Below are 115,343 nucleotides of genomic sequence, written 5' to 3'. Positions count from 1 at the left end.
CGCCCGCGCCGCAGCCGCAGCACGGAGCCGTTTCCGCAGTTCAGGGTCGTCACGCCAGCTTCGCAGCGCGACGGCCAACGCTGCTGCGTCGCCGGGCGGGACGAGGAGGCCGGGGCGCTCGCCGTCCGGGGCGCGGCCGAGGGCGTCGGGTACGCCGCCGACGTCCGAGGCGAGCACCGGGATGCCGCGGGCGAGCGCCTCCGTGACGACCATGCCGTACGTCTCGGCGTGCGAGGGCAGGACCAGCAAGTCGGCCCGGTGGTACGCGGCTTCTAGCTCTTCCCCGTCGAGCGGACCGGTGAAGCGAGCGCGGGGATGGCTCAAGCTGTTGGCGTAGGCCGGATTTCGGGTGCGCGAGCCGACGAAGTCCACCTTGAGTCCGTCTACTTCGGACAATGCGTTCAGGAGGATGTCCTGTCCCTTGCGCGGGGTCACCGCGGCGACGCAGATCAGCTGCGACACTCCGTCGGTTCCGGGCGCCGGGGGCGCCGGATCGGTCCCGGGCGGTGCGATGTGGACGGTGGCGAGGCCATGGCGCTTCTCGACCGCGCGGGCGGCGGCCGGGCTGGTGACGACGACCTGGCGCGCGAGGTGGAGCGTCTTCCGCTCGCGGGCGTCGAGATCAGCGGCGCGCTGCGGGTCCAGGCCGGTTTCGTCGGCCAGCGGCAGGTGCACGAGAACGGCCAGGCCGAGGCGGTCCGCGTGCGGGGCGAGGACGTCGGGCACTCCGCAGGCGACCAGGCCGTCGAGCAGCACTTCCGCCCCGTCCGGGACCTCGGCCAGGACCTGGTCCAGCTGCTTTTTCGCTCCGTCGTCCGGGTCCGGCCAGGCCCCGTCGACCGGCCGCAGCCGCACCGGCAGGTGCTCGGCGACACGGCGGTCGTAGGTGTTGCCGCCGCTGGGCACGCTGCGGTCGCCGACGTCGCCGGGCACTACGAAACAGGACAGTCGCACGCTGCCTCCCTCCTCAAAGGAGACAACGGGCGACGGGGCGATCTGGTTCAGCCTTCGAAGGTGTCCGGGTCGAAGCCGGTGCGGCGGCCCTCGTCGAGGCCGCTGAGGACGTCGAGGTCGCCGTCGCTGAGGGAGAAGTCGAAGATGTCGATGTTCTCCCGCATCCGCTTCGGCGACGACGACTTCGGGAAGACGACGTTGCCGAGCTGGATGTGCCAGCGCAGCACGATCTGGGCCGGTGTCTTGCCGTGTTTCTCGGCCAGTTCGGCCAGCAGCGGGTCTTCGAGCACCTCGCCTTGGGCCAGCGGGCTCCACGCCTCGGTCACGATGCCGTGTGCCTCGTGGTAGGCGCGCAGTTCCGGTTGCTGCAGCGCGGGATGCAGTTCGATCTGGTTGACCGCGGGCACCGTCGCCGACTCCTCGGCCAGCCGTTCCAGGTGCGGGATCTGGAAGTTGGACACCCCGATCGCCCGGGCCTTCCCGGCGCGGTGCAGCTCCTCGAAGCCGTGCCAGGTGGCGACGTAGCGGTCCTGTTTCGGCAGCGGCCAGTGGATCAGGTAGAGGTCGACGTAGTCCAGGCCGAGCCGCTGCAGGCTGCCCTCCATCGCGTTGATCGCGTTGTCGTGGCCCTGCGCGTCGTTCGCCAGCTTTGTGGTGACGAAGATTTCTTCGCGAGGTACGCCCGAATCGCGGATGCCCTCGCCGACGCCTTCCTCGTTGCGGTACATCTGCGCGGTGTCGAGGTGCCGGTACCCGGCTTCCAGCGCTTCGCGCACCGCCGATGCGGTGTCCTCGGGCGGGATCTGGAAGACGCCCAGGCCGAACTGCGGAATCCGGACGCCGTTGTTGAGTTCGAGCTGCGGAACGCGGTTCGTCTCAGTCGTCATGTCGGCGGCCTACCCGTGCGCGGCAGTCGTGAAACTCGCTCGATCAGGCAGCGACCGCGTCGCGGACGCCCAGGATTTCGTCCGCGCCGGTCACGGCGAGACACCGGCGGACCGCGTGCGCTTCTCCGGCCACGACACTGAAATCGGGGATCCGTTCGTGCGCGTCGAGCAGAACGCGAACACCCGCGCAGCTCAAAAAAGCGACGCCGGACAGATCGACGACGACCGGCCCGGCCAACGGCGCGAGGGCCGCCGCGAAAACGTGCGCGGTAGCCGCGTCGAGGTCCCCGACCGGCGCGACGTGGATCGCGTCGGTCCGCCTCTCCGCGCGGATGGTCAATTCCATCGGCGCGGTGACGCCGGGAAGGTGGAGAGTCATGGGTTTGCGCTCCTTTCGCAGAGACCTGCTTGGGGCGCTGACCGCAGTATGGGTGCGACAACAGCCAACACTCGAAACCGTACGCGTTCTCCGAGTGCGGTCAACCCGGGTGACCACGAGGTTCACCCCCGCGGCGCGAGAGTCCGCCTGTTCGGGGGCCTCCGGGCGGGGGTGCGGTGACCGGGTTGTGCTGCTGGTGCGTCTTGTTGGCAGGGTGCCGGTTTTTCGGTGCGGGGCCGGGGGTTCGTTCATCGGGCGTTCACCCGGGGGCACCTGTTCGGGGGATGCCGGTTCTTGACGGGCCGCGTTACGGAATGGCGAGACGGCCCAGAACTGGGACGCAATCGCCTGGACCCGAGTGCGTACTCGACCGGGTTCGCCGCCTTTGTCGGCGCGGCTCAACGGCTTGTGATTGGCTTGGCCCGCCCGGCGAGCGTCGGCACCATCCCTTGAGGCAGCGAGCCTGCTGCCGGTCACCGACGCTGGGCTGCCTCTCCTTCGCGACGGGGCCTATTATCCGACCGACTCGTGATCGAGCCTCACTCGAGAGCGCTTCATACAGCGAGCCTGAACCTGTTCGCCGAAGCGGCTTCGGCAGGGCCACAGCAGGCGACGCGCGGCGGAACTTCCGGCCGCTCTCGCGACCGGCCGGAGTCCATTGTGGACTGTCAGTCGCGGAGGGCGAGCTTCGCGAGTTCCACGTCGAAGTCGAAGCAACGGTCTTCGGAGCCGACTGGAACCTCGTCGTAGGTGCGGTCGAGGAAGTCGGCGAGTTCGTTCGCCGCCGCCTCCAGCACCGCGGACCCGTCCGGCGCGTTCAGCTCCACGAGCACCCGGCTGTCGTCGGCCGCGGGGCGCACCTGGACGTCGCCGTCGCCCGCGGGGGCGAGCAGGCCGTCGGCGAGAAGGTCGCGCCCGAACAGCCAGCGCACGACGCCGCCGCCGGCGTGGTAGCCGACCGACACCGCGAACGGATCCGCCGGGTCGTATTCCAAATCGGCGCGCACCGGCAGCGGGACGGACCCGAACGTGCGCAGCCCGAAGATGATCGTCGCGCGGACGACCTGCGGTTCGGTTTCCACGACGGCGCCTCCTTCGTTACCCGGTCGCGAACCTGTCCGGACCGAAGTGAATGTTTCTCAATAAGTAACGCGCCGTAAGAGCCTAAGCTGCCCGACCGAGCAGATTTCACTCCAACGGTGGAGATCTACGTCTCAGTTGGCTACGCAAGGGCAGCATTGACAGCAGGATCGGGCAGGGTGCCCTTCGGCGGCCGAGCAGCTTGACGGCAGCCCCGACCTGCGAAAACGGACCACCACGATCGGGGGACCGGACGGGCTCGGCTCGGCTCGCCGAGATCGCGGCTGTCCCGATAACGATGGGGAAACTCGCCCCGCCGAATCAGTTCAAGACGGAACGACGACGCGGTTGGCGACGACCGCCGAATTTCCCCGCGGATTCAGTGCGCCGTCGCCATCCCGACGAGCCGGACCGCCGCGAGAGCGAACGCCAGGTACCCGAGCACCAAAGCCGCGACCGAACGACCGCGACCGGCCCGACGCATTCCGACATGACCGAAAACGATCGCCAGCAGGGGCAAGATCAACGGCCCCAGCACCGTGACCGGTTCGTAGTAGAGCGCGTCGCCGAAACTGCGGCTGCGGGCGGAGAAGGACCCGAGGAACGCGAGCCAGCTGACGATGCTGAGCACCAGCGCAGTGGTGGCTGCCCTGGTCGACGGCTGTTCACCCATGCCGCGAAGCTAGCCAACCGGGGCGGGACCGGTCCCCGTTCGCTCCGCCGGAGCCGGTGAGGCAGCCGGAATCCGATTGCTCGCCCGCATCAAACGAGACATCCGCACTCCGCAATCGGCATCGAGTCCGGCCGGCGTCGGTCCAATCCGGCCTCGCCGCCTCAACCTGCCTGACCTCACGCAGCACTCCGGTCCGCATGGCACCGCACCGCCCTCGTCGGTCGAGCGTGCCCGCACCGAGCCCCTCGCGCCCCGCCTAGCACGCGCGAATCGCTCCGGCATGGCCACACCACTCAAGCGCACCCGCACTAGGCCCGACATTTCGCCGCCGAGCGGGCCTACCTCACTCAATCCAGGCGCACCGCTCCGCGCCGCTCGCACGCACCTGGGCTTCGTCTTGAGCGCGCCCCCAACAAGCTCCGCGCACCACCCAGCGCGCCCACTTCACTCAAATCAGCCAACCGCCACTCCGCCAGCCCGCCTCGTCCAAGGGCACCCACCACACCCGCCCAGCACGCCAGCATCGAGCCGCGGCGCGCATCGCGGTAAGCCGCCCCACAACGATTCGACCCGCCCAGCACGACGCAGCGCATCGAGCCGCACTCCGACCGCCAACGGCTCGCCCCAGGCAGGCACATCAAGGCAGCCGAAACCCAAGGCACCCCGGCACCGTTCAGCCGCTCAGCATTCAGCTGTTCAACCGGCCAGCGGCTCCGCTCCTCCGCCTCCGCACCCAACCCCGCCGTCCGCAGTTCCCTCCGGCGGCCGCCCGTCACCGTTCAGCCGCTCACCCGGGCAAGGACTCCGCCTCCGCCCGCGCTCCCCAGCCACCCCACTCCGGCGGCCGCCCAGCACCGTTCAGCCGCCCACCCGATCAACGACCCCACTCCTCCACCCGCACCCCCATCAACCCAGCCGCCGCCCGTAGTTCCCTTCGGCGGTCACCCGGCACCGCATGGACGTGGTTCGCCCCGAAACGCGACAGGAACGTTTCCGAAGCCACCTCCAGGCGCGCGAACGCGTGCGGCCACTCCGGCGTCGACCGGGACACCAGGGCCTCCGTCGTCCGCTCGTCGTAGTTCTCGAACTCCCCCAGCACCAACTGCAAGCGGTACTCCCCGTCCAACCGGCTCAGCCGCGCCAAGGTCATCCGGCCGGGGGCGGCGATGTGCTGCACCGAGGCACCGCCCGCGGGGAAGAAGAAGACCTCGGGGTACAGGTGCACGCGGGCCAGGTTCTCCGCCGGATCCTCGCTCCGCGCGGCGAACCACGTCGCGTGCTGGCCGGAGTTGCAGAGATCCCACACGTCCCGATCGGGATGGTAGTGCCGGACGTCCGCGAAAAGCACTGGCGTGCCGGTGATCCGGTGCATCAGCTGCATGGTCAGCGCACCGTCCATGTCCGCTTCCGTGGCGGTGACGTGCACGGCTTTAGGACCGTTCCAGTCGTAGGGATCGTTGAGCAGGGCCTCGGCGACATCGGCGGTCGCAAAGTGCTCGGTCAGCTCCGGTTGTGCTTTGATCCCCGAGAAATCCAGGTGCCGCTCGGCAGCGACATCGCGCACAGCAAGGTAAAGACGCAGTTGGCGTTCCAATAATTCCGGCGTGAGCCGATCTCCATCATAGTGCACCGTGGCGTGCTGTTCCAACCATTTCCGGCCGTGGACAGCTTCGGCGGAACCGCCGGATTCGGCGCGGCGGACCAGTTCGTACTGGTCGATTTCCTCGACGTCCACCCCGAATTGGCGCATCCACTGGTCGGTATTGGCCACCGCCGTGTTCATGCCCATCGGCCGCCCCCCGAAGCGGCCGAAGGTCGAACCTCGCAGGGTGCCCACGGCCGCGGCGGCGCTCGCGTGGGCGCCGACTTCCGCGATCAGTTCGGGGTCGGACGGCGCGCCCCACAAACGGGTGTGCGTGCGGCCGATCTGGTCGAGCGCGCCCCCGGCGGCGAGCATTCCGACCAGGCCGGGCTCGGTCGGGTCGGTGCTCGCGACCAGCAGCAACGGGCCTGGGGTCGCGTCCGCGGCCAGCATGGTGAAATGCGGAAACGCCCACACCGCGTAGTACAGCACCGTCACGTCCACCGAACTCGCGGCGACCGAGCGCGCGGCCGCGGTGGCGGTCGTGTTCGTGGCGACCAAGCCGCCGGTGACGACGTCGTGGCCCGCCGCGGTCAGCGCGGCGGTGAACTCGTCCACTTTGGACCGGATGAAGCCGGTGTTCCGCCGGTGCACGTGGTCGCGCCCGTCGGAGACGGCGAGGACACCGATTCGCGCCATAGGGTCAGCTCCGGTTCAGTTCGGCGTAGACCTGGGCCGCGTTGTCGCGCGTCACCAGGCGGGTCGGCAAGGTCTGCGTTTTGGGCACGGTCTGGCAGTCGACGAGCAGTTTCTTGGCCGCCGCAACGGCTTCCTTGCCGCCGGTGGGATAAATGAACGTCGCGGACAGCCGTCCGGCCTCCACCGCCTTGATGCCGCCTTCGGGCACGGGCAGGCCGTCGATGCCGACGATCGGCAGGTCCGCGCGGCCCGCGTTCTGCGCGGCGATGCGCGCGCCCTCGGCCATCGGGTCGTTCTCCGAGAACATCGCCTGCGCGTCCGGATGCGCCTTCAGCAACGCGTCCGCCTGCTGTTGTCCCTTGTCCCGCAACCAATCCGCGTCCGCGGTGCCCACGACGGTGATATTGCGGTCCGTGATGCCCTCGTTGAATCCGTCGCTGCGTTCCTTGGCCGGAGTCGACCCGGCGAGACCCTTCAGCTCGACGACTTTCCCGCCGTGCGGCAGCAATTTCCCGGCGACGAACTTGCCCGCCTGCCTGCCGATGTCCACATTGTCCGCGCCGATGAACGACGTGTATCCGTCGCCGTCGACCTTCCGGTCCAGCACCAGCACCGGAATCCCCTGGTCGTACGCCTTCTTCACGACCCCGGTCAGCGGCGTCGCCTCGTTCGGGCTGATGATCAGCAGGTCGATCCCCTGGGTCAGGAAAGTATTGACCTGCTCGACCTGTTTCGCGTTGTCCTGCGCGGCGTCCGCGTAACTGACGCTGAATTGCGGCACCCCGGCCGCGGCCTTGCGGATGTCGCCGTCCATCCGCACGCGATACGGTTCGGCGAGATTCGCCTGGCTCATCCCGATTTTGTATTTCCCGCTCGGACCGCGGCATTGTTTCGCGGCCGGCGCGGTGCCCGACGACGCGCCCGGCGCGTTCTCGTGGGTGGTGCCGCACGCAGCGACGAGGGCCAGCCCCGCCAAGACTGCTCCGCCGCGGAGGATGCCGGACATTGCGCCTCTTTCCCCGAACGCCTAAACCGTCGCCGGGCGCAGCCGCTGCAGGCCCGCGGCCAGCACGATCACCACGCCGACCACGATCAGCTGGACGTTCGCATCGATGTCGTTGAGCTGGAGGATGTTGTCGAGCACGCCGACCAGCAGGGCGCCGGCGACGGTGCCGGACACCGACCCGCGCCCGCCGGACAGGCTGGTCCCGCCGATCACGACGGCCGCGATGGCGTTCAGCTCGTAGCCGGTGCCGTCGTTGGGCCCGCCGAAGTTGTACTGTCCCGCGTGGACGATCCCGGCCAGCGCGGCCAGCAGCCCGCACAAGCCGAAGACCAGCACTTTCACCCGGATCACCGGCACCCCGGACAGCACCGCGGCCTTCTCGTTGCCGCCGATCGCGTACACGTGCCGCGAGAACGCGCTCGCCCGCAGCACCAGCACCGCCAGCGCGGCGACGACCGCGAAGAACAGCGCCGGGATGGGCACCACGCCGCCGAACGTCCGCTCGCCCAGCAGCGAGAACGGCACCGGAGCCTGGCTGGGACCGGTGCCGTAGGTGATCGAAACGCCCTCGCCGCCGGACCACATCCGGGCGATCCCGCGGGCGATCTGCATCCCGGCGAGCGTCACGATGAACGACTGGATCCGGAACCGCGCGCTCGCGATCCCTTGCAGCAGCCCGAAACCGAAGCCCAGCGCGAGAACGAGCAGCACGCCCGGCACGAGCCCCCAGCCGCCGCTGGTGAGCAGCAGCGCGACGCCGACGCTGGCCAGCCCCATCACCGAGCCCACCGACAGGTCGATGCCGCCGACCAGGATCACCAGCGTCATGCCGACCGCGATGATGCCGATCTCGGAAATCGCGCGGACGACGTTGAACAGGTTGCCGCTGCCCAGAAACACCAACTCGCCGTCGCGATGCGGCGAGAAGACGATCGCGGCGGCGAACACCAGCACCAGCCCGAAGACGCTCTGGAACCGGAACACCGCGGCCAGCACGACGCGCCCGCTCACCGCACGTCTCCCATCGACGCGGCGAGCAGTTCCGCCTCGCCGGCCTGCGCCGTGTCCAGTTCGTGCACGCTGCGCCCGCCGCGCAGCACCACCACGCGGTCGCACACGCCGACCAGCTCCGCCGGTTCCGACGACGCCAGCAGCACTCCGACGCCGCTGCGCGCGGCCTCGCCGAGCAGCCGGTAGATCTCCGCCTTCGCCCCGACGTCCACGCCGCGCGTCGGCTCGTCCAGCAGCAACAGCACCGGTTCGGTCAGCAAAGCCCGGCCCAGCACCACTTTCTGCTGATTCCCGCCGGACAGCGACCCCACCGGATCGGCGAGCGACCCGAGTTTCACCCCGAGCCGCCCCGCCTCCTTCCCGGCCACCGTCCGCTCGCGCCGACCGGGAACGATCCCGAACCGCGCCAGCCGGTCCACAATGGACAACACGGTGTTCGCCACGACGGAATGCTCCAGCGCCAGCCCCGCGATCCGCCGGTCCTCGGGCACGAACGCGATCCCCGACCGCAGCGACCGGCGCGGCGACCGCGGATGGAACTCCTTGCCCCGCAGGCAAATCCGCCCGCAGAGAATTTTTCCGCCAGACGCGCCGTACAGCGTTCCCAGCAGCTCCGTCCGCCCCGCGCCGAGCAACCCGGCGACACCGACGATCTCGCCAGCCCGCACGGTGAGACTGATCCCGTCCGGCTCCCGTCGCCCGGCACGCGGGCGCACCACGAGATCCTCGACCCGAAGCACCTCGCCCTGCTCCGGCGAGGACACGCTGTCCGCGCGGAACATCAGGTGCACCGGACGGCCCACCATCGCCTCCGCGGCCCGCTCGGCAGTCAGCTCCGCCGCGCTGAACTCCGCGACGACCTCGCCGTTGCGCAGCACCGTCGCCCGATCCGCGACCCGGCCGATCTCGTCCATCCGGTGCGACACATAAACGATCGCCGCCCCGTCGGCGCGCAGCTGGTCGATGACCGTGAACAGCCGCTCCACCTCGCGCGGCGACAGCGCCGACGTGGGCTCGTCCATCAGCAGGATCCGGGCGTCAAGCGACAGCGCTTTCGCGATGGTGACGAGCTGCTGCTCGCCGGTGCGCAGCCGTTCGACCGGCGTCCGCGGATCGAGGTCGACGCCGGAACGCTCGAGCACCTCGCGCGTAGCAGCGACCATCCGCCGCCGGTCGACCGTGCCGCCGCGCGTGTGCGGTTCGCGGCCGAGAAAAACGTTCTCCGCCACCGAAAGCGCGGGAACGAGGTCCAGTTCCTGGTGGATCATCGCGACCCCGGCGCGGCGCGCGTCGGCCGGGCGGGCGAACCGGACCGCCTCCCCCGCGATCCGGATCGCCCCCTCCCCCGCGGCGATCTCCCCCGACAAGATCTTCAGCAGCGTGGACTTGCCTGCTCCGTTCTCGCCGAGCAGCGCGTGCACCTCCCCCTTCGCCGCGGTGAAGTCCACCGCGGCCAGGGCACGCGCCCCGCCGTAGGTCTTGCTGACGCCGGCCAGCTCGACCAGCGCGACGCCACCGTCGCCCATGCCCGCCCTCTCGGCCCGCCCCGTGTCGAGAAATCGATTACCCGCACGGTAGGGGCACCGCGAGGAGGGTGTCAAGGGTCACATTTTCCCATTGCCCGCGGGGCATCGGCGAAGGTCCGTGAAGGGCTCCTTGCGGGAATCTGATTCCCTCAAGGAGCCCTTCACGGACCTTTACGGAAGAGGGACACCCCCCACCCGGCCCCGCCGCCTGAACTGCGGGTGACCCCTGTCCGACCCCCTGGAAACGTCCGGCCGTCCAGCGGCCGCCCTCCCTGGCCGACCGGGCGTGATTTGTGGCATACCTCGCGAGAAATCAGGTCCGGACGACGTGACACGAGCCGTTTTTGGCGGATTCCTACAAACCGGCAGGCGCGGCATGCGTCATCCGCGACATTGGTGTACCCGGCGGTAAGGGAGCAATGTGTACGACGAAGACAGGCGACGTTCCGGCGGGTCCGGCGTCGCCTGCTGTGCGTGGTGCTGTCAGGTTCGCTGGGAGGCTTTGTCCGTGTTCAATCGCGTCGCCATCGTCAACCGCGGAGAGGCCGCGATGCGGCTGATCCACGCCGTCCGGGACTTGTCCGCCGAGACCGGGCGACGGATCGAGACGGTCGCGCTCTACACGGACGCGGACGCCACCGCGACTTTCGTCCGCGAAGCCGACGTCGCCTATTCGCTCGGCCCCGCCTCCGCGCGGCCCTACCTCGACCTCGCCAAACTGGAGAAGGCGCTGGTCGAAACCAAGGCCGACGCGGCGTGGGTCGGCTGGGGCTTCGTCGCCGAGGACCCGGCGTTCGCCGAGCTGTGCGAGAAGATCGGCGTCGCCTTCGTCGGCCCGAGCGCGGACGCGATGCGCAAGCTCGGCGACAAGATCGGCGCGAAGCTGATCGCCGAGGAGGTCGGCGTCCCGGTCGCTCCGTGGAGCGGCGGCGAGGTCGCGACGCTCGAGGAAGCCCTCGCGGCGGGCGACAAGATCGGCTACCCGCTGATGCTCAAGGCCACCGCGGGCGGCGGCGGGCGCGGCATCCGCAAGGTCGAGTCGGCGGGCGACCTCACCGAGGCCTACGAGCGCACCAGCCAGGAAGCGCTGCGCGCGTTCGGCAGCGGCGTCGTGTTCCTGGAACGCCTGGTCACCGGCGCGCGGCACGTCGAGGTCCAGGTGATCTCCGACGGCGAGACTGCGTGGGCGCTCGGCGTCCGCGACTGCTCGGTGCAGCGGCGCAACCAGAAGATCATCGAGGAGTCCGCGTCGCCGGTGCTCGGCGCGGACCAGACCGCCGAGCTGAAGGCGTCGGCCGAGCGGCTCGCGGTCGCGGTCGGCTACCGCGGCGCGTGCACCGTCGAATTCCTCTACCACCCCGGCGACCGGATGTTCGCCTTCCTCGAGGTCAACACCCGGCTCCAGGTCGAACACCCGATCACCGAGATCACCACCGGCACCGACCTGGTGCGGCTGCAGCTGCACGTCGCGTCCGGCGGCAAGCTCGAGGGCGCGCAGCCCGAAGAGTCCGGGCACGCCGTCGAAGCGCGGCTCAACGCCGAGGACCCGGACCGCGACTTCGCGCCGTCCCCCGGCCGCATCGCGCGGCTGCTGCTGCCCGCCGGCCCCGGCATCCGGGTCGACACCGGGGTCAGCGAGGGCGACACGATCCCCGCCGACTTCGACTCGATGATCGCCAAGATCATCGCCTACGGCCGCGACCGCGACCAGGCGCTCGCGCGGCTGCGCCGGGCGATGGCCGAGACATCCGTGCTCATCGAGGGCGGCGCCACCAACAAGAGCTTCGTGCTCGACCTGCTCGACCAGCCGGAGGTGATCGACGCCAGCGCGGACACCGGCTGGATCGACCGCGTCCGCGCCGAAGGCCGTCTCGTCACCACGCGGCATTCCGCGGTCGCGCTCGCCGCGGCGGCGATCGAGGCCTACGAGGACGACGAGGAGGTCGCCCGGCAGCGCCTGCTGTCCACCGCGTTCGGCGGCCGTCCGCAGGTGCGCCACGAAATCCGTCCGCTGGACCTGAAACTGCGCGGCGCGTCCTACCGCGTCACGGTCGCGCGCACCGGGCCGAAGCGGTTCCGGGTCGGCGTCAGCGGCGGCGGCGACGTGCACCCGGCCGATGTCGAGCTCGAGCGGTTCGACGAGTACAGCGGGCAGATCACCGTCAACGGCACGCGGTTCCGGCTCGTCACCGGCACGCACGGGCCGATCCACCTGGTCGAGGTCGACGGCGTCACGCACCGGATCAGCCGCGACGAGGGCGGCGTCGTCCGCTCCCCCGCGCCCGCGCTGGTGGTCGCCACGCCGGTCGCGGTGGACGACGAGGTCGAATCCGGCGCGCCGGTCCTCGTGCTGGAAAGCATGAAGATGGAGACGGTGCTGCGCGCGCCGTTCCGGGCCCGGGTCAAGGAACTCCCGGTGTCGATCGGGAGCCAGGTGGAGACCGGAGCGGCGCTGCTGCGTCTCGAACCGCTGGCCGACGGGACCGAGGACGAGACGGCCGCGGAGGCCGAGACCGCCGAGATCGACCTGCCCGGCGAGCCGGACGGCACGAGCGCGGCCGACCGGGTCGAGCGCGGCAGGCAGGATCTGCGCAGCCTGCTGCTCGGGTTCGACGTCGACCCGCACGACCAGGGCCGCGTGCTCAGCGGCTACCTGGCGGCGCGCGCGGAGCTGCCGGCGCGTCCGCTGGAGGGCGAACTCGAACTGCTGGACGTGTTCGCCGACCTGTCCGAGCTGAGCCGGAACAAGCCGGCCGACGACGACCTCAGCGCGTCGAGCCCGGTGCACAGCGCCCGCGAGTACTTCCACACGTACCTGCAGAGCCTCGACGTCGAGCGCGCCGGGCTGCCGGAGAAATTCCAGGGCAGGCTGCGCCGCGTGCTCGGCCACTACGGCGTCGGCGACCTGGAGCGCACGCCGGAGCTCGAAGAGGCGGTCTTCCGGATTTTCCTTGCCCAGCAACGGGCTTCGAGCGACAGTGCGATCGTGTCCGCGCTGCTGCGCCAGTGGCTCGCCGAGGCCCCGCCGTCGGCCGAGCTGCGCGAGACGGCCGGGCTCGCGCTGGAGCACCTGGTCGCCGCCACGCAGCTGCGGTTCCCGGCGGTCAGCGACCTCGCGCGCGGCGTGGTGTTCCGCTGGTTCGCGCAGCCGATGCTGCGCCGGGCCCGCGCCGAGGTGTACGCCGAGATCCGCGGTCACCTGCGCTACCTCGACCGCAACCCGGACGCGCCCGACCGCGCCGAGCGGATCTCGGGCATGGTGTCGAGCAACGAGCCCTTGGTGCGGCTGCTCGGCCAGCGGATCGGGCGGCCGGGCGCGGACCCGGCCCCGATGCTCGAGGTGCTGACCCGGCGCTACTACGGCAACAAGGCGCTCACCGACGTGCGCGTGCGCGAGGTCGCGGGCTGCTCGTTCGTCACCGCGGAGCACCCCGAACCGGCGCGCGTGGTCACCACCGCGGTCGACTTCCCGCAGCTGCCGGACGCGATGCGCGCGGTGGCCGAGCTGTCCGCCGGCGCCGGGGTCCCGGTCGCCGCGGACGTCTATCTCAAGTGGACGGACCAGCCCGACAGCGACGCGATGGCGGCGAAGCTGGGCGAAATCGTGGCGGCGCAACCGCTTCCGGCGGACGTCGACCGGGTCGTCACCACGGTCGCCGGGGGCGGCGGCGCGGTGATGCACCACCACTTCACCTTCCGCCGCACCGAATCCGGCTTCGCCGAGGACCGCGTGATCCGCGGGCTGCACCCGCGCGTCGCCGAACGGCTGCAGCTGGAGCGGCTGCAGGAATTCGACCTCACGCGGCTGCCGTCGGCGGACGAAGAGGTGTACCTGTTCACCGGCACCGCGAAGGCGAACCCGGCCGACGAGCGGCTGATCGCGATGGCGCAGGTCCGCGACCTGACGCCGCTGCGCGAGGCGGACGGCAGGCTCGTGTCGCTGCCCTCGGCCGAGGACACGCTCAACGCGTGCCTCGACGCGGTCCGCAACGCGCAGGCGCGGCGTCCGGCGAAGAACCGGTTCGACACCAACCGGATCGTCATCTACGTGTGGCCGCCGAGCGACCTGACGATGGACGAGCTGAACCTGCTCGCCCGCCGCATCCTGCCCACGACCGCGGGTGCGGGCCTCGAGGAGATCCAGTTCCTCGCCCGGCAGCGCAACGCCGAGACCGGCGAGCTGACCGACATCGCGGTGACGGTCCGCAACGAGGTCGGCGCGGGCGTGCGGCTGACGGTCGAGGCCCCGAGCACCGAACCGGTGCAGCCGCTGGACGACTACCGGCAGAAGGTGCTGCGCGCGGCACGCCGCGACACGGTGTACCCGTACGAGCTGACCGACCTGCTGGCCGGCGGCGGGTCCTTCGTGGAGCACGACCTCGACGACACCGGCGCGCTGGTGCCGGTCGAGCGGCCGCGCGGGCAGAACAAGGCCGGGCTCGTGGCCGGCGTGGTCAGCACGCCGACCGACCTGGTGCCCGAGGGCGTCAAGCGCGTGGTGCTGCTGGGCGACCCGACGAAGTCGCTCGGCGCGCTGGCCGAACCGGAGTGCACGCGGGTGATCGCGGCGCTGAACCTGGCGCAGGAGCTGCGGGTCCCGGTCGAATGGTTCGCGCTGTCGTCCGGCGCGCGGATCTCGATGGAGTCCGGCACCGAGAACATGGACTGGGTCGCGGCCGCGCTGAAGCGGATCGTGGAGTTCACCCAGGACGGCGGCGAGATCAACATCGTGGTCGCCGGGATCACCGTGGGCGCGCAGCCGTACTGGAACGCCGAGGCCACGATGCTCATGCACACCAAGGGCATCCTGGTGATGACGCCGGATTCGGCGATGGTGCTCACCGGCAAGCAGTCCCTGGACTTCTCCGGCGGCGTGTCGGCCGAGGACAACTTCGGCATCGGCGGCTACGACCGCGTCATGGGCCCGAACGGGCAGGCGCAGTACTGGGCGCCGAACCTCGCCGGGGCGCGCGACGTGCTGATGGCGCACTACGCGCACACCTACGTCGTGCCGGGCGAAGCGGGCCCGCGCCAGGCGGTCACCGCCGACCCGGCGACCCGCGACGTGTCGGACTACCCGCACGCCGTCGTCGGCAGCGACTTCACCACGGTGGGCCAGATCTTCTCGGCCGAGCACAACCCGGACCGCAAGAAGCCGTTCGACATCCGCACGGTGATGCGCGCGCTGTCCGACCAGGACCACCCGGTGCTGGAACGCTGGGCGGGCATGGCGGACGCGGACACCGCCGCGGTGCAGGACGTGCACATCGGCGGCCACCCGGTGTGCCTGCTGGGCATCGAATCGCGTTCTGTGCCCCGCCGCGGCTTCCCGCCCACCGACGGCCCGGACACGTTCACCGCGGGCACGCTGTTCCCGAAGTCGTCGAAGAAGGCGGCCCGCGCGATCAACGCGGCCAGCGGCAACCGTCCGCTGGTGGTGCTGGCGAACCTGTCCGGCTTCGACGGCTCCCCGGAGTCGATGAAGAAGCTGCAGCTGGAGTACGGGGCCGAGATCGGCCGCGCGATCGTGAACTTCGAGGGCCCGATCGTGTTCACGGTGATCTCGCGCTACCACGGCGGCGCGTTCGTGGTGTTCTCGAAGGCGCTGAACCCGAACATGACGGTGCTGGCGCTGGAGGGTTCGTTCGCCTCGGTGCTGGGCGGCGCCCCGGCGGCCGCGGTGGTGTTCGCGGGCGAGGTCAAGACCCGGACGGCGAACGACCCGCGGGTGGCTGAGCTGCAGAAGCGGCTGGGCGAGCTGAGCGGGGCCGAGCGGGCCGCTTGTGCGGCTGAGCTGGCTGAGGTCACGTCCTCGGTGCGGGCGGAAAAGCTCGGTGAAGTGGCGTCGGAGTTCGACCGGGTGCACAGCATCCAGCGCGCTGTCGAGGTCGGGTCGGTGGACGCGATCGTGAGCACGGCGCAGCTCCGCCCGCGGATCATCGAGGCGATCGAGCACGGGCTTAAGCGCTGAAGGTTCTCGTGAGTGCTGGCGCCGGTTAGAACCGGCTGCCATGTTTCAGGACTTCGTGAACAGATGTGTTTCAGGACTTTGTGGGCAGTTTTTGGTTGGCGAGGCGTTGGTAGCGTACTGATCGGTCCAGGGTGAGCTGGCGGGCGATCGTGTCGTTGATCATGACGGTGACGCGGTCGCCTTGCCAGTAGACGCTGGCGGTGTGTCCGGCCCATCGGCGTCCCAGGACGATGGAGCATCCGGAGAACGCGATGACGCCGGTGGCCGAGACGGGCCGGGTGGCGAGGCCGCTGGGCCGGCGCGGCCCGGTGGCGGGGACGGCTTTGGGCCGGGCGTCGTAGCGCTGCCGGGGCGTGTCGCCGTTGAGGCTTTGGTGGCGGCGGTGGTTGTAGATCGTCCGGTATTCGTCGAGCAGTTCCTGCAGCTGGGCGAGTGTGCCGGCGGCCGGTCGGGCGGCGAGCCATTTCTGCAGGGTCTGATGGCTGCGTTCGTTCTTGCCGCAGGTTTGCGGGTGGTGCGGGGCGGCGGCGATCGCGGTTATCCCGAGGGCGGCGAGGCGGCGTTCGAGTTCGACCATGCGGCCGCGGTGTTTGCCCGAGAAGGCGAGCCCGTTGTCCGACAGCAGCGCCACGGGCAGGCCGTGTCCGGCGAAGGCGTGTTGCAGGGCGGCCCAGGTGGCGGCGGTGGTCTCGCCGGTCGCCGCGTAGGCGCCGACGTCGAGGCGGGAGTGGTCGTCGAGGATCTGGATGATGCAGACCTTCGTCCCGTCGGCCAGGTGGTGCTCCATGCCGTCGATCTGCCAGCAGCCGTTGGGGTCGGCGTATTCGAACCGGCGCCGCGTCCGGGGTTTCTTGCGCGGCTGCGGGACGATCTGCCCGTGGGCGCGCAGGATCCGGTAGACCGCCGACTGCGACGGCACCGCAGCGGCGCCCTGGGCTTCCAGCCGCCAGCGGATCGAGATCGGCCCGTTGTCGAGCCCTTCGTCGGCGAGTTCCTTGCGGGCACGCAGCACCGCCTCCGCCACCTCCGTCCCGAGCGCGGTCGGGCGGCGGTGCGGGGCGGTGCTGCGGCGGGTGAACCCGTCGGCGCCCTCGGCCCGGAACCGGTTCAGGTACTTGTGGAACACCGTCCGGGACACACCGTGCTCGCGGCAGAACCGCGCGATGTTGACGTCTTCGCCCGCGGCGGCGCCAGCGACCGCGGCGACGAACTCAGGATCCATCGAAAACCCTGCTCTGCCCATCGCCGCATGATCACCACAGCAGCCGTGGCGACCAGACCGACAGGCCGGTCAGTGTCCACGATGTCCTGAAACATCACCTGTTCACGATGTCCTGAACTCAGACAGCCGGTTAGAACCGGCGCCAGCACTCACGAGGCCACCGTGATCCCCCGGATTGTCTTCACCTCGCCCAGCAGCGCCGGGGTCACCTTCACCGAGTACCCGTCCAGCGCGTACCGCTGCTCCCCCACGTGCAGGTGCACCGGTGTATTCCCTTGGTGTGCCAGCAAAGCCTGCTTGAGTTCCAGCACCACCGGCAGCGTGACCTTCTCCGCTCGCGTGTGCAGCACCAGCGGAGCTTCCCCGAGTTCCGTCAGGTCCAGCGGCGCCAGGTCCGCCCCGAAGACCGACATCTTGTCCTCACGCCAGTTCACCCGGCCTTTCACCAGCACCGCGTTGTCCTCCACCAGATCCGCCGCGCACAACGCGTACGATTTGGCGAAGAACAGCACCTCAAGCGACGCGTCCAAATCCTCGACCGTGCAGATCGCCCACGGTTCGCCCTTTTTGTTGACCCGCCGCTCCAGCGAAGTGATCAATCCCGCGACGACGAGTTCTCCTTCCTTCGGCGGGTTGTCGATGATCGCCGCGATCGGGCGGGGTGCGTGTTTGCGGAGAACGCCCTCGGCGCCGTCCAGCGGATGGGCGGAAACGTAGAGGCCGAGCATGTCCCGTTCCTGCGCCAGCAACTGCTTGCGCGGCCACTCCTCGGCAGTGAACTTCACGTGCGCCAGCGGAGAAGACGCCGGTTCTTCGCTTTCTCCGCCGAAGAGGTCGAACTGGCCCATCGCTTCCTGGCGCTTGAGCGGCACGACGGCTTCCACCGCGTCCTCGTGCACCTGGATCATCGACAGCCGGGTGTGGCCCATGGAGTCGAACGCGCCCGCCTTGATCAGCGATTCGATCACCCGCTTGTTGCAGGCCACCAATTCCGATTTGTCCAGGAAATCGGTGAACGAGGAGTACTTGCCCTTCTCCTCGCGCGTCTTGATGATCGACTCCACCACGTTCGCGCCCACGTTGCGCACCGCGCCCAGACCGAAGCGGATGTCGTTCCCGACGGCCGCGAACCGCAGCGCCGACTCGTTCACGTCCGGCGGCAGCACCTTGATCCCCAGCCGGCGGCACTCCGACAGGTAGATCGCCGACTTGTCCTTGTTGTCGCCCACCGACGTGAGCAGCGCGGCCATGTACTCCGCGGTGTAGTTCGCCTTCAGATAGGCCGTCCAATAGCCGACCAGCGCGTACCCGGCGGCGTGCGACTTGTTGAACGCGTACCCGGCGAACGGCAGGATCGTGTCCCACAACGCTTGCACGGCCTCAGCGGAGAAGCCGTTGTCGATCATCCCGGCACGGAAGCCCTCGAATTCCTTTTCCAGGACTTCCTTTTTCTTCTTGCCCATCGCGCGGCGCAGCACGTCCGCGCGGCCCATCGAGTACCCGGCGACCTTCTGCGCGATCTGCATGATCTGTTCCTGGTACACCACCAGGCCGTGCGTTTCGGCGAGGATCTCGCGCAGCGGTTCTTCCAGTTCCGGATGGATGGGTTCGATGGCTTGCCGCTTGTTCTTGCGGTCGGCGTAGTTGTTGTGCGTGTTCATCGCCATCGGACCCGGCCGGTAGAGCGCGTTGACGGCCACGATGTCCTCGAACCCAGTGGGGCGCATGCGGCGCAACAGGTCTCGCATCGCGCCACCGTCCAATTGGAACACCCCGAGGCTATCGCCGCGGACCAGCAGGGCGAAGGTTTCGGGATCGTCGATGGCCAGCCGGTCGAGATCGATGTCCTCGCCGCGGTTGGCCTGGATGTTGTCGATCGCGTCGCCGATGACGGTCAGGTTGCGCAGGCCGAGGAAGTCCATCTTGAGCAGGCCGATGGCCTCGCACGACGGATAGTCCCAGCCGGTGATGATCGAGCCGTCATCCCTTCGCCACAACGGAATCGCGTTCAGCAGGGGTTCACTGGACATGATCACCGCGCAAGCATGCACGCCCGCGTTGCGGATCAACCCCTCCAGACCGCGAGCAGTCTCGAAGATCGTCTTGCACTCTTCATCGGTCTCCACCAGGGCACGGACCTCGGCCGCTTCCGCGTAACGCTCATGCTTGGCGTCCACGATTCCCGACAGCGGAATGTCCTTGGCGGCCACCGGCGGCGGCAAGGCCTTGGAAATCCGGTCCGCGATCGCATAACCGGGTTGTCCGAAGTGGACTCGCGCGGAGTCCTTGATCGCCGCCTTGGTCTTGATCGTGCCGAAGGTGATCACCTGCGCGATCCGATCGGAGCCGTATTTCTCGGTGGCGTACCGGATCATCTCGCCGCGGCGGCGGTCGTCGAAGTCCATGTCGATGTCCGGCATGGACACTCGTTCCGGATTCAGGAACCGCTCGAACAGCAGACCGTGCCGGATCGGGTCGAGGTTAGTGATGCGAAGCGCGTACGCGACCAGCGATCCCGCCGCCGACCCTCGTCCCGGCCCCACTCGGATCCCGGCCTCGCGGGCGTGCGTCATGAGGTCAGCCGTGATGAGGAAGTACCCGGGGAAGCCTTTCTCCACAATGACTTCGAGTTCGTACTCAGCGCGCTCGCGGTATTCGTCGGGCACTCCGTCCGGCAGCCGATGCTCAAGCCCGGACATCACTTCATGGTGCAGCCAGGTGGCTTCGGTGTGGCCCTCGGGGACGTCGAAGACCGGCATCCGGTCCTTGTGCGCGTACACGTCCTCATACGACTCCACCCGCTCGGCGATCAGCAGCGTGTTGTCCGCCGCGCCCGGGACCTCCTTGTCCCAGTACTCCCGCATCTCCTGCGCCGACTTCAGGAAATAACCGTCCCCGTCGAACTTGAACCGCGTCGGATCGTTCAGCGTCTTCCCCGCCTGCACGCACAACAACGCCGAGTGCGTGTCCGCCTGGTCCTTCGTCACGTAATGCGAATCGTTGGTGGCCAGCGGCGGCAGGTCCAGCAGCTTCCCGATCTCCAGCAGACCCTCCCGCACCGACCGCTCGATCGGCAGCCCGTGGTCCATCAGCTCCAGATAGAAATTCCCCGCGCCGAAAATGTCCTTGTAATCCGAGGCCGCCTGGATCGCCGCCTCCCGCTGCCCCAGCCGCAGGCGCGTCTGCACCTCGCCCGACGGACACCCCGTCGTCGCGATGATCCCCTCCGCGTTCTCCGCGATCAGCTCCCGGTCCATCCGCGGCTTCCGGTAATAGCCCTGGATCGACGCCAGCGACGACAGCTTGAACAGATTCCGCAACCCCGTCGCGTTCCCCGCGACCATCGTCATGTGCGTGTACGCACCGCCGCCCGAAACGTCCCCGCCCTCGCCGAACTCGTCCGACCCCCGCTGCGACGCCTGCCCCCAGAACACCGGCTTCTTGTGAAACCGGCTTTCCGGCGCGACGTACGCCTCGATCCCGATGATCGGCTTGATCCCGTGCTTCTTCGACGTCTGGAAAAACTCGTCCCCGCCGTACATGTTCCCGTGATCAGTCATCCCCACCGCGGGCATCCCCAACCGGGCCGCCTCCGCGAACAACGGGCCGATCTTCGCCGCACCGTCCAGCATCGAATACTCAGTGTGGACGTGCAGGTGGACAAACGATGGCATGGCCGCATTGGACCCGCCGCACCGCGCTGGCGTCCAACAACCGACACGCGCGCTCGGACCACCTCCGGTTGTGCCCCGAGGTACCGCCGGTTGGCAAGTCCACAATGGACTCGCCAACCGGCGGGTTTTATTCGTCGGAGTCGTCGTCCGCGAGCAACGCGTACAGCTTGCGCCGGGCTTCGCGAAGCACCTTTCGCGCCTCGGCGCATTGCGCCTCGCTGCCGGTGTGCGCGACCTGCGCCGCCGCCCCGGCCAGCTCGCCAATCTGCTGATACAGCGCCGCAAACCGGTCCGCGCCCGGCTCCTCGCGAGCCGAAGACTCCCAAAGCGCCGCGAACTCCTCCTCGCGCCCCGCGACGTGCTCCCGCCCCGCCTCAGTGAGATGCGCGACGCGGCGTCCGCCCTCCTCCGCCGTGCGGACCAGGCCTTCATCCTCGAGTTGCTGCAGGATCGGATAAATGGACCCCGGGCTGGGCCGCCACTCGTCATTCGTCCGGCGGCGGATCTCCTGCATCAGCTGGTATCCGTGGCGAGGCTCCTCGGCCAGGAGAGCAAGCACCGCCGGCCGCACCGGACGGGCTGGGCCTCGTCCACCGCGGGGTGGCCCGCCGAAGAACCCTCCTGGTCCGCCGGGCCCTCCCGGCCCGCCGGGAAAACCGGGGAAACCAGGAAACCCGGGAAACCCCGGCCGATGCGGCGGCCCGGGCGGCCCAGGAGGACCGGGAGGCACGGGAGGGAAGCCGCCGCGGGCCTCGAAGAAGATGCCGTCCCAGGCTCCACCGGGGTGGCCCGGGTGACCGGGGTGCTCATCCGGATGTCCCTGGTCGCCCGGATGCCCTGGATGCCCACCCAGATGCTCCAGGTCGCCCGGGCGCCCTGGATGCCCACCCAAATGTCCCAGGTCGCCCAGGTGGTCTGAATGCCCGCCCAAATGTCCCAGATGGTCCGAGTGCCCTGGATGCTCGCCCAAATGTCCCAGGTGGCCCAGGGGGCCTGGATGCCCTGGATGCCCGCCCGGATGACCCACGTGGCCCAGGTGCGCTGGATGCCCGCCCGGATGACCCAGGTGGCCAGGGTGCTCGCCCGGATGACCCGCATCGCCGGAATGCTCGTCAGGATGGCCCGGGAGCGCGCCGTGGTCCCCTGATCCGCCCAGGTCGCCGGAACACTCGCCCTGTTCTCCCGGGAGCGCGTGCTGCTCCCCTGGCCCTCCCGGCTGGCCGGGGTGCGCATGATGCTCCCCCGCTTCGCCCGGCCCGCCATGGTGATCGCCCGGCTCGCCCCCAGGGCGGCCCAGATGATCAGGCCAGCCGAACGCGACTCCCGGTGCGCCGAAGAGCCCGGACTGGCCGAACCTGGCCCCGGGTCCGCCGAACACGGCGTGCTGGCCGAAGCCCAGGCCTCGCCCGCCGAACAAGCCCGCCCAGCCGCGTCCGAACCAGGCCTCCAGGTCGCCGTACCCGGCCGGACGTCCGTGCCCCTCGCCCGGACCGCCTTCCCAAGGCCACCCGTGCCCTTCCCCCGGTCCGCCCGGATGTCGCCCTCTCCCCTCGCCGGGCGCGTCCGGCCTCGCTCGGCCCTCGTCCCCAGGGCGAACTGGTCCAGGCCGGCCGAAGCCGAACGGCATCCCGTGCCCCTCGAAGCGTTCCGGGCCGCCGAAGCCTCGGAACAGGTGTTCTCCGCCTGCGGTGGGTGTCATGAGTCCTCCTTCGTCGAACGATCGCCGATATGCCCACGATATATCGGCGAGTGTTCGACGGCAAGGCTGCTCGAACCCGGCGGGCGGAAAGGTCAGGAGGTTCCGGCTGGGGCGGTGGTCGCGCCTTCGCCGCCGAAGCGGATGGATTTCGCTTCCTTGCCCAGCGAGGTCAGCACGGCGACCGCGATGAGCACCGGGATCACTGTCCACAGCAGCGCGGCGGTGTAGCCCTGTGACTGCGCGATGCCCTGCTGGAGCGGCAGGTTCAGTGCGGCCAGCAGGTTGCCGAGCTGGTAGGTGACGCCGGGGAAGAAGCCGCGGATCGCGTCGGGGGACATTTCCGTGAGGTGGGCGGGGATGACGCCCCACGCGCCCTGCACCATGACCTGCATCAGGAACGAGCCGAGCGCGAGCATTCCGGCTCCGTGGTCGACGGCGAAGATCGGGATGATCGGCAGGCCCAGCACCGCGGCGCCGACGATCGTCATCCGGCGGCCGAAGCGTTCCGACAGCGAGCCGAAGACCAGGCCGCCGATGATCGCGCCGACGTTGTACAGCACGGCGATCCACGTGCTGGTCGCCGCGCTCAGGCCGGCCCCGCCGTGGTCGGTCGCCTTCAGGAAGCTCGGGTAAATGTCTTGCGTGCCGTGCGACATCCAGTTGAACGCGGTCATCAGCAGCACGAGGTACCCGAACCGGCGCAGGACCTTCGGGTTGAACAGGACGTCCTTGACCGACGTTCGCGTGACGCGCATCTTCTCCTGCGCGGCCTCCCACACCTCCGATTCCTTGACCCGCGCCCGGATCAGCAGGCTGATCAGCGCCGGGAAGATGCTCAGCACGAAGATCCACCGCCACTCCAGGCCGAGCGCGGTGTGGAACAGCAGATACGCCAGCGCGGCCAGCAGGTATCCGGCCGAGTAACCCGCTTGCAGCAGTCCCGAGAAGAACCCGCGCCGCTCCACCGGGATTTTCTCCATCGCGAGCGCCGCGCCCAGGCCCCATTCACCGCCCATGCCGATGCCGTAGACGAACCGCAGGATCAGCAGCACGGTGAAGTTCGGCGCGACCGCACACAACACCCCCGCCAGCGAGTACAGCAGGACGTCGGCCATCAGCGGGATCCGTCGGCCGGACCGGTCCGCCCACAGCCCGAACAGCAGCGCGCCGACCGGGCGCATGACGAGCGTCGCGGTGGTGATGAACGCCAGCTGGGTGGCCGTGGCCCCGAACGATTTGTCCTTGGCGATGTCCGTGAGCACGAACACGACCAGGAAATAGTCGAACGCGTCCATGCTCCAGCCGAGCCACGCGGCGAGGAACGAGTTCCGCTGATCGGCGTTGAGCTTGCGTTTTTCCTTGCCCCCGGCTGCGTTTTCGGTCACCGGCTTGGTCTACACCCGGTGCGGCGGCGAGGCAAGAGTCGCATGTGGACTCAGCGCATCCCTGACATACCAAGCAAAAGCGGAGAAATCGGGTTACTCGGGCGCTTTCGCCGAGCGAGTCAGCAGGTGCGCCTCGCGCATCCGGCCGTCCTCGGTGAACTGTCCGAAGAATGACACTTCGATCTCGAGCTCCTTTCCTCGCTGGCGAACGTGCAGCGTGTACCGCGCGGCGAGGCGATCCCCGTCGGCCATCGCCTCGTGAACTTCGATCCGGCTCTCCGGCCGGTTTTTCCGCACCGGACGGCAATGCGCGACCAGCCGTTCGCGGTCGATCCGGACCCCGTCGGCGATCTGCACGACGTCGGGCGTGTGATAGCGGTCGACCACCGTCGCCGCGTCCTCGTCGGTGCGCACCAGATCGTCGGTGAACGACGTGAAGAAGCGTGCGATGAATTCCTTCGGATCTGTGCGTTCGAGCGTGTCCATGAACCCCTCCCAGATGAACTCTGACACACTGTAAGATATCCGGTGAGGCCAAGTTTGACAAGGTGTAAGAGATGGCAAAACTCCGCGCTGACGCCCAACGCAGCCGTGCCGCGATCCTCGACGCGGCGCTCGACGTGCTGGAAGCAGATCCGGACGCGAGCGTCGAAGGCATCGCCACGGCGGCGGGCGTCACCCGCCAGACCGTGTACGCCCATTTCCCGTCCCGTGAACGGCTTCTGGCGGCGGTGCTCGACCGGCTCACCGAGGAAGCCGTCGACGCGATGGACGCCGCGGGCCCGGACACCGGCCCAGCCGCGGACGCGATCCTGCGGGTACTCGCCGCCGCGCGCCGAGCGTCCGCGCGCTATCCGATGCTGCTGCGCCGGTTCTCCTCGACGGCAACCTCCGCAGAGGAGGGACGCGAGCAACACGAGCCAGTCGCCGACCGCTTGCGAAGGATCGTCGAACGCGGGCAACACGCCGGCGAGTTCGACCGTCAGCCGCCGTCGGACTGGCTGGTCACGGTGATCATCCAACTAGGCCACGCCGCCGCGACCGAGGCTGACGCCGGACGACTTTCCCCGGTTGAAGCCGAAAAAGAACTGTCCGCCACGGTGCTGCGAGTACTAGGCGCGTCCTGACGCCTCAAATCGCGACGCGCGACTGCACCCGACGCCCGATGTCCCGTGCCCAAGCCCGAATCCGCTCCCAGTCGCGAAAATCCCCGGCCCGGCTGCCGCGTGCCATCAGCTTCTCCAGCACCCCGTCGGCCAGCGCCGGATCAAGCCGCCCGCCAAACGTCTCCGTACGCCCCGCATCAATCGCGGCGGCCAGCAACGTCACCCGCGCGGGGAGACTCACCCGGGTGATATTCGCCCCCGGACCACACGGTCCACTGTGGAACAGCCAAACGGGGCGCTCCCGCAGCGCTTCGGTGTGGCGTTCCAGCAACCGCACCGCCTCAGGCCGCCACCGCGCGTAGTAAAGGGCGCTGCCCACCACCACCGCCCCGTACTCCGTGACGCTGTCGACCTCGCCCGCATCCCGCACGTCCACCACAAACTCGGCAGCACGCAACTCCTCGCCGACGACTTCGGCGATCTCGCGAGTGCCGCCATGCTTGCCCGCATACGCGACGAGGACGTTGATCATGCCCTCATTGTCCACCCCAGCAGCGACTCGCGCCCGCTCCACCAACCGCGGCCCGCCACCCCAACGACAGCCAGACCCAACAAACCGCAGCCGATGCACCCAACCACCGAGGCACCAACCAAACCGCCGCCGACGCACCCAACCACCGGGGGCACCCAGCCCCTCCCCCAACCCCGATACGAAGCCTCCCTGCGGGCGGTGGGTGCTTGTCAAGGCATCTTTCCCGCCTTGACAAGCACCCGCTGCCCGTCAGCACAATGAAAATTCGGGGTGCCCCACGCAACCCACCAAAAGCAATGTCGCCCGCCAGGGCGACGAGCCGTCACAACGTCCGAGGACGAGAAGCCAACCCCCCAAAAACCGTCTGCACCAACGCAAGCCCAATCAACACCCCAAGCGCAGGCGTCCAAGACGAAGCAACATCATGCACCGCCCCAATAACAACCGGCCCCACCGCAGCAAGCGTGTACCCGGCCGACTGTGCCATCCCGGACAACGCCCCAGCGTCGGCATAATCCTTGGTACGCAATCCAAACAGCGACAACGCCAACGCCAACGTCGTCCCGCCCGCGAACCCGGCCATCACCGCCCACAACACCGCGGCCCCAGGCGCCGCCAAAAGCCCAGTCAACGCGGTCGTCAACAGCAACGACCCGGCAATCGCGACCACCCGCTGATCCGGCAGCCGATGAATGAGCGCGGAGCACACCAAGCTGCCAGCAAGTCCGGAAAGATTGAACAACAACTGATGGAACCCAGCGGTCACGGAACTGATCCCGGCCGCGTGCTCGATCGACGACAGCCAGGTCACCAGCACATAGAAGGCAAGCGACTGCAGCCCCATGAAAATGGTGACCTGCCAAGCCAGCGCGCTAGTCCACGGCCGCGCAGCACCGGTCGTCCGCGCGAGGGCAGGCGCGGCAGCGGAACGACGCAACTGCGGCAGGAAAACCCCGAGCGCAACGAGCGCGAGCCCGGCCCACACCCCCAGCGACAACCGCCACCCGCCCGCTTGCTGCCCGGCCAGCGGAACCGCGACCCCGGCGGCGATCGCGGCGACCCCGGACTGGACCGCGGTGTACGTCCCGGTGATCGGCCCGATCCGGGTGGGAAAATCACGTTTGACGAGCGCCGGAAGCAGGACGTTCAGGATCGCGATGGCAACCCCGAGCAGCGCGGTGCCGACCCACAGCAGCACCTGCGGCGGGGTGGAGCGCAGCAGAATGCCGATCGCGAGCAGCAGCACCGCCGCGCCGAGCGCCCGCTCGAGCCCCAGCTTCGCGGCGACCTTGGGCGCGATCGGCGAGCATACGGCGAACGCGATGAGCGGCACGCTGACCAGCACCGAGGCGGCGACGGAGGAAAGCCCCTGGTCGGCTTGGACGAGGCTGAGGATGGGGCCGAGGCTGGTGATGGCGGCACGCAGGTTCGTCGCGATCAGCAGGACGCCGATCAGGATGAGCGCGGGGCGCAGCGGAGTCGCCCGTTCAGAGGCGGGAGCGGCGGGGCCGGGGCGAGCGGTCATGCGGCAACCTCCGCTAGTCGTGCTGAGGGCCAGAGAGCGGTTTGCGGAACGCGGTTGCTGGCGGGGATCGGCTCAGGACGCAGGGCGGTCATGCGACAGCCTCCGTGCCAGTCGACACCGGCACCCAAGGGAATTCGCCAAGGCCGAAAGGCCACACTCGGCTCAAACCGCAGCGCCCTCCCCCGCTCGGCCGCCCCCACAGCGAGGCGAATGGTCCTGCCACAACCTCCGCACCGACAAGCCCGGCAGACGCGATTCGCGAGCCAGGACCGACCCCGGAACCGAGCCCCACGCGGTAAACGCCCCAGCCGACCACCGCACCGGCCCGACAACGACCGGACCGGCCACCCCGCCGCGAGGTCATGTCCGCCCCGTACGCCGGAACCCGCCCGCAGAACCGCTCATCAGGCCCCCTCCCCGGCGCACCGCCGGATCAGCCGGAATATTCCAGCCCGCCCACCGAAAACGCAGGCGGCGGGACGGGCGGAATCACCGCTTCCGATCTTGCCCCGTCGCGAGCCAGGTCGGCAACAGCCTTACCGGTACCCGAGCCTTACCGGTACACGGATTCGTAGGCCGCGCTCAATTCGCGGTGCAATTCGGTCGAGTCGGGCAGGTGCTTGCCGTCCAGGGTGTGCACGCGCGTCAGTTTCCGGACCGACGACGCGACGAAAACCCCGTCCCCGGTGAAGAGATCGTCCACGGTCAGCCTCTCGATCTTCGCCGTGAAACCGGCCCGTTCGGCTCCCCGGTAGACCGCGGCCTGCGTCGTCCCGGGGAGGATGCCGATGATCGGCGGCGGCGTGTACAGGGTCCGGTCGCGCACGAGCACCACCGAAACCGTCGGGCCTTCCAGCACCGAACCGTCGGTCGCGGTGAAGATGACGTCCGACGCGCCGCGGCGGTCCGCCTCGCGCAGGGCGGCCATGTTGACCGCGTAGGACAGCGTCTTGGCGCCCAGCAGCAGCCACGGCGCGCGTTCGGCCAGACCGGGTTCGATGCCGCGTTCCAGGGTGATCGCGGCGATCCCCTCGGTGCGTTCGCGCAGCATTCTCGGGCTGATTTCGAGGCCGAGCGCGAAGGCGGTCGGAGGGGAATCGGGTTCGCTGTCCAGTCCCCTGGTGTAGATGAGCTTCATCGCGATTTCGCTGTCGTCGGGCCAGGCGTCGACCACCGCGCGGATGGCCCGTTCCCACTGCGCGTCGTCCGGCTCGGGCAGTTCCATCATCCGCGCCGAACGGGCGAGGCGGTCCAGGTGCAGGTCCAGTTCCCTCGGTTCGCCGTCCTCGATCAGGACGGTCTCGAACACACCGTCCCCGCGGAGCAAGCCCAAGTCGGCGACCTTGATCTGGGGATCGTCCGGGTCGGCTACGGTGCCGTCCAGGTAGCCAAGAACACGCACGTCGCAATCCTTTCGTCACGGAGGCCGAACGGGAGGATCAGGCCCCGACCCGCTCGGCGAGAACGGTGGCGAACCGCAGCGCGCTGCCGTCGCCGAACGGCAGGTTGAGAGACGGTTCGCAGATGTCGAGTTCCAGCACCCGAGGCTGTCCCCGGTCGTCGCGGACCAGGTCGACCCGGCCGTACAGCAGCGGACGGTCCAGGCCCAGATGGCTCGCGGCGGCGTCGAGGGCGGCCGAGGCGACCGCGCGTTCGTCCTCGTCGGCGACGCGCGGGGTGCGGAAGTCGAGCGTCGGAACGTGCACGGTTCCGTCCGGCAGCAGCATCGCGGCCTTGCGGATCGCGTGGCTGTACTGCCGGTCGAAGTAGATCAGGTTCGTTTCGCCGTTCCGGTCGACCGACTCGAGATACGGCTGGAGGAGCGCGTGCCCGCCCTCGCCGAACAGCTTCGACAGATGCGCGGCGGCCTCGGAAGCCGCCGGCCGGGGGAAGCGGCGGACATTGCGCGAATACGCGCCGATTCCCGGCTTCACGACGATTTCCATCGCGTCGCGATGCTTGTCCAGCACTTCCCGCACCACGACGTCGGGATCGTCCCCCGACGAAGCGAACCGGCTCGGCACGACCGGGACGCCGAGCGCGGCCAGATCCGCCAGATAGGACTTGTCCAGCGCCCACCTGGCGACCGCGAGCGGGTTGAGCAGGAGCGTCGCCTCTTCGACCCGTTGGCACCACGCCAGGAAGTCCGGCAACTGGTCGACGTAGTTCCACGGCGAGCGCAGCACGACCGCGTCGAACCGCGCCCAGTCGACCTCAGGGTCCTCCCATTGGCAGACCTCGGTGTCGAGACCGACTTTCGTGCAGGCCTCGCGCAGCAGCGGCATGTCGTAGTCGATGGGCAGGCTGACGCGGTCGGTCACGAGTGCGACAGTGGTCATCGAGCAGTTCCCCCGATCGGGACGGTGCGGGTCACCACGGCAGGACCTTCCCGGCGTGCACGTAGCTGCCGGTCGGGCCGTGCTCGTCGAGCAGGGCGAGTTCGACGCTGGTCACGGCGCCGTCGGGCGGCTCCTGGTCGCCGGCCCCGTCGTTCATTCCGGTTCTCGTGTAGCCGGGGTGGGCCGAGTTGACCTTGATCGGCGTGTCCCGCAGTTCGTACGCCAGGTGCACGCTCCACGAATTCACCGCGCTTTTCGTGGCGCTGTAAGCCGGAAGCGCCTTGAAGGTGTCGCTGTAGGTGTAGGACTCGGGATCGCTGTGCAGGGTCAGCGACCCGAGCAGGCTCGACACGTTGACGATCCGCCCGGCCGCCGACTTCCGGATCAGCGGCAGCAGCGCCAGCGTCGTCTCGACCAGGCCGAACAGGTTGGTGTCGAAGGTTTCCCGCCATTCGGCCAGCGTCTGCTGCGACGGCCGTTTGCCGTACTTCTCGATCCGCACGGCCGCGTTGTTGACCAGGATGTCGAGCTTTCCGTAGCGGGTTTCCAGCTCCGCCGCGGCAGCCTCGATGCTCTTCGCGTCCGTCACGTCGAGCTGAAGCCCCTCGACGGCGAGGCCCGCGTCGCGCAATCCCGCCGCGGCCGTCTCGACCGCCGCTTCGTCCCGCCCGCTGAGCACCACGCGGACGCGGCGTTCGGCGAGCTGGCGCACGATCTCGAACCCGATGCCGCGGTTGGCGCCGGTGACCAGCGCGATGGTGCTCTCCACATCGTCTCGCTCTCTTCTCGGTGCGGCGGTCACAGGGTGGACAGGAATTTCGCCACCGGCGGACCGAAACTGTCGAGGTCCGCCAGGAACGCGTCGTGGCCGAGATCGGACTCCAGCGCGAGGAACTCCACGTCCGCGCCGCCCGCCCGCAGTCCGTCGGCGATCTCCCGCTGCTGGTGCAGCGGGAACAGGACGTCGGTCTGTGTGCCGATCACGAGCGCCTGGTCGACCCGCAGCGCCGCCAGCGCCTCGGCGGTGCCGCCGCACAGTTCGCCGAGGTCGAACCAGTCCATGCTGCGGCTGAGATAGAGGTAGCTGTTGGGATCGAACCGGCGCACGAAGCGGCGCGCGTGATGGTCCAGGTAGAACTCGACGGCGAACTCCGGTCCGAACCCGGTCTCCCCTGGCCCGGATCTTTCGCGGCCGAACCGGCGTTCCCATTCCTGAGCCGACCGGTACGTGGTCATGCCGATCTTGCGCGCGGTCAGCATTCCGCGTTCCGGGTAGCGCTCCGGAACGTAGCGGCCGTCGTTCCACAGTGGATCGGACCGGATCGCTTCCCGTTGCAGGGAACGGATCGCGATCGAGTACGGCAGCGACTGCGCCGCCGCGGAGATGCTGACGTGGCTGCGCGCCAGCTCCGGATGCCGGGCCAGCAACGCCAGCGCGCTCATCCCTCCCATCGACGCGCCGACGACGCACGCCAGCCGCTCGAAACCCAGGTGCCGCACCGTATGCGCCGCCGCGTCCGCGATGTCCTCAATGGACAGTTCGGGAAACCCGAGCCGGTACGGCTGCCCGGTCGCCGGATCCGTCGAAGCGGGCCCGGTCGATCCGTGGCAGCCGCCGAGCGAGTTCACGCAGACCACGTGCCACTGGCCGGTGTCGATCGGCTTGCCCGGCCCGACCATCGACTCCCACCAGCCCGGGCTCGGGTCCTCCGGACTGGACGCGGCGTGCGCGTTCGGCGAGAGCCCGGTGAGCAGCAGCACCACGTTGTCCCCGGCTCGGGACGGCTGCCCGAAGGTCTCGTAGGCGACCCGCGCGCCGTGCAGCACGCCGCCGCGTTTCATCGCGAAGCTCTCCGGCAGCCGCGCGAACCGCGTGGCCGGAGGAATGAACTCGTGCATCAGGCGTCCCCAGTGGTCGTGCGTCACTCGCCGAGCGAGGCCAGCCATTCGTCGTCCGAACCGTCGCTGATCCCTTCGAACCAGAAGCTGGACAGATACCGTTCGCCGGTGTCGGGCAGCATCGCGAGCAGCACCGCGCCCTCGGGCGAGTTCTCCGCTTCGCGCAGGGCGGCGGCGAGGGTCGCGCCCGCGGACATGCCGGCGAAGATCCCCTCCTCGGCGGCGAGGCGGCGCGCGGTGTCCCTGGCCAGCTCGTCGTCGATCGTCACCAGCTCGTCGATCACGGTGCGGTCCATGACGCCGGGAACGAAGTTCGGAGCCAGGCCCTGCAGCTGGTGCAGATTCCAGGACTGTCCGGCCAGCACGGCCGCCTTTTCCGGCTCCAGCACGACGGTCCGCACGTCCGGGCGGGCGAGCTTGAGCATCTGCCCGACACCGGTGATGGTGCCGCTCGTGCCGAATCCGGTGACGAACGTGTCCAGCCGTTTCCCGGCGAAGTCGGACAGGATCTCCGCGGCCGTGGTCTCCCGGTGGTACGCGGGGTTCGCCGGGTTCTCGAACTGGCGGGCGCGGAACCAGCCGTGCTTCTCGGCCAGTTCGTCGGCGATCCGGTTGCCGCCGAGGCTGCCGAGGTGTCCGGGGAACAGCAGCACCTTGCCGCCGTACGCGCGGATCAGCTTGCGCCGCTCCACCGAGTACGTGTCGCCGAGAACCGCGACGAACTGGTACCCGCGCGCGGCCGCCACCATCGCCAGCGCGATGCCGACGTTCCCGGACGTGCACTCCACGATCGTGTCGCCGGGCTTGAGCGCTCCCCGCGCCTCGGCGTCGAGAACGATGGCGAGCGCCAGCCGGTCCTTCACCGAACCGCCCGGGTTGAACGATTCGACCTTGACGTACACCGAGACGTGCCCGGGCGCCATCCGGTTCAGCCGCACGATCGGCGTGCGGCCGATCGCGTCAAGAATGCTGGAGTACAGCGGCATGACGGAAACCTCCTTCGTACACAGTGACGGCCGGACCGGCCAGGACGATCGGCTCCTCCTCGGACGGCCAGCCGACCCGCAGCTCGCCGCCGGGCACCTCGACCGCGACGTCCCGGCCGAGCCGCCCGGCCCGGATCAGCACCGCGGCGGCGGCGCACGCCCCGCTCCCGCAGGCGAGCGTCTCGCCCGCGCCGAACTCGTGGACCCGCAACCGGATCCGGTCGCGCGCGACGACCTCGGCGAACCCGACGTTGACCGTCGGCGGCAGCCCGGGCAGCGCCCGCACGGCCGGGCCGAGCCGCGCCACCGAGCCGCCGCCGACGTCGTCGACCTCGAGCACCGCGTGCGGGTTGCCGGTGGAGGCCGCGGCGAAGCGGACGGAAGTCCCGTCCGCCAGCACCGCCTCGTACCAGCCGTCCCGGCCCGCGAAGCCGGTCAGCGGGATCTCCTCGGGAGCGAACCGGGGAACGGTCAGCCCGATGCTGAACTCGTTGTCTCCCAGCACTTTCACCGGATGCGTGCCGCTCGGACTGTCGATTTCGAACGACGGCGGACGCGCGAGCCCGGCCCGGACGAGCCAGGAGGCGACGCAGCGGGCGCCGTTGCCGCACTGCAGCGAGCTTTCGCCTTCTCCGGTCCAGATCTCGAACGCCGCGACCGCGGTGGTGCTGCGCGGCGGCCGGATCCCGAGGATCAGGTCGCAGCCGACGCCGGTGTGCCGGTCGGCGAGCGCCCGGCACAGGTCCGGCGACGGCGCGGGCGCGTCCCGCAGGTCGAGTACGACGAAATCGTTGCCGCACCCGTGCATTTTGGTGAACGCAAGCGTAGGGCTCACCCGCGCCGCCTTCCGGTCGTCGTGCGCTCGTTCATCGCACCGCCGCGGTCGCGAACACCGGCGCGATCATGTCCACAATGGACTCTGTCGCGCGGGCGTCGGTGCTTTCGTCGCCGGTCGCGGCGAATTCGGCCAGTTCCAAGCCGAGGACGTCCGCGGCCGGGACGGCTTCGAGGATCTCGCGGATCTTGGCGGGCAGCAGGCCGTCCGGCACGTGGTAATCGGCCGGGACGGTGCCCGGTTCGAGCACGTCCCAGTCGATGTGCACCCAGACCCGCGCGCCGCCGACCGCCGCCGCGACCCGCTCGCCGGTGACGTCCGCCGGGGCGAGGATCCGGACGCCCGCCTTGTCCAGCAGCTCGCGTTCGGGCGCGTCGATATCGCGCGCGCCGACCAGGACGACCCGGCTGGGGTCGACGCCGGCCCCTTGCCCGCTGTCCCACAGGCCGCACGCGCCGGAGAGCGCCATTCCGCCCAGATAGCCCGATTCCGTGGTGTCCGGGGTGTGGAAATCGCCGTGCGCGTCGATCCACAGCACCGCGCAGTCCGGGTACGCCCGAACGGCTGCGGGCAGCGTCGCCAGGCTGGCCGAACAGGTGTTGGCCGCGAGCACCGTCCGCCGTCCGGCCGCGACGCTCGCCGAAACCGCTTGCGCCAGACCGGAAAGCGTCCTCTCGGCCGCGCGGAGGCTGGCCGGCCAGTCGTCGTCCTCCGGACCGGCGGGCGTGCCGACGTACCGCGGTTCGGCGCCGTACCGCTCTTCCAGCGCCCGCGCCGTGCGAGCCGCGCCCTCGATCATTCCCGCGCCGCGGTCGCCGATGCGGCCTTGGGAAACGATCACTTCCATCATCGCCTGTCTCCGATCAGATAGGGGCGGCTGCCCCGTCCGGCTGCGCGATTTCGGCTGCCCGGAAGGAAAACGGGCAGGTGTCGGTGCGGTCGACGTCTTCCTCGGGCAGGCCGTACTGCCACCATTCGAGCCCGGCGACGCCGTAGGAGCCGAGCTGGCGGGCGCGCGGGGCGCCGTCGTAGCGGTCGATCCTCGCCCGGATGTTGCTGCGGACCTTGCGGCCGCTCGGGGTGTCGCCCGCGACCGCGTCGAACCGCTCGCGCGGGTTGACCACGAGCACGAAATGCTCGCCGAGGTTGCGGCTGCGCCGGACCTCGTGCGCGGGGCTGCTCATGTTGAAGAACAACGGCATTCCGTTGAAGCACATGGACCACGAGCTTTCGCCGGGGTCGGTGCCGACGTTCTCCGGCCACGGGGCCGGGTCGACGTGGTGCAGCTTCTGGATCACCTTCCAGCCGAACGCCTGGTACCCGGCGACCGACCCGGCGGACACGGCCGCGGGCGAGAACACGATCAGCAACGGGTACGCGGTGTCGAGATGACCGTTCCAATTCCGGGAAAGCTCGACGTAATCGGCGAGTTCCGCGCCGAGCTTCGCGATCGCGTCCGGTCCGGCGTCCTCGGCGAAGGCGAACAGCAGCAGCCTCTTCCGGAACGCGTTTCTCGAGAACACGCAAGGGAAATCGCGGTCGGTGAGCTTGGACTCGACGTCGCGGAAGGCGCGGGCGCGCCAGTCGTTTCCGGACGTTTCGGCCTCCTGCTGGGTGATCAGGGTCGTGCTGCGGGATTCGAGCAGTCGATGCATTTCCGGCCCTCCGGGAATATTCTTCCTCGGGATACGTGGTCCTTTCCGCCGTCCGGCCGGGCCGCGGTCGCGCGGATGTCGGTCGAGCAGGAGTTTCTCCGGCGATCCCGCTGAACGGATTCCGGCCGGTCGACGGCCGCCCCGGTGCGGCGTCGATCGTCCGGGCACGGGTGCGCCGCCGGCCGCTGCGGACGGTGGCGCGCGTGGTCGTGCTCGTGCTCGGAAGCACGCCGCTCGGGGCGCGGCGTGCCGATTGGTTTCTGCGATTACGGGGTGTTCGCGCAGCCGATCGGTCCGGTGCCGCCGGCGGCGCGTCCGGGGCTCACCCGCACCCGTCCGTCCCGGCGCGGCGGTGTGCGAGAGCCGCGACGCGGAGCCGCTGGCGTTGTTCCCCCACTGGACCAGGGCTGCCCCACAGACTCTATGGAGCCCGGCAAACCCGCGCAGCGACCATCCGGGTGAACAACATTCTACGCGAATTCCCGAAATAACACGGAATGTGTCGAGACAAGCGCCGGAACCGACCAATTCGCCTGCGACATCCGGCGGAATCCGCGAGTACGGGCTTGCGATATCGCTTGCGACCACTGGTCCGGACCACTGAAACCGGCTGTCGCTGCGGACAAAACGCCTATGTCCACAGTAGACATTCGGTACGCGGGCGTTCCGCGCCGAAAACGTTCGGAATTTCTTGGCGAACTGCTCATCGGTGCTTCACGCGGCGGCTGAACTCCGCGCGGCGGGCAACCTGGTCCGGCGCGAAACCTATTTCCGGGAAGGCGCTCGTGACACCGCCCGATTTCTCGGCGACCGGGCCCCGGAGATCCTGCGCCGGCACGCCCTTCTCCTGGTCAAACCGGACGGCCTCGCTGCGCCCGGTGCTCGACTGGCTGGCCGGACAGGGATTTGCCGTGCGGGCCCGTGCAGCGTCCGGCCTGCTGGACCAGCACAACCGCAGCCTCAGCTACGTCCACGTCGCCGACGAGCCCGCGGACCTGATCCGGGAAATCGCGCTGCTGCTCGACCCGGCGCAGCGGCGAGAAACACTGAACGGACTCGCCGCTGGCTCCCCGACCGGTCTCCCGGTGCTTGAACAAGCTCTCGCGGCCGAAGCCGCCGCCACCCCCGCGTACCTTCGACCCCGGCGCGGCTGCGGACGCGCTCAAGCGGCGTCCGCTGTAACCAGCGCTACCTCGCCTGCGCGGTCCACGCCTCCGCGGAAACGGCTGGCAGCAACGCATGCGGCACCGGACGTTCGTTGTGCACCACGAACGACGCTGTCACGATCACGTCCCAGCGGTCGGCCTTCTCGAAGGGCACCAGCTCAGCCAGCTCGTCCCAGCTGATCCGGTCCCCGTCCGCCACGACGCGCCGCAACCGGGCCGCTGCGGCCTCGCCCGCCAGCGGGGCCAGCCGGGTCAGCGTCGCGTCGAGGTCCAGGTCGTGCGCCGGGCAGTCCGCTTCGAGGGCGGAGATCTCGGCTCGCGCCCGCGCCGTGCGGTCCTCGGCCAGGTGCGCGCGCAGGTCCTCGAGAAACCGGAGCCGCTCCGGACGGTCGAGGAAAATCGTCAGCTCGCGCACGATGTCCGCCGGTTCGTCGCCGACGTGCACGAAGTTCAGGATCCGGTTGGGCGGGTTCAGCTTCGTGCGCAAATGGTGCGGCCGGCGCTGTGCCGGATCGCCGACGCCCTTCAGCTCGCTCAGCCGGACCGTCGCGGGCAATCCCGCGACCGGGCGCACGTCGCGGGCCAGGAACAGCAGCACGTCGTTGGTGAGATACCAGAAGGTGCACAGCTGGAGCCGGTCGACGGTGTAGATGTGCCAGTCGTAACGCCACACCTCGCGCATCGAATGCCGGGTGTAGCCGAACCGGGTGGTGGCGACCGGCACGAAACCGTTGTCCGCCAGGTACTCCAGGATCGGGCCGAGCCTGCGCCCGACCACCGCGTCCGGTTTGGCCACGAGCATCGCCAGCCCGCCGAGCACCTCGGCCGCGTCGTCCCCGAAGACGGAAAGCACGTCCGCCCAGCCCTCGCGGAAGTACAGGTCGCAGCCGAACACCTCCCGTTTCTCTGGCACGACCGACAACCGCCGCCACTGCTCGGTCGTCGGCATCCCGGCGACCCGGTCCTCCCTGCCCGGCGTCCAGATCATCCGCTCATCCTGGCACCCCGCGCCGGGCTTCCCCCGTCCCGGCGTCCGCTGCGGGTATCGTCGGCGGCCCGGACGACAGGAAGGGTGGACGCGTGGCCAGGCAGCGGGTTCCGGTAGTGCTCGTGGCGGGTTTTCTCGGGGCGGGGAAGACCACGATGCTCAACCATCTGCTGGCCAACCGCCAAGGGGTCCGGGTCGGGGTGGTGGTCAACGACTTCGGCCAGGTGAACATCGACGCGCTCGCGGTCGCCGGGCAGGTCGACACGATGGTGTCGCTGGGCAACGGCTGCCTGTGCTGCGCGGTCGACGCGAGCGGGCTGGACGCGATGCTGGGCAAGCTGTCGCGGCCCGAGGCCGGCATCGACGTGATCGTGGTGGAGGCCAGCGGGATCGCCGAGCCCCGCGACCTGCTGCGGCTGATGATCGCCAGCGAGAACCCGGACATCCGGTACGGCGGGCTGGTCGAGGTCGTGGACGCGGTGGAGTTCGAGGCCACGCGGGCGCGGCATCCGGAGCTGACCGAGCATCTGCGCGTGGCCGACCTGGTGGTGCTCAACAAGGTCGACCGGGTCGAGGCGGACGTGCTGGCCAAGGTCCGGGCCGTCGTCGAGGAGCACGCGCCCGGGGTGCCGATGCTGGAGACCGAGCGGGGGCGGGTCGATCCGGGGTTGTTTTTCGATCCCCGGCCTCCGGAAGACTACGGACAGTTGTCTTTCGACGATCTGCGGGAACATGATCATTCCGAGCATTTGCACGCGCGGTACGAGAGCGTGACGTTCACCGCCGATCGGCCGCTTTCGCCTCGGCGGTTTCTCGCGTTTCTGGAGAGTCGGCCCGCTGGGCTTTACCGGGTCAAGGGCCAGGTGGATCTCGGGTCTGCCCAGTCCCGGTCGCGGTTCGGATTGCATACCGTCGGCGCGTTTGTGCAGGTCGAACGCTCGACCTGGGGTACTGGACCGCGACGGACCGAACTGGTGCTGATCGGGGCCGGGATTGATTCCGGCGCCATTGAGCGGCAGCTCGCGGCGTGTGTGGCCGAAGACGAAGCGCCGGACGAGCGGGGCCTTTTGCGGTTTCTCCGGTATCTGGACGAGCCCGAGGAAGAGCGCCACGCCGAAGAAGCGTAAAGGCGCGGATTTGCGGCAGCGGAGTCGCAGGATGTCTTCGTAGCTCGGACCAGCCTCTTTGGAGGACTAGTTCCATGGCGGAGACGATTGCGGCCCGGTGGTACCTCGTAGGTGCGCTGCCGGAGGACGATCCGGTCGCGCATGTGATGACTCGGGCGGACGATCTGCGGTACCGGCGGTCCGCGTGCGGGGAGCGGGAATCGCGCACCTGGACACCGATCGATCTGACCGCCCCGGGGACGGGGCACGTCACGCCTTGTCCCGGGTGCGCGGGCACTTTGGCCGGAGTGCCGGTAGGGGTCGGCGCACAGGAGCAGTTGGCGTTCGACCTGCCGTTGGGGTGAGGCCCGCCGGGTCATTCCTCGGCGGGCGCCTTCTTCGCCCGGCTCGGCGCGACCCGAGGCGGTTCGTTCGGCATCTTCGGATACACCGGCGGCCACGGCGCGTCCATCAGCCCGCCGGCCAGGTCCTCTCGCGACATTTCCAGCAGCGCCTCGATCGACTGCGGCCGGTCGTTCGCGCCAGCCCACGGATCTCCTCGTTCGGCGACCAGTGCCGGGACTGTCGAAAGCGTCAAGGTGTCCGGCTCTACTGTCGCCAGTTCGTCCCAGGCAATCGGCGTGGAAACCTGTCCGCCGACCCTCGGGCGCACACACCAAGCTCCGAAGACCGTCTTATGCGGCGCGTTCTGGTTGAAGTCCACGAAAACTCGCGAGCCGCGTTCTTCCTTCCACCACTGTGCGGTGATCAGGTCGGGATGCCGCCGTTCCAAAGCCCTTGCCAACGCCACCGCGGCGGCGCGTACTTCGTAGCCGTCCCAGCGCGGTTCCAGCATGGAATACAGGTGCAGGCCGCGCGAACCCGAGGTCTTCACGTAGACCTCGATCCCCAGCTCAGCGAGGAATTCGCGCACCAGTACCGCTGCTTCGCGCAGTTGCGGGAAGCCGATTCCGGGCGACGGGTCGAGGTCGATCCGCAGTTCGTCCGCGATTTCCAAGGCCGCCGCGCGGTTTGGCCATACGTGGAAGCCAAGACAGCCCTGGTTGACCGCCCACAGGATGTGCGCCAGATCCGCGGCGACCAGTGCGTCGCTGGTGGTGCCGTTCGGCGTGGAAACGACGGCGGTGGTCAACCAGGCAGGGGCGTTCTTGGGTGTGCGTTTCTGGAACCACGATTTTCCGCCCGCACCGTCTGGATAGCGTTCCAGCAGCAAAGGGCGTCCGCCGAGCCGGTCCAGCAGCGGACCCGCGACAGCTTGGTAATAGCGGACGAGATCGAGCTTGGTTTCTCCGCGTTCCGGGAAATAAACCTTGTCCGGACTGGAGATCGTCAATTCCACGCCGTCGACTTCCAGCGGCACGCCGCTCATCGGGCCTCCCCGAACAAATCCGCCAGTTCGGCCGGCGCGGCCTCTTCCAGTTGCGCGTAGGTGCACGATTCCGGGGTCCGGTCCGGACGGAAACGCACCAATCGTCCGCCGTGGCGGAAACGGCCGCCTTGCAGGTGTTCGTAGCGCACCTCGGCGACCTGTTCCGGGCGCAGCGGTTCCCACGACAGGTCCTTGTCCGGAGCCCACCGGCTGTTGGTGCCCGGCCGGCGCACCTCCTCGGACTGCCATTCCGCCCAGGTGCGCCACGGATGCCCGTCGAGCGCGTTCTCCCGCCACGGGGCCAGCTCCTCGACCAGCTCCCGCCGCCGCGCCGCGGTGAAGCTGCTCGCGACGCCGACGTGGTGCAGCGAACCCTCCTCGTCGTACAGGCCGAGCAGCAGCGATCCGACGCCCTTGCCGTCCTTGTGCCACCGGAAACCGGCCACGACGCAGTCCGCGGTGCGCTCGTGCTTCACCTTCAGCATGACGCGTTTGTCCTGCTCGTACGGCAGATCAGCGGGCTTCGCCATGACCCCGTCGAAACCCGCGCCCTCGAACCGGGTGAACCAGTCCTGCGCGGTGTCCGGATCCGTCGTGAGCGGGGTCAGGTGCACCCGCTGCAGGCCGGTCGACGGCGCGAAAATCCCCTCCAGCGCCCGCCGCCGTTCGGCGAACGGTTCCCCGGTCAGGTCCCGCTCCCCCAGCGCGAGCAGGTCGAACGCGACGAAGCTGGCCGGCGTCTCCTCCGCGAGCTTCCGGACGCGGCTGGCCGCCGGGTGCAGCCGCAGCTGCAACGCCCCGAAATCCAGCCCGCGCGGCGTGACCAGCACGATCTCGCCGTCGACCACGCATTTCTCCGGCAGCGCGTCGCGCAGCAGCTCGACCAGCTCCGGGAAGTACCGGGTGAGCGGCCGGTCGTTGCGCGAGCCGAGTTCGACCTCGTCGCCGTCGCGGAACACGACGCACCGGAAGCCGTCCCACTTCGGCTCATACCAGAACCCGCCGTCCCGCGGCACCTCGTGCACGGCTTTGGCGAGCATCGGCCGCACCGGCGGCATCAGGGGTAGCTCCACCTGCGCGATCCTAAGCGGACCAGAGGCTGACCTGCACCTTTTTACCAGCGCGCCAGCACCAGCCCGCCTCGCGGCTTCGGCGTGAAATACGTGGCCTTCCGCGGCATCCGCCGTCCCGCCGCGTGCACCGCCCGCACCGTCTCGAACGGCACCGGGGCCAGCTGCACCACCGCGTCCGCGTCCGGCGGGACCGGACTGCCCGGCAGCAGCGGGCGCACGTGCGGGCCGTCCGGGTCGAGGCCGAGCGCCGAGCCGAGGAGCGTTTGCTCCACCACCTCGTGGTCGATGATCAGCGGATCCGATTCGGGCAGCCGCATCCGCAGCACGCGCGATCCGGCCAGTACCACCGCCGTGCCCGGGCAACCAGGCGGAGTCGCGTCCGCCGACCAGGCCACGTCCAGCCCGGCCGCCTGCCAAGCCGCGTACAGGCTCTCCGCGGTGTGCCCGGTGCCGAGGAGCACCCGGTTGATCGCCCGGATCTCCAGCTGCGACCCCGCGGTGACCAAGGCCAGCAGCTGCCCGCTCCCGGCCGCCGCCGCGACCCGGTGATTCCCGTCCGCCACCAGCAGATCGCTCGCCGACGCGGCGTCCAGCAGCCGTTCCTGCAGTTCGCCCGGCCGCACCACCCACAGCTCGTGCGCCAGCCCCGCCCGGTCCACAGTGGACACGTCAGGATCCGCCGAACCCGCCGCTTCCTTGACCGCCGCGGTCAGCTCCGCGGCGTCGCCGACCGGCACGAGCAACGCGGCGCTCGTCGCGCACCCGAGGCCGTCCAGCACGGCCGCGCGCTCGGCGACCACCTCCGGATAGACCTCCTCGGTGTGCTTCACGTGCGCCCCGGCCGACGTCAGCTCGCGGACGTCGACCAGGCACAGCACGCCCGCGATGGTCTCGCCGATCCGGTACGCCGCGACGAACCCGGTTTCCGGCCGGTAATGCCCGGTCAGCAGCCGTTCGAGCGTCGCCCGGGCCTCCGGCAGCGCGGCCTCGACGTCCAGTCCGGCCGCCAGCGCCGCCGGAGTCCGCGCCGGATGCTGCGCGGCCAGCAGCGTGTCCCCGCGCGCCGTCGCGAGCGCCCTCGTCACCGCCTCGGGCTCGGCGAACTCGTCGACGTCCGGTCCCGGCACCGCGCCCTGGACGACCCAGCCCCGCTCGATCGGCCGCACCCATCTGTCCATCCCCCCATGATGACGGCCGGGCGAACAGTCGGGCACCGATCGATCGGCTGGGGAATGCTTGCCGGTGCGAAGGAGTTTATTCCCGGCATGGGTAGCACGAGCAGTCCGCCCGCGGCGAAACGCGCCGCCGTAGGCCTTCGTTCCGAGCGGGGCCCCGTCCTCGCCGCCGTCATGCTGAGCACCGGCCTCGTGGCCCTCGACAGCACCATCATCGCCACCGCGGTCCCCTCCGTGGTACGCGACCTCGGCGGGTTTTCCCAGTTCCCGTGGCTGTTCTCGATCTACCTGCTCACCCAGGCGGTCACCGTGCCGCTGTACGGCAAGTTCGCCGACGTACTCGGCCGCCGCCCGGTGATGTTCTTCGGCATCGCCGCGTTTCTCCTCGGCTCGGTGCTGTGCGGGGTCGCGTGGAGCATGCCGGTGCTGATCGCGGCGCGCGCGGTGCAGGGCATCGGCGCGGGCGCGGTCCAGCCGATCAGCATGACGATGGTCGGCGATCTGTACACGGTCGAGGAACGCGCCCGGGTGCAGGGCTACCTCGCCGGCGTGTGGGCGGTCGCCTCGGTGATCGGGCCGACGCTCGGCGGTGTGTTCGCCGAGTACCTCAGCTGGCGGTGGATCTTCTTCGTCAACCTGCCGCTCGGCGCGCTCGCCGCGTGGATGCTCTACCGCAAGTTCACCGAGCAGGTGAAACGCACGCGGCACAAGGTCGACTACGTCGGCGCGACCCTGCTGACGATCGGCTGCGCACTGCTGATCCTGGCCCTGCTCGAGGGCGGGGTCGCGTGGGGCTGGACGTCGGGGCCGAGCCTGGCGATCTTCGCCGTCGCCGTGCTGATGCTGGTCACGTTCGTGCTGGTCGAGCGGCGCGCGGAGGAACCCGTGCTGCCGCTGTGGGTGTTCACGCGCCGCACGCTGATCGGCGGGAACCTGGTCGCGCTCGTGACCGGCGCGGTGCTGCTGGGCTTCAGCTCGTTCCTGCCCACCTACTCCGAGGGCGTGCTCGGCACGGACGCGCTCACCGCGGGTTTCGCGCTGGCCGCGCTGACGATCGGCTGGCCCATCGCGGCGTCGCTGTCCGGAAAGATCTACCTGCGGATCGGATTCCGCGACACCGCGCTGATCGGCACCGGATTCCTGCTCGTCGGGGCGGTCCTGGCGGCGTTCCTCGGCCCGGACTCGGTGGTCTGGACGGCCGCGGCGGCCGTGTTCGTGGTGGGGATCGGGCTCGGGCTTTCGGCGAGCCCGACGGTCGTGGCCGTGCAGTCCACCGTCGGCTGGGAGCGGCGCGGCGTGGTGACCGCGACCAACATGTTCAGCCGTTCGCTGGGCAGCGCGGTCGGGACGGCGATCTTCGGCGCGATCGCGAACGCCACCCTCGCGGGCCGGTTCGCGAACCCGCCCGCGGCGGTCGCCGGACACCTTCCGACGAGCGTCGACGCCACGAGCCGCGTCCTCAGCGGCGCGCACGACAACTCGCCAGCGACGGCGTACGTCCGCGAATCGCTCGCCGGGGCCACGCACAACGTGTTCCTCGCGATCGTCGCCGTTTCGGTGGTGAGTGTCGTCGCGCTGCTGCTGATGCCCCGCAAGACCGAACAGCTGACGTTCTAGTTCCCGTTCTAGTTCTGCAACGGCACGAGTTCGCGCACGAAATCGTCGAGGAACTGCCGGTAGTCGCCGGAGTATCCCGGCCGGACCACGAATTTCGTGAGTCCGGCCTCGATGTGCTGCTCGATCATCCGGCGCGCCTCGGCCCAGCTCGTGGGCACGAGATCGGTGGCCGGACGGCCCGGATTGCGCTGCTGCGCCACCGCCCGCAGCCTTTCCGGGATTCCGTGCGGCGCCAGCACCATGCTCAGTCCGAAGTGGTCCGATTCGATCTCCCGGCCGGCGTCCGCGGCGGCTTCCTGGATCGCCAGCCGTGCCGCGCGGGACTGCTCCGGCGTGTGGAAACTGCCGAGCCAACCGTCGGACAACCGGCCCGCGCGGCGCAACGCCGCCGGGGCGGACCCGCCGAGCCAGACGTCGAGCCGCTTCGCCGGACGCGGGCCGATCGTCACGCCGTCGACCTGGAAAAACTCGCCGTCGAAGGACACGTCGTCCTGTTCGAGCAGCAGCCGCAGCAACGCGAGCGACTCGTCGAACACCGCCGCGCGACGGCCTTCCGGCACCGGGAACAGGGCGCGTTCCGCGGGCTGCGCCGGCAGCAGGCCGAACACCGGGAGCACCCGTTTCGGAGCCAACCCGGCCAGCGTGACCAGCTGTTTCGCGACCAGCACCGGATTGCGTCCGGGCAGGATCGCGACGCCGGTGCCCACTTTGAGCCGTTCGGTGCGGGCCAGCGCGTGCGTCATCCCGATCAACGGGTCGACGTCCGGCGAGTACACCACCTCGGACAACCACAGCGAGTCGACGCCCGCCGCCTCCGTCGCCTCCGCCAAACCGGTGAATTCCGCCGGCCCGGTCCCGAGTCCCGGAGCCACCCCCACCCGGATCTTGTCCACGCTCGCTCCGCTCTGTCGGCACGTTCCCCTCGGCAGAACCGGATCCCGGCGCGAGTTCTTCCCGCTCAGGCGGTCGCTTCGATGACCCGGCCGAGCGCGGCGTGCAATGCCTCGAGTTCGGAGACCTCCATGCCGAGCCGCTCGACGACGCGGTACGGGATCTTCTCCGCCTCGGCGCGCAGCTCGCGCCCCTTGTCGGTGAGCTCGACGGTCAGCTGGCGTTCGTCGGCCCGGCTGCGGCCGCGGGTCACGTACCCGATCGCCTCCAGCCGTTTGAGCAGCGGCGACAGCGTCGCGGGCTCGTGCCGCAACGCCGTGCTGAGGTCCTTGACCGACCGCGGCGACTGCTCCCACAGCGCCAGCATCACCAGGTACTGCGGATGGGTCAGCCCGTGCGGCTCCAGCAGCGGCCGGTAAATCGCGATCACGCTGCGCGAAGCGACCGACAGCGCGAAGCAGACCTGCCGGTCGAGCTTCAGCGGGTCCTCGCCAAGGTCGATCTCGGCCACTCGTCCTCCTCGTGCTCGGGCCTACTCTAGCGCGGGCTGCACCACACTATTAGTTAGCGTACTAATCATTAGGGTACTGTGGCCGCAAACCCCGAGGAGGAGCGATGACCGACCGGCCCGGCGTTCTCCGCTGGTTCGTCTACGCCGTGAGCGGGCGGCTTCCCGAGCGCTACCGCGACTGGCTGCTGCACGACGCGACGTCCAAGCACTGGAAGGCCCGGCACGTCCTGCGCGCGACGGTGGGCATCGCGCCGCTGTGCCTGGTCTGGCTGCTGCTGCCGGCCCCGCTCGGGCTGCGGCTGGCGATCGTGCTGATGGCCGCGCTGGTGTCGTACTTCTACTCGTGCGCGTACATGGAGGAAAGCATCGACCACCGGTTGTCCCGCAACGGTTTCCCGCCCGGGACCGGCAAGCGGATCCGGCGCGAGAAAGCCGCCGAGGCCAACGCCGAGGCGACCGCCCGGTACATCGCGGCCTACCGGCAGGACCCCGCCGACTAGACTCGGGAGCCGATGAGACGCAAGCGCCCGGCCCCGATCCCGCCCCGGCACGGCCTGGACCCGGCCCGGCTGCGGCTGCCCGAGGAGGGGCCGTGGACGACCCTGCTGGAGCACCTGGTCGAACGCCTGCCCCGGGTCGCCCCCGCGCGGATCGAGGAAATGCTGCACGAGCAGCGAATCCACGGCGAGGACGGTCCGCTGGGCATCGACGCGGCCTATGTGCCCGGTTCGTTCATCTGGTTCCACCGCGACCTGCCGGACGAGGTGCCGGTGCCGTTCGACGTCACCGTCCTGCACCGCGACGACCACCTGCTCGTAGTCGACAAACCGCATTTCCTGGCGACCATCCCGCGCGGGCGGCACGTGCTGGAAACCGCCTTGGTGCGTCTTCGCCGTTCGCTGGACCTGCCCGCCCTCTCCCCCGCGCACCGCCTCGACCGCGTGACGGCCGGGTTGGTGATGTTCGTGATCACGCCGTCCGCACGCGGGGCGTACCAGACGATGTTCCGCGATCGGTTGGTGCACAAGGAATACGAAGCGATCGCGCCTTATGACCCGACTTTGGAGCTGCCCCGGGTGGTGCGCAGCAGGATCGTGAAGGAACGCGGCGTGCTGGCCGCGCAAGAGGTGCCCGGGCCACCGAACGCCGAGTCCACAGTGGAGCTTCTCGAACACCGGGACGGACTGGGCCGCTACCGCCTCACGCCCGCGACCGGACGCACGCACCAACTGCGGGTGCACATGTGCTCCTTGGGGATTCCGATCCTTGGCGACGATTTTTATCCGGAGCTGCACGAGAAACCGCTGAACGACTTCACGAAACCGTTGCAGCTGCTGGCGAAAGTGCTGGAATTCGACGACCCGCTGACCGGGGAGCACCGCCGGTTCACCAGCCGCCGGACGCTGTCGGCGTGGGATTCGCTCGACGCATGGGCTAGTTGACGGATACGGCGAGGAAGTGCGCGCTGGCGTTGATCAGGAGCGGGTCTTGCTCGGTCAGGCGAGCGCAGCGAAGGGCCGCGTTCGCGCGTGCGTCGAATTCTCGATCCCGGCCACGTCTAGCGCGGGCCAGGCCGGCCCTTCCACTCCGTACACGGAAATCCTGTTCAGGCCAGCGGTTTCCAGCTCGTCGCGCAGCTCGTCCGCGGTGTGAAAATGCGCGGGAACGAAACCGACGTGGCCGTCATAGCGGCCGGTGTCGATCAGAGCTCTTACCGCCGGGGTTAACTCCTCGGTGAGCTGACCATTGGTTCCGGTCTCCATGACCGAGAGATAGCGGCTGATCGCAGCGGCGACCACAATGCCTCCTGGGCGAAGCACACGCCGGGCTTCGGCAAGCGCTTGCTCGCGATCACCGGAGTCCGTCAGGTGATAGAGCGGACCCATTAACAGCACGACATCCGCACTGTTTTCTGGCCAAGGCAAGGTTCGCGCGTCGCCGACTTCCGCTGTGACGCCTTCGATTTCAGCCGCCTCCGCGACGTGCCTCGGCACGGGATCGACTACGTGCACCGAATGTCCGTCCGCGGCCAGCCAACGGGCGTGCACACCAGTCGCCCCGCCGACGTCGAGCACTCTCTGCCCAGTCGGCGGTATCGCTCGCCGCACGAGTTCTTGCGTGCGCAGAAATTCCAGCCTGCCGTGCGGCGATCTGACCAGCCGCGCGCTCTCCGTGGTCTCGGTGCCGTAGTGCTCAACCAAAGTCATGGCCGCAACAGTGACCGAATTCCCCTGCCACAGCAACGGATTTCCGACCGGACGGGTGCCCGGCGGCGGCAGGCACCCGTCGCGGCGATCACCTGGTCCAGAACTTGATTCCGCTCCACTGCACGGTGATCGGCCCCGCGCCGCTCGCCGTCCGGTACGACCCGAACTTGTCGTAATAACTACCCGATGGGCTGGAATCGGTCTGCTTCAGCGAGCCGTTGATGTATACCTTGTGGGAGCTGCCCACTTGATTGATCGTGTTCACCCGCACGGAAGTCCCGACCGTCGCGCCGGTCGCCACCGTCTGGCCGTTCTCCACGGTGTAGAGCCGTCCGCCCTTCTCCACCGCCAGCAGGAAATACGGCCCGGCGTCCGACCCGTCGCGGAACGTCTGCTTCAGGCTGATCCGCGAACCGCCCATGCTGGTGATCTTGAACGAGCCCTCGAACTGGTGCGTGCCGCCGGTGTAGGTCTCGTAGCGGCGCTCGGCCCGCTGTTCGCCGCTGCCGTCGGAGCAGGTCAGCGTGAAGGTGAGCCCGCCGATGTGGCCGCAGCCCTTCTGTTGTTCCTGGTAGCTCGGCGACCAGGGTTTCCAGGTGCCGCCGCCGACCTGGGCGTCCGCGACCGGGGCGAGAATCGCGATCCCGCACACCGCCGCCGCCAGTGCTCCGCCGATCCGGGTTCTCGTGCGCACGTGCCAACCTCCGTGGAACTCAGGGCGGCGGCAGCGGTACAGGTCCAGACCACTGGCTGCTCACTGTAAGTCCCCCGGCCGGTCGCGGACAAGGCCTCCTCCCTTGACGACTTTGTTTGTCACTGCTTGGCTCAGGGGATGCAGGACGTCGAAGTGATCGAGGACCCCGCCGTCGCGGCGGCCGCGCTGGACCCGGTGCGCGCCCGCCTGCTGGCCGCGCTGACCGAACCGGCGTCCGCCGCGGCGCTGGCCGCCCGAGTGGGCCTGACCAGGCAAAAGGTCAACTACCATCTGCGCGCGCTCGAATCGCACGGCCTCGTCGAACCCGCCGGAACCCGCCAGTGGGGCGGCCTCACCGAACGGCTTTTCGCCGCCACCGCCAGCGCCTACCTGGTCTCCCCCGCCGCCCTCGGCGCCGCCGGTTCCGCCAGCGTGAAGCCGGACCGCCTGTCGGTGAGCTACCTGCTCGCCGTCGCCGGCCGCACCCTCCGCGAGGTCGCCGGCCTGGCCCGACGCGCGGCCCGTGCGGGAAAACCTCTCTCGACGCTGACCCTGGACACGGAAATCGCCTTCGCCTCCGCCCGCGACCGTTCCGCGTTCACCGACGAGCTGACCACCCTCGTGACCGACCTGGTGTCCCGCTACCACAACGAATCCGCCCCCGACGCCCGCCTGCACCGCCTCGTCGTCACCGCGCACCCCAAGCCTGCGGAGTAGTTCATCCGAACAGGTGTTCGAATGTCGTGTAGATTGGAGGCATGAGTCAGGCATTCCAGGGCTCGCTGTTCGGTGCCAGCGGGCCAGCCACCCTAGGCCCGCTCTCCGGCGTGCAGCGCACCGAGTTAGGGCAAGGCGCGTGGATCGACGTCCTGCCCGGGTGGCTCGAGGGCTCCGACGAGCTGTACGAACACCTGGCCGCTGAGGTCCCGTGGTACGCGGAGCGTCGTCAGATGTACGACCGGGTCGTGGCTGTGCCGCGGCTGCTGTGCTTCTACCGGGAACACGCGCCGCTGCCGCACCCCGTTCTCACCGAGGCGCGAGAGGCGCTGTCCGCCCACTACGCAGCCGAACTGGGCGAACCGTTCCGCACGGCCGGACTCTGCTACTACCGCGACGGCCAAGACAGCGTCGCCTGGCACGGCGACGACCTAGGCCGCGGCCGAACCGAAGACACGATGGTGGCGATCCTGTCCGTCGGCGCCGCCCGCCACCTGGCCCTACGCCCACGAGGCGGCGGGGAATCCCTGCGGTACCCGCTGGGCCACGGAGATCTGATCGTGATGGGCGGGTCCTGCCAGCGGACGTGGGAACACGCGATCCCGAAGACCGCCCGCGCGGTGGGGCCTCGGATCAGCATCCAGTTCCGCCCGAGAGGGGTGAGATGAAAGGTCCGGCGAGAGCGGTGTCGCGAGGGGCTGCGGCGACGAGTTGCGGTGACGAGGTTGCGAGTACCTGGCCGGGCTGAGTTCGACCCGGCTGTCTTGGCCATCGCGGGGCGCTGTCTGGTCAGTTAGGTCGTCTGGTGCGTTCGTCAGTGCACTCCGGACTCGGCCGTGCCGCCGCACGCCACCGCGGCTGGTTCCCCCAGGTCGCCTCGCCCGTTCATCAGCACACTGCCGATTCGTCGGCGCACCGCTACTCGGCCGCGCAGCCCTGCACCCCAGACGCCGCCGGTCCAGCCAAGCCGCCTCGCCCATCCATCAGCGCTCCGCTGACTCGTGCCGCCCTGCACACCATCCGCACGCCGCCGGTCCAGCGAGCCCACCTCGCACGGCCGCGAACGCACCCCGACTCGCCCTGCCGCACCCACCGCGCACCGCCGGTCCGCCCGCCCTCACGCACCGCCGATTGAACAACCCGCGCACGGCGGCTGCCGTCGGTGTGGCCATCGCCGAGCCATCCACCGGAACCCGCAGCAGCAAAGTCACTCCCACCGCCGCACGACACCCGCGCACCAACCGGGCCTGCCCCGAGGCGACCACCCGGGCGCCCAGCGATCCGGCCTCAGTCCACCAGCACCGGCAGCGAGTCGAGTCCGTACACGATCGACACCTTCCGGAACGCCAGCTCCTCCGGCTGCACCGCCAGCCGCAGGTTCGGGAAGCGCCGGACCAGTGCCGGGTACGCCGCCCGCAGTTCCATGCGGCCCAGTTCCGCGCCGATGCACCGGTGGATCCCGTACCCGAACGCCAGGTGCGAGGACGGCTCGCGGGTCGGGTCGAAGCGGTCCATGTCGCCCTTGCCGAGCACTGGATCGCGGTCCGCGACCGACAGCGACACCAGCACGATGTCGCCCTCGCTGATGTGCACGCCCGCGATGTCCATGTCCTGCTTCGCGAACCGCGGGAACGCCATCTGCACCACCGTCAGGTACCGCAGCAGTTCCTCGACGAACCGGTGCACCGAATCGTCGTCGCCGCGGACCGCCTCGAACGCCGCGGGGTCGCGCAGCACCACCAGCGCGCCCAGCGCCAGCATGCTCGCCGTGGTCTCGAGGCCGCCGGTCAGGATGCCGTCGGCGAGACCGGCGAGTTCGCGGTCGTCGATCTCGTCGCCGTGCTCCTTGATCAGCATGCCGAGCAGACCGTCGCCGGGCTGTTCGCGCTGTTTGCGCACGATCTCCAGCAGGTACCCGAGCGATTCCGAGATCGCCCCCAGCGACGCGCCCGCACCGCTGAACAGGTCGAACCGCGCGGTGCTCAGCCGCTGGAAGTCCGCCCGGTCCTCATAGGACACGCCGAGCAGCTCGCAGATCGTGAGCGACGGGATCGGCAGCGCGAACTGCTCCCACAGGTCGACCGGCCCGTCCGCGGCGGCCATCGCGTCCAGTTGCTCCGCGACGATTTCGTCGATCCGCGGCGTGAGCCGAGAAAGCCGGCGCATCGTGAACTCGGGCGTCAGCAGCTTCCGCAGCCGCGTGTGGACCGGCGGATCGGCGAAGCCGAGGCCGCCCGGGTTCTGGTCCTCGGTGACGCCCGCGTTGCCGACGAGGTTCGTGAAATCGTTGCTGAACTCCGTGCCCTTCCCGAGGACGGCCTTGGCCTCCTCGTACCCGGTCACGAGCCAGGCGTTCATCCCGAACGGCAGGTCCAGCTTGCTGATCGGCGCCTCGCCGCGCAGCCGGCCGAGGTCCGGAAGCGGGTCGAGGCCCTGGCGGCGCAACGGCTCCAACGCCGAATCCGGCAGCAGCGCCATCTTCTCGAGATCGAAACCGCGCTTCTGCTGGCGGGCAAGGTAGCGGCGGCCGGCCCAAGCGAGGATGCGCGAACGGAGACTCCCCATGGCGGCGACAGTACCGCAACCACCCCTCGCTCCGGTCCCGGGCGGAGACGCCCGTCACCCCGTGACCAGCGCAAGTCCACAGTGGACTCCCGTCACCCGGCCAGGTGACGGCCTCCGGGAATTGTCAGACCCCCCGGACAGAATGGCTCGCGTCGGCACGACTTGCGTGACCAGCCGGTCGCAGCCGGTGAAAACACGCGACGCGAGTCCCGTGAGGGGTTCGCGAAGAAAGGGAGGAACCGGATGACTGCGGCGCTGATCGGGCGGCCTCACCTCGCTGCGACCGTGCCTGCGCAGCTCTCGCGCGCCACGGCCAGCCACGCCCTGGTCGTCGCCGAGGCCGGAATCGGCGAGATCACGCTGGTCAGCGCACTGGCGGACGACGCGCGCGCTCGTCCTCTGCGGTACCTGCGGGGAGTCCGGGCCCGCGCCGGGCTCTTGGCCGTGGGTCCAGGTCATGCGCGCGCTGCGCCGGAAACCAGCCCCGCACGAACGGGCCGCCGCCAGCTCGCCGACGCTGTCCGCGCTGCTCGGCGAAACCCCCGAGCGGCCCGACGCCGTCGCCCGGGCGCTGGCCACGGTGGCGCAGGAACGCCCAGTGGTCGTCATCCTCGCCGACCTGCGCTGGGCAGACCCGGCCTCGCTGCCGCTGATCGAGTTCGCGGACCGGCACACCTGGGTCGAACAGCCGCTCATCGGCACCTACCGCGACGTCGAGGCGGACGCGCCCAGCCATCCTCTGCACGAGCTGATGCCGCCGCTGGCCGTGAAAGCGACCACGATCACGCGCACTGGCTTGGACGAAACCGGAGTCACCGAGCTGATGAACCGCACCGTGGGCGCGGATCCGGGTGCCGAACTGGCCGCCGACGAGCACCGGTGGAACCCGTCCTTCGTGGCGCAGACAGCGCCGTTGTGGCGCAGCGGGAGCACACAGCCCCCGGAGTCGCCGACGCACGCCAGCGGCGGGCTGTCCCTCTCCTCCGGCCAGTCACCGAACTACTCACGAACGCCGCAGTGCTCGGCCGCGAATTCGCCGATCAAGTTTGTCCGCGAGGCACAGGCAAGACACTGCGGCGGCAACGCGGTCGAACCCCTCTCGCTCGGCCGCGTCCGGCTGGAACTCGCCGCCCGCACCACGATCCTCCGGGTACTGGCGACAGCACGGCTACGCGCAGCTCCTCGTCCGCACTTCTTGGAAGCCAGACCGGCGCGGCTGGCCACGGCCCGGCTGAGCTACTTCGCCAAGGCCGACAGCAGCCCACTGCCAAGCGGCCGGGGGTGTGGGAACGGATCCACCACGGCTGCGCACAACCAGGGCTCGTTCGTCGTGGCGAACGTCAGGCGATTCGCCGCCAATCAAATGGCAACGAGGCCAGCGTCGGGGGCAGAATCACGGCATGGACCCGGAGCTGCCCACTGTCGGCATGCGTTTGTGGCGCGCTGATGCCGTTGTGCTGTTCGACTGGCTGATGACCGTCGACCTGGACACGGTGCCGATCACCCATCCCGCGCAGAAACAGGCGCTCGTCGACCTGCTGTCCGGATTGGAATACGCGACGGACCGCGACGTCGCTGGGTCCACGGCCGAGGAAATCGCGGCCGCGCAGGAAGAAGTCGCCAAGGACATGGGCTGGTAGATGCGTCGCGGGCAATCTCGACAACCCACAGTCGCCCACGCCAGGAGCGGGCCGGGGTGCGCACACCAAACGCTTGGTACCCGTGACCGGCGAAGCGTCGGGAACAACCCCGCCGGTCACGGAAGCCTCACTCTTCCCGCAACGCCAGCGCCACCGCGCCCAGCAGCGCCGCGTCCTGGTCGAACCGCGCCGGTACCAGCTCCGGCGGGAACGGCACCGCCGCCGCCAAGCGTTCCCGCAAGGCAGGCAGCAACACGTCAGCCGACCGGACCAAACCGCCGCCCACCGCGATTCGGGCGGGGTCGAAGGCGATCGCCAGGTTCGCCACGTGCATGGAAAGCTCGTCCAGCGCCGAAGCGACGAGTTCCTTCGCCTCCGGGTTTTCCCGCGCCAGGGCGAACAACTCGCCCGCCGTGACCGGGCGGCCGAGCAGCGCGGTTGCCCGCGTGCCCAGCCACCGGCCTCCGACGGCTTCTTCCAGCGGCGCCGCTCCGCTGGCGAAACCGTCGGCGTCTTGGGGGGTGCGCAGGTTGTACCCGATCTCCCCGGCCGCCCCGTTGGCACCGGTCAGCAGGCGGCCGCCGACCAGGACCGCGGCGGCTATTCCGGTGCCCAGGGAGAGGAAGACCGCGGGGTCGGCTCCCTTCAACGTGCCCCAGGTCCATTCCGCCAGCGCCGCGGCTTTGGCGTCGGTGCCGACCGCGACCGGGACGGCGGGGAAGGCCGCGGACACCAGTTCGGCCAGGCGGAGTTCTTCCCAGCCGGGCACGTTCGGGGCCAGCAGGATCCGGTCCGGCAGCACGATTCCCGGGCTGACCACGCCGATCGCGGCCGGCGGGGAACCGGCGGCCAGTTCGGCAGCGGCGGCCAGGGCCCGCGTGACCACCTGTTCGGCGCCTGCTTCGGCGTCGGTGTCCAGGCGGCGGGTCGCGAGCAGCGTGCCGGTCCGGTCGGACAGACCCAGCGCCACTTTCGTGCCGCCGAAGTCGATGCCCAGGATCAGGTCGTCCGATGTCACTCGCGGGTCCCCTCGATGACCGGCGGGACAGCCTCCTGGCCGTCCCGGTGCGGACCGGCGGGCACCACGACCCGGCCGGTGTTGAACCCGTCGACGCTGACGGTCGGGGCCGCGCCGTGCAGGTCGGCGGCCCGGTAGCGGACGGTCAGCGTCTGCGACTGGCCCGGCCACAACGTGATGTCGTTGTCGTCCCAGAGCGCGGCCGGCAGCTGGGATCCGTCGGTGGACCGGCGAACGTCCGCGCGCAGGAAGAAGCCGACCGCGGAGGTCTTCGACGTGTTGGCGACCGTCACCGTCGTCGCGGTGTCCGTGCCGTCCGGGCCGCGCGACGGGCGGGTCGACGCGGACACGTTGGCCTGTGACTTCGGCAGCTCGCGCAGGCCGGTGAGATCACCGTACTGGCTCATCGTGGCCTGCGGATTCTGCAGCGTTTTCGCCCAGTCGACCACGTCCTTCTGCGTCGACATCCAGTAGACGTTCCGGTCCACGACCTTCCCGCCCTGGCGCACCTCCAACTCCACGAAATACGTCTGTGCCTTCACCGGCGCCTTCGTCTCCACCGGGACCTTCGGCTTCAGCAACCCGGTCGCGACGCCCTGGCTGTCCAGCGAAACCGCCGGAGCGGTCTGGTCGTCGAGGACCTTGCCCGCGGTGTCGTACACCTTGGCCTGCACGGAAATCCCGTTCTGCCGCGCGGCGCCCAGGTTGGACAGCGCGACCGTGCCGGTGTCATAGGCGTACAGCGCGTGCAGCGGCTTGTTCGCCTTCTGCGCACCGAAATACGCGCCCGGCTGGTCGCCGTCGTTGTTGTACAGCGCCCACAGCAGCGTCGGCCAGCCCTTGTTCAGCTGCCAGTACACCACGCCGGTCGACGGGTTCTGCTTGTCGTTGGCGTGCGCGAGGAACGCCTCGAACTGGGAACGGGTGTTCTCGTAGTTCGCGATCTGCGCGGACTCCACATAGGACTCCAGCGAATCCCATTTCCCGTACCGGCGGGCGATCGACTCGTCCAAGGTGTACAGCGTGCCGAACTTGTAGCCGCCGTGCCCGGACTCGTAATTCGCGTGGTACTGGTTGTACGCCGGGTCCTGCCACAGTTTCGCCTGCTCCTCCGGCGACAGGAACCGCCGGAGCGAATCCAGCGTCGGCACGGTGTGCCCGGCGCTCTGCTCGCTCGCGAACCCCCAAGCGCCGCCCGCGTTCGTGCGGCTCGGGTCGGTCTTGTCGAAGGTCGACGAGTCGTACCAATAGGTCGGCGGGACCCAGTCGTACGGGCCCTCCTTCTCCCCCGACGGGCCGAGCGTCTTGGTGCTCTTGTACTCCGCCGACGCGATCACCGGGACGTCCCAATCGGCGGCCTTGAACGCGCTCAGCGTCTCGGTTTCCTGCCGCGGGATCGGCTCGTTGTCGCTCCAGCCGTAGGTGATCACGCTGGGGTGGCCGCGTTCGGCCTGCGCGATCGAATACGCGGAATCGTGCATGATCCGGTAGTCGCGGTCGGTCAGTTTCTCCGGATGCTCCGGCTGCCAGGCGTCGCAGCAGAGGAATCCGCCGAGGACCAGCAGTCCGGCGCGGTCGGCCTGCGCGTAGAAGTCCGCGGGCATGTCGTGGCCCTCGAGCCGGACGCCGGACAAGCCCAGGTTCTTGATCAGCGCCAGCTGGTGCGCGATGTCGGCCTTGTCGTAGCGCAGGAACAGGTCCGGCGCGAAACCGCCGCCGCGGAACACGAAATCGCGGCCGTTGATCGCGAACTTCCGCGCACCGTCCGGCAGCGCCGGGGACTTGCCGATCAGCTTCGACGTCACCGTCCGGATCCCGAATGTGTCCGACGACGACGTCGAGACCACGCCGCCCTGCGAAACTGTCGTACCCAAGGTGTACAACGGCTGGGCACCCATCGAGTACGGCCACCACACTTGCGGCTTGACGATCCTCAACTGCGGGAATTTCGCCGGCGTGAACGTCACGGTTTGCTTGGTGTGCGCGGGAATCGTGACGGTCTGCCTGGCCACGATCGGCGCGCCCCGGCCCGGCGGCGTGACGGTCGCGGTGACCTCGCCGGTCTGCGGCGTGCCCGCGTCATTGGTGACGTCGACCTTCGCGGTCAGCGAAGACGTCGACAGATCCGCCGCGTTGTCCTGCACGACGTGCGCGTTGTCGCCGCTGAGCGCGTCCGACAGTTGCAGCGTCGGCGGGAACTGCAGGCCGGTGTTGTTGTCCGGCACAATCTGCGCCCAGTCGGCTTGATCGAGCGTGTACATCGAATTCGGGTCGTTCGGGTACATCTTGACCGCGAGCGTGTTCTTGCCCGGCCGCAGGAGTTTCGTGACGTCGAAGGTGTGGCTCGCGTACGCGCCGCTCACCACGTCTTTGCCCGCGACGAGCGAGCCGTTCAGCCAGACGTCGCCCTCGCCGACGACACCCGGGATGGTCAGCTTCGCGTTCTTGCCCGGCCGGAAACCGGGGTTGAACTCGGTGCGGAACCACCACGGGTCCTTGAACTGCTTCGTGACGACCGGCCCGCGCTTCGTCTGGTAGCCGAAGCATTTGCGCATGTTGTCGGAGTAGAACACATCACGGCACTTGCCGTTTTGCACCAGCGCGTTGATCTCGGTGCCCGGCGCGCCCGCGTCGTCCGGCTTCACCTTCAGCCAGCCGCGCGTCGGGTAGCCGGGCTTCGACACCGCGGGGCCGTCGTCCTTGACCTGCGCGGTCGTCAGCACTTGCCAGCCGTCGAGACCGATCGTCGACGGTCCCTGCGGACGCGCCGCCGCCGTTTCCGGCTGCTGGGCCGAAGCGGTGGCCGAAACGACGCCGGGCACGAGGACCAGCGCGGCGATCCCGGCGATCAGCGGTTTCCTCACGACTCCACCCCCGCGGCCGGTTGAGACGCGAACGCCTCGCGGATTTCCTTGGGCCCGAACGGCCACACCTTTTCCTTGGCGGCATAAAACGCGAAGGCGATGACCCCGAGAACGATCCATGCGGCCGTCAGCCACTTCGACAACGGCGTAGCGGAATGGAACACGTAAACCCACCCGAGCGCCGCGATGATCGTCGGCACCGGATACAGCACCTGCCGGTACGGCCGCTTGAGGTGCGGCTGCCGGCGGCGCAGCACGACGATCGCCGCGACCTGCGCCAGCGACTGGATGATCACCAGCACGGTGACCGCCGCGTTGATCACGTCGGTCAGGGTGAACAGCGAACCGATCGCCGTGATGACGCCCATCGCGAGCACGCCCGCGGTCGGGAGGTTCAGCTTCGGGTGCAGTTTGCCGAACACCGGCAGGAACACCTTGTCGCGCGCGGCTTCGAACGGCACCCGCGACCCGCCGAGCAGGCCGGCGAACACCGAACCGACCGCGGCGATCACGATGAAGACGGTGACGATCTTGGCGGCCACCGAACCCCACGCCTGCTCCAGCACCGACGACGCCACCGACGTCGCGCTCTTGATCGACTCCAGCGGCTGCGAGCCGAGGACGCCGACCTGGAGCAGGAAGTAGAGCGTCATGATGCCGAGGATGGAGAAGATGATCGAACGCGGAAGCGTGCGGCCCGGGTTCCGGACCTCGCCGCCGAGGTACGCGCTCGTGTTGTAGCCGAGGTAGTCGTAGACGGCGATGACGAGACCCGCGCCGAGACCGGACCAGAACGCGCCGCCCGAGCCGAAGGCGCCGGGAGTGAAGGCGAACGCCTGGTGCGCGTCGAAGTGCGTGAACGCCGCGATGATCACCGCGAAGACGGCGAACAGCATGATCAGGAACAGCGCGGTGGTGAGCTTGCTGATCTGGCCGATGCGACGGAACAGAGCAAGCACGATCAGCACGACGAGGCCGATGCCGATGGCCTTGCCCAGCGGGGTGACGCCGTCCGCGTCGGTCACGCCCGGCACGAGGTAGCCCAGGTACTGGACCAGCCCGATGATGCCGGTGGACATGATGAGCGGGATGAACAGCACCGCGCTCCAGGCGAAGAGGAACGGCATCAGCCGGCCGGAGCGGTACTGGAACGCTTCGCGCAGGTAGATGTAGGTGCCGCCGGCCCCGGGCAGCGCCGCGCCGAGTTCGGCCCACACCAGCCCGTCGGCGAGCGCGATGATCGCGCCGATGATCCAGCCGAACATCGCCTGCGGGCCGCCCATGGTCGCGACCATCGCGGGGATGGTGACGAACGGGCCGATCCCGCACATCTGCGTCATGTTGATCGCGGTCGCCTGCAGCGGCCCGATCCGGCGTTCGAGACCGTTCCCCGGAAGGGTCGCGGAGTCCCCCGGGCGGGTGGGTGAGCTCACGTCGTGCCTCCATCCAATAGTTAGTAAAGCTTCTTAACATAGAATGAACGGGGTGCGGAAGGGCTGCGTCCGGAAAGTTGCCGAAACCGGTGCGGGAGTGGGAGAAGGGGACGGTGGGGCGCGGGTCCGGCGGACCCGAGAGGACCCGAGAGGACAAGGTGCGGCGAGCCCGAACGGGCGTCCGGGCGCCGCTGGCCGGGAAGGCCGCGAGCCGGCGTTCCGGCGGAAAACCGGCTGACAGGCGGTCCGCGCGGCTGCCAGACTGCTTGCCGCCGTCCGCCGACCCGGGAGCGTTCGCATGAGGTCCCAGCCGATCCTGCACACCGAGCGGATCCGGCTGATCCCGTTGTCCGCCGGACATCTCGAGCATCAGGTCGAGATGTCCGCCGATCCGGAAGTGATGCGCTATCTCGGCGGCGTGCTGACCCGCGAGCAGGCGGCGGCCGAGCTGCGGGCGACGCTCGCGTACGCCGATCGAGGCCTCGGCTGCTGGGTCGGGTTCGTCGACCGCGAGCTGGCCGGGTACTGGTCTCTGCGGCCGGGCGAATCCGAAGGAGAGGCGGAGCTGGGATACCGGCTGCTCCGCCGGCATTGGCGCAAAGGACTCGGCAAAGAGGGCGCGCGCGAGATGCTCCGGCACGGGTTCCGCGACGTCGGGCTCGACCGCATCTTCGCCAGGACGCAGGCCCGCAACGAAGCCTCTCGGGCGACGATGGCCTCGATCGGGCTCCGGCACGTCCGGGACTTCGTCGCCGAATTCGACCGCCGGTATTTCGCCCCGGGCGACGACCTGAACGCCGTCGAGTACGCCCTGAACCGAGAAGAGTGGCCGGCCCCGGGCTAGCGAAACAGGTTCACCCCGGCGCGCCGCGGAGGCGGATGGCGCCCCGCCCCGGCGACCCCATATCGTTGCGCGGCAGCCGTCCGGAGGTGGAACCCGAACCGTGCCCGACTACTACGCGGTACTCGGCGTGGGGAAAACCGCGTCCCCCACGGAGATCAAGGCCGCCTACCGCCGGCTGGCCAAGACGCTGCACCCGGACGCGGGCGGCACGGTCGGCACTTTCCAGCTGTTGCGCGAGGCCTACGACACCCTCGCCGACCCCAGCGAACGCGCGCGCTACGACGCGGGCGTCCCGGCCGCCTCGGTGCCCAAACCGCGGCCGCGGCGGCGGTTCGGCGAGCAGCCCGGCTACCGTCCGGAGGCGCCGGACATCGATCCGGAAACCCTGGAGTGGTGGTCGTTCGCGGCGGCCGATCCGCGGATGCGGCACGGGCGGCGGCGCGGGCCGGGGCACACGCCGGTCGTCGCGGCGGTCGCCGGCACGGTGCTGGTGTTGTTGCCGCTGCTCGCCGGGATCGACTTCACGCCGCCGGTGCTGATCGTCTGGCTCGCGCTCACCGCGGGCACCGCACTGCTCGTGCACCGGCTCGCCCGCGGCTTCCTGTCCGCCCGCCGCGCCCGGCACGAGTTCGCGGAGGAATTCGGCGGCAGCGCGGTGTTCGGCTCCCCCGGCGGCGAGGCCGACGAGCTGGCCGAACGGCTCACTGCCGACCTGCTGGAGCGGTACCTGACCCGGTTGCCCGGCGCGCGCATCTTCCACGGTCTCGCGTGGCCGGGTTCGGTGTTCGCCGACGTCGACCACGCGGTGTTGTGCGGGAAACGCCTGGTGCTGGTCGAATCGAAGCTGTGGCTGCCCGGGCATTACGAAACCGCCGAGGACGGACGGCTGCTGCGCAACGGCCGCCCGTTCCGCGGCGGCGGCAGCCAGCTGGAAGAAAGCCTGGAGCGCTACCGCGAACTGCTGCCCGGCGTCGCGCTGCGCGGCGCGATGATCGTGTACCCGAGCCGCGACGGCGAGATCACCACCGCCGAACCGGACGGCGAACCCGGTCCCCCGATGACGCCGGAGCAGTTCCTGCACGAGATCGGCGGCTGGCTGTCCGCCGAACCGTCCACTGTGGACCACAACGCGCTGCGCACGGTGCGCGCGCAGGTCACCGGGTCCGGCCGGGCGGCTTGACTCACCGGGGATATATCCGGCGCGTGTCACGCTGAGTGCATGACCACCGTCTCCGCGGACCGCCGTCCCGTGCTGCTCGCGCTGGCCGGGATCGGCGCGCTCGCTCTCGGTGCCGTGCTCGTGCTGCTGTTGCAGGTGGTGCCGCCGACGGACGAGATCAGCGCGACCCGGCGGACGATCAGCGAATACGGGCTGTCGGACCACAAATGGGTGTTCGATCTGGCGGTCGTGCTCGTCGCGGCCGGTTCGGCGGTCGCGTTCGCCGTGCTGCGGCTGCAGGGAAGGCTTCCGGTCCTCGCGGCGGTGCTCGGAGCGTGCTGGACGGCCGGGTTGCTGGTGATCGTCGCGTTCCCGAAGACCGACTGGACCAACGCGGCGGCGACCGGCGCGGGCGGCACACTGCACCGGATCGCCAGCGTCGTCGCCTTCGTCTGCCTGCCGCTCGCAGTGCTCGTCTCGGCACGCGCGGCCTTTCCGGACTCGCCGCGCCGCCGGTTCCTCGCCCGCGCGCTCGCCGTCGCGTCGCTCGCCTGGTTCGCCGTGATCCTCGGCGCGGTCGCCGTCGCCGCGCTGACCGACCAGCGCTGGTGGCTGCTCATCCCGCTCGGCCTCGTGGAACGCGGGATGGCGCTCACCGAACTCGTCGCGCTGGCCGCGCTGGCCGCCCCGCCGCGAAGCCGGCGCTGAGCCTCCCCGTTCGAACGAGGGACTCGCGATCGACGCGTAATAAGCGTACGCTTAGCCGCCAGCGACGGGTGCCGCGCCGTGGCATCCTGCGCAGGCAGTCCGAGCCAGCCCCGGACATCCGAACGAGCAGGCTTTCTCGACGATGAGGAGATCCCCGTGACCGCTTCCCGTGTGGCCATCGTGACCGGCGCCGGCCGTGGCATCGGCGCCGCCGTAGCCCGCCGCCTCGCTTCCGACGGGTTCGCCGTCGGCCTGCTGGACCTCGACGAGGCCGGGGTGAAACAGGGCGCCGAGGCGATCGTCGCCGACGGCGGGCGCGCGATCGGCGTCACGCTGGACGTCAGCGACGCGGAGCAGGTCGAGGCCGCGGTGACCCGCGTGGCCGAGGAGCTCGGCAACCCGACCGTGCTGATCAACAACGCCGGCATCACCCGCGACAACCTGCTGTTCAAGATGACCGAACAGGACTGGGACTCGGTGCTCAACGTGCACCTGCGCGGCTCCTTCCTGATGACCCGCGCCGTGCAGAAGTACCAGACGCAGGAGAAGTGGGGCCGGATCGTCAACCTGTCCAGCACGTCCGCGCTGGGCAACCGCGGGCAGGTCAACTACTCCGCGGCCAAGGCGGGCATGCAGGGCTTCACCAAGACCCTCGCGATCGAGCTGGGCAAGTTCGGCGTCACCGCCAACGCGATCGCGCCCGGGTTCATCGCCACCGACATGACCGCGGCGACCGCCGAGCGCGTCGGCATGAGCTTCGAGGACTTCAAGGCCGCGGCCGCGTCGCAGATCCCGGTGCAGCGCGTCGGCACGCCCGAGGACATCGCGAACGTCGCGTCGTTCCTGGTCAGCGAGGGCGCGGGCTTCGTGTCCGGCCAGGTCATCTACGTCGCCGGCGGACCGAAGGACTGATTCCGATGCGCGTGTTCTCCGATGTCGCCGAACTCGCCGAAGCCGTCGGCGGGACCCTGGGCACGAGCGAATGGCACACCGTCTCGCAGGAGCAGGTGCAGCTGTTCGCCGACGCCACCGGCGACCACCAGTGGATCCACCTCGACGCCGAAAAGGCCGCGGCCGGCCCGTTCGGCACGACGATCGCGCACGGGTTCCTCACGCTGTCGCTGATCCCCGCGTTCCTGCCGGAGATCTACCGGGTCGAGGGCCTGAAGATGGGCATCAACTATGGCCTCAACAAGGTCCGGTTCCCGCAGCCGGTGAAGGTGGGCTCGCGGGTGCGCGGGACCGCCGACCTGGTCGAGCTGACCGACGTGCCCGGCGGCAAGCAGGCGGTGGTGCGCTGGACCGTCGAAATCGAGGGCGAGGACAAACCCGCCTGCGTCGCCGAGATGGTTTCCCGGCTCATCCTCTGATCGTTGACCTAGCCTGAACTGGAGTCCTTCCGATGACCGAAACCGACCCGCCCGGCCTCGATCTGGCGAGGCTGCGCGCCCATCTCGACCGCGAGCGGCCCGGGCTCGTCTCCGGCGCTCTCACCGCGGAAGTGGTGCAGGGCGGGCGGTCCAACCTCACCTATCTCGTCTCCGACGGAACGCAGCGCTGGGTCGTGCGCCGTCCGCCGCTCGGCCACGTGCTGCCGACCGCGCACGACATGCGCCGCGAGTTCCGCGTGATGAGCGGGCTCGCCGGAACTCCGGTGCCGGTGCCGGAAACCGTTCTGCTGTGCGAGGACGCGGACGTGCTCGGCGCGCAGTTCTACGTGATGCAGTACGTCGAGGGCACGCCGTACCGCACCGCCGAGGAACTGGAGCAGCTCGGCCCGGAGCGGACGCGGGCGATCGCCGATTCGCTGGTGGACACGCTCGTCGACCTGCACGGGGTCGATCCGGAAGCGGTCGGGCTCGGCGATTTCGGCCGTCCGGAAGGCTTTCTCGAACGCCAGCTGCGCCGGTGGAAGAAGCAGCTGGACGGTTCGCGCAGCCGCGACCTGCCGGGCGCGGACCGGCTGCACGACCAGCTCGCCGCGGCGATCCCGGCGTCCGGGCCGCCCGCCATCGTGCACGGCGACTACCGGCTCGACAACGTGCTCGTCGACGGCGAGGACCGGATCACCGCGGTGCTGGACTGGGAGATGTCCACGCTCGGCGACCCGCTCACCGACCTCGGCCTGATGATCACCTATGCGCAGCGCGACCAGCTCTCGCTGCCGATGGTGTCCAATGCCAGCAGCGCGCCCGGGTATCCGGACACCGAAGAGACGATCGCCCGCTACGCGCAGCGGTCCGGCCGCGACCTGTCGGCGCTGAACTGGTACGTGAGCTTCGCGTTCTTCAAGCTCGCGGTGATCCTCGAGGGCATCTACTTCCGTTTCCAGCAAGGCAAAACCGTCGGCGAGGGCTTCGACCAGATCGGCGCCGCCGTCGCTCCCCTGATCGAGCAGGGCGCCAAGACGCTCACCAAGGAGAACTGATGGACTTCGCGTTCGACGCCCGCACCGAGGAACTGCGCGGGCAGCTGCTGGAATTCATGGATTCGCACGTCTACCCCGCCGAGGCGGTTTTCCACGAGCAGCTGGCCGCGCGCACCGATCCGTGGTCGCCGCCGCCGATCGTCGACGAGCTGAAGGCCGAGGCGCGCAAGCGCGGGCTGTGGAACTTCTTCCTGCCCGGCGACCACGGCGCGGGGCTGACCAACCTGCAGTACGCGCCGCTCGCCGAGATCACCGGCCGCAGCCCGCACCTCGCGCCCGCCGCGGTGAACTGCGCAGCGCCGGACACCGGGAACATGGAAGTGCTCACCATGTTCGGCAGCGAGCAGCAGAAGAAGCAGTGGCTGGAACCGTTGCTGGCCGGGGAGATCCGCTCCGCGTTCGCGATGACCGAACCCGACGTGGCCTCTTCGGACGCGCGCAACATCGCGACCAGCATCCGGCGCGAGGGCGACGAGTACGTCGTCAACGGGCGCAAGTGGTACATCACCGGCGCGATGAACCCGAACTGCAAGATCTTCATCGTGATGGGCAAAACCGATCCGGACGCGCCCGCGCACAAGCAGCAGAGCATGATCCTCGTCCCGCGCGACACGCCGGGGCTGACCGTCGTGCGCGGCATGCAGGTGTTCGGCTACACCGACGGCGACCACGGCGGGCACGCCGAGGTGCTGTTCGAGGACGTGCGGGTGCCCGCGGAAAACCTGATCGCCGACGAGGGTTCCGGGTTCGCCATCGCGCAGGCCCGCCTCGGGCCGGGCCGCATCCACCACTGCATGCGCGCGATCGGCATGGCGGAGCGGGCGCTGGAGGCGTTGTGCCGCCGCACGCTGTCGCGCGAGACGTTCGGCCGTCCGATCGCCGATTCCGGCGTGGTGCAGGACTGGATCGCCGAGGCGCGCGTGCGGATCGAACAGCAGCGGCTGCTGGTGCTCAAGACCGCGTGGCTGATGGACACCGTCGGCAACCAGGGCGCGCACACCGAGATCCAGGCGATCAAGATCTCCACCCCGCTGGCCGTCGAATGGATCCTGGACAAGGCGATCCAGGCGCACGGCGCGGGCGGCGTTTCGCAGGACTTCCCGCTGGCGGAGATCTGGGCCGGCGTGCGCACGCTGCGGCTGGCCGACGGTCCGGACGAGGTGCACAAGCGGTCGCTGGCGCGGCGCGAGCTGAAGAAGTACCGGACGGAGGCGGGCAAATGACCGCCGAGGAGCTGCGGGCGCAGGTCGCCGCGTTCCTGGCTGAGCACGACCCGGCGTCGATGTCCGCTCTGGACTTCCTGCGAGCTCGGTTCGACGCCGGGCTTGCCTGGGTGCACTTCCCCGAGGGACTCGGCGGCCAGGGCGCTCCGCGGGCATTGCAGGCCGAGGTCGAGGCCGCCTTCGCCGCCGCCGGCGCGCCGGACAACAACCCGCGCCGGATCCTGATCGGCCTGGGCATGGCCGCGCCGACGATCCTCGCCTTCGGGACCGAGGAACAGAAGAAGCGCTACCTCCGTCCACTGTGGACCGGCGAGGAGGTGTGGTGCCAGCTGTTCAGCGAACCGGGCGCCGGCTCCGACCTCGCCGCACTGGCCACGCGCGCGGTCCGCGACGGCGACGACTGGGTCGTGACCGGGCAGAAGGTGTGGACGTCCAGCGCGCATCTCGCGCAGTGGGCCATCCTCGTCACGCGCACCGACCCGGACGTGCCGAAGCACCAGGGCATGACGTACTTCCTGTGCGACATGACCGCACCCGGCGTCGAGGTCCGGCCGCTGCGGCAGATCACCGGCGAGGCGGAGTTCAACGAGGTCTTCCTGACCGAGGTGCGGATCCCGGACTCGCAGCGGATCGGCGCGGTCGGCGAGGGCTGGAAGGTCGCGCAGACCACGCTGATGAACGAGCGCGTCGCGATCGGCGGCACCGCGATGCCGCGCGAGGGCGGCATGATCGGGCTGGTCGCGAAGACCTGGCGGGACCGTCCGGAGCTGCGCACGCCGGACCTGCGCGACCGGCTCGTGCAGCACTGGGTCGAGGCCGAATCGCTGCGGCTGGCCGGGGAACGGCAGCGGCAGCAGCTCGCGGTGGGCGCGCCCGGGCCGGAGGGTTCGGCGATGAAGGTGGCGTTCGCCGAGCTGAACCAGCAGCTGTCCGGCCTGGAGCTGGAACTGCTGGGCGAAGAGGGCCTGCGCTACGAGGACTGGACGATGCGCCGTCCGGAACAGGTCGACTTCTTCGGCCGCGACGCCGGGTACCGGTACTTGCGCGCCAAGGGGAACTCGATCGAGGGCGGTACCTCGGAGGTGCTGCGGAACATCATCTCCGAACGCGTGCTGGGGCTGCCGTCCGAGCCGCGGGTGGACAAGGACGTCGCCTGGAAGGACCTGCCCCGATGAGCACGCCGGACCTGCTGTACTCGGACGTGGAAGAGGATCTGCGGTCCTCGGTGCGCGCGCTGCTGACCGACCGCGCCGGGCCGGCGGCGCTGCTCGCGCGGGTCGAAACGGACACGCCGTACGACCTTTCCCTGTGGAAGACCCTGGCCGCCGACCTCGGCACGGCGGGCCTGATGGTGCCGGAATCCCTTGGCGGGCACGGGGCTTCGCCGCGCGAGGTCGCGGTCGTGCTGGAGGAACTGGGCCGGAGCGTCGCGCCGGTGCCCTACCTGGGCAGTGCGGTGCTCGCGACCGCCGCCCTGCTGGCCGCGGGTTCGGACCTGCTCCCCCAGCTCGCTTCCGGCTCGGTGATCGGCGCTTTGGCGGTGCCACTTTCGACCGCGCCCGGTTCTGCTTTCCCTTCCGCGGTTTCGTTTCTCGACGGAACCGTGACCGGTCGAGTGTCCACAGTGGTCGATGCCTCGGTCGCGGATCTGCTGATCGTTCCGGCGGTCGGCCCGGATGGCCCGGGGCTTTATGCCGTGGACGCTTCCGCCGCGACCGTGACCGAGGCCGTGTCGCTGGACCTGACGCGCCGGGTCGCCGATGTGGCTCTGGATTCCGCTGCGGCACAGGTGATTTGCACTGGTGCCGCTGCCGCGGAGGCTTTGGCTCACGCCCTGACCGCTGCGGCCGGGTTGCTGGCGTCGGAGCAGACCGGGATCACCGAGTGGGCGCTGACGGAGACTGTGACGTACCTGAAGGGGCGGTACCAATTCGGTCGCCCGGTCGGGGGTTTCCAGTCCTTGAAGCACCGGTTGGCGAACCTGTACACGGAACTGGTCAACGCACGGGCGACGGCCCGGTACGCGGCGGACGCGCTGACGACCGGGAACGACGTGCCGATCGCGGTGTCGGTCGCGCAGGCCCGGGTGTCGCCCATTGCGGTGCACGCGGCGGAGGAAGCGATCCAGCTGCACGGCGGGATCGGGATGACGTGGGAGCACCCCGCGCATCTCTACCTGAAGCGGGCCAAGAGCGACCAGATCGCTTTCGGCACGCCGGGCCGGCATCGGGCGCTGCTGGCGGACCTGGTGGATCTGCCTGCCTGAGGTTTTTGTCGGTGGCCGGGGTTAGCGTGGCGGGCATGTTCGCGACCCCGGCTTCGCCTTCCGATGTTCCGGCTTGGGCTCATGAACGGCCGGAAATCCATCCCCCGGATCCGAAGTGGGCGACGCGGGGCTCCGACCTGTGCGCTCAGGTCGCCCGCTTGCTCGCTCCGTGGCTCGCTCCTGGGCAGGTGGAGCATGTCGGCTCGACCGCGGTGCCCGGGTTGGCAGCCAAACCGGTGCTCGACGTGATGGCCCCGATGCGGGATCTGTCCCCATCGACGGTCTCGGCGGTGGTGCCGGTGCTTTCCGCTGACGGGTGGTGTTTCGTGCCGCCGTCGCTGGATGTCGCGGCCCCTTGGCGACGGTTCTTCGTGCTGCCTGATGCGTCGGGGCTGCGTCGGGTGGCGCATCTGCATTTGCTGCCGGAGGGACATCCGAGGTGGCATGCCCAGCTTCGCTTCCGGGACGCCCTGCGGGCGGATCCCGGGTTGGCGGCGGAGTATGCGGAGGTGAAGCGGCGGTTGGCCGGGGAGGTGACGGATCGGGAGGAGTACACGGCGGGGAAGACAGACTTCGTGCGGCGGGGTCTGGGCGGCTGAGGGGCGGTTTAGGGGCGACCATCGCTGTTCGAGCCGCGTTGAACTCAGCATGGTCGCGCCCCCACCGCGCGACCATGCCAACCTCTGCACGCCAATCCCTCGGCGATTCAGTGCGCTTCGGCGATCGTCCCGCCGGACCTCGCCGACCCCAGCCCGTTGCCGCGGCCAGCCTGTCGGACCGGCCTCTTCGTCCCGTTCCACCGGGACCCGCCTCGGCGTCATCCCCGGCGCCCGAACCAGCCCAGCCACTCCCGCCGACCCGAACGCGGCTCCCTGACCGCTCCGAACCCCATCGCGCCTAGCTTCGCCGGTCGCACGGCAGGTGGCGACGAGGCCGCACCCCTCGGAACGGCGGCCTCGTCGCCAAACTCCCACCCGGGCTCGAGCGAGGTCAGCCGTGGTACCCGGCCACGATCTTCGTGAACGCGTACTTCGGCTGCGAGATTCCGCTGCACTCCCCGCCGCCCGAGCAGTCGCGGTTCGTTGCCCAGAACGTGAAGCGGCCCAGGTGATGGCTGGTCGCGTAGTCGCGGATCGCGGTGAAGTCCGACACCGACACGACCTCGCCGGCGTTGTCTGTCTTGCCGTTCATCGACGACAGGCCCGCGTGGCGGTACGCCGTGGCGCTGTCCCAGCCGAACGTCGACTTCAGCTGCGAAACCAGACCGTCCACCGCGGACTTCGTCTTGCCCGCCATGTCGCCGCCGCTGGAGAAGTCGAACGGCATCACCGACCACACGTCCACCGGCGCGCCGATCGCCTTCGCCTGCTTGATCAGCCGCTTGCCCCAGTCGTTCGGGCCGGTCGTTTCGGTCCCGATCGTGATCACGACGCGCACGCCCGGGTTCTTCTGCTTGGTGATCTTGACCGCGTTCAGGATCCGGTCCTGCACGGTCGCGTTCTCGAACTCGTCGGTGTTCTCGATGTCGAGGTCGATCGCCTTCAGGGCGTACGCGTCGATCACCTTCTGGTATGCCCCGGCCAGCGCCGAGGCGGACGAGCACTTCGCGCCCAGTTTCGTCCCGGACCAGCCGCCGAAGGACGGGATGACGTCGCCGCCCGCGTCGCGGATGCTGGTGATCAGGGTTTTGTCCGAGCCGGTCAGGGAACGGTCGCCGTCCCATTTCGGGTTGCACGAGCCGTCCGACAGCATGAACGCCAGCGTGAACGTCTTGATCCCGGTCGCGGACATCGCCGCCGACGCACTGGTCTGCCCCGCCCACTGGTACAGGTACGGCGAAGCGAGCACCGGGTCCGGAGCCGCCGCGAGCTGCGGACCGGACGCGGACGCGGGCGCGGCCGTGGCCACCCCGGCCGCGGTCGCGAGAGCCGCCCCTGCCGCCGCCGCGAGCGCGGCCAGCCGACGCACTGATTTCATCGTGTTCCTCCTGCGAGCACCACGGAACACCTCCGGTTTGAGGCGGCGGGATCAACCCGGGAGGAGTGCACCCGGAAGGGTGCCGTCACACACTGGACTAGACCAAATCGGCGTGTCAAGAGCCGCAGCCCGAACGGCGCACCAGACCGGAAACACCGCGTCCGGCCGGATTTCCCCCGCCCGGGTGGGGTCGAAAGTCAGGGGCGGCCCTCGCCGAGGCCGTCGGAGAAGTCGTGGTCGCGGGTCTCCGGCAGGGCAAGCACGCACAGGAAACTGAGCACCCCGAGCACGACCAGCACCATCGAAACGGGCACCGTCGAGCCGGTCGACGCCCACAGGTCGGTCGAGATCAACGGCACGATCCCGCCGCCGAGCACCCCGGCGACGCTGTACGCGATCGACGCGCCGGAATACCGGTACCGCACCCGGAACAGCTCCGGCAGAAACGCGCCCATCGGCCCGTACAGCATCGCGAAACACGCCAGACCGCCGACGAAGCCGACCGTCAGCAGCACCGGATTTCCCGTCCGCAGCAAGGCGAACAGCGGAAACGCCCACCCCACCACCGAAACCGCGGCCGCCGCACTCAGCCGGCGGCGGCCCCATTGGTCGGACTTCATCGCGAATACCAGCGTCGCCACGCCCATTACGGCGGCCGCGATGAGCAGGCTGATCAGGACAGTCGTGCGCGGAATGCCGAGCGTGGTCGTCGCCATCGAAAGGCAAAATGTTGTGACGGTATAGAAAAGCGCGTGCGCGAGCACGAATGACAACGTCGACAGCACCAATACCCGCGGCTGTTTCCGCAGCAGCTCAAACAGCGGTACCTTCGCCTGTTCGGCCTTGTCCAGAGCAGCCTGGAAAACCGGTGTCTCGGCGATTTTGATCCGGATGTAGAATCCGACCGCCAGCAGCACCGCGGAGAACAGGAACGGCAGCCGCCAGCCCCAGGACAGGAATTCGGCCGCCGGGAGCACCGCGTCCAGCACCAGGAACAGCAGGTTGCCCAGCACGAACCCGATCGCCGGGCCGAGCTGTGGGAAAGCCGAGTACAGGCCGCGTTTGCCCGGCGGCGCGTACTCGGTCGACATCAGCACCGCGCCGCCCCATTCGCCGCCGAGTCCGATGCCCTGCACGAACCGCAGCACCACCAGCAGGATCGGCGACCAGAGGCCGAGCGTGCCGTAGTCCGGCACCATTCCGACGGCCACTGTGGACAGTCCCATCACCAGCAGGGACGTGACCAGCATGGACTTGCGGCCGATCCGGTCGCCCCAGTGCCCGAAAAGGATCGCCCCGACCGGGCGCGCGACGAACCCCACCGCGAAGGTGCCGAGCGACGCCAGCACCCCGGCGGTCGAGGAAAACGTCGGGAAAAAGACCTTCCCGAACACCAGCGCAGCCGCAGTCCCGTAAATGTAGAAATCGTAAAACTCGATAGCGGTGCCGATGAAGCTGGCGGTGGCGATGCGCGACAGATCGGCTCGCGCGGGTGCGGTCATTCCGGCTCCCTGTTCTCCCCTGCGGCCCGATGCCGCCCGGGGAGAATATCGGGTCACGCGTCGCCGGGCAGCTCCTCCATCTTCCGCTGCAGCTTGTTCATCCCGCCGAGCCAGCGGTCGGTTTCGGTGGCGCGCAAGGCATAGAAGTCGGCGACCTCGGCGTGCGGCAGCACCAGGAACCGGTTCTCGGCCATCGCGGCGAACAACGCGTCGGCCACCTGCGGCGGATCGATCGCACTGGCGCCCATCAGCAGTTTGCCGCGTTCCCCGGTCTCCTCGAGCATCGCGGTGCGCACGCCCTGCGGGCAGATCGCCTGCACGGTGATGCCGCGGTGCCGGTAGGTCGCCGACAGCCATTCCGCGAATGCCAGCGCGCCGTGCTTGGTCACCGAATACGGAGCCGAGCCAAGGCTGGTGAGCACGCCCGCCGCGGACACCGTCGCGACAAACCGGCCCTCGCCGCGCTCCAGCCAGGCCGGCAGCAGCAACCGCGCCGCGCGGACGTGCGCCATCACGTTCACGTCCCACGCCAGCGCCCACGCGTCCTCGTCCGCGTGCGCGTCGCCGAACGGCGCGACCCCGGCGTTGGCGCAGAAAACGTCGATCTCGCCGAGCGTTTCGCGGGCGGCGTCGATCAGGTCGGCCACCCCGGATTCGCTTGCCACGTCACCGGCGAACCACGTGCCGCCCACCTCCTCCGCGACTTCGGCGGCACGGTCGCCGTCGAGGTCCGCGACCACGATGCGCGCCCCGTCCGCCGCGAACCGCCGCGCCAGCGCCGCCCCGATCCCGCCACCACCGCCGGTGATGACGACTCCGGCGCTCACAGACCGCCGCCGAGCGTCACGCCGCCGTCGAGGACGACCGTCTGCCCGGTCATCCAGCCCGCTTCGGCGGACAGCAGGAACGCGACCGCCCCGGCGATGTCCTCCGGCACGCCAAGCCGCTTCATCGGATACGCCGCCGCGACTTCTTCCTCGCGCCCTTCGTACAGCGCGGTCGCGAACTGCGTTTTGACCACCGCCGGAGCCACCGCGTTCACGCGGATCTTCGGCCCGAGTTCCGCGCCGAGTTCCTGGGTGAGCCGGATCAGCGCGGCCTTGCTGACGCCGTACATGCCGATGCCCGGCGAGGTGCGGATGCCCGCGATCGAGGCGACGTTGACGACCGACCCGCCGTGCTCGCCCATCCACGCGTCCCGCGCGGCGCGGATCCACGACAGCGGCGCCACCACGTTGACCGCGAAGATCTTGCTCGCCGCGGCCGGGTCGACGTCCAGGGTCGGCCCGTAAACGGGGTTGATGCCGGTGTTGTTGACCAGCATGTCGAGACTGCCGAACTTCTCGACCGCGGCGGCGACCGCCTCCTGCTGATGCGCGGCGTCGTCGGCCTTGCCAGGCACCGCGATCGCGACGTCGGAACCGCCCAGCTGCTCAACGGCCTCCGCGAGCGGCTCCGGCTTGCGCGCGGTGATGCACACCTTCGCCCCGCGCTCGACGAGCCCCTTCGCGATGGCCAGCCCAATCCCCCGGCTGGCCCCGGTCACCAGGGCGACACGATCCTTGAACGACTCCACCACACCGTCTCCTTGTCCGACGCTGGACAGCCACCGCTAAGCGACCGCTTAGTCGCAGGATAACGGGGATGCCTCCGCATGCAACCTCCAGCCGTCGCCCGGACCGTCACAACACAGCCAGTAACCGGTGCCGCAACCCTTTACGCACACCCAAACCTCGTCAAGGACGCCCCGGCAGGCTCCGCCTGGAGGTCCGGCCAGCCACGTGGGATCGGCGTCACACTCGAACGCGCGCACTGAGGACCACCTAACTTAGGCTAGGGTTACCTACACTTGGCGCAGAGAGATGGGACTGGCATGGCGACACCTCCGGAGTTCGATCTGGTCGGAGTGGGTTTCGGGCCCTCCAACCTCGCGCTGGCGATCGCGGTGGCAGAGCACAACGGGACCTCGGCAGCGCCGGTGACCGCGCAGTTCCTCGAGCGGCAACCCGCCTTCGGCTGGCACCGGGGGATGCTGCTCGACGATGCGACGATGCAGGTTTCCTTCCTCAAGGACCTCGTCACGATGCGCAACCCGGCCAGCCGCTTCAGCTTTCTCTCGTACCTGCACGAACACGGCAGGCTGGTCGACTTCATCAACCACAAGACGTTCTTCCCGTTGCGCGTCGAATTCCACGACTATCTCGAATGGGCCGCGGCGAAGGTCAGCGGCCAAGTCGCCTACGGCAGCGAAGCCGTGTCCGTGCGGAGCACCGGTGATTGTTTCGAGGTCCGCACCGGCCATGGCGAGGTCCGCCGCGCCAGGAATCTGGTTTTCGGCACCGGACTGCGGCCGAACGTCCCGGCAGGAATCGAACCGAGCGACCGCGTCTGGCACAACGCCGACCTGCTGCGCCGGATCGGCTCGGTCCGCGCGCCTGGCCGGTGCGTCGTCATCGGCGCGGGGCAAAGCGCCGCGGAGACGACAGCCTTTTTGCACGAGCGCTTCCCCGACGCGGAGATCTGCTCAGTGTTCGCGCGATACGGCTACAGCCCTTCAGACGACAGCTCGTTCGCGAACCGGATCTTCGATCCCGAGGGCGTTGACGCCTACTACTCCGCCCCGGAGGACGTCAAGCAACGCTTGATGGATTACCACGGGAACACGAACTACTCCGCAGTCGACGTGGAGCTGATCGACGACCTGTACCGTCGCGTGTACCGGGAAACGGTCAAGGGCCGCCAGCGGCTGCGGATCTTCAACATGTCCCGTCCGGTCGAGATCGTCGAGGACGAACGAGTACGGGTCACGGTGGAATCGTTGGCCACGGGCGAGAAGACGGTGCTCGACGCCGATCTGCTCGTCTGCGCGACGGGGTACCGGCCCGCCGATCCGAGCGATCTGCTCGGCGAACTCGGTGCGCAGTGCCGCCGTGACGAGCACGGCCGGTTGCGCGTCGAACGCGACTACCGGCTGGTCGCCCCGGATCTGCCGGGAGCGATCTACGTGCAGGGCGGGACCGAGCACACGCACGGCATCACGTCCTCGCTGCTGTCCAACACCGCAGTCCGGGTCGGCGAAATCCTCGCCTCGATCCTCGACCGGCGCCCGTCGACGGAGTGGGACCCGGAGTACGCGGTGAAGGAGCTGGCATGACCGTCAGGGTGTCTCGCCAAACCGAACCGCTGCAGCAGATGACCGCGCTCGCGCGGGCCGGGTACGACGACTACGTGGTGTACGAGAACGGCGGAACCTGGACATTCGCAGGCGGGGCGCTCGCCGCGATCACCCTGGACTCCACGCATGTGCGAGTCCGCGGTGTCGTCGAGTCCGACACGGAGTGGTCTGGTTCGCCGGGCGCGGCGTTGCAGCAAGCGCTCGCCACGCTGCCGGTCCCGGAGTGGCGCGCCTACGGCCGGGTCCACTTCGGATACTCGGCTTTGCCGCCCGGATCGGGATTGCCCAAGCCTTCTGGCGAATTGGTCCGGCTGATCGTCCCCCGCACGGAGGTCCGCGTCACCGGGAACGAGGTGGAGATCCGCGGCGAGGACGAAGCCCTGGTGCGAGGAATCATCGACGCACCGTCGCCCGCACCGCATTCGCCGAGCAGGCCGATCGACGTCCGCGCGAGCGGCGCGGCGTACCGGGGACGGGTGGCGCGGGCCCTCGGGGAAATCCGGCGGGGCCGGTACCAGAAGGTGATTCTCTCGCGCAGCGTGCGGATTCCGTTCCCGGTGGACCTCGCTTCGACCTACGAAGCGGGCCGCCGCGCGAACACTCCGGCACGGTCGTTCCTGTTGCGGCTCGACGGCGCGGAGGCAGCCGGGTTCAGCCCGGAGGTCGTGCTGACCGTGTCGGCGGACGGCACCGTCGTGACGCAGCCGCTCGCCGGCACGCGCGCGTTCGGGCGCGGCAGCGAGCAGGACGCGGCAGCTCGCAAGGACCTCGAATCGAATCCCAAAGAGATCTTCGAGCACGCAGTGTCGGTGCGGACCGCCCAAGAGGAACTGCTCCGCGTTTGCCGCCCTGATTCCGTACGGGTCAAGGACTTCATGGGAATCAAGGAACGCGGCAGCGTGCAGCATCTGGCGTCCAGCGTCAGCGGAGAGCTCGCCGAAGGGCGTACGCCGTGGGACGCGCTGGAAGCCGTGTTCCCCTCAGTAACGGCGTCGGGGATCCCCAAGCGGGAGGCGATCGACGCGATCACGCGCCTGGACGAGGTGCGCGGTCTCTACTCCGGCGCGGTGGTGACCGCCGCGCACGACGGCTCCTTTGATGCCGCGCTCGTGCTGCGGGCCGTGTATCAGGAAAACGGCCAGGCGTGGCTGCGCGCGGGAGCGGGCATCGTCACGGAGTCCACGCCGGAACGGGAGCTGGAGGAGACCTGCGAGAAGCTCGGCAGTGTCGCGCCGTATGTAGTGCCCGCCTGAGCGCCGGTCAGGCTCGGCGGCGGTACCAGAGCAGCCAGCCGAGGTAGCTTCCGCCGAACGCGGCTGTTGCGACCCCGACCGGGAGCGTCCCCGCGCCGGCGATGCGCTGGGCGGTGAAGTCCGCTGCCAGCACCAGCAAAGCGCCCATCCACGCCGCGGGCAGCACCCCCGCACCGGGCGCTTTCGTCAGGCGCTTCGCCAACTGCGGGGCAGTCAACGACACGAACGCGACCGGTCCGACGACCGCGGTTGCGAGCGCACAGGCCATCGTGCCGACCAGCAGCAGGTACAGCCTGCTCGCCTCGACGCGCACGCCAAGGGCCAGTGCCGGGTCGTCGCCCATTTCCAGGATGTCCAGCCGCCGCGCGCCGACCAGCACAGCGGGCACGACGGCGGCGAGCGCGATCGCCGCGGGCCAGACGTGTTCCCAGCCGAGGTTGTCGAGGCTGCCGGTGAGCCACACCGTCGCCCGCGAAACGTCGGCCAATTTCGCGTTCACGATCAGATAGAAGTTGACCGCCTGCAAGATCGCGCTGACGCCGATCCCGACCAGCACCAGGCGATTCCCGCGCACGCCTCGCTGCCAGGCCAGGAGGTACACCGCCAGCGACGTCAGCAGACCGCCGCCCAGCGCGCCCAGCGAGATCCCGGCCAGCCCGCCGCCGAAGGCCAGGATCGCCAGCAGCCCCCCGGTTGTCGCACCGTAGTTGAAGCCGATGATGTCCGGACTGCCCAGCGGATTCCGGGACAGGCTCTGGAAAATCGCTCCGCTGATGCCGAGCGCGGCCCCGGCGCACACGGCGATGAGCACGCGCGGCAGCCGCAGATCGAGCACGGCGAAGTTCGTCAACCGGCTGCCGTTGCCCAGCAAGGTGCGGACGACGTCGAGCGGCGCGACGGCGATCGCTCCCACGCCCAGCGCGACGACCGCGAGTGCGAGAACCCCGGCGAACAGTCCGAGCGAAACCACGAAAGATCGGCGAGTCTTCATGCGCGAGCCGCCTTGCTCCGCCGCACCAGCCAGATGAAGACCGGTGCTCCCAGCAGGGCCGTCACGACCCCCACGTCGATTTCTTCCGGCGCGATCACTCGCCCCGCTACGTCGGCCGCCAGCAGCAACGCCGGCGCGAGCACCGCGCAGTACGGCAGCACCCATCTCTGCGCCGGGCCGGTGAACGCCCGGACCATGTGCGGCACGGCGAGCCCGACGAACACCAGCGGCCCTACCGCTGCCGTAGCTGCTCCGGCCAGCAGTGTCACGGCCACCAACGACAACACCCGCGTCCGGCCGAGGTGCGCGCCGAGTGCCTGCCCGGCGTCGTCGCCGAGTGCCAGTGCGTCGAGCGGCCGGGCGAGCAGCAGCGCCAGCACCAGTCCGACGGCCAGGAACGGCAGGACCCGGACGAGCGTGGCGCCGTCCGCGCGGTTGAGCGACCCGACTGTCCAGAACCGCATCTGGTCGAGAGTCTGCTGATTGAGCAACGTCAATCCTTGCGTGAGACCGGTCAACGCAGCCGACACGGCAGTGCCCGCCAACGCCAACCGCACCGGCGACGCCGAGCCCCGCCCGGCGATCGCGTACAGCACGGTGGCGGCGATCGCCGCGCCCAGGAACGCGAACCAGACGAACGCGCGCAGGTCCGTGAATCCGAAGACGGTCACCGAAAGCGCGGCCGCCGCGGAGGCGCCCGCGTTCACGCCGAGCAGGCCCGGGTCCGCGAGCGGATTCCGGGTGAGCGCCTGCATCACCGCACCCGCGACCCCCAGAGCCGCGCCTACCGCGATCCCGATCAGGGTGCGCGGAATCCGCAACGCCCATATGACGTAAGAGTAATCCGAGGCGTCCCGGTCGAACAGCACGTGGAACACAGTGCCCGGCGCGATCGTCCGCGCGCCGACGGCGATGCTCAGCAACGCCACGAGAACGAGCACGACGCACGCGACGACGAAGCCCGTGGTGCGACCTCTCACCCGGCCAGCCCGCGCGCGAGTTCGGCCTTGCTGACTTTGCCCAGCTTCGTCAGCGGGAAGGCGTCGAGGATCTCCAGCCGGTCCGGCAGCTTGAATTCCGCGACCCCGCGGTCCCGCAGGAAGGATTTGACCTCGCGCAGCGTCGGCGCCCCGCCCTTCAGCACGAGGAACGCACAGGTGCGCTCGCCCATCACCTCGTCGGCCATCCCGACCACCGCCGCGTCGTGCACCGCCGGGTGCGCGAGCAGGTGGTTCTCCAGCTCCTCCGCCGGGATTTTCTCGCCGCCGCGGTTGATCTGGTCCTTCACCCGGCCCTCGACGACCAGGTGCCCGGTCGGCAGCTGCCGTACGACGTCCCCGCTGCGGTAGAAGCCGTCCTCGGTGAACGAACGCTGGTTGTGTTCCTCGGCGCGGTAGTAGCCCCGCAACGTGTACGGCCCGCGAGTGAGCAATTCGCCGTTCTCGAGAACGCGCACCTCGTCGTCCGGGCACAAAGGACGGCCCTGCGTCTCGATGATCAGGTGCTCCGGATCGTCCAGGCGGGTGAAGTTCAGCAGTCCCTCGGCCATCCCGAACACCTGCTGCAACCCGCAGCCGAGCACCGGGCGCACCCGCGCGGCAGGTTCCGCACTCAGCTTCGCACCGCCGACCTGCAGCAGCCGCAGGCTGGACAGGTCCTCGTCGGCGAACTCCGCGGCGTCCATCCACATCAGCGCGATCGGCGGCACCACTCCGGTGACCGTCACCTTTTCCCGCTCGATCAGCGGGAAAACCGTGCTGGGACTGGGATCCGCGGCGAGCACGACCGTGCCGCCCGCCGCGTACGCGCCGAGCAGTCCGGGCGAGCACAGCGCGAAGTTGTGCGACGCGGGCAGCGCGACCAGGTACACGGTCGACTCGTCGAACCCGGACACCTCCGCACTGGCGCGGCCGTTGTACGAGTAGTCGTCGTGGGTGCGCGGGATCAGCTTCGGGGTGCCGGTCGTTCCGCCGGACAGCAGGAACAGCGCTACGTCCGAGGGATCCGGCTCAGGCAACGGGACGGGGTCCGCGGTCGGCAGCTCGTCGTTCGCCACGAACACCTGCCGGATCCCGGGCACCGCCTTCGTGACCGCCCGCGCCAGCGCGCGGTAGTCGAAGCTGTCGTCGTCGGCGACGAAGTACGCGACAGCCCCGCTCAGCTCGGCCAGCGGCACCATTTCCGCTTCCCGGTGCGCGGGCAGTGCGAGCACCGGCAGCGCGCCGATCCGCAGCAATGCGAAGAACACCGCGACGAACTCCGGGATGTTCGGCAACTGCAGGAGAACGCGTTCCCGCGGCGCGATCGACGGTGCGAGTCCGGCTGCTACCCGGCCGATCCACGCGTCCAGTTCCGCATAGGTCCAGCGAGCGCCGTCCGCGCCGACCAGTGCGACACGATCCGGATGCCGCTCAACGCCGTCGCGGATCAGGTGGTCCAGCGGCCGACCGGCCCAGTAGCCAGCCTTCCGGTATCGCTGCGCCAGCTCCTCCGGCCAGGGCACGCACCCCTCGAGCATCGCCACTCCCTGTCTTCTGGACGGAAACTTAGGTTAGGCTAGCCGACACTAGAGAAGGAAGGTGCTAGTGCGTCTCGGCGAACTTGTCATCGACGTCACTCCGCTTCGCACCAGTCCGGGCTTCCGGCGGATTTTCGCGGCGCAGACCCTGACCGTGGTCACGACGGCGCTCACGAACGTCGGGATCAACCTGCACGTGTACCAGCTCACCGGATCGTCTGCACAGGTCGGGCTCGTCAGTCTCGTGTTCGGGCTGGCGCTGCTCGCCGGGCTGCTGGCCGGAGGCGTCGCCGCGGACCGCATGGACCGGCGCGCGCTCGTGCTCGGCACCCGGTCGGTCGTCGCGGTCGTGCTGGCCGGACTGGCGATCAACGCGGCCCTGCCCCATCCGATGCTGTGGTTCGTTTATGCCGCCGCAGTCCTCGCGGGCGGGATCAACGGACTCGGCGGATCGGCGTTGATGGCGGTCGTGCCCGCGCTGGTCGACCAGCGCCAGCTCGCCGCGACCGGCGCCCTGTTCACCGTGACCAGCCAGTTCGGCGCGATGATCGGCCCGTCGATCGCCGGGCTCGTCGCCGCCGGGCCGGGCGTGGCCGCCTGTTTCGGGATCGACGCGCTCGGCTACCTCGCCGGCGTCGCGCTGATGTGGCGGATCCCGCCGCTGCCACCTGACGAAGAGCCCGCGCACCCGCTCAAATCGGTGGCCGAGGGAATCGGTTTCGTGCGACGCAACCAGGTCGTGGCCGGGCTGCTCCTGATCGACGTGTGGGCCATGGTCTTCGCGATGCCGTACGCCCTGTTCCCGCAGCTGGGCATCGAGGTGTTCCACGGCGGCCCGTCGACCGTCGGCCTGCTCTACACCGCGCCCGCGGTCGGCGCGTTCCTCGGTGCGCTGATGAGCGGCTGGACCGGCCGCTCGCGGCACAGCGGACGAGCGCTGATCGGTTCGGTTCTCTTGTGGGGCTTGGCGATCACCGCGTTCGGTCTCTCCGGATATCTGTGGCTCGGGTTGCTGTTCCTGGCGATCGCGGGTGCCGCGGACGCTATCTCCGAGGTACTGCGGCGCGCATTGCTGCAGCACTACACGCCGGATCGGCTGCAGGGCCGGGTGTCGAGCGTCTGGCTAGCCCAGGCCACGACCGGCCCGGCGGTCGGCAACGCGGAAGCCGGGCTCGTCTCGAAACTGCTCGGCAGTTCGGGCGCCGTGGTCGGCGGCGGCCTCGTCTGCGTTGCCGGGGTGCTGCTGGTCGCGGTCATGATGCCGAAACTGCGCCGAGCGACACTGCAAGGAGAAGGATGCCAGTCGCAGCCGTCAACGGCGTGAAGCTCTCGTACACCGACAACGGTTCCGGCGATCCGGTGGTGCTCGTGACAGGCACCGCGGCGGCGGGCCGGGTGTGGCACCTGCATCAGGTGCCCGCGCTGGTCGAAGCCGGGTATCGGGTGATCACCTTCGACAACCGCGGTTTTTCGGGCGAGGAAACGGATTTCACCATCGACGACCTCGTCGCGGACACCGCCGAGCTGATCACGCACTTGGATCTCGGCCCGACGCGGCTGGCCGGCACGTCGATGGGCGCGCAGGTCGTCACCGAATTGGCGCTGGCGCACCCGGAACTCGTCGCCAAGGCCGCCGCGATGGCGACCCGAGGACGACCGGACGTCCTGCGCCGCGCGATGGGCACGGCCGAACGGGAACTGCGCGACAGCGAGGCGAACCTGCCGCCGCGCTACGAAGCAGTCACCCGCGCGCTGCAGAACCTTTCGCCGAGGACGCTCAACGACGACGCGGCGATGACCGACTGGCTCGACCTTTTCGAAATGTCGCCCACGATCTGGACGCCAGGGCTGCGCGCCCAGCTGCGCCTGGACATCGCCGGGAACCGGCTGCCCGCGTACCGAGCGATCGAAATCCCCTTCCTGGTCATCGGTTTCGCCGACGACCTGCGCCTTCCCCCTTACCTGGCAAAGGAAGTCGCCGACGCCATTCCGGGCGCCCGCTACCTCGAACTCGACGGCTGCGGGCACTACGGCTACCTGGAACGCCCGGACGCGGTCAACGAAGCCCTCGTCACGTTCTTCGCGGCTGGACACGCCGACTGAGCAGATACTAAGGTAAGCCTCAGCTAACTTCTGCTGAGGAGGCACGCCTTGACGAACCCCTTCGACGACGACAACGGCCGGTTCTACGCCCTGGTCAACGACGAGGGCCAGTTCTCCCTGTGGCCCGTCTTCGCCGAGGTCCCGTCGGGCTGGCGAGTCGAGTTCGGCGAGGATTCGCGCCAGGCCTGCCTCGACTACATCGAGGCGAACTGGCGCGACCTGCGCCCGCTCAGCCTGGTCCGCGCGATGGACGGCGAGCCCGGCGCGTGACCTCGAGCGTCGAGGACGTCCTCCCGCTCACCCCGCTGCAGCAGGGCATGGTTTTCCACGCCCTGCTCGGAGACCGGACGGACGTCTACACGGTCCAGACCGTCCTCGAACTCGCCGAGGACGTCGATCCGGCCCGGATGCGGACGGCGGCCGAAGCACTCGTGCGCAGGCACGCCCCGCTGCGCACGGCCTTCCGCACGCAGTCCTCCGGGCAGTTCGTGCAAGTGGTCCGCCGGACGGTCGAAGTGCCGTTCCGCGTCGCCGGCCGGCTCGATCTCGACGCCGACCGCGCGGAGCCGTTCGACCTCGCCCGCCCGCCGTTGCTGCGGTTCACGCTGTCCGGGCGGACGCTGGTGCTCACCGCGCACCATCTCCTGTGGGACGGCTGGTCGGCGCCGATCCTGGTCCGCGAACTGCTCGCGCTCTACCGCGGCGAGCAGTTGCCGCCCGTGCGCCCGTTCCGCGACCACCTGGCCTGGCTGTCCAAACAGGACACCACGGCCGCCGAAGAGGCCTGGCGGACGGCGCTGTCGGGTCTCCCGGAACCTACGCTGGTCGGCCGGGAGACCTCGGGCTTCCCCCTTCGGAGCGAGTTCCGGTTCCCGGCCGCCGCGCTGGAGCGGACCGCGCGGCGGCACGGGCTGACGCTCAACGCCATCGTGCAGAGCGCGTGGGCGTTGACCCTCTCGGCGATGACCGGCCGCGACGACCTCGTGTTCGGAGCGACGGTTTCGGGCCGCGGCGCCGACCTGCCGGACGCCGCCTCGATGGTCGGCATGTTCATCAACACCGTCCCCGTGCGCGTCCGGCTCGACGGCGGCGAACCGCTCGCCGCGCTGGCCGCACGGGTGCAGGCCGAGCAGGCGCGGCTGCTGGAACACCAGCACCTAGGGCTCGCCGACATCCAGCGAGTGAGCGGCCACGCGACCCTGTTCGACACGCTCGTCGTCTTCGAGAGCTACCCGATGGACGCGGCGATCCCGTTGCTGGCGCACGTTTCCGTACGGGACTCGACGCACTATCCGCTCGCGCTCCTCGTCGTTCCCGGCGAGGAGCTGACGCTGCGGATCGATCACGACGTCGCCCAGTTTCCCGACGCAACCCCGATCGCCGAACGCTTCCAGGAGATCCTGCGCCGGTTCGCGGCAACACCTGAGCTGCCGGTCGCGCAACTGGACCTGCTGAGCACAGCCGAGCGGGAGGCGATCACTTCGCCGAACTCCACGCACGCCGCCGTTCCCGAGACGACGCTGGCCGAGTTGTTCGCAGCGCAGGCCGCTCGGACTCCCGATGCCGAAGCAGTGCGGTTCGACGGCGTCTCCCTGACTTACGCCGAACTCGACGCGAGGACGTCCGAGCTGGCTCGCGGGCTCGCAGCAGCCGGAGTCGGCCCGGACCGGATCGTCGGGGTCCGCCACGATCGTTCTCTCGACCTCGTCGTCTCGCTGCTCGCCGTGCTCAAGGCGGGCGGCGCGTACCTGCCTCTGGATCCGTCGTACCCGGCCGGGCGGCTGGACTTCATGATCGAGGACGCCCGGCCCGCGGTCGTCCTTCCCGCCGGGCTCGACGGCAGCGCCGAGATCACTCCCGCGAGTCCCGACGACGCGGCCTACGTCATCTACACCTCCGGCTCCACCGGCCGTCCCAAGGGCGTTGTCGTCAGCCATCGCGCGATCGTCAACCGCCTCCTGTGGATGCAGCACGAATACCGCCTCACCGCCGACGACCGGGTCCTGCAGAAAACCCCGTCCAGTTTCGACGTCTCCGTCTGGGAATTCTTCTGGCCGCTCATCACCGGCGCCACCCTCGTGCTCGCGAAACCGGACGGCCACAAGGACCCCGACTACCTCGCACACCTCATCGAAACCGAAGGCATCACGACCGTCCACTTCGTACCGTCGATGCTCCGCGCCTACGGCGACCGGCCGCTCCCCCGCCGCGTCATCACCTCCGGCGAAGCGCTGCCGCCCGAAATCGCGCGACCCGGCATCCACAATCTCTACGGCCCCACCGAAGCCGCCGTCGACGTCACGCATCACACGGTCTCCGACGGCGTGTCGATCGGCCGACCGGTGTGGAACACGACCGTCCACGTCCTCGACCCGTTCCTCCGGCCGGTCGCGCCGGGCGTGCCGGGCGTGCCGGGCGTGCCGGGCGTGCCGGGCGTGCCGGGAGAGCTGTACCTCGGCGGCGTCCAACTCGCCCGCGGCTACCTCAACCGCCCGGCACTGACCGCGTCGCGTTTCGTCGCCGCACCGAACGGGCAACGGCTCTACCGCACCGGCGATGTCGTCCGGTGGGAAAATGGTGCGCTGCAGTATCTCGGCCGGGCCGACGACCAGGTGAAGATCCGCGGCTTCCGCGTCGAGCTGGGCGCGGTCGAGGCCGCGCTCATCGCGCAACCAGGCGTGAACGCCGCCGCTGTCGCGGTCAGGGCGGAACTGCAGCAGCTCGTGGGTTACGTCGTGACCGACCCCGGCGTCAGGGTGGACCCCGCAGCGCTCGGCTTGCCCGAGCACGAAATCCCCGCCGTCATAGTTCCGCTCGACGCGCTTCCCTTGACACCCAGCGGAAAACTCGACCGCAAGGCATTACCCGAACCGCACCTCGAGGCCGGGGACACGCAAGCTCGTGATCCGCGAGAGGAAATCGTCGGCGAATTGTTCGCCGACGTCCTCGGCCTCGACAGCGTCGGCGCCGGTGATGATTTCTTCGCTCTCGGCGGTCATTCCCTGCTCGCGACCCGGCTCGTCAGCCGTCTGCGCCGGACGTTCGGGGTCGATCTGGCGCTGCGGGCGGTGTTCGACGCGCCGACCCCGGCCCGGCTCGCCCGCCTCCTCGACGACAGCGCCAGCCGTGCCCCGCTGACAACACAACACCGCCCAGCGGAGATCCCGCTTTCCGCCGCGCAGCGGAGCCTCTGGTTCCTGTACCAGGTCGACGGTCCGACGACGACTTACAACCTGCCGTTCGTCGCCCGTCTGACCGGACCGCTCGACGCCGACGCGCTCGACGCCGCACTCGTCGACGTCATCACGCGGCACGAAGCACTGCGGACGATCTTCCCCGGCACCGAGCCTCGCCAGGAAATTCTCGCCCCGCAACCCCTCGCGCGCGGCAAGGCCGATCACGCGTTCCGCCTCGACCAGGAACTCCCGATCCGCTACGACCTGCGCCGCACCGGACCGGACGAGCACGAGTTCACCCTGGTGGTCCACCACATCGCGGCCGACGAATGGTCCGCGCGTCCCCTCCTGCGCGATCTCGCGTCGGCGTACGCGGCACGAGTCGCAGGCACGGCGCCCGAGTGGTCGCCGCTGCCCGTGCAGTACGCCGACTACACGCTCTGGCAGCAGCAGCATTCCCGTGCCGACACCGAGTTCTGGACCCGGCAGCTAGCCGGGCTGCCCGAGGAGTTGCCGCTGCCGACGGACCGTCCGCGGCCCCCGCAACCCAGCGGCGAGGCTCGCAGCGTGCGCGTCGAACTGCCGGACACGCGTCGCCTCGCCCGGCGGTTCGGCGTCACCGAACTGATGGTGGGCCAGGCCGCGGTCGCGGTTCTGTTGCACCGTCTCGGCGCGGGCGACGACATTCCGCTCGGCACCCCGTCCGCCGGTCGCTCTGACGAAGCGCTCGACGACCTCGTCGGCTACTTCGTGAACACGCTGGTGCTGCGCACCGATCTGAGCGGGAGCCCGACGTTCCGCGAGTTGCTGGCTCGTGTCCGCGAGACCAACCTCAACGCGTACGCGCACCAGGAACTGCCGTTCGAGCACGTGGTTGAGGCGGTGAACCCGGCGCGGTCTCCGAATCGCCATCCGCTGTTCCAGACGATGGTGTCCCACCAAGAAGCAGGCGCCGCCCAACTCGAACTGCCCGGGATCGCAGTCACCCCGATCGACCCGGGTGTCACCGGTGCGAAGTTCGACCTCGCGTTCCACTTCGGACCCGGCGATTGCGCGATCTCCTACCGCACCGATCTGTTCGAGGAAGCCACCGTCGAGGCCTTCGGCAAGCGGCTGTCCATCCTCCTGACCGCCTTCGCGGCGAAACCGGACCTAGCCGTCGATCTGGTCGACGTGCTGGACGCCGCTGACCGGGCACAGTTGACCGCCTTCAACGATACCGCCGAGGACCGGCCCGCGACGACCCTGGCCGCGATGGTCGGGGAACAGGTCGACCGCAGCCCCGACGCGATCGCAGTCGAGTTCCACGACGAGCGGCTCACCTACGCCGAACTGGACGCGCGCGCGAATCACGTGGCGAAAGCCTTGCGGGACCTCGGAGTCGGCCCCGAGAAGACCGTCGGGATGCACTGGGAACGGTCGGTCGAGATGGTCGTCGGACTGCTCGGCGTCGAGAAGGCGGGCGGCGCGTTCGTCCCGCTTGAACCGTCCTGGCCGGCCCAGCGCATCGCGGAGGTCGGCAAAAGCTCTGCGCTCACGGCGATCCTCAGCGGGCCGGCGCACGACGGCCCGGTGCGCGGACTCGGCGTGCCGGTGGTGCACGTCGGCGCGGAGTCCACATCGGACCGAGTCGCCGCGGACGTCGATCCGGAAGGCCTGGCGTACGTCATCTACACGTCCGGCTCCACCGGGAAGCCCAAGGGCGCGATGATCCGCCACCGCGCGATCACGCACCGGCTGTTGTGGCAACGCGAAATGCTCGGCTTCGGACCGGGCGACGCGTCGCTGTTCAAGGCTCCGCTCGGCTTCGACATCTCGATCAACGAGATCTTCCTGCCTCTCGTCAACGGCGGGAAACTGGTCGTCGCCGAACCGGACGGCGAACGCGATATCGACTACCTGCTCGGCCTGATCGAGCGGCACGCGGTCACCTTCACCTACCTTCCTTCGTCCATTTTGGACCTGCTGCTGCAACTGCCGGACTTCGAGCGGAAAGCCCGTTCGCTCAAGCACGTGTGGTGCGGCGGCGAAGTGCTCACCCCGGAACTCTTCTCCCGGTTCCGCCGGGCCAGCGACGCGATCATGTACCACGGGTACGGGCCGGCCGAGGCGACGATCGGCGTCAGCCACGTCGTCTACCGCGGTCCGGAGGCGCTGCGCGGGGCGGTGTCGATCGGCAAACCGAACGGCAACACCCAGCTGTACGTGCTGGACCGGCGGCTGCTCCCGGCTCCCGTCGGGGTGCCAGGAGAGCTGTACGCCGCGGGCGTCTACCTCGGCCGCGGGTACCTCGGCGACCCGCGCCGCACCGCGGAACGGTTCGTCGCCAATCCGTTCGGGCCGCCCGGCGAGCGGCTTTACCGCACTGGCGACCTGGCCCGCTGGCAGCCCGACGGCAGCCTGGAGTTCCTGGGGCGCGCGGACAATCAGATCAAGATCCGCGGAATGCGCGTCGAACTCGAGGAAATAGAGGCTGTGCTCGAGCAGCACGAGCGGGTCCGTCGCGCGGTCGTGCTCGTGCGCGCCGACCGGCCCGGGCTGATCGGCTACTGCCTCGGCCCGGAGACCGACGGGATCGGCGACTGGCTGCGCGGCCGGCTGCCCGGCCACATGGTGCCGCAGCGGTTCGTGTTCCTCGACGAGTTCCCGCTGCTGCCGTCGGGGAAGGTAAACCGGAAGGCACTGCCGGTCCCCGAGGTCGAGGAAGCCGTCAGCCGCACGGCGATCACCGCGACCGAAAAGCTCCTCTGCGAACTGATGGCGGACCTGCTGAAACGGGACGAAATCGGGGCTGAGGACAACTTCTTCGCCCTGGGCGGCGACAGCATCCTGTCGATCCGCTTCGTCAGCAAGGTCCGCGCCGCCGGGTTTCAGCTGTCGCCGCGGCAGGTGTTCGAGCACCAGACAGCGGCGGCGCTGGCCAGAGTCTTGGACGCCTCGGCTGTCCCAATCCGGCACGACGACGGCGTTGGCGAGGTGCCGCTGACCCCGATCATGCGCTGGTGGGCCACCACCGGGGACACCACGATGAACCAGGCCGCACTCCTGCGCGTGCCCGAACCGTTCGCACCGGACGCCTTCGAGCAGGTGCTGCAGGACGTCCTCGATCATCACGATCTGCTGCGCGCCCGCCTCCGCGACGGCGTCCTGCAGGTGCCACTAACCGCGCGAGCACAGGTCGAGCGGGTCGACGGCCCGTACTCCGCCGCCAAGCACACGGAGCTCGTGTCCACGTTGGATCCGACGACGGCGATGCTTCGCGCGGTCGCCTTCGACGGACGGTTGCTGCTGGTGCTGCACCACCTCGTGGTCGACGGTGTCTCGTGGCGGATCCTTGCCGAGGATCTGGCCACTGCGTGGGAGGCCCGCGCGGCAGGACGTGCGCCGCAGCTCTCTCCAGTGCCGACGTCGTTCCGGACCTGGGCCCTCGCGACGACGGACCAGCCGGAGCCGACAGCCGGGCGCACGCTGCCTGTCGCGGGTCGCACGACCGTCCGGCTGACCGTCGACGCGACTCGGAAACTGCTGGACGCCAAGCACGCGCGAGTGCAGGAGACGCTGATTGCCGCGCTCGGCGCCGCACTCGGCCCGATCGAAATCGCGTTGGAGGCCCACGGCCGGGAGGAGCAGCTCGTAGCGGGCGCGGACCTCTCGCGCACGGTCGGCTGGTTCACCACGATGTTCCCGTTCCGGCTGGCAGAGTCGGTCAACGACGTGAAGGAACGCCTGCGCGCGGTCCCGAACAACGGCTTCGGGGCGAAGATCCCGGACTCCGGCGTGAGCTTCAACTACCTCGGCCGCTTCGAGATCGGGGACGGATATTGGGTCCCCGGCCCGGAGAAACTGCCCGAACCGCAGGTCCAGCACCGCCCGTTGCAGATTGACGCGCTCATCGAGGACGGACCGGTGCTCACCGCGACCTGGTCGTTCACCAGCCGCTACCGCAAGGACGAGGTCGACGGACTCGCCCGAGCCTGGGTGCGCGCGCTGACCGGCGAAAACGACGCCGGGCTCACCCCGTCCGACGTCCCGCTGGTGTCGCTGAACCAGGGACAGCTCGACAAGCTCGCGGCGAAATGGGGGAAGAAGTGATCGAGGACGTCCTGCCGCTTTCCCCGCTGCAGCAGGGAATGCTGTTCCACGCGGTCTACGACACCGGCGCCGAGGACGTCTACTGCGTCCAATCCGTCCTCAGCCTCGAGGGCACAGTGGACGGTCCGCGCCTGCGCGCAGCAGCCGAACAGCTGCTGGCCCGGCACTCCAACCTCCGCTCGGCCTTCGTGCACGAGGACGTCGACGAACCGGTCCAGGTCGTGCTGGATCAGGTCGAGCTGCCCTGGACCGAGACCGACGGCGACCTCGCGGCTGTTCTCGAACGAGACCGCGCACAGCGCTTCGTCCTCGACGAACCGCCGTTGCTGCGGTTCTCCCTGGTGCACCTCGGCGAAACCGAGCACCGGCTCGTCCTGACCAATCACCACATCCTGCTGGACGGCTGGTCGCTGCCGCTGCTGATCAGCGAACTGCTGCAGATCTACGGCGGCGCGAACCCGCCGAGCCCGCGGCCCTACCGCGACTACCTGGCTTGGCTGGCCGCACGCGACCGCGCCGACTCGGCGAAAGCGTGGACCGGCGCACTCGCCGGCGCCGAACCGACGCTCCTCGCGCCCGCCGCGTCGCGCGTGCCCACGCGGCCGGGCAAGATCCGCCTCGACCTGGCCGCGGACCGGCTCTACGCCCGCGCCCGGAAGCTGGGACTCACGGTGAACACCGTGATCCAGGGGCTGTGGGGCCAGGTGCTCGGGCGGCTGACCGGCCGCGACGACGTGGTGTTCGGCGCGACCGTGTCCGGCCGTCCGGCCGATCTGTCCGGTGCGGACTCGATGGTCGGACTGTTCATCAACACGGTCCCCGTGCGAGTACGTACCGAGGCACCGCTGAGCGAACTGCAGGCCGAGCAGTCGAAGCTGCTCGACCACCACTACCTCGGACTGACCGAAATCCAACGCGCCGCGGGCGCCGGGGACCTGTTCGACACGCTCATCGTGTTCGAGAACTACCCCATCGACGCAGCCGCGGTCAGCGACAGCGAGCGCGCCGCCGGGCTCCGCATCACCGGCGTCGAGGTCGACGACGCGACGCATTACCCGCTCACGCTCGCCGTGGCCGCGGAGGAACAGCTCTCCGTCACCTTCGAGTACCGGCCCGATGTTTTCGACCACGCTTGGCTCGCCACGCTCGCCCAGTACTTCACCCGCGCCGTCGAGAGCTTCGCCGACGGCAGGCCGTTCGAGCTGCTGTCCGAAGCCGACCTGCGCAGTCTCGCCGAATTCGGCACGGGCAAGCGTTTGCGGACCGAGCCGACGACGATGTCCGAGGTCTTCGAAGCGCAGGCCCGGACGACTCCGGACGCGACGGCCATCGTGTCCGGCGCCGACCGGCTGACGTTCGCGCACGTCAACGCCCGAGCCAACGCCATCGCCCGCAAGCTGGTCGACCAAGGCGCCGGGCCCGAGAAAATCGTCGCGCTCCGGCTGGCCCCCGGCCCGGAAATGATCATCGCGCTGCTTGCGGTGTTCAAGGCAGGCGCCGCGTACCTGCCGCTGGACCCGGACTGGCCCGACGAGCGCATCGACGTGATGCTGGCCGACTCGCGGCCCGTCGTGACCCTGACCGAACTCCCGCCCGGCACCGGCGAGAATTTCCCGCAGCGCGCCCGCCCCGAAAACCCGGCGTACGTCATTTACACGTCCGGCTCGACGGGTGTGCCGAAAGCGGTCGTCGTACCGCACCGGTCGATCGCGAACCTGCTGATCAGCCATCGCACGGACCTGTTCGATCCGGCGCGGGCCCAGGTCGGACGGCCGCTGCGGGTCGCGCACGCGTGGCCGATGGCTTTCGACGCGTCCTGGCAGCCGATGCTGTGGCTGTTCGCCGGCCACGAGCTGCACCTCGTGCCGCCGGACGTCCGCCGCGACGCCGACCTGCTTCGTGCCTTCCTCCGCGAGCACGAGATCGAGTTCGTCGAGTTGTCGCCCTCGCTGCTGACGCAGGTCGCGGCCGAGCCATGGCGGGGTTCGCTCAAGGTGCTCGGCGTCGGCGGCGAAGCCGTGCCGGGCGAGCTGTGGCGTGCGCTGCGGGACGAACCCGGCCTGGCCGTCTACAACCTGTACGGCCCGACTGAGTGCACTGTGGACTCCGCCGCGGCCGATTTCGCCGACAGCCCAACGCCTTCCATCGGATCACCAGTCGGCAATGCCCGCGCATACGTCCTCGACCGGCGGCTCCGGCCGTGTCCGATCGGCGTCGAAGGCGAGCTGTACCTGGCGGGCGCCGGCCTGGCCCGCGGTTACCTCGGCCGTCCGGGCACGACGGCGGAACGGTTCGTAGCCGATCCGTTCCACGGCGGCCGCATGTACCGGACCGGCGACATCGCGCGGTGGACCGCCGGCGGGTTCCTCGAATGCCTCGGCCGGGTCGACGACCAGGTCAAGATCCGTGGGTTCCGCATCGAACCCGGGGAAATCGAGGCGGTGCTGTCCCGGGACGACCGGGTCGAGCGCGCCGTCGTCGTCCCGCGCGAGGACGCGCCCGGCGTGCGCCGGCTGGTCGCGTATGTCGTGCTCCGCCGGGGCGGCGTCGACGGCCTCCGCGAACGGGTCGCGGCGAGCCTGCCGGAGTACCTGGTCCCGTCAGCGGTCGTCGCGGTCGATTCCTTCCCGTTGACCCGCAACGACAAACTCGACGTCAAGGCGTTGCCCGCCCCGGAGTACCACGGCACCACGCGAGAGCCGGAGACCGCCAACGAAGCCCGCCTCGCCGAACTGTTCGCCGAAGTGCTGGGTGTTTCGCGAGTCGGCGCGGACGACAGTTTCTTCGCTCTCGGCGGCGACAGCATCGTCTCGATGCGGCTGGTCGGCAAAGCCCGCGCAGCCGGCTTCGGGTTCAGCCCGCGTGACGTCTTCGAGCGCCGGACGGTCGCCGAACTGGCCCGCGTCGCCGGTGCCGCGCCGGTCCGGCGCGACCCGGATGCCGGGATCGGCGACGTCCCGCTGACGCCCATGCTCTCCTGGCTCACGCACAACCGGCCGTACGACCGGCTCAGCCAGGCCCGCCTCGTCTGCACTCCCCCGGACCTCACCCGCGAACGCCTCACCGAACTGCTGCAAACCCTCCTCGACCGGCACGACGTCCTGCGGTCGACTTTCGACGGTTCCTTCACCGTCCGCCCGCGCGGCGCCGTGCAGGCGCGGGTGCAGCGGGTCGAGCTGACCGACGTCGCCGCGCAGCTGCCGGAAGTCATGGAGGCAGAGCTGGGCGAACTCGACCCCGCGGCGGGCGAGATGGCCCGTTTCGTGTGGTTCGACGGCGGTCCCGGCCGCGACGGACGGCTGCTGCTCCTGCTGCACCACCTCGTGGTCGACGCCGCGTCCTGGGGCATCCTCGTGCCCGAACTCGCCGACCTGTGGGCCGGACGCGAGCTGCCGCCGCTTGGCACCTCGTTCCGGGAATGGGCGAACGCGCTGCCCGAAGCGGCGCGGGCGAAAACCAGCGAACTCGGGATGTGGCGCGACATCCTCTCCGGGCCGGACCCAGTGCTCGGCACCCGGCGTCTCGACCCGGCGGTCGACACCCGCGCCACGGTGCGGTCGATCCGCACCGTCCTCGACGAGGACCTGACGCAAGCGCTGCTCACGGCCGTGCCCGAGCGGCTCGGCGCCCCGATCGACGTCATCCTGCTCACCGCGTTCGCGCGCGCCGTCGAGCGGTGGCGCGGCGAACCAGGCCCAGTCCTGCTGGCGGTGGAAAACCACGGCCGGGAAGAGCAAATCGTGCCGCGGGCGGACCTGTCCGGCACCGTCGGCTGGTTCACCAGCGTGCATCCGGTCCGGCTCGACCCGGCCGACGTACCCACTGTTGCCGCGCAATTGGCGTTGCCGGACAAAGGAATCGGGCACGGATTGCTGCGCTACGTCAACCCGGACACCGCGGCCGAACTCGCCGCGCTGCCCGAACCGCAGATCGAGGTCAACTACCTCGGCCGGTTCACCTCGGGCGAGACGAGCGGCGCCCCGTGGTCCGGAGCCCCCGAAGCCGGCGCGATGGGCGGCGGCGCCGACGCCGCCCAGCCGGCCCCGTACTGCCTGGTTCTGAACTGTCTGGTCGACGGAGCCGCGCTGCATGCCGACTGGCAGTGGCCCGGCGCGCTCTTCACCGACGACCGGATCCACGCCCTTTCCGCGGCGTGGTTCGACGCCCTCAAGGAGATTTCCGGTGAGTGACCTGGCCGCCCGCAAACGCGAGCTGCTCCGCCGCCGCCTCGCCGAGGCCGGGCTCGCGAGCACGGCGCAGATCCCGAAGCGCGACCGCGAGGACGACCTGCCCTTGTCGTCCGCTCAGTCGCGGATGTGGTTCCTGCAGCAGCTCGAACCGGGCACCGCCGCGTACAACGTGTGCCTCGCCATCGACCTTCGCGGCGATCTCGACCGCCCCGCACTGCAACGCTCGTTCCAGCGTCTCGTGGAACGCCACGAGATCCTCCGCACCCGGTACCTGCCCGGCGCCGACGGGGAGCCCCGGCAAGTGGTGGACCCGTTCGCGGTCGTCACGATGGCGGAAACGGACCTGCGAGGTCTGCCGGCCGACCGGCGCGACGCCGCGGTGGAGTCGTCCGCACGCGAGGAATCCGCGCACGGCTTCGACCTCGCGAAGGAACACTCGCTGCGGCTGAAGCTGTTGCGTCGCGCGGACAACGACTACGTGCTGGTCCTGACGGTGCACCACATCGCGTGGGACGGTTTCACCTTCAACGCGCTCTCGCACGACCTGTCCGCGCTTTACCGCGAGGACACCACCGGCCGACCGGCCGGGCTCGAACCGCTTCCCGTGCAGTACGCGGACTTCGCGCTGTGGCAGCGGAAAACGTTCACCGACGACCGTCTCGCCAAGGACCTCGACTACTGGCGCGCGGCGCTCGACCCGATGCCGGAAAGCCTTCCGCTGCCGACCGACTTCCCGCGCCCGGCAACGCGATCGAGCCGCGGCGACCGTCGCATGAGGACGTTCGGCACGGACGTGACCGAGCGCGTCACGGCGTTCGCCCACGACCGCGGCGTCACGCCGTTCATGGTGGTCTTCGCCGCGTATGCCGCGCTGCTGCACCGCTACACCGGTGCGACGGACGTGCCGATCGGATCGGCGTCGATGAACCGCGACGCCGGCGAGGTCGAACGGCTCGTCGGAAACTTCGGCAACACCCTCGTGCTGCGCGCGGATCTGTCCGGGCAGCCCTCGTTCGCCGACCTGGTCTCGCGGGTGCAACGCGTCTGCACCGACGGTTACGCACACCAGGACCTGCCGTTCGACGTGCTCGTCGAAAAGCTGCGGCCGCCGCGCACGGCCGGGCGTTCGGTGCTGTTCGACGTCATGCTGTTGTTCCTCGCGCAAGGTCTGCGAGGATTCGACTTTCCGGGCATCGAGACAGCCTGGCGGACGGTGCACAACGACACCACGCAGTTCGATCTCGCGCTGGAGGCTTTCCTCGCCGGCGGCCGGATGCGGATCGAGGCGACCTACTCGACCGACCTGTACGCGGCGCCGACGATCGACCGGTTCCTGGACCATCTCGAGTCGTTGCTGCGGCATGCGTTGGCCGCACCGGACACGCCCGTCGCCCGGCTGGCGTACCACTCCGCGGAAATCCCGGCCGGGCGCTCAGCGGAGGCGCCGGAGACGACTCTCGCCGAACTGTTCGCCTCCCAAGCCGCACGCACTCCGGACGCCGAAGCTGTGCGTTTCGGCAGCGACTCGCTCACCTATGCCGAACTCGACGCCAAGGCCGCCGGCCTCGCCGGACAGCTCGCCGCGGCAGGTGTCGGCCCGGAACGGATCGTCGGCATCCGCCAAGACCGTTCGCTCGACCTGATCGTCTCGCTGCTGGCCGTGCACAAGGCAGGCGGCGCGTATCTGCCGCTCGACCCGTCCTACCCGGCGGACCGGCTGGAGTTCATGATCGAGGACGCCCAGCCTGCCGTCGTTCTCCCCTGCCCGCTCGAAAACAGCGTCGAAACCACACCCGCGAGCCCGGACAACGCGGCCTACGTCATCTACACCTCCGGCTCCACCGGACGCCCGAAAGGCGTAGTCGTCACGCATCGCGCGATCGTCAACCGCCTGCGGTGGATGCAGCACGAATACCACCTCACCGCCGACGACCGGGTCCTGCAGAAGACCCCGTCCAGCTTCGACGTCTCCGTGTGGGAATTCTTCTGGCCGCTCATCGCCGGCGCCACCCTGGTCCTCGCGAAGCCCGGCGGCCACAAAGACCCCGACTACCTCGCCGAACTCATCACCCGCGAACGCATCACGACTGTCCACTTCGTCCCGTCGATGCTCCGCGCCTACGGCGACCGGCCGCTGCCCAAGCGAGTCATCACCTCCGGCGAAGCACTCCCCTCCGACCTGGCACTGCCGCAGCTGCACAACCTCTACGGCCCGACCGAAACCGCCGTCGACGTGACGTACTGGCCAGCCGTCGAGGGCGCCGGAACCGGCATCGTCCCGATCGGACGTCCGGTATGGAACACGCGGCTCCACGTGCTGGACTCAGCTCTCCAGCCGGTGCCGCCGGGAGTCGAGGGAGAGCTGTACCTCGCCGGAGTCCAGCTCGCCCGCGGCTACCTCAACCGCCCGGCGCTGACGGCGTCCCGCTTCGTCGCCGCACCGAACGGGCAACGGCTCTACCGCACCGGCGACCTCGTGCGCTGGCGCGCGGACGGCGTGGTCGAGTTCGTCGGCCGCGCCGACGACCAGGTCAAGCTCCGCGGCTTCCGGATCGAACTCGGCGAGGTCGAAGCCGCGCTCACCGCGTTGCCCCGGATCACCGGCGCGGCCGTCGTGCTGCGGCCGGAACAGCAGCAGCTCGTCGCCTACATCGTCGGCGACGCGACCGGCGCCCGGCACGCGCTGGCGAAGACGTTGCCGGACCACCTGATCCCCTCGGTCGTCGTCGAACTGGACGAACTTCCCCTTTCCCCCAGCGGAAAACTCGACCGCCGCGCGCTGCCCGCCCCGACCTCCGCGGTCACCGACGACGAGCCCGGCACCGAACGGGAACGCGCGCTGGCCATGCTCTTCGCCGACCTGCTCGGACTCGACCGCGTCGGCGTGCACGACGATTTCTTCGCGCTCGGCGGGCATTCTCTGCTCGCCACGAAACTGGTCGGCCGGGCCCGCGCCGAACTCGGCGCGGAACTGACGATCGGCACCGTCTTCGACGCGCCCACTGTCGCCAGGCTGGCCGCGATCCTGGACGACAGAGGCAAGACCCGCCCAGCCCTCACTCCGATGACCCGGCCGCGCCGTCTGCCGTTGTCGTTCGCGCAGCAGCGGCTGTGGTTCCTCTACCGGCTCGAAGGCGCGAGCGCGACCTACAACGTGCCGTTCGCGGTCCGTCTCGACGGCCAGCTCGACGTCGACGCCCTTCGCGCCGCGCTGTCCGACGTGGTCGGACGGCACGAGGTGCTGCGCACGATCTACCCGGAGTTCGAGGGCAAGCCCTACCAGCAGGTGCTCGGCTGGACGCCGACCCTGGCCATCGGCGGGACCGTGCGCGAAGCGGCGCAGCGCGCGTTCGAACTGGACAGAGAGCCGCCGTTCGAAGCCCGGCTGATCCGGGATGGCGACAGTCACGTGCTTTCCCTGCTCACGCACCACATCGCATCCGACGGCTGGTCGACCGAACGTCTCGTCGCCGACCTCACCACCGCCTACGCCGCGCGGTGCGCGGGCCGGCGCCCGGCGTGGACCCCGTTGCCGGTCCACTACGCCGACTACGTCCTGTGGCAACGGGACCTGCTGGGCAACGACGCCGACCCGGACAGCCTGGCCTCGACCCAGCTCGAGTACTGGCGGACCGCGCTCGCGGACCTGCCGGAAGAACTCCCGTTGCCGACGGACCGTCCACGGCCCGCGACCGCGAGCTTCGCCGGGGACGCCGTCCGGTTCCAGCTTTCCGCTGAAACCCGCGCCGCGCTGCACAAGCTGGCCCGCGAAACGGGATCAACCGTCTTCATGACCGTGCAGGCCGCGTTCGCGGCGTTGCTCGGCGCCCTCGGGGCGGGTGACGACATTCCGATCGGCAGCCCGGTCGCGGGCCGCACCGACGCCGCCCTCGACAGCCTGGTCGGCTTCTTCGTCAACACGCTGGTCCTGCGCACGGATCTGACCGGCGACCCGACGTTCCGGCAGCTCGTGGACCGGGTGCGCCGGACCGACCTCGACGCGTTCGCGCATCAGGATCTGCCGTTCGAGCGGATCGTCGAAGCCGTCAACCCAGCGCGCTCGCTCGGCAAGCACCCGCTGTTCCAGGTCATGTTCGCCTACCAGCAGGCCGCCGCGGAGACCGCACCGTTCGGCGAGGCGGCGCTGCGCGAGGAGCACGTCGGCTTCTACGCGGCACGGACAGACCTGTCGTGCCACCTGTTCGAGCACGCGGGCGGCATCGACGGCTGGCTGGTCTACAGCCGCGACCTGTTCGATCAGTCCACTGTGGACGACATGGCGACCCGGTTCGTCCGCTACACGGAGTCTCTCGTCACCGAACCGGACCGGCCGCTCTCGGCGACCACCGTGCTGACCGAGGGCGAACGGGTCCTGGAATTCCCCGCCGCCGAAGTGCCGGAAACGACGCTGGCCGAACTGTTCGCCGCCCAGGTCTCCCGCACGCCAGACGCCGAGGCCGTCCGCTTCGGCAGGGATTCGCTGACCTACGCCCAACTCGACGCCCGAGCCACCGACCTCGCCGAGCAACTCTCCGCCGCGGGCGTCGGCCCGGACCAGATCGTCGGCATCCGCCAAGACCGCTCGCTCGACCTGGTCGTCTCCTTGCTCGCCGTGCTGAAGGCAGGCGGCGCGTATCTGCCGCTGGACCCGTCCTATCCCGCGGAACGACTGGACTTCATGATCGAAGACGCCCAGCCGGTGGCGGTTCTGCCCGCCGCGCTGGAAGGCAGGGCGGAACCGGCCGGGGCGAAACCTGACGACGCGGCATACGTCATCTACACCTCCGGCTCCACCGGCCGTCCCAAGGGCGTTGTCGTCAGCCATCGCTCGATCGTCAACCGCCTCCTGTGGATGCAGGACCGCTACGGTCTCACCGCCGACGACCGGGTCCTGCAGAAAACCCCGTCCAGCTTCGACGTCTCCGTCTGGGAATTCTTCTGGCCGCTCATCACCGGCGCGACCCTCGTGCTCGCGAAACCAGACGGCCACAAGGACCCCGACTACCTCGCACACCTCATCCAAACCGAAGACATCACCACCGTCCACTTCGTCCCCTCGATGCTCCGCGCCTACGGCGACCGCCCGCTGCCGGAACGCGTGATCACCTCCGGCGAAGCTCTCCCCGCCGATATCGCGAAACCCGGCATGCACAACCTCTACGGCCCCACCGAAACCGCCGTCGACGTCACCCACCACACGGTCACCGACCAGGTCGCCATCGGCCGCCCGGTGTGGAACACGCAAACCCACGTCCTCGACCGCCTGCTGCGGCCCGTGCCGCCGGGCGTGCCGGGAGAGCTGTACCTCGGCGGCGTCCAACTCGCCCGCGGCTACCTCAACCGCCCAGCGCTCACCGCGTCCCGCTTCGTCGCCGCACCGAACGGGCAACGGCTCTACCGCACCGGCGACCTGGTGAAACGCGACCGCGAGGGAGTCCTGCACTACCTCGGCCGCACCGACGACCAAGTCAAACTCCGCGGGTTCCGGATCGAACTCGGCGAGATCGAAGCCGCACTCGCCGCGGAGGACGGCGTCGACGTGGCTGCCGTCGTGGTCCGAGACGAGCGGCTCGTCGCCTACGTCGTCGGCACGGCGCCGGACCTCCGCGCGAAGCTGCCCGAACACCTGGTGCCCGCCGCGATCGTCGAACTCGACCGCCTCCCGCTCACCTCAAACGGCAAGCTCAACCGGAAAGCCCTCCCCGACCCGGACTTCACCGCGCGCACCGGTTCCGCGAAACCCCGCACCGAACGCGAACGCCTGCTGTGCCAGCTGTTCGCCGAAACATTGCAGCTGCCCGAAATCGGCGTGCACGACAGTTTCTTCGAGCTGGGCGGCGACAGCATCGTCTCGGTCCAGCTGGTGAGCCGCGCCCGCAAGGCCGGAATTTCGCTCACCCCGCGCCAGGTCTTCGAGCACCGGACCCCCGCCGGGCTCGCGGCGGCCGGCGACTTCACCGTCCACGCCGACGTCCCGCACGGCCGGGTCGCGCCGACCCCGATCATGCGGTACCGCGGGCTGTTCCAGGCGATGCTGCTGACCGCCCCGCCCGGCCTCACCGAACCCGGGCTCGTCCGGACCGTGCAGGCGGTACTGGACCGGCACGACCTCCTCCGCGCCCGCTGGGACGGCGAAACCCTGGTCGTGCCGGCGGAATCCTTCGACGCCGCCGAGATCGTCACCCGAGCTGCCGGATCGCTGGACGACGAACTGCTCGCCGCCCGCGACCGGCTCGACGACGACCGGCTCGTCCAGGTCGTGCGGTTCGACGACCGCGTGCTGATCGTCGCCGACCACTTGGTCGTGGACGGCGTCTCGTGGCGGATCCTCCTCGACGACCTCGCCGAAGCCTGGCAGGGCCGGGAACTGGTCCGCACCGGCACGTCGTTCCGGCGCTGGAGCGAACTGCTCCGGGAACAGGACCGCAGCGGCGAACGCGAGCTCTGGCACAGCATTCTCGACGGCGCCGACCCGGTGCTGCCGCTCACCGACGCCGTGCCCGAGCACGCCGAATGCACGGCGCCACTGCCGGTCGGAGACGTCGAGCAGGCGCTGCTCACCGCGCTCGGGCGCACGCTCGACCGCGACAACGCGGTCATCGCCGTCGAACGACACGGCCGAGAGGAACAGATCGCGCCCGGCGTGGACCTGTCCGCGACCGTCGGCTGGTTCACCGCCGTCTTCCCCGTCCGAACCTCGGGCAGCGTCCACCGGCTGCCCGACGGCGGACTCGGCTACGGGCTGCTGCGGCCGTTCGACCTGCCCGAGCCGACGATCGTGCTGAACTACCTGGGCCGGGTGGACACCGGCGACGGCACTCCGTGGTCGGTCGCTCCCGAGGCGCCGATGCTGCGGGTGCCGCCCCGGCCGGGCCGGACCCCCGACTGGGCGCTGGAGATCAACGCCGCCGCCGTGAACGGCGAACTGCGGATTTCCCTGACCGGGCAGACCGACGTGCGCACGCTGGCCGCGCGCTTGCGGGACGCGCTCGCCGGCGGCGGACCCGCGTTGGACCTTTCCCTGGTGGACCTCAGCCAGGACGACATCGACGAGTTCGAAGAGGAGCTGGGCACGTGGTGAACGAGCAGCCGACGGCGGGAGACCTCCTGCGGGACGTCACCGGCCTCCTTGGCCCCGAGGCCGCCGACCTGTCCGAAGAGGACAGTCTGATCGAATGGGGCCTGGACTCGATCGCGCTCATGCAGGTCGCGAATGCCTGGCGGCGGCGCGGGATCAAGGTGAGCTTCGCCGAACTGGCGAAAACCCCGACGCTCGCCGGCTGGCGCAGGGTGCTGGCGGAGGCGTCCGGGGTCGCCCCGGAGCCCGTCGCGGCGGTCGAGGTGGACGAGTCCGCGCCGTTCCCGCTCGCGCTGATGCAGCACGCTTACTGGATCGGCCGCGACGAGGAGACGACGCTCGGCTCGGTCGCCGCGCACCTGTACGTGGAATTCGACGGCGAGGGCGTCGATCCGGTCCGGCTCGAAGCCGCGGTCGGAAAACTCGTTCAGCGCCACGGGATGCTGCGCGCGACCTTCGACGACGACGGCAGGCAGCGAATCCTTGCCGACCGGGCGCAACCCGCTCTTCTCGTGCACGACATCACCGACGATGCCGAGCTCGAGCAGATCCGCGACCAGTCCTCCCACGCCCGCCTCGACGTCGCCCGCGGCGAGGTCTTCCGCATTCAGTTGAGCCGTCTTCGCGACGGGCGCACGCGGCTGCACGTGGACGTGGACATGCTCGCCGCCGACGCGTTGAGCTACCGCGTGCTGCTCGCCGACCTCGCCCGGTTCTACGAAGGCGCCGAGCCGGAACCGATCGGCTACAGCTACCCGCGTTACCTCGCCGAACGGGAACCGGCCCGCGCGGCCGACCACGCCCGCGCCAAGGATTGGTGGCAGCAGCGGATCCCGTCCCTGCCGTCGGCCCCTGAGCTGCCGCTGGTGCCGGAGAACGAGCGCGGCGACGCGACCCGGGTGACGCGGCGGCACCACTGGCTCGCACCAGAGGGCCGCAAACAGCTGGCCGCCCGGGCGCACGAGCACGGGCTGACCCCGGCGATGGTGGTCGCGACCGCGTTCGCCGAGACGCTTTCGGCGTGGAGCGGGCAGCCCCGGTTCCTGCTCAACGTCCCGATGTTCGACCGCGAGAGCACGCATCCGGAAGTGGACCGGCTGGTCGGCGACTTCACCGGCTCCGTCCTGCTGGACGTGGACTTGTCCGCCGAAGCGTCCTTTGCCGATCAGGCGAAGGCGTTGCAGGAGCGGATGCATACCGGCGCCGCGCATGCCGCGTACTCCGGGGTCGAGGTGTTGCGGGATCTGTCGCGGTACCAAGGCGAACAGGTCCTCGCACCGGTCGTGTTCACCAGCGCGCTCAACCTCGGCGAACTGTTCGACGCGGACGTCCGCCGGCTCTTCGGCGAAGCGGTCTGGATCGTCTCGCAAGGCCCGCAAGTGTTGCTCGACGCGCAGGTCACCGAGGTCAACGAAGGACTGCTGATCAACTGGGACGTGCGCGAGAACGCGTTCCCGGCCGGGCTGATCGACGACATGTTCGCCGCGTTCCACAGGCTCGTCACACAACTCGGGCAGGACGATGACGTTTGGGAGCGGCCGGTCGGCGGCGCGTTGCCCGCCGCGCAGGCGAGAACCCGCGCGAAGGCCAACGCCACCGCCGGACCTCGCAGCAAAAAACTGTTGCACCAAGGCTTTTTCGAGCACGCACGACGGGAACCGGATGCCGTCGCGCTGGTGTGGGCCAAAAATGGCCAGCTGACCTACGGCGAACTGGCGGACAAGGCGTTGCGCGTCGCCGCGGGGCTGAACGTCCGGCCCGGCGACGCTGTCGGCATCACGCTGCCGAAGGGACCGGACCAGATCGCCGCCGTGCTCGGCGTGCTCGCGGCCGGGGCCGCGTACGTGCCTATCGGTGTCGACCAGCCGCCCGCCCGCGCCGACCGGATCCGCCGCGTCGCGGGCATCCAAGCGACACTGACCACTGTGGACACCACGGCCGAACTGCTCGCCGAACCGGTTGTCGGCGACCCGGAATCAATCGCGTACGTGCTGTTCACCTCCGGCTCCACCGGTGAGCCCAAGGGCGTCGAGGTGCCGCACCGCGCGGCGATGAACACCATCGAAGACCTCAACGAGCGCTTCGGGATCGGCCCCGGGGACCGCTGTCTCGCGGTGTCCGCGTTGGACTTCGACCTGTCCGTCTATGACATCTTCGGCCTGTTCAGCGCGGGCGGCGCGGTCGCGCTCGTCGAGGAGGACGACCGCAAGGACGCGCGGGCGTGGGCCGAACTGGTCGCCGACCGGGGCGTCACGCTGGTCAACTGCGTGCCCGCATTGCTGGACATGCTCCTTGTCTCGGCCCGGCCGGGCGAGCTGGCCGGGCTGCGCACGGTGCTCCTCGGCGGTGACTGGGTCGGCACCGACTTGCCCGGCCGCGTCGCCGCGCACGCGCCCCGCTGCCGGTTCGCCGGACTCGGGGGCACGACGGAAACCGCGATCCATTCGACGGTCTGCGAAGTGCACGGCGTTGCCGCGCACTGGCGTTCGGTCCCGTACGGCACCCCGCTGCGCAATGTCGCCTGCCGCGTGGTCGACAGCCGCGGCCGAGACTGTCCGGACTGGGTCGGCGGCGAACTCTGGATCGGCGGCGACGGCGTCGCCCGCGGCTACCGCGCCGACCCCGAACGCACCGCAGACCGCTTCGTGGACCACGACGGGCAACGCTGGTACCGCACCGGCGACCTGGCGCGCTACTGGCCGGACGGCACTCTCGAATTCCTCGGCCGCCGCGACCACCAAGTCAAGGTGCGCGGCGTCCGGATCGAACTCGGAGAAGTCGAAGCCGCGCTGGCGGAGCACCCGGACGTCCGGCGCGGCATCGCCGGAGTCGCGGGCAACCAGCTGGTCGCCGCGGTCGCCGGGGCGGTCACGCCGGACGAGGTGCGCGAATTCGCCCGGACCATCCTGCCGCCGCACATGGTCCCGTCCCGCGTCGTCGTGCTGGACGAACTGCCCTTGACCGCGAACGGCAAGGTCGACCGCCGCGCCGTCGCCGCGCACTGGACCGCGGAAACCGACTCCTACGAGGCCCCGCAGTCCGCCTTGGAACAGGTGCTCGCGAAGGTCTGGGCAGAGGTCCTTGAGGTCGACCGCGTCGGCGTGGACGATCCATTCTTCGCGCTGGGCGGGGATTCCGTGCTCGCGACCATGATCGTCGGCCGCCTCCGGGAAGCCCTCGACAGCACCGAAGTGACGGTCCGGACGCTGTTCGCGACCCTCACCGTCGGCGGGATGGCCGCGCGCCTGCTCGCCGAAGAATCCGTCCCAGGCCGGCTGGCCCAGGTGGCTGAGATCTACCTGGAGGTCGAAGCGCTCACCGAGTCCGATGTAGACGCTGAACTCGCCTGACCGAAAAACAGGCCCGGCACCGGATTTCCGGTGCCGGGCCTGTTTCGCTTGCCCGGTCAGGAAAGCTTCGCCAGCGCGGGCTTCAGCTTGTCCAGCACATACGGAATCCCGTAAACAGTCGGCGCCCGCAGTGCCGAAATCGTCTCCATGTCCGTCACCAGGTAATTCCCCGCCTTGACCTTCGCGACGAGCTGGTTGGACTCGAACGCCTGCCGCAGATCGGGCGAGGTGAAGGCGATGATCACGACGTCCGCGGCAACCTTGTCGTACTGCTCCGGGGTGAGCGTTCCGGTCGGGCTGCCCGACTCGTTCTTGCTCGCGTCGACCACCGTCGAACTGAGCTTCAACCCGACCGACTGGATCAGCTGCACCGCGAAGTCCTGCTGCGACACCAGGGTGAAAAGCTTGCCCGGCGCGTTGCCCACCGACGCGGTGAAGGTCTTGCCCGCAGCCTTCGGATTGTCCGCCTTGGCCTGGTCGATCGCAGCCTGCGCGGTGTCGATGACCTTCTGCGCGTCAGCGGTCTTGCCGAGCGCCTGCGCCACGACCTTCACGTGCTCCTGCCAGGTCTGCGCCCCCCACTCGGTGGCGTACCCGACCGTCGGCGCGATCTTCGACAGGTTCGCGTATTCCTTGTCCAGCCCGTAGTCCGCGGTCGCCAGGATCAGATCCGGCGTCAGCTTGCCGACCTCCTCCGCGTTGACCCCGTTCGCGGCATCCACGATGCGCGTCTTCGCCGGATCGAGCTTGCCCTTCAGATACGACGGCACCGCGGTGGACCCGGACTTGGTGAAGAACGCGACCGGCGAGACTCCCAGCGCGAGCGCCGCGTCGAGATCGTCAGTCGAGGTCCCGATCACGACCACTCGCTGCGGTGCCTTCTCGACGGTCGCGACACCGAACTTGTGCGTGATCTTCACCGGGAACGCAGCGGAGCCGGCCGCCTGCCCGGCAGCGGCAGGGGCGGACGAGTCCTGCACCGCGCCGCACGCTACCAGCGCGCAGGAGGCAGCAACCGCGAGCGCGACCGCGCCGAAGAACCCCTTACGAGACATAGATGCATCGCCTTTCCCAGGACCATGAGCCAGATGGTAAGGTTTGCCTATCCAAACTAGATAGTCAACCCAGTGCGGCTGTGACCTGAACCGGACAGAAGCCCGGCTGACCGACCCCCGGACCTCCACGTTCCGCCGAGCTGCCGTGGCGCCCTCGACCAACGAGCCTCGTCCTCTCGCAGCCTGAACCTCGTCATCCCCCGCTGCCATCCGATGAATGCGACAGGACTGCACATCCGGCTCGGCTTCGCTGACGGCGGCTCACGCGCGAGTCTCTCGACGGCCAGACAGACCCAAGGTGCTATTTCCAGTCCCATCAGCGCGAGCAGCGGCTAGGCTCATCGGCCTGCCATCCCAGAATCAGGGATGCCTCACCGGTTCTGTCCAGAGCGGGCACTCAGTCGCAGGACAATGGGGATGCCTCCGCACGCAACCTCGACCGTCACAACATATTCCGCCACCGCATTCGCAACCGGTTGCGTCAGCGCATACGCGACCCTTCACCGCCAGGTCTTTCGGGCCGGCGCGGTCGAGGTCGGCACCGCCGGTTCAGGCGTTCGCGTCGGCCGCCAGTATCTCGTCGGCGGTCGCGCGGCCCGACCGGACAGCGCCTTCCATATAGCCGTTCCATTGCACGGCGTACTCGGCACCCGCCCAGTGGATGCGGCCGACGGGGTCGCGGAGGATGTCGCCGTAGCTGGTCCAGACGCCGGGGGCGAAGTGTGCGCCGTAGCAGCCGCGAGTGAATTCCTCGGCGCTCCAGTCCTTCTCCAGGTACGCGGCCGGGTCGGCTGCCTCGTGGCCGAAGTAGCGGACGAAGCAGTCGAGGACCTGTCGGCGGCGCTCGTGGTCGGGCAGTCGCTGCCAGCGCCGGGCTTCGCCGCCTTCGACGAATCCGATGAGGATGCCGACCGCGGCGTCGGGCGGTGACACGTCGAAGGTGACCTTGACCGGGCCGCGGTCGGAGATCGCCTGGCCGTTCCAGCCGGCGTCGCGCCAGAACGGCTTGGGGTAGGCGGCGAAGCACTTGATCACGGTCCCGGCCGGGACGCGCTGCGTGAGCTGGTCGCGCCAGGCGGGCAGGATCGGCTGATAGTCGATGCGGCCGGCGAGCGTCGGCGGGACGGCGACGACGACGCGGGCCGCGGAGACGGACCCGCCGTCGCGGGTGGCGACGGTGACACCGCGACCGTTCTGGAGGATGCGGGCGACGGGCGAGTTCAGCCGCACGTCGAGACCGTCGGCGAGGCGCTCGGAGACCAGGACGGACCCACCGACCACCCGGTCCTTCTGCGCTCCCTGGTCGGTGGAGGCGAGCGTTTCCAGGTCGCCGTTGCTGACCGTGTAGAACAGCGTGTGCAGCAGCGACAGGTCGGAGCCGTCCGCCGAGTAGAGAGCCTCGGCCAGAACACGGAAGTAGCTGCGGCCCGTCGCAGTTTTCAGGTTCCGGCGGACCCACGACTCGTAGGTCTGTCCGTCCAGGCGACCGGCCTTGGGATGGGCCCACGGCCGCGCCGGGTCGATGCTGCGGGCGAGCCTTTCGAAGCGCGCGAGGCCTTGAGCGAGGTCGGCGAGAGCGATCGGGTTCAGCTTCGGCGTCGCTCCCTTGCGGCTGCTCAGGGGCGACTGCTTGCCGCCGAGGTCGAGCAGATGCCGTCCCGCGTCATTCCAGGTAGGGAAGGTCTCCAGGCCGAGCTTGCCGACCAGGGCGTACATCTCGGTGTGCCCCTCGCCGAGCCAGGTGCCGCCGAGTTCGACCGGCGCGCCCTCCAGCACCCCGCCCTCGGTGCGGCCGCCGACGCGGTCTCGCGCCTCCAGCACGGCGACGGTCTTTCCCGCCTCGACAAGCTTGCGCGCTGCGCTGAGGCCGGCCAGCCCCGCACCGACCACCACGACATCGACGTCGTTCATGGCTTTCTTCTCCTCGTTGTCGTTCTTCGTTGCCGGTCCGGGCGGGTCAGGCCCGGCCGTCCGCCGGCCGGGTGCGGGCCTTGGCCACCGCGGCCGCGACCGCCCCGAAGGCCGCGACGACCGGCAGAGCCCAGGGAAGCGAGTTGACCCACTGCGCCGTGCTGGCGGTGAGGGTCGAGTAATTCCGGACCATCAGGCCGACTCCGGCGACGAGGCCCGCGGCGCCCAGCGCGGGCGAGACGATGCTCGCGACGACGGACTCGTGCTCGCGGTTGCGGAGGAAGTAGCTGACGATCGAGATCGCCGCGATCGCCTGGAGGACCACGATGCCGAGCACGCCGAGGCTGTAGAGGCTGGTGCCCATGCCGAGGTACGGGTCCTGGCCCGCCGCGGTGAAGCCGATCGTCGCCGCGGCGACGACGGCGAGCTGGAGCGCGCTGGCGGCGACCGGCGATCCGTAGCGGCGGTGCGTGCGCGCGAAGAGCCGCGGCAGCAGGCCGTCGCGGGCGAGCGCGACGTGGTAGCGCGCCGTGTTGGCGTGGAACGCGAGGAAGGCGGCGAAGAGACTGGTGACCACGAGGATCGCCATCACGTCGGTGTAGGCCGGTCCCATCAACTCGGTGCCGGCCTCGAACATGTAGGTCTTGCCGGTCGCGACGTCGTGGCTGGCGATGCCTTGCGCCCGCTGGACCCCCTCGGCCGCCATGGCCGCCCACGAGGTGATCAGGTAGAAGACGGTGATGATCGCCAACGCGAGATAGGTGGCGCGCGGCACGGAGCGGCGGGGGTTGCGGGCCTCCTCGCCGTACAGAGCGGTCGCTTCGAAGCCCACATAGGATCCGAAGGCGAACATCAGGCTGACCCCGAATCCGGTCCCGAACACCGCGCTGGGCGCGAACACGGCCAACGAGAACCCGTGGAAGCCCTTCTCCGCCAGGACAGCGCCGTTGAACACCATCAGGGTGAGAACCTCCGCGCCCAGGAGGAAACCGAGCACCTTCGCGCTGAGGGTCACTTCGAAGAAGGCCAGGACCGCGACAAGCAGGAAGCAAACCACCGCGCAGGCCTGCCACGACACCGACAGGCCCATCTGGTTGACGACGAGGCTCGCGAAATAGGCCAAGCCGCCGAAGATCCCGACGACCGCGGCGTTGTAGGACAGCAACGCGACGTATGCCGTCGCGCCGCCCGCGTGCCGCCCCAGCCCCTCCCGAGCGTAGGTGTAGAAACCGCCGACATTCACGATCCGCCGGCTCATCCGCACGTACCCGGCGCTGAACAGCGCCAGCACGAGCCCCGCCGCCAGGTACGTGCCCGGCACGCCCGCGCCGTTGCCGAAAGCGATCGCCAAGGTGATCAAAGCGACCACCGCGCCCATCGGCGCCACGCCGGCGAGCACGAAGAAAACGATGTCGGAAGTGCCCATGGCCCCGGGTTCGAGCTTGCTCTCCCGCGCCGGTGACGCATCGATTCCCGCCACGACCCTGTCCTTCCGCTGGGGGTTCCGCGCGGCCGGCCAAGTCTCAGTCAGTCGCACGACTGAGTGTTAGCATGCGGGCCGGGTCACAGCGGCGTCAAGAGATGGGGCAAACTTTCAGTCAGCCGACCGGATTGGAGATCCCGTGGCATACGTCGAAGCCGCCGTGCGGCGGCCGCAGCTCATCGCGGCGGCCCGCACCGCCCTCGCCCGCGACGGAGTCGCGAAGACTTCGCTCCGCGCCGTCGCCGCCGAGGCGGGAGTTCCGCTCGGCACGATGCAATACGTCTTTCCCAGCAAGGAGCTGTTGCTGCGGGCGGTGATCGAGAACGTCGTCGACGAGATCGCCGACGTGCTCAAGTCCCTTGCCGATCCCGACCACGGACTCGAACACGCCATCCGGACCGCGCTCACCAGCTTCTGGAACCAGCTCGTCGAGGCCCACCGGGGACTCCAGCTCATGCAGTACGAGCTGACTGTCTACTCCTTGCGCGCCGCGGGCCAGGAAGAGCTCGCCCGCTGGCAGTACGAGCGCTACGCCACCGTGATCGCCGAGTGGTGCCAACTCGCCGCCAGCAATGCCGGCGAAACCTGCGGAATTCCGTTCGGCCAGCTCGCCCGGGTCATCCTCGCCGGCATCGACGGCCTGATCCTGCAACACGTCTGCGACCCCAACCGGAAACGGTCGCAGGAGAATCTCGATACGCTGATCGAAATGGTCGTCGCCCTCGCCCGCTCCTAGCCGGGAAGGGACGCACGATTCCGGAACGCCGAGCATCCGCTCGGCTCGCGGCCGCGACGGCGCGGCAGGCGGAGAAATCGTCGCCACGGGCTGCCCGGGAACAGCGCACGGGGGCACCAGGTCCAGAAATCTCAACGGAGGACAGTAGCCGCGACACACCTCAATCAGGGGCAGCCCAGGGCCGGCGGTCTCATTCGCTGCGCGGCCAGCCGGACGGCGCCGAGGATCTTTTCATATCCGGTGCAGCGGCAGAAGTTTCCCGCCAGCGGGAAGTGCTGGAGCCAGCCGCGCGCGCCCACGATCAGGCCCGGGGTACAGAAGCCGCATTGCACGGCGCCGGCTTCGACGAACGCTTGCTGGACCGGGTGCGGATCCCCGCCGTCGGCGATTCCCTCGACTGTCACGACCTCGCGGTCCTGAGCCTGTCCGGCCGCGATGAGACAGGAACACACTGGCACGCCGTCGAGATAGACCGTGCAAGAACCGCATTCTCCTTGCTCGCATGCGTTCTTGGCACCGTCGAGCCCCATCCGTTCGCGGAGCATGGAGAGCAGGCTCTCCCCCCGCCCCGACCCCGTCGACCTCTCGGCGCGAGCCGTTGACCGTGGTGGTGATGCGCATCGTTCAGGCTGCCTTCCGGTAGTCGTCCCAGGCCCAGGCGGCAGCGCGACGCGCCATCACCGACAGGGAACGCAGGCGGTATGCGGCGGTGCCGCGGACGTCGTCGATCGGAGAGGCCGCGCGGGTGACGCGTTCGCCGAACTCGCGCACCAGCGCGGCCGGAAGTTCTCCACGCGATTCCCACAGGCCGTGCGCGTCGAGTTCGCCCGCCAGGAAAGCCGCCGCTTCCGGCGCGGTGCGCGGCGTGGGCGCGGCCGAGCCGATTCCGGTGCCCACTGTCCGGCGGTCGAGATGCAAGGCGAACCCGAAGGCGCACACCGAGATCACCATGGCGTTGCCAGCGACAGGACGCGCGTCCGCCCCACTCCCGGGTTGCGGAGTTCGACCTGCGCTCCGGCGACGTCGTGTGCACCTACCTGGAACCGCACCCCTTCGAGTTCTTCAGCGCCCTGCACTTGGGCGCGCAGCGCTTGCCGAACGGCACCACGCTCGTGTGCGAAGGCCTCACCGGCCGGCTCTTCGAAGTGACCTCAAGCGGGCGTACGGTGTTGGAGTACGTCAATCCGCGCTTCGTCCCGTCTCCGGTCGACCCGTCGCGCACCCGGCGAACCGCATGTTCCGGGCCCTCCGCTGCCCGCCGTCCGTCATCGATCCGCTGCTCGCCGGCTCCGCCGGCAGGCGGACTGCGGCCGAATCCGCGGAGAGCGCCTGATGACTGCCCCCGAAGCCGTACGGACCGGCACCGTCCGTTCCGGTGCCGCTGACCTGTATTACGAACTGCGAGGAACCGGTCCCGCATTGGTGTTCATCCCCGGAGCTTCCGGCGACGGCGGTGTCTTCGCCGCGGCGGCCGACCACCTGACCGCGCAGCGCACGATCGTCACCTACGACCGCCGAGGGCGCTCCCGCAGCCCGCGGCCGCACGGCTGGAACCACACCACGGCCGACGAACAGGCGGACGACGCGGCCGCGCTGATCACCGCGCTCGCAACCGGCCCCGCCAACGTGTTCGGCACGAGCAGCGGCGCGACCATCGGCCTGAACCTCGCATTGCGCCACCCCGGCCTCGTCCGGCGCGCAGTGCTCCACGAACCGCCGAAGATCGGGGTCCTGCCCGAACGCGACGACCTGCTCGCCCAGTTGCGCGCCCGCATGGACGCCGCCTGCGCCCGCGGCGGACCGAGGGAGGCGATGGCGGACTTCAGCGGATGGCTGACCGGACGGCGGCGCGAATCCGGCGCAGACCTGGACGAACGAGTCCTGGGCAGCGCGGACGTGTGGCTGAGCCACGAACTGGGCGTGGTCGACCGCTATGACCCGCCCGACGCGCTCTTGCCCGCCCGTCCCGGCTCGATCGTCGTCGCGGTCGACAGCGAAGGAGGAACGGACCTGCACCAAGACCTGCTCGACCACTACAGCCGCACCCTGCACACCTTGGCCGACCGGATCGGCGCCGAATTCCGCCAGCTCCCTGGAGCCCACGTTCCCTACACTACGCACACCGAAGAATTCACCGTCAGTCTCGCCGCTCTGCTCGAAAGCTGGCACCGGTCTCGAGAGCTTCGGACGCCAAGGGGCCTCCCGGGCGCTCGGGACCCTCGCGCCGTAGCTGTTCTAGTAATTGCCGCTGCACGCCGCGTATACGCAAGGGCACAGAATCGTCGCACCTGCATTCCGTAACGTTTCCATCGCTGATGCGCAAACCGAGCCAGCACCGGCATTCCTAGCGCGGGGCCCGGTGCCGAGCTGACATCGGCAACACGACGGCCACAAATCCAACGCAGCCAAGAACCGCGGTGGACCACACCGACGCCCTCGCGTAGCCCTGTGGTCCTGATGAGGCACCAATCGTGTTCAAGACTGCCACCCCGATCGAAGTTCCGACCATCTGGCATGTGCTGAAGAACGCCGACGCAATGCCGCTCTCCTGTGCTCCGACATCTGCTGTCGCAGTACTCATCGCTGTCGGTCCGATCAACGCGGCACCACAGCCGACAATTGCCTCCGCCGGCAAAATGAGTCCCCAGTACGACGAGCTGGGCGTGATTCGGCTCAGCAGCAAGATCCCGACAGCGAGCAGGGCGAATCCACACCCCAGCGTCACGGACAGACCCCTTCGGCGCAACAGCCTGTGCGTGTACTGGATAGCCACCGCAGCGTCGACGGCCAGCAGAGGGATGAACGCCAGTCCCGTCATGAGCGCACTGAACCCCAGTACTTGCTGGAACTGGTAGCTCAAGAGGAAGAACATGCCGAGGAGGCCAAACCCGGCTCCGGCTTCCGAAACGTAGGCCGACAGTCTATGCCGGTCACGCAACATGGCCAACGGCAATAGCGGCTGAGATTTGCCCCACTGGCGGACGACGAACGCGGCAAGAAGCGCCATCGAGACTGCGAATGCGCCCATCACCTGCTCGCTCCACCAGTTCCCGCTGGCACCTGTCGCCAGCGCCCAGACCAATGCGACCAAGCCACCAATGCTCAGCGCCGCGCTCCGGAGATCCAGCCGTACGCTCCGATCCACTGGTTCCCGCGGCAACTGCCTCCAAGCCACGACGACAGCCACGATCGCGATCGGCGTGCTCACGCATACCCACCAGCGCCAACTGGCGAATTCAATCAAGGCGCCGCCAACGACGAGCCCGAAGCCACCGCCGGAGGTGACGATCGCCCCGAACAGGCCGAAGGCGCGCGCACGGTCGCGCGGATCGGTAAACGCACGCGCGAGCACCGAAAGGTTTGCCGGGGTCAAAACCGCTGCGAAGACGCCTTCGGCGGCTCGTCCGGCGATTAGCACCCCGACCTCGCGAGCGGTCCCGACCACCAGGATCGAAGCGGCGAACCCGAGCGCACCAGCGACGATCACGGTTCGCCGCCCAAAACGGTCGACTAGCCTGCCTCCGAGCAGGATGAGGCCGGCTAAGGCCAATGTGTAAGCACTGATGACCCATTGCCTCGACAGGTCGGAAACCTGCAAATCTCGTTGCACGGAAGGCATCGCGACGCTAATCATCGTCGTATCGGCAATGAGGACCAGCTGAACGGCCCCCGCCACCCCGAGCAAGGCCCACGCCGACCGGCCTGTTCTCATCGCGAACGGGGAGCCAGCACAGCCAGCACCGTGCCTTCCCGCACGACCTGTCCGGAGGAAACCGCGAATCGATCCAGCACACCGGCCGACTCGGCCAGCACCGGAATCTCCATCTTCATCGATTCGAGGACCAGGATCGCGTCGCCCGGCGACACAGCCTGCCCTGGTTCCGCGATGATCTCCAGGACGGTGGCCGCCAGCTCGGCCCGAATCTCCTTCACAGCGGGATGTTCCCGTGCTCGCCTCGCCGCGACGGCATCCCGGCCAGCGCCGCGGCCAGTGCGCTACGGGTGCGGTCAGGCTCGATGATCTCGTCCACGACACCTGCCTGTACGGCCGCCGACAGCCCTCCTGCCGAAACCAGGTGCTGGTCCGTAAGCCGCATCTCGACCGCATTCCGGTCCTGAGCCGCCACAGCTGCCAACTCCCTGCGGTGCAGCAGCCGTACGGCCGCCGTCGCCCCCATGACCGCGATCTCAGCCTGAGGCCAGGCGAAGACCCGGTCCGCCCCAAGCCCTCGGCAGTTCATGGCGATGTAGGCACCGCCGTAGGCCTTGCGCAGCACGACAGTGACCCGCGGGACAGTGGCTTCAGCGAAGGCGTGCAGGAGTTTCGCCCCGCGGCGCACGACCCCGCCATGCTCTTCGGCGACCCCGGGCAGATAGCCGGGGACGTCGACGACCACGATCAGCGGCAAGCCCAAGCTGTCGCACAGCCGCACAAAGCGTGCCGCCTTTTCCGCCGACCGCGAATCGAGACACCCTCCCCTGCGCAGAGGATTGCTCGCGACCACACCTACCGACCCGCCACCGAACCTGCCCAGGGTCGTGACGATGCTGCGTGCCCAGCCTGCCTGCAACTCGACCGGTCGGTCGTCGAGAAGGCGGTCGAGGACAGGGTGGATGTCATACGCGCGTTTCGACCGGTCTGGCAGCAGCTCGCCGAAAGGTCGGTCTTCCACTAAGTCCGGCATGGTTCTGCGCGGCGCGCCTAGCAATTCCGCGACAGCGGCCGCCAACCGGTATGCGTCCCGTTCGGTCTCTGCGACGAGATGCGCGACGCCACTCGCCTTGTCGTGCGCCTCGGGGCCGCCGAGGCTGTCCGCGTCGATCTGTTCTCCGGTGACTTCCTCGATGATCGTCGGCCCGGTGATGAAAACCTTTCCGTGCGGAGCCATGATCACTACATCAGTGAGGCCCGGTCCGTATGCCGCGCCGCCTGCCGCCGCGCCGAGCACCACCGAGATCTGCGGGATTCGCCCGGACGCCGCGGTCATCGCGTGGAAGACCCTGGCCACCGCGTTCAAGCTGTGGACGCCGTCCTGAAGCCGAGCCCCGCCGGAATGCCACAACCCGACGATCGGGAGCTTCTCCCTCAGCGCGTGCTGATAGGCCGCGACGATCACCGCGCAGTTGCCCTCGTGCATCGCCCCGCCCTGGATCCGGTGATCCAACGAGAACACGACCGATGGCACACCGCGCAGGTTCGCGGTCGCCCAGAGCGCTCCGTCCCGTCGCTGCCGGACGACAACGGATTCCGCGTCGGCGAGCGCCAGGACGCGCTCGTCAGGCGAGCCTGCTTCAATACCGTCGAGAACGGCGGTCATCGAGTTTTTCCTTTCGTGGTCAGAGAGTCGCGGGCTCTTGCCAGCGCAGGAGGCAATGCCCCATCGCCATGCCGCCGCCGAAGGCCGACAACAGCACGAGGTCGCCGTTTCGCAACGCACCTTCTTGACGTGCGACGTCGAGAGTCACCGGCACGGAAGCGCTGCCGACGTTGCCGTAGCGCTCGACGGTCCGGTGCATCCGCGCCCGGCTGAAGCCCGACTGCATTTCGAGCTCGTCCAGCAGCACGCCGTTGGGCTGGTGAGGAACCACGTGGGCAAGTTCGTCGGGAGTCGCGCCGGCCGCCTTGACTGTCCGCGACATCGCGGCCGGGACGTGATCGAGCACGAATTCTCGAACCTGCCTGCCCTGCATGCGAAAGAAATGCTGCTTGTCGTCGATCGTCCGCTGAGACGCGGGGAGCCGGCTTCCGCCGGCGTCGACACGGATGAGCTGCTGAAGGTCTCCTCGTGCCTTGAGCTCGATGTGCTGGATGCCGTACCCGTCGTCGACCTCCCCCATCACGGCCGCGCCCGCGCCGTCGCCAAGCAGGACCGCGGTGCGCCGATCCGTGAAGTCGAGCGAGCGCGAGTACAAGTCAGCGGCGATCACGAGCACCCGGCGTCGTGCGCCTGCGGCGATCAAGCTCTGAGCGAGTTCGAGTGCGTAGATGAAACCGCTGCACACCACGTTGATGTCAAACGCGGCCGCGTTCCACGCGCCGAGCAGGTTCTGCACCAAGAAAGCAGTAGGAGGCTGCGGAGAGTCCGGAGTCGACGTCGACACGACGATCATATCAATATCGCTGACGTCCAACCTGGCCGCAGCGAGCGCGGCGCGGCCCGCACGAGCCGCCAGGTCGGACGTCGCCTCGTCGTCGGCCGCGAACCTCCGCCCCTCGATTTTGGTCTTGCGCAGAATCCATTCCTCGTCGACGCCGGCTGGCCCCGCGACGATCGCGTTGGAAATCTCTCGTTCGGGCAGATAAGAACCGGTGCCGAGCACACCGATGGCCATACGTCTTCCCCTTCTCGAACCGACCGCGAGCCTGGCTTCGCTCGCCGTGTCACGACGGATATCGGTGAAAACCGATCCCGGTCTTCTTGCCGAGCAATCCGGCGTCCACCATGCGCAGAAGCAGCGGTGGAGCCACGTACTGGGATTCTCGGAACTCGTCGTACAGCGCAGCCGCGACCTGGGCGATGATGTCGAGCCCGATCATGTCGACCAGCGCCAGCGGACCCATCGGATATCCGCAGCCGAGCACCATGCCGCGATCGATGTCGTCGGCCGACCCCACACCGTCGTCCACCATCCGGACCGCGGAGAGCAGGTACGGCACCAGCAGTGCGTTGACCAGAAACCCGGCGCGGTCCGGCGTCCGCACCACTTGCTTGCCCAGCATCCCGGTGAGGAACGACTCAGCCCGCGCCACGGTCTGTTCGTCGGCAAGCAAGGTCGAGATCAGCTCGACAAGCGGCATCACCGGCGCCGGGTTGAAGAAGTGGGTGCCGACAACCCGGCTGGGCCGGGTGGTCGCCCGCGCGAGGCGCACGATCGGAATCGAGGACGTGCAGGACGCGAGCACAGCGTCGAGGTCCTCGACGGTCTTGTCCAGCTCGCCGAAAATCTCCTGCTTGACAGACTCGTCTTCCCGTACGCACTCGACGACGAACTGCCGGTCGGCCAATGCGCTGAAGTCGGTGGTCAACCTGACTCGTGCCAGTGCCGCCACTCGCTCAGACTCGGACAACCGTCCTTTCCGGACACTGCGATGCAGTGAATTCGCGAGCTTCGATCGCGCGCTGTCGACGGACAGCTCTTGCCGGCCGACCAGCACGACGTCGAGCTTCTTCCGGCCACACAGCTCCGCAAGGCCGACACCCATCAAACCGCACCCGACCACTCCGACCCGACGTACGTCGTCCACGCAAACCTCCCAGAGCGTCCGGCGGCTACCTCCTTGATTGGTACGCGGGACGGGGAGCTGCAGCTATCCGATGCACGCAGCAAGAAATCCAAGTGGCGAGCCGCAGCGCGATGCGGACCGCAGCGAACGCGCCACGGACTACACGCGCGGACTCTCGATAACAGCTCCAAAATCTCAGCCGGAACCACGCAGAAGCAGAGCCCGTTTCGCCGCCGAGTTTCGCGCGAAGCAGGCAGGAAAGTCGCCGGGGCGAAAACTCGCTCCTCGAATACCGGCCGTGAGAAATGCGGGGGGTAAGACTTGCCCGAAAGTACGCCACCACGACGGCGACCACAGGCGCTGCCTGACCAAACCGTGCGGCAGCTGCCGACCGCTCAGCGAGACCGAGTGAATCCGATTAAGTCAGCGGCCATCACATTCACCAATGCGCTGTCAGCGAAGGCGCACGATCAGTAGGCGTTGTTCAATATCTCGATAACCTCGTCCGCGCCGCTGACCGGCCGCGGGTTCGTCGCGACGATCAAATCGGCCATGGCATCCCGCGCCAGATCCGGGAAGCTGTCGCGGCTCACCCCGACGTCGCGTAGCCTCGTGGGCAACCCGAGCGACCGGACGAACCTGCGAATCAGCTCGGCAGCACCGACCTCGGCGGATTCGCCCATCTCGCGCGCGAAGATCTCCGCGATCTCCCGTTGCCGCGCCTCCGTGTGCGTGAGATTGAACTCGAGCACGGTCGGCAGCATGACGCACGAGGTAACGCCGTGCGGCACGTCGCAGCGGGCGCCCAGCTGGTGCCCGATGCCGTGGCTGAGCCCGAGACTGACGTTCATCAGACCGAAAATCGACTCCCAGGCCGCGACCTGACAGTGCCCGGCCGCATGCAGGTCGGAAGCGTCGCGCACGGAGACCGGGAGATACCGTGCCAGGCGGCGAAGCGCGTCGGCGCAGAGTGCGTCGGTGATCGGTTGCGCGTCGGTGGAGCACAGGCCTTCCACGGCATGGTCGATCGCACGGATCCCGGTCGACGCCCACAACTCGCGAGGGGTGTGCCTCGCCAGCTCGGAGTCGAGCACGACCATCCGCGGCGCCAAGCTCGGCGTGATGTAGAGATCCTTCACCTTGCGCACAGTGTCGGTGATCCCGATGATTCCGGTGAATTCGCTCGCCGACAGAGTCGTCCCCACCGCGAAGTGGGGCAG

General features: G+C 69.4%; 86 protein-coding genes and 2 pseudogenes (2 of these 88 running past the window's edge). 32 read left to right on the top strand and 56 right to left on the bottom strand.

Annotated elements, in window-relative coordinates; genetic code table 11:
- The 9 genes from SSMG_RS13115 to SSMG_RS13075 all read right to left on the bottom strand — a co-directional run.
- A protein-coding gene (locus SSMG_RS13115) for a glycosyltransferase family 4 protein (RefSeq protein ID WP_009076427.1) crosses the window boundary here: on the bottom strand, positions 1-954 show its 5' portion. It extends 63 nt beyond the left edge of the window; only the first 954 of its 1,017 coding nucleotides appear in the window; its start codon is at positions 952-954; its stop codon lies off the left edge, out of view.
- Between the two features lie 47 nt (positions 955-1,001).
- On the bottom strand, positions 1,002-1,841 hold the full coding sequence (locus SSMG_RS13110) for an aldo/keto reductase (protein ID WP_009076426.1): 840 nt from the start codon (positions 1,839-1,841) through the stop codon (positions 1,002-1,004).
- A gap of 43 nt (positions 1,842-1,884) precedes the next feature.
- Positions 1,885-2,220: an STAS domain-containing protein gene (locus SSMG_RS13105; protein ID WP_009076424.1), complete on the bottom strand. Its 336-nt coding sequence runs from the start codon at positions 2,218-2,220 to the stop codon at positions 1,885-1,887.
- A gap of 668 nt (positions 2,221-2,888) precedes the next feature.
- Positions 2,889-3,302: an SsgA family sporulation/cell division regulator gene (locus SSMG_RS13100; protein WP_009076422.1), complete on the bottom strand. Its 414-nt coding sequence runs from the start codon at positions 3,300-3,302 to the stop codon at positions 2,889-2,891.
- Between the two features lie 377 nt (positions 3,303-3,679).
- The gene (locus SSMG_RS13095) at positions 3,680-3,973 is read right to left on the bottom strand and encodes a DUF4190 domain-containing protein (protein ID WP_009076420.1); all 294 of its coding nucleotides are present in this window, start codon (positions 3,971-3,973) and stop codon (positions 3,680-3,682) included.
- Between the two features lie 874 nt (positions 3,974-4,847).
- Complete coding sequence (locus SSMG_RS13090) at positions 4,848-6,254, bottom strand: L-fucose/L-arabinose isomerase family protein (RefSeq protein ID WP_009076418.1); 1,407 nt, start codon at positions 6,252-6,254, stop codon at positions 4,848-4,850.
- Positions 6,255-6,258: 4 nt separating this feature from the next.
- On the bottom strand, positions 6,259-7,260 hold the full coding sequence (locus tag SSMG_RS13085; RefSeq protein ID WP_009076417.1) for a substrate-binding domain-containing protein: 1,002 nt from the start codon (positions 7,258-7,260) through the stop codon (positions 6,259-6,261).
- A gap of 21 nt (positions 7,261-7,281) precedes the next feature.
- Positions 7,282-8,271, bottom strand: a complete 990-nt coding sequence (locus tag SSMG_RS13080) for an ABC transporter permease (protein ID WP_009076415.1) — start codon at positions 8,269-8,271, stop codon at positions 7,282-7,284.
- Positions 8,268-9,797, bottom strand: a complete 1,530-nt coding sequence (locus SSMG_RS13075; RefSeq protein WP_009076413.1) for a sugar ABC transporter ATP-binding protein — start codon at positions 9,795-9,797, stop codon at positions 8,268-8,270. Before SSMG_RS13075 ends, SSMG_RS13080 begins: the two co-directional genes overlap by 4 nt.
- Before the next feature lie 508 nt (positions 9,798-10,305).
- On the opposite strand from SSMG_RS13075, the gene SSMG_RS13070 reads away from it, so the two are divergent.
- Positions 10,306-15,768 carry a biotin carboxylase N-terminal domain-containing protein gene (locus SSMG_RS13070; RefSeq protein WP_037713532.1) on the top strand — a complete coding sequence of 1,821 codons (5,463 nt, stop codon included), beginning with the start codon at positions 10,306-10,308 and terminating at the stop codon, positions 15,766-15,768.
- Between the two features lie 70 nt (positions 15,769-15,838).
- On the opposite strand, the gene SSMG_RS13065 is transcribed toward SSMG_RS13070, so the two are convergent.
- From SSMG_RS13065 to SSMG_RS13040, 6 genes are all read right to left on the bottom strand, one after another.
- The gene (locus SSMG_RS13065) at positions 15,839-16,990 is read right to left on the bottom strand and encodes an IS481 family transposase (RefSeq protein WP_037713211.1); all 1,152 of its coding nucleotides are present in this window, start codon (positions 16,988-16,990) and stop codon (positions 15,839-15,841) included.
- A 149-nt stretch (positions 16,991-17,139) separates the two neighbouring features.
- On the bottom strand, positions 17,140-20,664 hold the full coding sequence (gene dnaE, locus SSMG_RS13060) for a DNA polymerase III subunit alpha (RefSeq protein WP_009076409.1): 3,525 nt from the start codon (positions 20,662-20,664) through the stop codon (positions 17,140-17,142).
- A 127-nt stretch (positions 20,665-20,791) separates the two neighbouring features.
- A complete protein-coding gene (locus SSMG_RS43385) occupies positions 20,792-21,178 on the bottom strand; it encodes a PadR family transcriptional regulator (protein ID WP_234392822.1) in 387 nt (128 codons plus the stop codon).
- Positions 21,178-21,762 carry a hypothetical protein gene (locus SSMG_RS46110; RefSeq protein ID WP_199785893.1) on the bottom strand — a complete coding sequence of 195 codons (585 nt, stop codon included), beginning with the start codon at positions 21,760-21,762 and terminating at the stop codon, positions 21,178-21,180. The genes SSMG_RS43385 and SSMG_RS46110 overlap by 1 nt, the downstream gene beginning before the upstream one ends.
- A gap of 693 nt (positions 21,763-22,455) precedes the next feature.
- On the bottom strand, positions 22,456-23,748 hold the full coding sequence (locus SSMG_RS13045) for an MFS transporter (RefSeq protein ID WP_009076403.1): 1,293 nt from the start codon (positions 23,746-23,748) through the stop codon (positions 22,456-22,458).
- A gap of 93 nt (positions 23,749-23,841) precedes the next feature.
- Entirely contained in the window at positions 23,842-24,234 is a 393-nt protein-coding gene (locus tag SSMG_RS13040; RefSeq protein ID WP_037717070.1) for a nuclear transport factor 2 family protein, read from the bottom strand.
- A 71-nt stretch (positions 24,235-24,305) separates the two neighbouring features.
- On the opposite strand from SSMG_RS13040, the gene SSMG_RS13035 reads away from it, so the two are divergent.
- Positions 24,306-24,875, top strand: a complete 570-nt coding sequence (locus SSMG_RS13035) for a TetR/AcrR family transcriptional regulator (RefSeq protein WP_009076401.1) — start codon at positions 24,306-24,308, stop codon at positions 24,873-24,875.
- A 4-nt stretch (positions 24,876-24,879) separates the two neighbouring features.
- Here SSMG_RS13035 and SSMG_RS13030 read toward each other — a convergent pair whose 3' ends face one another.
- The 12 genes from SSMG_RS13030 to SSMG_RS42340 form a co-directional block, all read right to left on the bottom strand.
- Positions 24,880-25,386 carry a flavodoxin domain-containing protein gene (locus SSMG_RS13030; RefSeq protein WP_009076399.1) on the bottom strand — a complete coding sequence of 169 codons (507 nt, stop codon included), beginning with the start codon at positions 25,384-25,386 and terminating at the stop codon, positions 24,880-24,882.
- 322 nt (positions 25,387-25,708) lie between these two features.
- Positions 25,709-26,911: an MFS transporter gene (locus SSMG_RS13025; protein WP_050788166.1), complete on the bottom strand. Its 1,203-nt coding sequence runs from the start codon at positions 26,909-26,911 to the stop codon at positions 25,709-25,711.
- 553 nt (positions 26,912-27,464) lie between these two features.
- Positions 27,465-28,313, bottom strand: coding sequence for an aminodeoxychorismate lyase (locus SSMG_RS13020; protein WP_009076393.1), 849 nt, complete (start codon positions 28,311-28,313; stop codon positions 27,465-27,467).
- Between the two features lie 37 nt (positions 28,314-28,350).
- Positions 28,351-29,250, bottom strand: coding sequence for a RimK family alpha-L-glutamate ligase (locus tag SSMG_RS13015; protein ID WP_009076391.1), 900 nt, complete (start codon positions 29,248-29,250; stop codon positions 28,351-28,353).
- A 31-nt stretch (positions 29,251-29,281) separates the two neighbouring features.
- Positions 29,282-30,019 (bottom strand): SDR family oxidoreductase, encoded by a 738-nt coding sequence (locus SSMG_RS13010; RefSeq protein WP_009076389.1) that lies wholly within the window; start codon positions 30,017-30,019, stop codon positions 29,282-29,284.
- 29 nt (positions 30,020-30,048) lie between these two features.
- Positions 30,049-31,149, bottom strand: coding sequence for a homoserine O-acetyltransferase (locus SSMG_RS13005; protein ID WP_009076387.1), 1,101 nt, complete (start codon positions 31,147-31,149; stop codon positions 30,049-30,051).
- 23 nt (positions 31,150-31,172) lie between these two features.
- Complete coding sequence (cysK, locus tag SSMG_RS13000; protein WP_009076385.1) at positions 31,173-32,135, bottom strand: cysteine synthase A; 963 nt, start codon at positions 32,133-32,135, stop codon at positions 31,173-31,175.
- Positions 32,110-32,970, bottom strand: a complete 861-nt coding sequence (gene dapF, locus SSMG_RS12995; RefSeq protein ID WP_009076383.1) for a diaminopimelate epimerase — start codon at positions 32,968-32,970, stop codon at positions 32,110-32,112. Before dapF ends, cysK begins: the two co-directional genes overlap by 26 nt.
- A gap of 31 nt (positions 32,971-33,001) precedes the next feature.
- Positions 33,002-33,820 (bottom strand): arginase family protein, encoded by an 819-nt coding sequence (locus SSMG_RS12990; protein ID WP_037713525.1) that lies wholly within the window; start codon positions 33,818-33,820, stop codon positions 33,002-33,004.
- A gap of 13 nt (positions 33,821-33,833) precedes the next feature.
- On the bottom strand, positions 33,834-34,625 hold the full coding sequence (locus SSMG_RS12985) for a YqcI/YcgG family protein (RefSeq protein WP_009076379.1): 792 nt from the start codon (positions 34,623-34,625) through the stop codon (positions 33,834-33,836).
- An 851-nt stretch (positions 34,626-35,476) separates the two neighbouring features.
- Positions 35,477-35,791 (bottom strand): hypothetical protein, encoded by a 315-nt coding sequence (locus SSMG_RS42345; protein ID WP_050788165.1) that lies wholly within the window; start codon positions 35,789-35,791, stop codon positions 35,477-35,479.
- A 22-nt stretch (positions 35,792-35,813) separates the two neighbouring features.
- On the bottom strand, positions 35,814-36,779 hold the full coding sequence (locus tag SSMG_RS42340) for a nucleoside-diphosphate kinase (RefSeq protein ID WP_009076377.1): 966 nt from the start codon (positions 36,777-36,779) through the stop codon (positions 35,814-35,816).
- 92 nt (positions 36,780-36,871) lie between these two features.
- Between SSMG_RS42340 and SSMG_RS12970 the strand changes: the two genes are divergently transcribed.
- Positions 36,872-37,906, top strand: a complete 1,035-nt coding sequence (locus tag SSMG_RS12970) for a GTP-binding protein (RefSeq protein WP_009076375.1) — start codon at positions 36,872-36,874, stop codon at positions 37,904-37,906.
- Positions 37,907-37,980: 74 nt separating this feature from the next.
- Entirely contained in the window at positions 37,981-38,250 is a 270-nt protein-coding gene (locus SSMG_RS12965; protein ID WP_009076374.1) for a hypothetical protein, read from the top strand.
- Positions 38,251-38,261: 11 nt separating this feature from the next.
- Here SSMG_RS12965 and ligD read toward each other — a convergent pair whose 3' ends face one another.
- The 3 genes from ligD to SSMG_RS12950 are packed head-to-tail and all read right to left on the bottom strand — an operon-like array spanning position 38,262 to position 41,526.
- Complete coding sequence (gene ligD / locus SSMG_RS12960) at positions 38,262-39,275, bottom strand: non-homologous end-joining DNA ligase (protein ID WP_009076373.1); 1,014 nt, start codon at positions 39,273-39,275, stop codon at positions 38,262-38,264.
- Positions 39,272-40,348, bottom strand: a complete 1,077-nt coding sequence (locus tag SSMG_RS12955) for an ATP-dependent DNA ligase (RefSeq protein WP_009076372.1) — start codon at positions 40,346-40,348, stop codon at positions 39,272-39,274. Before SSMG_RS12955 ends, ligD begins: the two co-directional genes overlap by 4 nt.
- A 41-nt stretch (positions 40,349-40,389) precedes the next feature.
- Positions 40,390-41,526: a DUF1015 family protein gene (locus tag SSMG_RS12950; RefSeq protein ID WP_009076371.1), complete on the bottom strand. Its 1,137-nt coding sequence runs from the start codon at positions 41,524-41,526 to the stop codon at positions 40,390-40,392.
- A gap of 87 nt (positions 41,527-41,613) precedes the next feature.
- Here SSMG_RS12950 and SSMG_RS12945 point away from each other — a divergent pair, with 87 nt between their 5' ends.
- Positions 41,614-43,140 (top strand): MDR family MFS transporter, encoded by a 1,527-nt coding sequence (locus SSMG_RS12945; RefSeq protein WP_009076370.1) that lies wholly within the window; start codon positions 41,614-41,616, stop codon positions 43,138-43,140.
- Positions 43,141-43,148: 8 nt separating this feature from the next.
- Here the strand turns inward: SSMG_RS12945 and SSMG_RS12940 are convergent, their stop codons facing one another.
- Both SSMG_RS12940 and SSMG_RS12935 read right to left on the bottom strand, forming a co-directional pair.
- On the bottom strand, positions 43,149-44,033 hold the full coding sequence (locus tag SSMG_RS12940; RefSeq protein WP_009076369.1) for a TIGR03854 family LLM class F420-dependent oxidoreductase: 885 nt from the start codon (positions 44,031-44,033) through the stop codon (positions 43,149-43,151).
- Positions 44,034-44,098: 65 nt separating this feature from the next.
- Positions 44,099-44,542: a MarR family winged helix-turn-helix transcriptional regulator gene (locus SSMG_RS12935; protein ID WP_009076367.1), complete on the bottom strand. Its 444-nt coding sequence runs from the start codon at positions 44,540-44,542 to the stop codon at positions 44,099-44,101.
- 104 nt (positions 44,543-44,646) lie between these two features.
- Here SSMG_RS12935 and SSMG_RS12930 point away from each other — a divergent pair, with 104 nt between their 5' ends.
- Entirely contained in the window at positions 44,647-45,042 is a 396-nt protein-coding gene (locus tag SSMG_RS12930) for a DUF5313 domain-containing protein (RefSeq protein ID WP_009076365.1), read from the top strand.
- A gap of 12 nt (positions 45,043-45,054) precedes the next feature.
- A complete protein-coding gene (locus tag SSMG_RS12925) occupies positions 45,055-45,984 on the top strand; it encodes an RluA family pseudouridine synthase (protein ID WP_009076363.1) in 930 nt (309 codons plus the stop codon).
- 54 nt (positions 45,985-46,038) lie between these two features.
- On the opposite strand, the gene SSMG_RS12920 is transcribed toward SSMG_RS12925, so the two are convergent.
- The gene (locus tag SSMG_RS12920) at positions 46,039-46,749 is read right to left on the bottom strand and encodes a class I SAM-dependent methyltransferase (RefSeq protein WP_199841132.1); all 711 of its coding nucleotides are present in this window, start codon (positions 46,747-46,749) and stop codon (positions 46,039-46,041) included.
- Between the two features lie 88 nt (positions 46,750-46,837).
- Positions 46,838-47,443: a hypothetical protein gene (locus tag SSMG_RS12915; protein ID WP_009076358.1), complete on the bottom strand. Its 606-nt coding sequence runs from the start codon at positions 47,441-47,443 to the stop codon at positions 46,838-46,840.
- 138 nt (positions 47,444-47,581) lie between these two features.
- Here SSMG_RS12915 and SSMG_RS12910 point away from each other — a divergent pair, with 138 nt between their 5' ends.
- The gene (locus tag SSMG_RS12910; protein WP_037713516.1) at positions 47,582-48,160 is read left to right on the top strand and encodes a helix-turn-helix domain-containing protein; all 579 of its coding nucleotides are present in this window, start codon (positions 47,582-47,584) and stop codon (positions 48,158-48,160) included.
- Positions 48,161-48,201: 41 nt separating this feature from the next.
- A complete protein-coding gene (locus SSMG_RS12905; RefSeq protein WP_009076355.1) occupies positions 48,202-48,828 on the top strand; it encodes an alpha-ketoglutarate-dependent dioxygenase AlkB in 627 nt (208 codons plus the stop codon).
- Positions 48,829-49,447: 619 nt separating this feature from the next.
- On the opposite strand, the gene SSMG_RS12900 is transcribed toward SSMG_RS12905, so the two are convergent.
- Complete coding sequence (locus tag SSMG_RS12900; protein ID WP_037713514.1) at positions 49,448-50,725, bottom strand: cytochrome P450; 1,278 nt, start codon at positions 50,723-50,725, stop codon at positions 49,448-49,450.
- 598 nt (positions 50,726-51,323) lie between these two features.
- Here SSMG_RS12900 and SSMG_RS12895 point away from each other — a divergent pair.
- Both SSMG_RS12895 and SSMG_RS12890 read left to right on the top strand, forming a co-directional pair.
- On the top strand, positions 51,324-52,172 hold the full coding sequence (locus SSMG_RS12895; RefSeq protein WP_286156952.1) for a hypothetical protein: 849 nt from the start codon (positions 51,324-51,326) through the stop codon (positions 52,170-52,172).
- A complete protein-coding gene (locus tag SSMG_RS12890; protein ID WP_234392821.1) occupies positions 52,153-52,365 on the top strand; it encodes a hypothetical protein in 213 nt (70 codons plus the stop codon). The genes SSMG_RS12895 and SSMG_RS12890 overlap by 20 nt, the downstream gene beginning before the upstream one ends.
- Before the next feature lie 127 nt (positions 52,366-52,492).
- Here SSMG_RS12890 and SSMG_RS12885 read toward each other — a convergent pair whose 3' ends face one another.
- Genes SSMG_RS12885 through SSMG_RS12875 form a run of 3 tightly spaced genes read right to left on the bottom strand, consistent with a single transcriptional unit; the run spans position 52,493 to position 57,680 of the window.
- On the bottom strand, positions 52,493-53,383 hold the full coding sequence (locus SSMG_RS12885) for an ROK family protein (protein WP_009076349.1): 891 nt from the start codon (positions 53,381-53,383) through the stop codon (positions 52,493-52,495).
- Positions 53,380-56,247, bottom strand: coding sequence for a beta-mannosidase (locus SSMG_RS12880; RefSeq protein ID WP_009076347.1), 2,868 nt, complete (start codon positions 56,245-56,247; stop codon positions 53,380-53,382). The genes SSMG_RS12885 and SSMG_RS12880 overlap by 4 nt, the downstream gene beginning before the upstream one ends.
- On the bottom strand, positions 56,244-57,680 hold the full coding sequence (locus SSMG_RS12875; protein ID WP_009076345.1) for an APC family permease: 1,437 nt from the start codon (positions 57,678-57,680) through the stop codon (positions 56,244-56,246). The genes SSMG_RS12880 and SSMG_RS12875 overlap by 4 nt, the downstream gene beginning before the upstream one ends.
- Before the next feature lie 298 nt (positions 57,681-57,978).
- Here SSMG_RS12875 and SSMG_RS12870 point away from each other — a divergent pair, with 298 nt between their 5' ends.
- From SSMG_RS12870 to SSMG_RS42955, 10 genes are all read left to right on the top strand, one after another.
- Positions 57,979-58,524: a GNAT family N-acetyltransferase gene (locus SSMG_RS12870; RefSeq protein WP_009076343.1), complete on the top strand. Its 546-nt coding sequence runs from the start codon at positions 57,979-57,981 to the stop codon at positions 58,522-58,524.
- A gap of 100 nt (positions 58,525-58,624) precedes the next feature.
- The gene (locus SSMG_RS12865) at positions 58,625-59,704 is read left to right on the top strand and encodes a DnaJ domain-containing protein (protein ID WP_009076341.1); all 1,080 of its coding nucleotides are present in this window, start codon (positions 58,625-58,627) and stop codon (positions 59,702-59,704) included.
- A 39-nt stretch (positions 59,705-59,743) separates the two neighbouring features.
- Positions 59,744-60,391 carry a DUF998 domain-containing protein gene (locus SSMG_RS12860; RefSeq protein WP_009076339.1) on the top strand — a complete coding sequence of 216 codons (648 nt, stop codon included), beginning with the start codon at positions 59,744-59,746 and terminating at the stop codon, positions 60,389-60,391.
- 156 nt (positions 60,392-60,547) lie between these two features.
- Positions 60,548-61,303 carry a 3-oxoacyl-ACP reductase FabG gene (gene fabG / locus SSMG_RS12855; protein WP_009076337.1) on the top strand — a complete coding sequence of 252 codons (756 nt, stop codon included), beginning with the start codon at positions 60,548-60,550 and terminating at the stop codon, positions 61,301-61,303.
- Entirely contained in the window at positions 61,300-61,761 is a 462-nt protein-coding gene (locus SSMG_RS12850; protein ID WP_286157046.1) for a MaoC family dehydratase, read from the top strand. The genes fabG and SSMG_RS12850 overlap by 4 nt, the downstream gene beginning before the upstream one ends.
- Before the next feature lie 32 nt (positions 61,762-61,793).
- On the top strand, positions 61,794-62,819 hold the full coding sequence (locus SSMG_RS12845) for a phosphotransferase family protein (protein ID WP_009076333.1): 1,026 nt from the start codon (positions 61,794-61,796) through the stop codon (positions 62,817-62,819).
- Positions 62,819-64,042, top strand: a complete 1,224-nt coding sequence (locus SSMG_RS12840; protein WP_009076331.1) for an acyl-CoA dehydrogenase family protein — start codon at positions 62,819-62,821, stop codon at positions 64,040-64,042. The genes SSMG_RS12845 and SSMG_RS12840 overlap by 1 nt, the downstream gene beginning before the upstream one ends.
- Complete coding sequence (locus SSMG_RS12835) at positions 64,039-65,217, top strand: acyl-CoA dehydrogenase family protein (protein WP_009076328.1); 1,179 nt, start codon at positions 64,039-64,041, stop codon at positions 65,215-65,217. Before SSMG_RS12840 ends, SSMG_RS12835 begins: the two co-directional genes overlap by 4 nt.
- Positions 65,214-66,308 (top strand): acyl-CoA dehydrogenase family protein, encoded by a 1,095-nt coding sequence (locus tag SSMG_RS12830; protein WP_009076327.1) that lies wholly within the window; start codon positions 65,214-65,216, stop codon positions 66,306-66,308. Before SSMG_RS12835 ends, SSMG_RS12830 begins: the two co-directional genes overlap by 4 nt.
- A 35-nt stretch (positions 66,309-66,343) precedes the next feature.
- Complete coding sequence (locus SSMG_RS42955) at positions 66,344-66,907, top strand: GrpB family protein (protein ID WP_009076326.1); 564 nt, start codon at positions 66,344-66,346, stop codon at positions 66,905-66,907.
- Positions 66,908-67,298: 391 nt separating this feature from the next.
- Here the strand turns inward: SSMG_RS42955 and SSMG_RS12820 are convergent, their stop codons facing one another.
- From SSMG_RS12820 to SSMG_RS12805, 4 genes are all read right to left on the bottom strand, one after another.
- A complete protein-coding gene (locus tag SSMG_RS12820) occupies positions 67,299-68,285 on the bottom strand; it encodes a chitinase (protein ID WP_199785892.1) in 987 nt (328 codons plus the stop codon).
- Between the two features lie 197 nt (positions 68,286-68,482).
- Complete coding sequence (locus SSMG_RS12815; protein WP_009076324.1) at positions 68,483-69,787, bottom strand: MFS transporter; 1,305 nt, start codon at positions 69,785-69,787, stop codon at positions 68,483-68,485.
- Positions 69,788-69,840: 53 nt separating this feature from the next.
- Entirely contained in the window at positions 69,841-70,614 is a 774-nt protein-coding gene (locus SSMG_RS12810) for an SDR family oxidoreductase (protein ID WP_009076323.1), read from the bottom strand.
- The gene (locus tag SSMG_RS12805) at positions 70,611-71,366 is read right to left on the bottom strand and encodes an SDR family oxidoreductase (protein WP_009076322.1); all 756 of its coding nucleotides are present in this window, start codon (positions 71,364-71,366) and stop codon (positions 70,611-70,613) included. Before SSMG_RS12805 ends, SSMG_RS12810 begins: the two co-directional genes overlap by 4 nt.
- Positions 71,367-71,660: 294 nt before the next feature.
- Between SSMG_RS12805 and SSMG_RS12800 the strand changes: the two genes are divergently transcribed.
- Together SSMG_RS12800 and SSMG_RS12795 are read left to right on the top strand one after the other, a co-directional pair.
- Positions 71,661-72,941 carry a lysine N(6)-hydroxylase/L-ornithine N(5)-oxygenase family protein gene (locus SSMG_RS12800; RefSeq protein ID WP_009076321.1) on the top strand — a complete coding sequence of 427 codons (1,281 nt, stop codon included), beginning with the start codon at positions 71,661-71,663 and terminating at the stop codon, positions 72,939-72,941.
- The gene (locus tag SSMG_RS12795) at positions 72,938-74,215 is read left to right on the top strand and encodes a salicylate synthase (RefSeq protein ID WP_050788164.1); all 1,278 of its coding nucleotides are present in this window, start codon (positions 72,938-72,940) and stop codon (positions 74,213-74,215) included. The genes SSMG_RS12800 and SSMG_RS12795 overlap by 4 nt, the downstream gene beginning before the upstream one ends.
- A 7-nt stretch (positions 74,216-74,222) precedes the next feature.
- Here SSMG_RS12795 and SSMG_RS12790 read toward each other — a convergent pair whose 3' ends face one another.
- The 3 genes from SSMG_RS12790 to SSMG_RS12780 are packed head-to-tail and all read right to left on the bottom strand — an operon-like array spanning position 74,223 to position 77,724.
- The gene (locus tag SSMG_RS12790) at positions 74,223-75,206 is read right to left on the bottom strand and encodes an iron chelate uptake ABC transporter family permease subunit (RefSeq protein WP_009076319.1); all 984 of its coding nucleotides are present in this window, start codon (positions 75,204-75,206) and stop codon (positions 74,223-74,225) included.
- Positions 75,203-76,186, bottom strand: a complete 984-nt coding sequence (locus SSMG_RS12785; RefSeq protein ID WP_009076318.1) for an iron ABC transporter permease — start codon at positions 76,184-76,186, stop codon at positions 75,203-75,205. Before SSMG_RS12785 ends, SSMG_RS12790 begins: the two co-directional genes overlap by 4 nt.
- Entirely contained in the window at positions 76,183-77,724 is a 1,542-nt protein-coding gene (locus tag SSMG_RS12780) for a (2,3-dihydroxybenzoyl)adenylate synthase (RefSeq protein ID WP_037717059.1), read from the bottom strand. Before SSMG_RS12780 ends, SSMG_RS12785 begins: the two co-directional genes overlap by 4 nt.
- A gap of 67 nt (positions 77,725-77,791) precedes the next feature.
- On the opposite strand from SSMG_RS12780, the gene entS reads away from it, so the two are divergent.
- The 7 genes from entS to SSMG_RS12745 are packed head-to-tail and all read left to right on the top strand — an operon-like array spanning position 77,792 to position 101,713.
- Positions 77,792-79,048 (top strand): enterobactin transporter EntS, encoded by a 1,257-nt coding sequence (gene entS, locus SSMG_RS12775; protein WP_199785891.1) that lies wholly within the window; start codon positions 77,792-77,794, stop codon positions 79,046-79,048.
- Complete coding sequence (locus tag SSMG_RS12770; protein ID WP_009076315.1) at positions 79,021-79,827, top strand: alpha/beta fold hydrolase; 807 nt, start codon at positions 79,021-79,023, stop codon at positions 79,825-79,827. The genes entS and SSMG_RS12770 overlap by 28 nt, the downstream gene beginning before the upstream one ends.
- Before the next feature lie 48 nt (positions 79,828-79,875).
- On the top strand, positions 79,876-80,097 hold the full coding sequence (locus SSMG_RS12765) for an MbtH family protein (RefSeq protein WP_009076314.1): 222 nt from the start codon (positions 79,876-79,878) through the stop codon (positions 80,095-80,097).
- A complete protein-coding gene (locus SSMG_RS12760) occupies positions 80,094-87,095 on the top strand; it encodes a non-ribosomal peptide synthetase (protein ID WP_009076313.1) in 7,002 nt (2,333 codons plus the stop codon). Before SSMG_RS12765 ends, SSMG_RS12760 begins: the two co-directional genes overlap by 4 nt.
- Positions 87,080-91,285: a non-ribosomal peptide synthetase gene (locus SSMG_RS12755; protein ID WP_009076312.1), complete on the top strand. Its 4,206-nt coding sequence runs from the start codon at positions 87,080-87,082 to the stop codon at positions 91,283-91,285. Before SSMG_RS12760 ends, SSMG_RS12755 begins: the two co-directional genes overlap by 16 nt.
- Positions 91,278-98,366, top strand: a complete 7,089-nt coding sequence (locus SSMG_RS12750) for a non-ribosomal peptide synthetase (protein WP_009076311.1) — start codon at positions 91,278-91,280, stop codon at positions 98,364-98,366. Before SSMG_RS12755 ends, SSMG_RS12750 begins: the two co-directional genes overlap by 8 nt.
- Entirely contained in the window at positions 98,360-101,713 is a 3,354-nt protein-coding gene (locus tag SSMG_RS12745) for a non-ribosomal peptide synthetase (protein WP_009076310.1), read from the top strand. The genes SSMG_RS12750 and SSMG_RS12745 overlap by 7 nt, the downstream gene beginning before the upstream one ends.
- A 56-nt stretch (positions 101,714-101,769) precedes the next feature.
- On the opposite strand, the gene SSMG_RS12740 is transcribed toward SSMG_RS12745, so the two are convergent.
- From SSMG_RS12740 to SSMG_RS12730, 3 genes and pseudogenes are all read right to left on the bottom strand, one after another.
- Positions 101,770-102,768 (bottom strand): ABC transporter substrate-binding protein, encoded by a 999-nt coding sequence (locus SSMG_RS12740; protein WP_037713507.1) that lies wholly within the window; start codon positions 102,766-102,768, stop codon positions 101,770-101,772.
- Between the two features lie 549 nt (positions 102,769-103,317).
- A pseudogene (locus SSMG_RS12735) lies at positions 103,318-104,682 on the bottom strand (flavin monoamine oxidase family protein); the annotation flags it as partial.
- A gap of 43 nt (positions 104,683-104,725) precedes the next feature.
- Positions 104,726-106,159 (bottom strand): APC family permease, encoded by a 1,434-nt coding sequence (locus SSMG_RS12730; protein WP_050788163.1) that lies wholly within the window; start codon positions 106,157-106,159, stop codon positions 104,726-104,728.
- Between the two features lie 142 nt (positions 106,160-106,301).
- On the opposite strand from SSMG_RS12730, the gene SSMG_RS12725 reads away from it, so the two are divergent.
- A complete protein-coding gene (locus SSMG_RS12725) occupies positions 106,302-106,898 on the top strand; it encodes a TetR/AcrR family transcriptional regulator (RefSeq protein ID WP_009076306.1) in 597 nt (198 codons plus the stop codon).
- Between the two features lie 164 nt (positions 106,899-107,062).
- Here SSMG_RS12725 and SSMG_RS12720 read toward each other — a convergent pair.
- Both SSMG_RS12720 and SSMG_RS12715 read right to left on the bottom strand, forming a co-directional pair.
- Positions 107,063-107,519 (bottom strand): annotated as a pseudogene (locus SSMG_RS12720) ((2Fe-2S)-binding protein).
- Positions 107,520-107,522: 3 nt separating this feature from the next.
- Entirely contained in the window at positions 107,523-107,849 is a 327-nt protein-coding gene (locus SSMG_RS12715) for a hypothetical protein (RefSeq protein WP_009076304.1), read from the bottom strand.
- 381 nt (positions 107,850-108,230) lie between these two features.
- Between SSMG_RS12715 and SSMG_RS42330 the strand changes: the two genes are divergently transcribed.
- Positions 108,231-109,199: an alpha/beta fold hydrolase gene (locus SSMG_RS42330; protein ID WP_009076303.1), complete on the top strand. Its 969-nt coding sequence runs from the start codon at positions 108,231-108,233 to the stop codon at positions 109,197-109,199.
- Between the two features lie 43 nt (positions 109,200-109,242).
- Here SSMG_RS42330 and SSMG_RS12705 read toward each other — a convergent pair whose 3' ends face one another.
- The 6 genes from SSMG_RS12705 to SSMG_RS12680 all read right to left on the bottom strand — a co-directional run.
- The gene (locus SSMG_RS12705; protein WP_009076301.1) at positions 109,243-110,610 is read right to left on the bottom strand and encodes an MFS transporter; all 1,368 of its coding nucleotides are present in this window, start codon (positions 110,608-110,610) and stop codon (positions 109,243-109,245) included.
- Positions 110,607-110,831 carry a biotin/lipoyl-binding carrier protein gene (locus SSMG_RS12700; RefSeq protein WP_009076299.1) on the bottom strand — a complete coding sequence of 75 codons (225 nt, stop codon included), beginning with the start codon at positions 110,829-110,831 and terminating at the stop codon, positions 110,607-110,609. Before SSMG_RS12700 ends, SSMG_RS12705 begins: the two co-directional genes overlap by 4 nt.
- Positions 110,828-112,216, bottom strand: a complete 1,389-nt coding sequence (locus tag SSMG_RS12695; protein ID WP_009076297.1) for an acyl-CoA carboxylase subunit beta — start codon at positions 112,214-112,216, stop codon at positions 110,828-110,830. Before SSMG_RS12695 ends, SSMG_RS12700 begins: the two co-directional genes overlap by 4 nt.
- A 19-nt stretch (positions 112,217-112,235) precedes the next feature.
- Positions 112,236-113,231 (bottom strand): 3-oxoacyl-ACP synthase III family protein, encoded by a 996-nt coding sequence (locus tag SSMG_RS12690; protein ID WP_009076296.1) that lies wholly within the window; start codon positions 113,229-113,231, stop codon positions 112,236-112,238.
- Between the two features lie 49 nt (positions 113,232-113,280).
- Entirely contained in the window at positions 113,281-114,144 is an 864-nt protein-coding gene (locus tag SSMG_RS12685; RefSeq protein WP_009076295.1) for a 3-hydroxybutyryl-CoA dehydrogenase, read from the bottom strand.
- A 449-nt stretch (positions 114,145-114,593) separates the two neighbouring features.
- Positions 114,594-115,343, bottom strand: the 3' portion of a protein-coding gene (locus tag SSMG_RS12680) for an iron-containing alcohol dehydrogenase (protein ID WP_009076293.1). It continues 465 nt past the right edge of the window; only the last 750 of its 1,215 coding nucleotides appear in the window; its start codon lies beyond the right edge, outside the window; the stop codon is at positions 114,594-114,596.

Origin of the sequence: Streptomyces sp. AA4 (assembly GCF_000158875.1) — a bacterium.
Taxonomy (GTDB): Bacteria; Actinomycetota; Actinomycetes; order Mycobacteriales; family Pseudonocardiaceae; genus Amycolatopsis.
Note: the sequence above shows the minus strand (reverse complement) of the source record. Positions and strands in the feature narration are given on the sequence as shown.

Bases quoted from the DNA above. Each gene is read 5' to 3' on its own strand.
- SSMG_RS13110 (WP_009076426.1), bottom strand. From the start codon at position 1,841: ATGACGACTGAGACGAACCGCGTTCCGCAGCTCGAACTCAACAACGGC.
- SSMG_RS13105 (WP_009076424.1), bottom strand. From the start codon at position 2,220: ATGACTCTCCACCTTCCCGGCGTCACCGCGCCGATGGAATTGACCATC.
- SSMG_RS13095 (WP_009076420.1), bottom strand. From the start codon at position 3,973: ATGGGTGAACAGCCGTCGACCAGGGCAGCCACCACTGCGCTGGTGCTC.
- SSMG_RS13090 (WP_009076418.1), bottom strand. From the start codon at position 6,254: ATGGCGCGAATCGGTGTCCTCGCCGTCTCCGACGGGCGCGACCACGTG.
- SSMG_RS13085 (WP_009076417.1), bottom strand. From the start codon at position 7,260: ATGTCCGGCATCCTCCGCGGCGGAGCAGTCTTGGCGGGGCTGGCCCTC.
- SSMG_RS13075 (WP_009076413.1), bottom strand. From the start codon at position 9,797: ATGGGCGACGGTGGCGTCGCGCTGGTCGAGCTGGCCGGCGTCAGCAAG.
- SSMG_RS13065 (WP_037713211.1), bottom strand. From the start codon at position 16,990: ATGGATCCTGAGTTCGTCGCCGCGGTCGCTGGCGCCGCCGCGGGCGAA.
- dnaE (WP_009076409.1), bottom strand. From the start codon at position 20,664: ATGCCATCGTTTGTCCACCTGCACGTCCACACTGAGTATTCGATGCTG.
- SSMG_RS43385 (WP_234392822.1), bottom strand. From the start codon at position 21,178: ATGCAGGAGATCCGCCGCCGGACGAATGACGAGTGGCGGCCCAGCCCG.
- SSMG_RS46110 (WP_199785893.1), bottom strand. From the start codon at position 21,762: ATGCGGGTCATCCGGGCGAGCACCCTGGCCACCTGGGTCATCCGGGCG.
- SSMG_RS13040 (WP_037717070.1), bottom strand. From the start codon at position 24,234: ATGGACACGCTCGAACGCACAGATCCGAAGGAATTCATCGCACGCTTC.
- SSMG_RS13035 (WP_009076401.1), top strand. From the start codon at position 24,306: ATGGCAAAACTCCGCGCTGACGCCCAACGCAGCCGTGCCGCGATCCTC.
- SSMG_RS13030 (WP_009076399.1), bottom strand. From the start codon at position 25,386: ATGATCAACGTCCTCGTCGCGTATGCGGGCAAGCATGGCGGCACTCGC.
- SSMG_RS13025 (WP_050788166.1), bottom strand. From the start codon at position 26,911: ATGACCGCTCGCCCCGGCCCCGCCGCTCCCGCCTCTGAACGGGCGACT.
- SSMG_RS13015 (WP_009076391.1), bottom strand. From the start codon at position 29,250: ATGACCACTGTCGCACTCGTGACCGACCGCGTCAGCCTGCCCATCGAC.
- SSMG_RS13005 (WP_009076387.1), bottom strand. From the start codon at position 31,149: ATGCACGAGTTCATTCCTCCGGCCACGCGGTTCGCGCGGCTGCCGGAG.
- cysK (WP_009076385.1), bottom strand. From the start codon at position 32,135: ATGCCGCTGTACTCCAGCATTCTTGACGCGATCGGCCGCACGCCGATC.
- SSMG_RS12990 (WP_037713525.1), bottom strand. From the start codon at position 33,820: ATGATGGAAGTGATCGTTTCCCAAGGCCGCATCGGCGACCGCGGCGCG.
- SSMG_RS12985 (WP_009076379.1), bottom strand. From the start codon at position 34,625: ATGCATCGACTGCTCGAATCCCGCAGCACGACCCTGATCACCCAGCAG.
- SSMG_RS42340 (WP_009076377.1), bottom strand. From the start codon at position 36,779: ATGATCTGGACGCCGGGCAGGGAGGACCGGGTCGCCGGGATGCCGACG.
- SSMG_RS12965 (WP_009076374.1), top strand. From the start codon at position 37,981: ATGGCGGAGACGATTGCGGCCCGGTGGTACCTCGTAGGTGCGCTGCCG.
- ligD (WP_009076373.1), bottom strand. From the start codon at position 39,275: ATGAGCGGCGTGCCGCTGGAAGTCGACGGCGTGGAATTGACGATCTCC.
- SSMG_RS12950 (WP_009076371.1), bottom strand. From the start codon at position 41,526: ATGGACAGATGGGTGCGGCCGATCGAGCGGGGCTGGGTCGTCCAGGGC.
- SSMG_RS12945 (WP_009076370.1), top strand. From the start codon at position 41,614: ATGGGTAGCACGAGCAGTCCGCCCGCGGCGAAACGCGCCGCCGTAGGC.
- SSMG_RS12930 (WP_009076365.1), top strand. From the start codon at position 44,647: ATGACCGACCGGCCCGGCGTTCTCCGCTGGTTCGTCTACGCCGTGAGC.
- SSMG_RS12925 (WP_009076363.1), top strand. From the start codon at position 45,055: ATGAGACGCAAGCGCCCGGCCCCGATCCCGCCCCGGCACGGCCTGGAC.
- SSMG_RS12920 (WP_199841132.1), bottom strand. From the start codon at position 46,749: ATGACTTTGGTTGAGCACTACGGCACCGAGACCACGGAGAGCGCGCGG.
- SSMG_RS12910 (WP_037713516.1), top strand. From the start codon at position 47,582: ATGCAGGACGTCGAAGTGATCGAGGACCCCGCCGTCGCGGCGGCCGCG.
- SSMG_RS12905 (WP_009076355.1), top strand. From the start codon at position 48,202: ATGAGTCAGGCATTCCAGGGCTCGCTGTTCGGTGCCAGCGGGCCAGCC.
- SSMG_RS12900 (WP_037713514.1), bottom strand. From the start codon at position 50,725: ATGGGGAGTCTCCGTTCGCGCATCCTCGCTTGGGCCGGCCGCCGCTAC.
- SSMG_RS12890 (WP_234392821.1), top strand. From the start codon at position 52,153: ATGCGTTTGTGGCGCGCTGATGCCGTTGTGCTGTTCGACTGGCTGATG.
- SSMG_RS12870 (WP_009076343.1), top strand. From the start codon at position 57,979: ATGAGGTCCCAGCCGATCCTGCACACCGAGCGGATCCGGCTGATCCCG.
- SSMG_RS12860 (WP_009076339.1), top strand. From the start codon at position 59,744: ATGACCACCGTCTCCGCGGACCGCCGTCCCGTGCTGCTCGCGCTGGCC.
- SSMG_RS12845 (WP_009076333.1), top strand. From the start codon at position 61,794: ATGACCGAAACCGACCCGCCCGGCCTCGATCTGGCGAGGCTGCGCGCC.
- SSMG_RS12840 (WP_009076331.1), top strand. From the start codon at position 62,819: ATGGACTTCGCGTTCGACGCCCGCACCGAGGAACTGCGCGGGCAGCTG.
- SSMG_RS12835 (WP_009076328.1), top strand. From the start codon at position 64,039: ATGACCGCCGAGGAGCTGCGGGCGCAGGTCGCCGCGTTCCTGGCTGAG.
- SSMG_RS12830 (WP_009076327.1), top strand. From the start codon at position 65,214: ATGAGCACGCCGGACCTGCTGTACTCGGACGTGGAAGAGGATCTGCGG.
- SSMG_RS42955 (WP_009076326.1), top strand. From the start codon at position 66,344: ATGTTCGCGACCCCGGCTTCGCCTTCCGATGTTCCGGCTTGGGCTCAT.
- SSMG_RS12820 (WP_199785892.1), bottom strand. From the start codon at position 68,285: ATGAAATCAGTGCGTCGGCTGGCCGCGCTCGCGGCGGCGGCAGGGGCG.
- SSMG_RS12815 (WP_009076324.1), bottom strand. From the start codon at position 69,787: ATGACCGCACCCGCGCGAGCCGATCTGTCGCGCATCGCCACCGCCAGC.
- SSMG_RS12800 (WP_009076321.1), top strand. From the start codon at position 71,661: ATGGCGACACCTCCGGAGTTCGATCTGGTCGGAGTGGGTTTCGGGCCC.
- SSMG_RS12795 (WP_050788164.1), top strand. From the start codon at position 72,938: ATGACCGTCAGGGTGTCTCGCCAAACCGAACCGCTGCAGCAGATGACC.
- SSMG_RS12790 (WP_009076319.1), bottom strand. From the start codon at position 75,206: ATGAAGACTCGCCGATCTTTCGTGGTTTCGCTCGGACTGTTCGCCGGG.
- SSMG_RS12780 (WP_037717059.1), bottom strand. From the start codon at position 77,724: ATGCTCGAGGGGTGCGTGCCCTGGCCGGAGGAGCTGGCGCAGCGATAC.
- SSMG_RS12770 (WP_009076315.1), top strand. From the start codon at position 79,021: ATGCCAGTCGCAGCCGTCAACGGCGTGAAGCTCTCGTACACCGACAAC.
- SSMG_RS12755 (WP_009076312.1), top strand. From the start codon at position 87,080: ATGGGGGAAGAAGTGATCGAGGACGTCCTGCCGCTTTCCCCGCTGCAG.
- SSMG_RS12740 (WP_037713507.1), bottom strand. From the start codon at position 102,768: ATGTCTCGTAAGGGGTTCTTCGGCGCGGTCGCGCTCGCGGTTGCTGCC.
- SSMG_RS12715 (WP_009076304.1), bottom strand. From the start codon at position 107,849: ATGGTGATCTCGGTGTGCGCCTTCGGGTTCGCCTTGCATCTCGACCGC.
- SSMG_RS42330 (WP_009076303.1), top strand. From the start codon at position 108,231: ATGACTGCCCCCGAAGCCGTACGGACCGGCACCGTCCGTTCCGGTGCC.
- SSMG_RS12705 (WP_009076301.1), bottom strand. From the start codon at position 110,610: ATGAGAACAGGCCGGTCGGCGTGGGCCTTGCTCGGGGTGGCGGGGGCC.
- SSMG_RS12695 (WP_009076297.1), bottom strand. From the start codon at position 112,216: ATGACCGCCGTTCTCGACGGTATTGAAGCAGGCTCGCCTGACGAGCGC.
- SSMG_RS12690 (WP_009076296.1), bottom strand. From the start codon at position 113,231: ATGGCCATCGGTGTGCTCGGCACCGGTTCTTATCTGCCCGAACGAGAG.